Raw genomic sequence first — 112493 nt, 5'->3', positions numbered from 1 at the left:
GACGCTCTTCAGCGCGCCCCAGCCGGCGGCGGCGCCACGGTAGGGTTTGTAGCGGGGTTGCACGGATTGCAGGCTCATTGCGGGGTGTCGTTCTCGTGGCGCGGCGCCGGGCTGTAGACGCGGGGCGCGCTGTGGTGGGGCAGGTGGATGAGGTTGAGGCGGTGGCGGCGGGCCCATTGCACGGTCAGTGCGGTGGGGGCGGACAGGCTGACCAGGGTGGACAGCCCGGCGCGCACGGCCTTGTGGATCAGTTCCAGGCTGCAGCGGCTGGTGACCACGGCGAAGCCGGCACGCGGGTCCTGCTCGCTTTGCAGCAGGGCGCCGATCAGCTTGTCGAGGGCGTTGTGGCGGCCGATGTCTTCGCGGCAGAGGGCCAGGGTGCCAGTGCTGTCGACGAACAGGGCGGCGTGCAGGGCGCCGCTGCGCCGGGCCAGGTCCTGCTGGTCGGCGATGCGCTGGCGCAGGTCGGCGAGGTGGTCCAGGGGCGGCAGCGGGCTGCGGGCGAGCACGTCGAGGTTGGGCAGCGCCTGCTCCAGGGCCTCGACGCCGCACAGGCCGCAGCCGGTGTTGCCGGCCAGTTGGCGGCGCTGGTCCTTGAGGGCCCAGAAGGCGCGGCTGGCGATCTCCACTTCGGCGCGCAGGGCTTCGCCGGCGCCGCTGACCTGGATGTCGTAGAGGTCGTCGAGGCTGCCGATGATGCCGGCGCTGAGGCTGAAGCCGACGACGAAGTCCTCGATGTTGCGCGGCGAGACCATCATTACGGCGTGGCTGATGCCGTTGTAGGCAATGGCCAGGGCGCTTTCCTCGGCCAGGGCGGCCTCGCCGGGCTGTGCGCTGCCACCCAGTTCGAGGTACTGGTAATCGGTGGGCGGTGGCGGTGGCTCGACGGCGCTGAACGGACGGCGGGCGGCGCGACGGGGCATGGCGGGGTCTCCCCTGCGGCGGATTGACTCAGGCAGCCTAGGCCGGTCGGGGGGCGCCGTCTAATCGCTTTGCCCGATGCCGTGATCGACGTCGTCTATCGGTCAGGTTTGCGCGCCTCTGGCTCGGGCTCAGGCGCTTGCCAGAAGGTCCCGGGCTTCGCTGAAGCAGGTGTCGGCGAGGGTGGAACGGGGCAGTCCACGGCGCTGGATGAGCCCGAAGGGGGCAAGGGTATTGGCCTGCTCGATGGGTGTCAGCGCCAGGTGCTCGGCGAGGGCGTCGAGGCCGCTGGCCAACGGCATGATGGCGCAGCACAGGCCGGCGCTGACGGCCTGCAGCAACTGGTGCACGGCGTCCGTCTCCAGGCGCGGGCGGGGCGTCAGGCCCCGGCTGCGGAAGCCGTGGTCGATGGACTGGCGGAAATGCATGCTGCCGGAGAGCAGGCCCAGGGGCAGGGTGGCCAACTGTTCCCAGGTCAGGGCGGTGTCGCTGAAGGGGAAGTGGCGACGGTCGTGCAGCAGGCCCATGCGGGTGTCGGCGATCTCCAGGTACTCGAAGTGTTCGCGGTCGAGGCGGTCCAGGTAGCAGAGGCCGAGGTCGAGCTGGTTGCTCGCCAGGCGTTCGAGGATCTGCTCGGAGCTGAGGGCGAAGAGCTGGAAGCGCAGGTTGGGGTGGCGTTCGGCGAAGGCGCGGATCAGCCCCATGGGGTCGTAGCCGGCCAGGGGCACCAGCCCCAGGCGCAGGGTGCCGACCAGTTGCCCGCGGCAGGCGGCGGCCTCGGCCTGCAGGCCGTCGTGGGCGGCGAGCAGGGTGCGGGCCCAGGCGAGCACGCGCTGGCCGGCCTCGGTGAAGCCTTCGAAGCGCTGGCCACGCTGGACCAGCTCCAGGCCCAGCTCCTCCTCCAGCTTCCGCAGGCGCATGGACAGGGTCGGCTGGGTGATGTGGCAGCGCGCGGCGGCCTGGCCGAAGTGGCGCGTCTCATCCAGGGCGACGAGGAACTTGAGCTGCTTGATGTCCATGCCGGCGGTCCTCAGAGGCCGGTGCAGAGCTGGCGGTAGTCGTCCACCGCGCCGAATTCCTCGGTGTCCTTGTCGGCGCCCTGGCTGTCGGGGCGGCGCACGGCCAGCAGGTGGGCGACGCCATGGGCGCCGGCGGCACGCAGGATCGGCAGGCTGTCGTCGATGAACAGCGCGCGGGCCGGGTCGAACGGGCAGTCGGCCTGCAGGGCCTGCCAGAACTGCGGGTCTTCCTTGGGGTAGCCGTAGTCGTGGGAGCTGATCATGCGGTCAAACCAGGGCGCCAGCTCTACCCGCTCCAGCTTCAGCGAGAGGGAGTCGCGGTGGGCGTTGGTGATCAGCACCACGCGCTTGCCGGCGCGGCGCAGGGTGGCGAGGAACAGGTCGGCGTCCGGGCGCAGGGCGATCAGGTGCGCCACTTCGCGCTTGAGGTCGCGGATCGACAGGCCCAGCTCGCGGCTCCAGAAGCCGGTGCAGTACCAGTTCAGTTGCCCGGCGTGCTGACGGAACAGCGGCACCAGCTCGGCGTCCGCCAGTGCGCGGCTGATGCCGTGGTGCTCGGCATAGCGCTGGGGCAGGTAGTCGAGCCAGAAATGGTTGTCGAAGTGCAGGTCGAGCAGCGTGCCGTCCATGTCCAGCAGCACGGTGTCGATGGCGGGCCAGTTGAGGGTGGGCATGGGTGTCCGGGCTGGGTCGAGGGTGGTAGCCGTGGGGGCGCCCTGTACGGTCGTCAGGGTGCAATCTCCGACACGGACAATCGGAAAAGCCGGGGTATGATAACCCGCCGGTCCCAACCAGGAGTTCGTCATGCGTCAGAAGCCCACCGTGCTGGCCCGCGAGATCGTTGCCAGCAGCCGCCTGTTCAGTGTCGAGGAGCTCCAGTTGCGCTTCGCCAACGGCGTGGAACGCACCTATGAACGCCTGGTGGGCAAGGGCTCCGGCTATGGCGCGGTGATGGTGGTGGCGCTGCCCGATCCTGAGCATGTGTTGCTGGTGGAGGAGTACTGCGCCGGCACCGACGACTACCAGTTGTCCCTGCCCAAGGGACTGGTGGAACCCGGCGAGGACGTGCTGGAAGCCGCCAACCGCGAACTGAAGGAAGAGGCGGGCTTCGGCGCCCGCCGCCTGGAGCTGCTCACCGAGCTGTCCCTGTCCCCCGGCTACATGAGCCAGAAGATCCAGGTGGTGCTGGCCCGCGACCTCTACGAGGAGCGCCTGCCGGGCGACGAGCCCGAGCCGATGCGGGTGGAGCAGGCCAGCCTGCATGACCTCATCACCCTCAACGAACACCCGCAATTCAGCGAGGGGCGCGCCCTGGCGGCGCTGTACCTTGCCCGAGACCTGTTGACCCGCCGTGGAGAATTCCCTGCATGAGCCACCCTTTGCTGCCCGCTGTCCTCGATCTGGTGGACCGCGCCGGTCACGCCATCCTGCCGTTCTGGCGTGCCGAACTGGCCGTTGAGGAGAAGGCCGATGCCTCCCCCGTCACCGCCGCCGACCTGGCCGCCCACCGCGTGCTGGTGGAGGGCCTGACGGCGCTGGCGCCGGAGATCCCGGTGCTCTCGGAAGAGGCCGCCGACATCCCGCTGGAAACCCGTGCGGGGTGGCAGCGCTGGTGGCTGGTGGACCCGCTGGACGGCACCAAGGAGTTCATCGCCGGGGCCGACGAATTCACCGTCAACGTCGCGCTGATCGAACAGGGTCGCGTGGTGTTCGGCGTGGTCGGCATCCCGGCCAGCGGTCGTCGCTACTACGGTGGCGCCGGCCTGGGGGCCTGGCAGCAGGATGCCGGCGGTGCGGCCCAGGCCATCCGCGTGCGCGCGCAGCCGGTCGGGGCCTTCACCCTGGTGGCCAGCAAGCGCCACTCCAGCCCGGCCCAGGAGCGCCTGCTGGCGGGGCTCGGCGAGCGTTTCGGCGAACTGTCGCTGGCCAACATCGGCAGCTCCCTGAAGTTCTGTCTGCTGGCCGAGGGGGCGGCGGATTGCTACCCGCGCCTGGCGCCGACGTCCCAGTGGGACACGGCGGCGGCCCAGGGTGTGCTGGAAGGGGCCGGTGGCGAGGTGCTGGACCTGGCGGGTGCGCCGCTGGGCTATGGGGCGCGGGAGTCCTTTCTCAATCCCTCTTTCCTGGCCCTGCCGGCGCAGGCCGCATGGCGCGGCGAGCTGCTGGCGCTGGCCCGCGAGCTGGCGTGAGCCAGCTCCCCGGGTCGGGCGGTGTTTCCGCTTCCGCCCACCCCGCTCAACCGGTCCGGATCAGTCGAGCATGTCGCTGAAGCGTTCGTCGCGGGCGTAGAGCAGCGGGCGGGCGAAGCCGGGGACCTTCACGCCGTCGGGGGAGACTTCCAGCTCGCGGTCGTCGATCAGGTCGTTGCCGAAGTTGTAGATGATGTCCAGCTCGCCCATCAGGGCGCGGGCGTCGTAGTCGCGCGCGGCGGCGCGGGTGGCCTCGCGCTTGTCCAGGTAGGCGGCGAAGGCATCGGCGCCGTGGCGCTTGTGCAGCATGCGCTCGGCCAGGCGCGGGCTGATCACCACGCCGGTGGCGTTGTTGCCGCCGAAGCCCTTGGAGTTGATGAAGCAGATGTCCAGGTTCGCCCGGTCGCGCTGGTCGGCCAGGGGGATGGCCAGGCGCTGCTGGTGGACGTCGTCGGCGACCCGGTCGATGGTCTTGATGCCCGGCAGGATGCCGTAGCGGAAGGTGCCGAGGGCGGAGATCAACTGGTCGCCGCTGGCGGCGGCGAGGGAGTGGCCGACGAAGGCCTTCACGGCGGTCAGCGGCCAGTTGTCGATGCCGAAGGCGCCGGCAATGCGGTCCAGCAGTTCGGATTCGGTGACGCGGTTGGCCGGGGTGCTGGAGCCGTGGGCGTGGACGAAGCTGCGCTGGCGCACGGCGTCGCTGCCGAACAGTTGGGTGGCGCTGGCCACGGCCTTGGCCAGGGTCAGGTAGTTGCCCGGGCCGGGTGCGGAGATGGACTTCTTGAAACCGTCGGCGTTGATGAACACGTCAGTGACGGCACCGTGGATGTCGGCGCCCAGCTGCAGGGCCAGCTCGTCATCCATCAGCACCACGTACTGGCTGGACTCGGCCAGGGTGAAGCCGCAGTTCTCGCCGAACGGGCGGCTGGCGCGGCGGAAGTCCACTTCGTCGCGGCCGCCGACCTGGCGCAGGCCGTCTTCGGTGGCCAGGGCGCCCATGGCGCCGTAGCCGTCGATGCATTCCTGGTTGATCGGTGCTTCGGCGTTGCCCACCAGGGCGACGCGGGCGCGGCCGCTGGTGATCTGCTCGATGGCCTTCTGCAGGTTGTAGAGGAAGGTGGCGCAGGCGCCGGTGACGCTGCCGGTGGTGCCGACGCTGCCCAGCACGTAGGCGTTGATGAAGTCGGCGGGCATGGTGTTCAGGCCCAGGGGCAACTGCTTGGCGGTGACGCGGCCGCCCTTGAGGCGCGACTGCATGAGGCCGCCGAAGCCGTTCTCGTCGAGCTGGCTCATGATGCTGCCGGAGAACACGGCGATCTCGTCAGGCTGCACCTGGTCGACGATCTGCTGCCAGGGCAGGCCGATGGAGCGGATGGCGTCGGTGGCGGCCACCACCGACAGTTGCAGGCCGCGGGGGTGGAAGCGGGAGTTGTACAGCTCGCCGGGCTCGAAGCCGCTGGGCAGTTGGCCGGCGGATTTCACCGGCAGCGCGCGGAAGCTCTCGACCTTGAATTCGCTGGTGCCGCCGAGGGTGACGCGCACCTCGCCGCTGTCCAGGGTTTCCACGCTCCAGCTGGCCGGCAGGGGCTCGGGCAGTTGCTTGCGCGAGGTGATGAAGGTGATGCGGGCGCCGTCCTCGGGGGTCACGCCGATGCTTTTCTGCCAGGGCGCGGCGTCCACGTCGAGGACGCTCTTCTCGATGCGGCGCACCAGGGTGGAGGCCAGCACGCGCTCGCCGTAGCGGGCTTCGATGGCGGGCAGGTCCAGGGGCTTGCCGTCGGCGTCCAGGTACTGGCCGTCGACCACGGTCACCAGCTTGGTCATCACGGCGAGGCCGGCCAGGGTTTCCTGGCGGGTGGCGGCATCGAGGCTCTCGATCACGGTGCGGCGGAAACCATGGTGGAAGGAACTGCGTCCTGCCGCGTTGTAGCCGCCAAAACCAACAATGACCGGAAGTCGGGACATGACTGGAACACTCCTCAAATGACCATGGCGTGGCGGGGCCCGATGACGACGCGGTGAAGACGGGCCAAGGAGACCGCAGGGGTGGCTGGCCAGGGGTGCGAGGTCGGGGCCCGGTCACGGACCGGGTGGCAGCTCGTACGAACCGAATGCCATACCTGACGCGGTCTATGACCGTCGAGTCACTTGGAGGGCGGCCGGTGCTGCCGGCCGAGGAGGCGCCCGGCGGCCCGCGAGGGCGCGCCGGGCCTGGGCTTCAGCGGTAGCTGAGGCCGGGGGTGGCGGTGCTGACGCGGGTGCCGGCCTGGCCCCGGGCGATGGCTTCGATGTCCTTCAGGGCACCGATCACCGCAGGACGGCCGGTCTCGCGGGCGAACTCGCAGGCGGCCTGGACCTTGGGCCCCATGGAGCCGGCGGCGAAGCCGAGGCGCTCCAGTTCGTCGGGGTGGGCCTGGGCGATGGCCTTCTGCGTAGGCTTGCCCCAGTCGACGTAGGCGGCGTCCACGTCGGTGGCGATCACCAGCAGGTCGCTCTCCAGTTGGCGGGCCAGCAGGGCGGAGCAGAGGTCCTTGTCGATGACCGCTTCGACGCCCTTGAGCTTGCCGTTCTCGTACATCGTGGGGATGCCGCCGCCGCCGGCGCAGATGACCACCGAGCCTTTATCCAGCAGCCACTTGATCGGGCGGATCTCGAAGATCTGCTTGGGCCTGGGGCTGGCGACCACGCGGCGGAACTTGTCGCCGTCAGGAGCGATGGCCCAGCCTTTTTCAGCGGCCAGGCGTTCGGCGTCCTCGCGGGGGTAGACCGGGCCGATGGGCTTGCTGGGGTGCTGGAAGGCGGGGTCGGCCGGGTCCACTTCCACCTGGGTGAGCAGGGTGGCGAAGGGCACTTCGACCGGGAGCAGGTTGCCCAGCTCCTGTTCGATCATGTAGCCGATCATGCCCTCGGTCTCGGCCCCGAGCACGTCCAGCGGGTAGGGGTTGGCGGCGTCGTAGGCGGCGCCCTGGAGGGCCAGCAGGCCCACTTGCGGGCCGTTGCCGTGGGCGATCACCAGTTCGTTGCCGGGGGCGACCTTGGCGATCTGCTCGCAGGCGACGCGGACGTTGTCCCGCTGGTTGTCGGCGGTCATGGCTTCGCCTCGGCGCAGCAGGGCGTTGCCGCCCAACGCGATGACTATTCGCATGATTGTTCTCCTGTTGCAGGGGAGAGGGAGCGGTTTTCCGCTCCGTCTCCTGATCACTCGGATTCCGGGAAGCCACAGGGGATGATGGCGCGAAGGCAAGCGAGCAGCGACGACCCGTACCTCGGTACGGTGAGGAGCCGCGCAGTGCGGCCGACAAAGCCAGCGCCCCTGTGGCGAACTGGAATCAGATGTCGGCGAGGGTCGCGACGAGAATCGCCTTGATGGTGTGCATGCGGTTTTCCGCCTGCTCGAAGGCGATGTTGTAGGGGGACTCGAAGACGTCCTCGGTGACTTCGATGCCGTTCTTCAGGTGCGGGTACTGCTCGGCGATCTGCTTGCCGACCTTGGTCTCGCTGTTGTGGAAGGCTGGCAGGCAGTGCATGAACTTGGCCCGGGGGTTACCGGTGGCTTTCATGATGTCCATGTTCACCTGGTAGGGCAGCAGCTCCTTGATGCGCTCGCCCCAGGCTTCCACCGGCTCGCCCATGGAGACCCACACGTCGGTGTGGACGAAGTCCACGCCCTTCACCGCTTCCTTCGGGTCTTCGGTGAGGGTGATGCGGGCGCCGCTTTCCTCGGCGAACTTCTTGCACGCGGCGACGTGTTCATCGCTGGGCCAGAGGGCTTTCGGTGCGGCGATGCGCACGTCCATGCCGAGCTTGGCGCCGATCAGCAGCAGGGAGTTGCCCATGTTGTTGCGGGCGTCGCCCAGGTAGGCGTAGCGGATGTCGTGCAGGGGCTTGTCGCTGTGCTCGCGCATGGTCAGCACGTCGGCGAGCATCTGGGTCGGGTGGTACTCGTCGGTGAGGCCGTTGAACACCGGCACGCCGGCGTAGGTGGCCAGTTCTTCGACGATGTCCTGATGGAAGCCGCGGTACTCGATGGCGTCGTACATGCGGCCGAGCACCCGGGCGGTGTCCTTCATGCTCTCCTTGTGGCCGATCTGCGAGGAGTTGGGGTCGATGTAGGTGACGTTGGCGCCCTGGTCATAGGCGGCGACCTCGAAGGCGCAGCGGGTGCGGGTGGAGGTCTTCTCGAAGATCAGCGCGATGTTCTTGCGCTTGAGGTGCTGCTGCTCGGTGCCGGTGTACTTGGCGCGCTTGAGATCGCGGGAGAGGTCCAGCAGGTAGCGCAGCTCGCGGGTGCTGTGGTGCATCAGGCTCAGCAGGTTGCGGTTGTGCATGTTGAAGGCCATGGTCGTGCTCCTTGTGGGCAGGTCGGAAGAAGGGCCTCGCCTGTACTGCTCGTGGCGTCGGCGGGGCGGAGGCGGCCGTGGGTGACGGCCGCCGCCGGGTCTCAGTAGTCGATCGGGTCGCGCAGGATCGGGCAGGTCATGCAGTGGCCACCGCCGCGACCGCGGCCGAGTTCGCTGGCACTGATGGTGACCACCTCGACACCCGCCTTGCGCAGTTGGGTGTTGGTGTAGGTGTTGCGGTCGTAGCCGATGACCACGCCGGGTTCCAGGCAGACCACGTTGTTGCCGTCGTCCCATTGCTCGCGTTCGGCTTCGAAGCTGTCACCGCCGGTCTGCACCACGCGCAGTTGCTTGAGGCCAAGGGATTCGGCGACCACGTCGACGAAGTGCTTCTCTTCGCGGCGGATGTCGATGCCGTAGGGGCGGCTCTCGTCCGGGCGCAGGACGAAGGGCACGATCTCGCGCACCACTTCCGGGAAGATGGTCACCAGGTCGCGGTCGCAGAAGGTGAACACGGTGTCCAGGTGCATGGCGGCGCGGGACTTGGGCAGGCCGGCGACGATGATCTTCTGCACCGCACCCTTGCTGAACAGCGACTGTGCCAGTTGGCCGATGGCCTGGCGCGAGGTGCGCTCGCCCATGCCGATGAGCACCACGCCGTTGCCGATGGGCATCACGTCGCCGCCTTCGAGGGTGGCCATGCCGTGGTCCTTGTCCGGGTCGCCGTACCAGACTTCGAAGTCGGCGCCGGTGAACTGCGGGTGGAACTTGTAGATGGCGGTGGTCAGCAGGGTTTCCTGACGTCGCGCCGGCCAGTACATGGGGTTGAGCGTGACGCCGCCGTAGATCCAGCAGGTGGTGTCGCGGGTGAACTGGGTGTTGGGCAGCGGCGGCAGGATGAAGCTGGAGTGGCCCAGGTAGTCGCGGTACATCTTGATCGCGCTGACCCCTTCGCTGTCCGGCAGGTCGGAGCCGGCGACGCCGCCGATCAGGTATTCGGCGAGCTTGCGCGGCTCCTGCTCTTCGAGCCAGGCGCGCACTTCGTTGACCAGGCCGACGCCGACCTGGTCGGGGGTGATCTTGCGGTCGAGGATCCACTTCAGGGCCTCGGGGTTCTGCACGATGTCGGTGAGCAGGTTGTGCATCTCCAGCACTTCGATGCCGCGCTCGCGCATCTTGGTGACGAAGTCGAAGTGGTCGCGCTTGGCCTGGTTGACCCAGATGACATCGTCGAACAGGAGTTCGTCGCAGTTGTTCGGGGTCAGCCGCATGTGGGCGAGGCCGGGGGAGCAGACCATCACTTTGTGCAGTTTGCCGGCTTCGGAGTGGACGCCGAGTTTGACGTTGGACATGGCAGGTCTCCTTGCGGATCAGAGGGTCAGGAAGCCGTCGTAGAGGCCATAGGCCGCTACCAGCGCGCCGATGACGACGGCGGCAAAGATCAGCTTCTCGACAGGGGTGAATACCGGTTGGCCGAGCTCATGCTTGGCCTTGGCGAAGAGGATGGCGCCGGGGGCGTAGAGCAGCGCCGAGAGCAGCAGGTACTTCACGCCGCCGGCGTACAGCAGCCAGGTGGCGTAGATCAGGGCGAGGCCGGCGATGGCCAGGTCCTTGCCGCGCTCGCTGGCGTCCTGCTCGTAGGTCTCGCCCCGCAGCGGCAGCAGCACGGCGTAGGCGGCGGACCAGAAGTACGGCACCAGGATCATCGAGGTGGCCAGGTAGATCAGCGACAGGTAGGTGCTGTTGTTGAACAGCGTGACGATGAGGAACAACTGCACCATGGCGTTGGTCAGCCAGAGTGCGTTGGCGGGGACGTGGTTGGCGTTCTCGCGACGCAGGAACTCCGGCATGGTGTGGTCCTTCGCGGCGGCGAAGAGGATCTCCGCACACAGCAGCACCCAGGACAGCAGCGCCCCCACCAGCGAGACCACCAGGCCGACGCTGATCAGCACCGCGCCCCAGTGCCCCACCACATGCTCCAGCACGGCGGCCATGGAGGGGTTCTTCAGTTGGGCCAGTTCCGGCTGGGTCATGATGCCGAGGGACAGTACGTTCACCAGTACCAGCAACAGCAGCACGATGACGAAGCCGAGGATGGTGGCCTTGCCGACGTCGCTGCGCTTCTCGGCGCGGGCGGAGAAGATGCTCGCGCCTTCGATGCCGATGAACACCCAGACGGTGACCAGCATCATGTTGCGAACCTGGTTCATCACGCTGCCCAGCTCGGGATTCTTGGTGCCCCAGATGTCGGCGGTGAAGATGTCCAGCTTGAAGGCGAACAGGCAGATGAGGATGAACAGGAACAGCGGCACCACCTTGGCGATGGTGGTCACGAGGTTGATGAAGGCCGCCTCCCGGATGCCGCGTAGCACCAGGAAATGCACGGCCCAGAGCACCACTGAGGCGCCGACGATGGCCGCGGGCGTGTTGCCCTCGCCGAAGATCGGGAAGAAGTAGCCGAGGGTGCTGAACAGCAGAACGAAGTAGCCGACGTTGCCCAGCCAGGCGCTGATCCAGTAGCCCCAGGCCGAGGAGAAGCCCATGTAGTCACCGAACCCGGCCTTGGCGTAGGCGTAGACGCCGCCGTCGAGGTTGGGCTTGCGGTTGGCCAGGGTCTGGAAGACGAACGCCAGGGTCAGCATGCCGACGGCGGTGATCGCCCAGCCGATGAGGATTGCGCCGGCATCTGCACTGGCTGCCATGTTCTGGGGCAGGGAGAAGATCCCGCCGCCGATCATGGAACCGACCACCAGGGCGACGAGCGCGCCGAGTCGGAGTTTGTGCGTGGAGTCTGACATCTTGCACCTCCATTCGAGTAGGAACTGTGCGTAGTTGGCTCTTCCTTTCATGGAAGAGTGATGACGTGGGTCAATAGCCAGCTAACGATGTGCGAGGAACAATTTCCGACAGAAACCTGAGCAGCTCGACAGCTTTCCTGGGAGGGCTGTGAGCCTCGATTGGCGGGGCTTTTGACCTTCCCTGGAGCAGCGTCCGGTTCAAGCTAGACGGTTTTGATTTCAATTCAAGTTGCGGGGAACGGTGAAGGAGCAGGCTGGCGGTTTCGCTTTTCTGCCGAAGGGAATAGCGCAATCAGGCGGTAATCACGTCCCGCTATAAGCCGGCCCAGGGACAGGGCCCCCCGGGCTTCTCGACATCGGTGGAGGTGAATGATGTTCCGCCCCGGACACCTGGATATCCGCAGCGAGCCGCTGGGCATGTACCCGGCTTATCGCTTCGACCTGGACTATGCACTGCGTCAGGACGATGACGGCCCCTATGTGCACTTCGACCTGGCCGGTGAGGTCAGCGGGCGGCCCTTCCATGACCGCTTCCGCCTGCACCGCGACGTTGCCTACAACTTTCTCCACCGCGCCTGCCGCTGCCTGCGACGGCACGGCCTGGCATCGGGCGCGCTCAAGCCCCTGGCCCATCATCGGGACTACGTGCGGGTGTTCGATGACCTGCGCGCGCAGTTGCACGCGGCACCGGGAACGCCGGTGGACCTGGAGCGATTCCTGCGGGAGCGGGAGGGGTGACGAAGAGCCCGGCGGGTGGCCGGGCTCTTCACCGATGACGGCGGGCGGGTGGCCCGGCGCCTGGCTGCAGGGCAGCCGATCGAGGGAGTGACCCGCTGGCGGCTTGTGACCGCTGCGGGCGGGCACCTGCCGCTGGCGGGTGCCCAGGCCCGGCGCGTGCCGGGCGGGGGCTGATGAGCAAGGGCTGTGCCAGGCCCATTCCATGGCTGAAGCCCTTGCCCGGCGTGCCCTGTGGCTGGAGAGCGCGTGTGACGCTGGGCGGTTTTCCGCCTAGCCCTCGCCGTCGTCGTTCGGATTTCCGCCGATGAAGGCCAGGTTGTGCTTGCGCAGCTTGTCCGAGAGGGTCTTGCGCGGCAGGCCGAGGGCTTCCGCCAGGCTGCGCATGGAGCTGTGGGGGTTGGCCAGCTCGGCCTGGATCAGGGCTTTTTCGAAGGCTTCCACCTGTTCGCTGAGGCCGCCTCCGCCGAGGGGCACCTCCGGCGCGCTGTTGTCCAGCGCCAGGTCCAGGCCCAGGGCGAAGCGTTCGGCGGCGTTCTGCAGTTCGCGCACGTTGCCCGGCCAGTTGTGGGCCAGCAGGGTGGCGCGCTGGCCGGCGTCCAGCGGGCGCGGCTGGCCGCCGTGGCGGGCCGAGGCGGCTTCGGCGAAGTGGCGGAACAGCAGGAGGATGTCCTCGCCGCGCTCGCGCAGCGGTGGGAGGCGCAGGCTGGCGACGTTGAGGCGGTAGTAGAGGTCGGCGCGGAAGCGGCCCTGGTCGGCGGCCTGGCGCAGGTCTTCCTTGGTGGCGGCGATGATGCGGATGTCCAGCGGGATCAACTGGTTGGCGCCGAGGCGCTCCACCACCCGTTCCTGCAGCAGGCGCAGCAGCTTGACCTGGACGTCGGGGCTCATGCTCTCGATCTCGTCGAGGAACAGCGTGCCGCCGTTGGCGTATTCGAACTTGCCGATGCGGCGCTTGGTGGCGCCGGTGAAGGCGCCTTGCTCATGGCCGAACAGCTCGCTTTCCACCACCGATTCGGCCAGGGCGCCGGCGTTGATGGCGACGAAGGGGCCGTCGCGCCGGCCGGACAGGTCGTGCAGGGCGCGGGCGACCACCTCCTTGCCGGCCCCGGTCTCGCCGAGGATCAGCACGTCGGCCTGGGTGGCGGCGAGGGCGCCGACCTGTTCGCGCAGGCGCTGGCTGGCGGCGGACTGGCCGATGATGCGGGCACTGAGCTGCTGCCGGTCGGAGAGGGCCAGGCGCAGGCTGCGGTTCTCCAGCACCAGGCGGCGCAGGTCGAGGGCACGGCGCACGCTGTCCAGCAGGTCGTCGCTGGCGAAGGGCTTCTCCAGGAAGTCGTAGGCGCCGGCGCGCATGGCCTGCACCGCCAGGGGCACGTCGCCGTGGCCGGTGATCAGCAGCACCGGCAACTGCGGGTCGCGGGCGTGGAGCTGGCGCAGCAACTCCAGGCCGTCGATGCCGGGCATGCGGATGTCGCTGACCACCACGCCGGGCCAGTCGGGGTCGAGTGCGTCGGCGACGCCCTTGGCATCCCCCAGGCTGGCGACCTTGAGCCCGGCCAGGTCGAGGGTCTGGCTGAGGGCCTGGCGCAGGTGCGGGTCGTCGTCGATCAGCAGGACCTGGACGGTGGGGTCGAGGGGTACGGTCATGGGGCGATGTCCTCGGGCGACAGGGGGTTGGCGCCAGGTACGGCGGTGCGCAGGCGCAGGGTCAGCAGGGCGCCCCCTTCGGGGTGGTTGTCGAACAGCAGCTCGCCACCCAAGGCGCGCATGAGGCTGTCGCAGATGGCCAGGCCGAGTCCCAGGCCCTGGGCGCTGGTCTTGGTGGTGAAGAAGGGTTCACGGGCCCGCTGCAGGGCCTCGGCGCTGAAGCCGGGGCCGTTGTCCCGCAGGTGCAGTTCGACGATGCCGGGTTCGGGGGCGGCGGTGCTGATCCAGATGCGCCGCGGCTGGGGTTTTTCGCCCAGGGCGTCGAGGGCGTTGGCCAGGAGGTTGCCGAGCACCTGGCGCAGGCGGGTTTCGCCGGCCTGGACCCAGAGCTGGGCCTCGGGCAGGTCGCGGATCAGCTCCACGTCCATGGCGCGGCGGCGCTTGGCCAGCAGGGCGAGGGCGTCGTCCACCGCCGGCTGCAGGGCGACGCTCTCGGGGGCGTGGCGGTCGCGCCGGGCGAAGGCGCGCAGGTGGGCGATGATCGAGGCCATGCGCCCGGTCAGCTCGCTGATCAGGTTGAGGTTGGCGCGGGCGTCGTCGTGGCGTTGGTGGTCGAGCAGCACCACGGCGTTGTCGGCGTAGCTGCGGATGGCCGCCAGGGGCTGGTTGAGCTCGTGGCTGATGCTGGCGGACATGGTGCCGAGGGCGGTGAGCTTGCCGGACTGCACCAGTTCGTCCTGGGCGCGCACCAGTTCCTGCTGGGCCTGCTCGCGTTCGAGCACTTCGTCCTTGAGGCGGTTGTTCAGGGCCTCCAGGTCGCGGGTGCGTTCCTGCACGCGGGCTTCCAGCTCCTGGCGGGCGCGGGCGTCGAGGGCGATGCGGTCGAGGTAGTGTCTGCGGCGCTGCATCATCAGGCCGATGAGCAGCAGCAGGGCGAGCAGGGTGGCGGCGACGATGGCGTCGGTGGTGCGTACCTGGCGGTCGATCAGCAGGCGCGGGGCGAGGATGCTGACGGTCCAGCCGGTTTCCTGCAGCTCGCGGCTCTGGGTGATCCAGTCCTGGCTGCGCAGGCGCAGGGGCTCGGGCACCTGGGTCGGGTAGGGCTGGTTGGCGGCGATGGCGGCGCGCTCGGCGGCGTCCAGCTCGCGGGTGGCGTGGAAGCGCCACTGGGGGCGGGAGGTGATGATGGCGACGCCGTTGCTGTCGGTGACCATCAGTTGCTCGGGGGTGTTGCCCCAGAGGGACTCGGCGTCGTCCAGGTCGACCTTGACCACCAGGATGCCGATCACCCGGCCCTGCTCCAGCACCGGGCTGGCGTAGAAGTAGCCGCGCTTGCCGGAGGTGGTGCCGAGGCCGAAGAAGCGCCCCTGGCGGCCCTGCAGGGCTTCGCGGAAGTAGGGGCGGAAGGAGAAGTCGCGGCCGACGAAGCTGTCGGCCTTGTCCCAGTTGGAAGAGCTGAGGGTGCGGCCTTCGGGGTTCATCAGGTAGATGACGTCGGCCCCGGTTTCCTCGCGCACCTCACTCAGCAGGCGGTTGGCGGCGTCCAGGCGGGCCGGGTCCTGCGGGGCGGCCAGTTGTTCGCGCAGGGCCGGGAGGTCGGCGAGGATCGGTGGCAGCACTTCGAAACGGCGCAGGGTGCCCAGCAGGTTGGCGACATAGAGGTCGAGGGTCTGCCGGTTCTGCTCGGCCAGGGTGCGGTTGTAGTAGCGGTCGGCCAGGTGGTGCGCGGGCCAGAGCAGGGGGGCGAGCACCAGTGCCAGCAGCACGAGGCTGCGCCAGCGGGGTCGGTAGGGGAGGGTGTTCGCGGTCATGGTGTCAGGATGCGCCCGGGGTGGCGCGCATTATGACACCGGCGCGCTCAGCGAGGGTGGCGCAGGCACGCCTCCAGCCCCTGGCTCCATTCGGGCAGGGCGACGTCCCAGTCGCGCCGCAGCTTGCTGCCGTCCAGCCGCGAGTTGAGCGGCCGTTTGGCGGGCGTCGGGTAGGCGCTGCTGGGGATGGGCTCCAGGCGGGCGCAGGGTTTGCCTCGGGCTTTCAGCGTCTCGGCGATGGCGCTGGCGAAGCCGAACCAGGAGGTCTCGCCGCCGGCCGTGAAGTGGTAGGTGCCCCAGGCCTGGCGGCCTTGTTGCCAGCGCTGGATCAGGGCAGCGGTGGCGGTGGCGATGTCGCCGGCCCAGGTGGGCGCGCCGACCTGGTCGTCCACCACGTTCAGTTGTTCGCGCTCCTGCAGCAGGCGCTGCATGGTGAGCAGGAAGTTGCGCCCGTGCAGGGAATAGACCCAACTGGTGCGCAGGATCAGGTGTGCACCGCCCACCGCGCGGATCGCCTCTTCCCCGGCCAGTTTGCTGCGGCCGTAGACGCCCAGCGGGTTGGGCAGGTCGTCCTCGGTGTAGGGCGCGGTCTTGCGGCCATCGAAGACGTAGTCAGTGGAGTAGTGGATCAGCGGCGCACCCAGGGCTGCAGCCTCTTCGGCCAGCACGCCGGGGGCGGTGGCGTTGAGGGCGAAGGCGGCCTCGGGCTCGCTCTCGGCCTGGTCCACGGCGGTGTGGGCGGCGGCGTTGATGATCAGCTCGGGGCGCTCGGCACGGACCCGCCGGCGAATGGCCTCGTTGTCGGCAAGGTCGAGGCGGTCGCGGCCCAGGATCAGCAGTTCACTCTGGCCGGCGAGGGCCAGCGCCAGTTCACGGGCGACCTGGCCGCTGTGGCCGGTGACGAGGATCTTCACGGGAACACCTCGGCGTCTTCCAGGCGCACGCCGGCCTGGTCCTTGGCGGAGAGCTGGGGGGCTTCGCTCAGTTGCCAGTCGATGGCGAGGGTCGGGTCGTCCCAGCGAATGCAGCGCTCATGGGCCGGGGCGTAGTAGTCGGTGGTCTTGTAGAGGAACTCGGCGAACTCGCTGAGCACCACGAAACCGTGGGCGAAACCCTCTGGAACCCAGAGCTGACGCTTGTTCTCGGCAGAGAGATGCACACCGACCCAGCGACCGAAGGTGGGCGAGCTGCGGCGGATGTCGACAGCGACGTCGAGCACCTCGCCAGCGGTGACCCGCACCAGCTTGCCCTGGGGCTGCTGCAGTTGGTAATGCAGGCCGCGCAGCACACCCTTCTGTGAGCGGGAATGGTTGTCCTGGACGAACACCCGCTGGAGGCCGGTGACCGCTTCGAAGGTGCGGGCGTTGAAGCTTTCCATGAAGAAGCCGCGCTCGTCACCGAACACGCGGGGTTCGAGGATCAGTACGTCCGGCAGGTCGGTCTTGATGACGTTCATGCCAGTTCTCCCGCCAGTTTGAAGAGGTATTGGCCGTAGCCGGTCTTGCCGAAGGCCTTGGCGCGGGCCAGCAGCAGGTCCTTGTCGATCCAGCCGTTCTGGTAGGCGATCTCTTCCAGGCAGGCCACCTTGAGCCCCTGGCGGTGCTCGATGGTCTGCACGTACTGGGCGGCTTCCAGCAGGCTGTCGTGGGTGCCGGTGTCGAGCCAGGCGAAGCCGCGGCCGAGTTTTTCCACCCGCAGGTCGCCGCGTGCCAGGTAGGCATTGTTGACGTCGGTGATCTCCAGCTCACCACGCGGTGAGGGCTTCACGGCCTTGGCGATCCGGATCACGTCGTTGTCGTAGAAGTACAACCCGGTGACGGCGTAGCTGGACTTGGGTTTGGCAGGTTTTTCTTCAATGGAAAGAGCCTGGCCTTGCGTATCGAACTCGATGACGCCGAAACGCTCAGGATCGTTGACCCAGTAGCCGAACACGGTCGCGCCCTTGTCCCCACTGGCCGCGCGCTTGAGCTTCTCGGTGAAGTGCTGGCCGTGGAAGATGTTGTCGCCGAGGATCAGGCACACCGAGTCGCCGCCGATGAAGTCTTCGCCGATCAGGAAGGCCTGGGCCAGTCCATCCGGCGAGGGTTGTTCGGCGTAGTCGAGGCTGACGCCGAAGGCGCTGCCATCGCCCAGCAGGTTGCGGTACTGCGGCAGGTCCTGGGGGGTGGAGATGATCAGGATCTCGCGGATGCCGGCGAGCATCAGCACCGAGAGGGGGTAGTAGATCATCGGCTTGTCGTAGATCGGCAGCAGCTGCTTGGACACGCCGAGGGTGATGGGGTGCAGGCGGGTGCCGGAGCCCCCCGCGAGGATGATGCCTTTCATGCGTGGGCTCCCAGCCGTTCGCGTTGGTAGCTGCCGTCCTGTACGTGGCGGCACCACTCCAGATTGTCGAGGTACCACTGCACGGTCTTGCGCAGGCCGCTGTGGAAGGTTTCCTGAGGGGTCCAGCCCAGTTCCCGCTCGATCTTGCCGGCGTCGATGGCGTAGCGCAGGTCGTGACCCGGGCGGTCCTTGACGTGGGTGATCAGGTCCTCGAAACGGGCGATGCCGGCGGGCTTGGCCGGGGCCAGTTCTTCCAGCAGTGCGCAGATGCTGCGCACCACCTCGATGTTCTTCTGCTCGTTGTGGCCACCGATGTTGTAGGTCTCGCCCACCTGGCCACGGGTCACCACCTCCACCAGGGCGCGGGCGTGATCCTCGACGAACAGCCAGTCGCGCACCTGCAGGCCATCGCCATAGACCGGCAGCGGCTTGCCTTCGAGGGCGTTGAGGATCATCAGCGGGATCAGCTTCTCGGGGAAGTGATAGGGGCCGTAGTTGTTCGAGCAGTTGGTCAGCAGCACCGGCAGGCCGTAGGTACGGTGCCAGGCACGGACCAGGTGGTCGGATGCGGCCTTGCTGGCGGAGTAGGGCGAGCTGGGGGCGTAGGGCGTGCTCTCGGTGAACAGATCGTCCACGCCATGCAGGTCGCCATACACCTCGTCGGTGGAAATGTGGTGGAAGCGGAATGCCGCCTTGCGCTCGGCGTTCAGGGACGACCAGTAGGCGCGGGCGCTTTCCAGCAGGGCATAGGTGCCGACGATGTTGGTCTGGATGAAGGCCGCCGGGCCGTCGATGGAGCGGTCCACATGGGACTCTGCAGCCAGGTGCATGATGGCGTGCGGCTGGAACTGCGCCAGGGCAGCGCCCACGGCTTCGCTGTCGGCGATATCGGCCTTGAGAAAGCGGTAACGGGGATGACCTTCGATGCTGGCCAGTGATTCCAGGTTGCCGGCGTAGGTCAGCTTGTCGAGGTTGAGGACCTCATGGTCCGTATCGTTCAGCAGGTAACGGACGAGAGCCGAACCGATGAAACCGGCTCCGCCGGTAATAAGGATGCGCATATCGTGGACCCGTGGTGACGTAGGAGGGCGTGAGTCGCGAACGGCATATGGTCGTGGATTGTGCAGGACCTTCCAAGTCCTCCCCTGGGCAATGTTGGTATGCCTGAGGATGTGCATTGGCTGGATAGCAAAAAGCCCCGCAATAGCGAGGCTTTCAAAGATGGTGCCGGCACCAGGAATCGAACCCGGGACCTACTGATTACAAGTCAGTTGCTCTACCTGCTGAGCTATACCGGCGAGGGGCGCCATTATAGCGATTGGCTGGGCCGAGTAAACCACCCTTGATGGGAGGGTGTGATGTCGGCCGATGCTTATGCACAAAAGGCATGAAGCTGGGACGATCGTGCAGCGAGCCTGTGACGCTGTTCGCAGAAGTGCAGCAAGTGGCTGTCTCACCAGCGTTTTGTCGACTTGGCCAGAAAGTGAGCGGCTCGGCTGGCGTGGCGGTTTGAAAGCGTTTCGGGGGGTTGCTCAGAAAGCATCAACAGAGTTATCCACAGGTTCTGTGGGCAATTTTTCGCGTTCGGCCAGGAGCATCAGGTTGCGCGGGGTCAGGCGGTGGGCGCAGAAAGGGCCGGCCTTGACCCGGTAGCCCTGCTCTTCCAGATACAGCGCCAGGTCCAGCAGCAGCCAGCATTCCAGGGGGCGCCGGTAGAGGGCCCGCAGCAACTCCAGGTTGCGCACCTGGGCCAGGCGTTGCCAGCCGAGGGCTTCCAGCGCTGCCCAGTCCGGCTCCGTGGTGATGGTGAGCGCGCGAAGGGCTGCCAGGTCATGGCAATACCGGTCGAACGGCTTGTTCAGCCAGGCCACAGGCAGGGATGGCGTGGGCAGGTAGGTGTCGCTGCCACGCAGTTGCCGCTGCAGGTGGTCGAAGGCCAGGCGGCGGGCCATGGAACGGTCGCGCTGGCGGCGGACGCGCGCGCCTGCGGTGACGGTCTCGCTCTGCACCAGGCGCAGGTCCCGGCGGTCCAGGTGGAGTGTGCTGGTCCGCGCGGCGGCGGAGAGCGGGGCGTAGGCCTCGCTGGCAATCCGGTTGTAGCAGCAGGGGGCAATGGCGAGCTGTTGGCAGCCGGCCTGGCTGGCCAACTGCATGAGGCGCACGTGCAGGTCGCCGCAGGCATGCAGGGCGACGGTGGTGTGTTCCGGGGCCAGGCAATGGCCCGTGTCGGGTGCCAGCACGTCCTGCTGGCGGTGCCGGGCCTTTATCGGTAGGCGATCACTCAGGCGTTGCCCGTCTTCCACCAGCTGTGGGTCCAGCTCCAGTGCTGTGAGTTCGCCGTGGCGCCAGGCCAGGGCGCGGCCGAGGTGGCCCTTGCCGGCGCACCAGTCCAGCCAGTGCCGGGGTTGGCGCTGGAAGGTGAGGTGATCGGCGAAGGCGCGGATCTGCTGCCACTTGCGCCCAGGCACATCCAGCTCCAGCCTGGCCGGCCATTCGCCGTTGCCCAGGCTGTCCAGCGGCGGCAGTGCGGTCAGGCTGCACGCTGTAGCGGCCAGACCGGCGAAGGGCGCCGGGGCGTCGGGCAGGTTCAGCTCACCATGGGCGGCTTCGGCCTGCTCCAGTGTCCGGCTGCGCAGCCAGGCCGCGAGTTCGGGAAGCTCGGATTCCCAAGGCAGGACGGGCTCAGTGAAGGGCTCGGGTTGCCAGAAGCGCTGCCCGTCGACGAGGAAACGGTCGAGCGCCTGGAAGCGTTCCAGCAGTTCGGCGCCCTGGAGCGGGGCGGGATGAGGCATCTGGGAGGACGTGTGTGGTGTCGGGGTGCGGAGTATACGCCGCTCCCGGGCGGGAGCGGCGGTCAGGGTCAGCGGCCTTGGCAGGCGTCGACCCGCAGCCATTTTTCCAGCAGGCGGAAGCCGCGTACCAGCAGGAAGGCGATCACCAGGTAGAACATCCCGGCGGCGAAGAAGATCTCCACCGGCAGGTAGGTGCGGGCGATGATGGTGCGCGCCATGCCGGTGAGTTCCAGCAGGGTCACCGTGCTGGCCAGGGCACTGGCCTTGAGCATCAGGATCACTTCGTTGCTGTAGGCCGGCAGGCCGATCCGCGCAGCACGCGGCAGGATGATGTGCACCAGCGTCTTGGCCTGGGACATGCCCAGTGCCCGCGCCGCCTCGATCTCACCCGGCGGGATGGCCTGGATGGCGCCGCGGATGATCTCGGCGATGTAGGCGGCGGTGTGCAGGGTCATGGTGATCACGGCACACCAGAACGGGCTGCGCAGGTACTGCCAAAGGTCGCTGTGGCGTACCGCCTCGAACTGCGCCAGCCCGTAGTAGACGAGGAACAGTTGCACCAGCAGCGGCGTGCCGCGGAAGAAGAAGATGTAGCCGTAGGGCAGGGCGCGCACATACCAGTGGCGGGAGGCGCGTGCGATGCCCATGGGCAGTGCCAGGATCAGCCCGGCGATCACGGCGATGGCCACCAGCTCCAGGGTCAGCAACGCCCCTTCGAACAGGCGCGGCAGGTACTTGATGATCACGTCCCAGTTCATGCCGCGCTCCTCTTGAAGCCGCGCCCGGCGCGTTTTTCCAGCCAGTGCATGCCGATCATGGCGAGGACGGTCAGGCCCAGGTAGATGAAGGCCGCCACCAGGTAGAAGGTGAAGGGCTCCTTGCTGGCGGTCACGGCGATCTGCGAGCGACGCATGATTTCCTCGAGGCCGATCACCGAGACCAGCGCGGTGTCCTTCATCAGGATCATGAACAGGTTGCCCAGGCCCGGCAGGGCGATGCGCCACATCTGCGGCAGGATCAGGCGCCAGAGGATGCGACCGTTGGACAGGCCCAGTGCAAGGCCGGCCTCACGGTGCCCCTTGGGGATCGCCAGGATGGCGCCGCGGAACACCTCGGTGGCGTAGGCGCCGAAGCACAGGCCGAGGGCGATGGTGCCGGCGGCGAAGGCGGACAGTTCCAGGCCTGGCACGCCGATCTTCTCGCCGATGGCGCGCATGAGGTTCACGGTGCCGAAGTAGATCAGCAGCACCCAGAGCAGCTCGGGCACACCGCGCACGATGGTGGAGTAGGTCCCGCCAAGCCACTGCAGCGGCTTCTTGGGGGAAGTCTTGGCCAGCGCACCGAGCAGACCCAGCACCAGACCGAGCGACAGCGCGCAGAGCGCCAGCTTGATGGTCATGAGGGTGCCGGCCGCCAGGGCGGGGCCGAATCCGTGGAGGTCGAGGTTCATCTGCAAGGCTACTGCTGGGGACCGGCGCCGCGTGGGCGGCGCCGGTCAGGCGGGCATCAATAGATGCTGAAGGGGAAGTACTTGTCGTTGATCTTCTTGTAGGTGCCGTCCGCGACGATTTCCTTCAGGGCCGCGTTCAGCTTCTCGCGCAGGGGGTCGCCCTTGCGCACGGCGATGGCGATCTTGTCGTTGTCGAACACCGGCTCGCCCTTGAATTCGAAGCCCTTGCCGGCGTCGCTCTTGAGCCATTCCCAGTTCACGAACTTGTCGGCCAGCACGCCGTCGACGCGCCCGGAGGCCAGGTCGAGGTAGGCGTTCTCCTGGGTGTCGTAGAGCTTGATGTCGACCACGTCGGCCATGTTGTCTTCCAGCCAGGTGCCGGCGATGGTGGCGCGCTGGGCACCGATGACCTTGCCTTTCAGGCTGGCCTTGTCGGTCTTGAAGTCAGCGTCCTTGGGGGCGATGAACTGCAGCTTGTTGGTGTAGTAGGGATCGGTGAAGTCGACGGCCTGCTTGCGCTCCTCGGTGATGGACATCGAGGCGGCGAGGAAGTCGAATTTCTTGGCATTCAGGGCCGGGATGATGCCGTCCCAGTCGGAGGTGACCACGTCGCACTCGACTTTCATCTTGGCGCACAGGGCCTGGGCGACCTCGATGTCGAAGCCACCGACCTTGCCGCTGGCGTCGATCAGGTTGAAGGGCGGGTAGGCGCCTTCGGTGCCGATTCTCAGCTTGTCGGCGGCCACGGCGTGGGTGCCGAAGGCCAGGGTGGCGGCAGCGGCCAGCAGGATCTTCTTGTAGTTCTTCATGCGTACTTGCTCCGTGTTTTAGCGATTGCTGGACATGAATTGTTTGCAACGCGCCGAGGTCGGGTTTTCGAACACCTGCTGCGGCGGGCCCTGTTCTTCCACCAGGCCCTGGTGGAGGAAGACCACCTCGGTGGACACCTGGCGGGCGAAGTTCATCTCGTGGGTCACCAGCAGCATGGTCCGGCCCTCTTCGGCGAGTGCGCGGATCACGTTAAGCACTTCTTGTACCATCTCGGGGTCCAGGGCCGAGGTGGGCTCGTCGAACAGGATCACTTTAGGCTGCATTGCCAGCGTCCGCGCGATGGCCGCGCGTTGCTGCTGGCCGCCGGAGAGCTGGGCGGGGTAGGCGTGGCGCTTGTCGGCAATGCCGACCTTGGCCAGCAGTGCCTCGGCCACCTCGGTGGCTTCGGCCTTGCTCTGGCCGAGCACGCGGCGCGGCGCCTCGATGATGTTGTCGAGGACCGTCATGTGCGGCCAGAGGTTGAAGTTCTGGAAGACGAAGCCGATCTCGCTGCGCAGGCGATTGATCTGGCGGTTGTCGGCGGCCACCAGTTCGCCGGAGCGGGCGGCCTTCAGCTTGAGTTCCTCGCCGGCCACGATGATCTGGCCCTTGTGCGGGTTCTCCAGCAGGTTGATGCAGCGCAGGAAGGTGGACTTGCCGGACCCGGAGGAACCGAGGATGGAAATGACGTCACCGTCGCGGGCGGTCAGGGAAATGCCCTTCAGCACCTCCAGCTCGCCGTAGCGTTTATGCAGGTCGCGGATTTCTAGCGCGGGCGTGGCCTCGGCCATGGGGGTTCCTCTTATTGTTCGGATGCGCTCCGGCTGCGATCGGCCTTCCTGGCGAGGGGGCAACCTAGCATAGGCCCCAGGGGGCGCCAAGGGCGCTTCCGGGGCGTGACCGGACGGTTTCACCGGCTTGTCGCATCGTTGCAGGCGTTTGTCGCGCGAACGCAAGACAGGGCCCGGAAAGCGGGTGCGGCGCACCCTACGCGCAAACGCCTGGCAATTCCAGTGCCGGGCCCTCGCGGTCAGCGGGCGAGCAGGGCGCTGACCTTTTCGCGTAGCTCCTCGAGGCCGAAGGGCTTGGCGATCACGCCCTGGCGGTCGGCGCGGGTAGGGTCCGGGCGGATCGACTCGGCGTAGCCGGTGGCAAACAGCACGCGCAATGCCGGGTGCAGGGTGCAGGCCCGCTCTGCCAGCTCCTGGCCGTTCATGCCGGGCAGGCCCACGTCGGTGAGTAGCAGGTCCACCGGCTGGTGCTCCAGCAGAGCCAGGGCCTGGGCCGCGTCGCCGGCTTCCAGTGCCTCGAAGCCCAGCTCCTCCAGGACTTCCACGGTGAGCATGCGCACCACCTCGGCGTCCTCCACCACCAGCACGCGTGCCTGGGGCCGGGTGTGCTGCCCGAGGGCATCGGCGTGTCGTTCTTCTGTGGGCAAGGAAACCTCCGAGGGGGTCATGACGGGCGCTTGCCGGCGCCGTGCTGGGTGACGGTGCGCGGCGTGTGCCGCTCCACCTCCAGGGTTCGCGCCGCATCGGTGCGCAGGGCACCCGGACAGTGCGCGATGAGGTACCGCAGTTTAGAAGAACACTGGAAGAAAAAATTCCCACAATTTATGTGAACCTTTCCCACGCTAAAAGTGTTCCAAGCGAAGCGATAATGCGCCAGCCATTGGCGGCCCAGGATTCGATTGGTTAATGCAAACACTCGCATTACCATGCCGGTCCCGCAGTTTTCCCCTTCATATCGGTGATTTTCGGCACTAAGCCAGGGAAGCCAGATGACCAATGATCTGACAGACGAGACGCGTTTCCGCCGCATCCTCGCGCGCAACGTTGCGTTGCCGCTGGGGGTGGGTGTCGCCGGGGCCGCCCTGTTCGTGGTCCTCATCTCCTACCTGCTCTACGTCCTCAGTTGGGTCGAGCACACCGACCGTGTGATCAGCAACGCCAACGACGGCCTGCGCCTGTCGGTCGACCAGGAGTCCGGCATGCGCGGCTACCTGATCAGTGGCAATGCGGCCTTCCTGCAGCCTTATGAGCAATCCCGACCGCATATCGAGGCCGCCATGGAGGGGTTACGCGAGCTGGTGGCGGACAACCCCGCACAGGTCCAGCGGGTGCGCTCCATCGAAGCCCTGCAGGGTGAATGGGACCGCTTCGCCACCGAGATGATCGGCCGCAAGCAGAGCGGCGAGAACGTCACCGACACCGTCAGCGAAGGCCGCGGCAAGCAACTGGTGGACGCCATCCGCGAGCAGTACCGCACCTTCATCAACATGGAGCGGCAGCTGCGCCACGAACGCAATGAAAAGGCCAACTCCACCGCCATCCTCACCATCAGCCTCTACCTGCTGTTCAGCCTCGCCTTTGCCGGTGCCCTGGCCTACTTCGGTCGTCGCGAGCTGGTGACCCTGTCCGCCACCTACGGCGAGTCCTTGGCCCGGCAGCGTGCCCACAGCGAGCACCTCACCCAGCAGCGCTGGCTGGGGGATGGCCAGGCAGCCCTGTCCGAGCGCCTGCTCGGCCAGCAGTCGCTGCCGGTGATCGGACGCAACGCCCTGGAGTTCCTCGCTGCCTACCTGGGCATGGCCGTGGGTGCCCTGTACCTGCGGGAAGAGGGTGGCACCCTGCGGCGCGTCGCCAGCTACGGCCTGGAGCGTGACGACCAGGCGCCCGACCGGCTCATGCCCGGTGAAAGCCTGGTGGGGCAGGCGGCCCTGGAGAACCGCGTGATGGCCCTCGACGAGCTGCCCGCCGGCTACCTCAGGGTCGCCACCAGCCTCGGCCAGACCGACGCCGAAGGCGTGCTGCTGGTGCCCACCCACAGCGACGGGGTGGTCAACGGCGTGCTGGAACTGGGCTTTCTTCGGCGCCTGTCCCCCCGTGACCAGGCGCTGATGCCACTGATCGCCGGCAACCTCGGCACCGCCATGGACGCATCCCGCTACCGCCAGCGCCTGCAGGAAGTGCTGAGCGAGACCCAGCAGCTCAACGAGGAGCTGCAGGTGCAGCAGGAAGAGCTGAAGACCGCCAACGAGGAGCTGGAAGAACAGTCCCGCGTGCTGCGCGAGTCCCAGGCCCATCTGGAGACCCAGCAGGCCGAACTGGAACAGACCAACGAGCGCCTGGCCGAGCAAGCCCAGGAAATGGCCGCCCAGCGTGATGACCTGGACGACAAGAACTCCGCCCTGCAGCGGGCCCGCCTGGAGCTGGAGACCCGTGCAGAAGAGCTGCAGCGCGCCAGCCGCTACAAGTCCGAATTCCTCGCCAACATGTCCCATGAGCTGCGCACCCCGCTGAACAGCTCGCTGATCCTTGCCCGCCTGCTGGCGGACAACCCCGAGGGCAACCTCAACGACGAGCAGGTCAAGTTCGCCGAGTCCATCTATTCCGCCGGCAACGACCTGCTCAACCTGATCAACGACATCCTCGACATCTCCAAGGTCGAGGCCGGCAAGCTCGACCTGCGCGCCGAAAACGCCCCGGTGCGGCGCCTGGTGGAGGGCCTGCGTGAGCTCTTCACCCCGCTGGCCGAGCAGAAGGCCCTGGCCTTCAGCGTCGAGGTGGCCGACGACGTGCCCGAGCGGATCTGCACCGACCGGCAACGGGTGGAGCAGATCATCAAGAACCTGCTGTCCAACGCCATCAAGTTCACCGACCAGGGCGCCGTGTCCCTGCGGGTCGAGCGGGTTCCGGAGGGCATCGCCTTCGCCGTGCGCGACAGCGGCATCGGCATCCGCGCCGACCAGCTGGACCTGATCTTCGAGGCCTTCCGCCAGGCCGACGGCACCACCAACCGCCGCTATGGCGGCACCGGCCTGGGCCTGTCCATCTCCCGTGACCTGGCGCAACTGCTTGGCGGCAGCATCCAGGCCAGCAGCGAGCCGGGCCGGGGCAGCCTGTTCACCCTGGTGCTGCCGGAACACTGGACGCCGGCCGACGCGCCGCCAGCGCCGAAGCCCAAGCCCAGTGCGCCGCCGCCGCCGGCAGCCCGCCCGGCCTTGGCTGCCCCCCTGGCCCCGGCTACCCACGCGCCGATCCCCACCTTCGCGGACGACCGTGACCAGGCTCCGTCGGATGAGCGCTGCGTACTGGTGATCGAGGACGAGCCCAAGTTCGCCCGGATTCTCTACGACCTCGCCCACGAACTGGGCTATCGCTGCCTGGTGGCCCATGGCGCCGATGAAGGCTTCCACCTCGCCGAGCGCCATGCACCGGACGCCATCCTGCTGGACATGCGCCTGCCCGACGAGCCGGGCCTCTCGGTGCTGCAGCGCCTCAAGGACACGCCCCGCACCCGCCACATCCCCGTGCACGTCATCTCGGTGGAGGACCTCAGCGAGGCCGCGCTGCACCTGGGCGCGGTGGGCTACGCGGTCAAGCCCACCACCCGCGAGCAGCTCAAGGCGGTGTTCGCCCGCCTCGAAGCCAAGCTCACCCAGAAGGTCAAGCGCGTGCTGCTGGTGGAGGACGACGCCCTGCAGCGCGACAGCATCGCCCGGCTGATCGGCGACGACGACATCCAGATCACCGCCGTGGAGTTCGGCGAACAGGCCCTGGAGCTGCTGCGCAGCACCCTGTTCGACTGCATGATCATCGACCTCAAGCTGCCCGACATGCAGGGCAACGAGCTGCTGCGGCGCATGGGCAGCGAGGACATCTGCTCCTTCCCGCCGGTGATCGTCTACACCGGGCGCAACCTCTCCCGGGACGAAGAGGCCGAGCTGCTCAAGTACTCCCGCTCCATCATCATCAAGGGCGCGCGCTCGCCGGAGCGCCTGCTGGACGAGGTCACCCTGTTCCTGCACAAGGTCGAGTCGGAACTCTCCAGCGAACGGCAGAAGATGCTCAAGACCGCCCGCAGCCGCGACCGTGTGTTCGAAGAGCGGCGCGTCCTGCTGGTGGACGACGACGTGCGCAACATCTTCGCCCTCACCAGCGCCCTGGAACAGAAGGGCGCGCGGGTGGAAATCGCTCGCAACGGACGTGAGGCGCTGGACAAGCTCGAAGCCGTGGAGGATATCGATCTGGTGCTGATGGACGTGATGATGCCGGAGATGGATGGCTACGAAGCCACCCGGCGCATCCGCCAGCAGCCGCGCTGGGCCAAGCTGCCGATCATCGCCGTCACCGCCAAGGCGATGAAGGACGACCAGGACCTGTGCATCCGCGCCGGCGCCAACGACTACCTGGCCAAACCCATCGACCTGGATCGCCTGTTCTCGCTGATCCGTGTCTGGCTACCGCGTCTGGAGCGCATCTAGATGGCCGACCGCACCCAGGAAATCGAGCTGCGCCTGCTCATCGAGGCGATCTACCTCAAGTACAGCTACGACTTCCGCGACTACTCGGGCGCTTCCCTCAAGCGTCGGGTGCTCTACGCCCTGCGGCAGTTCGACTGCGCCACCATCTCGGCCCTGCAGGAGCGCATCATCCACGACCCGCAGGCCTTCCACGAGCTGCTGCAGTACCTGACGATCCCGGTCAGCGAGATGTTCCGCGACCCCTCCTACTACCTCGCCCTGCGCCAGGAAGTGGTGCCCATCCTGCGCACCTACCCCTCACTCAAGGTGTGGATCGCCGGCTGCAGCACCGGCGAGGAGGTGCACTCCATGGCCATCCTGCTGCACGAGGAAGGGCTGCTGGAGCGCACCCTGATCTACGCCACCGACATCAACCCGCGCTCCCTGGAGAAGGCCCGGCGCGGCATCTACGCCCTCGACGACATGCGCAAGTACAGCGAGAACTACCGCCTGGCCGGCGGCCAGGGCTCGCTGTCGGACTACTACACCGCCGCCTACGACGGCGCCCTGTTCGACAAGCTGCTGCGCGAGAACGTGACCTTCGCCGACCACAGCCTGGCCACCGACAGCGTGTTCTCCGAGACCCAGCTGATCTCCTGCCGTAACGTGCTCATCTACTTCAACAAGCAGCTGCAGGACCGCGCCCTCGGCCTGTTCCACGAATCGCTCTGCCACCGCGGCTTCCTCGGCCTGGGCAGCAAGGAGAGCCTCGACTTCTCCGCCTACGCCGGCCACTTCGAGGCCCTCAACCGCTCGGAGCGGGTGTTCCGCAAGCTATGAACGGGCCCCAGCGCACGGCCGTGGTGGTGGGCGCCTCCGCCGGAGGGGTGGAGGCCCTGCTGCAGGTGTTCGCCGGGCTGCCGGCGGGCTACCCGCTCACCCTGGCCTGCGTGCTGCACCTGCCCGAAGGGCGCGAGAGCCTGCTGGCCGACCTGTTCGCCCGGCGCCTGGCGGTGCGCGTGCGCGAGGCCCGGGACAAGGAGAGCCTGGCCCCCGGCACCCTCTACGTCGCCCCGCCGGGCTACCACCTCTCCATCGAGCGTGACGCCAGCTTCTCCCTCAGCCGCGAGGAGCCGCTGCACTTCTCCCGGCCTTCCATCGACATCCTCTTCGAGTCCGCCGCCGACTGCTACGGCGAGCGCCTGGTGGGGGTGCTGCTGACCGGCGCCAACGAAGACGGTGCCCGCGGGCTGGCCTACATCCAGCAACAGGGCGGCCTCAGCGTCGTGCAGGACCCGCACGACGCCCAGGTGCCGACCATGCCCGAGGCCGCGCTGGCCACCCACCATCCCGACCACATCCTCCCGTTGCGGGGCATCCGCGACCTCCTGGCACGACTGGACCCATCCCATGCCGAGTAATCCACCAAGCAAGCTGCTGATCGTCGACGACCTGCCGGAGAACCTGCTGGCCCTGGAAGCCCTGATCAAGGAGGACGGCCGCGAGGTGCACCAGGCCGCCTCCGCCGATGAGGCCCTGGCCCTGCTGCTGGAGCACGAGTTCGCCCTGGCCATCCTCGACGTGCAGATGCCGGGCATGAACGGCTTCGAGCTGGCCGAGCTGATGCGCGGCACGGAGAAGACCAAGCACATCCCCATCGTCTTCGTCAGCGCCGCCGGCCGCGAGCTGAACTACGCCTTCAAGGGCTACGAGAGCGGCGCGGTGGACTTCCTCTACAAGCCGCTGGACGCCCACGCCGTGCGCAGCAAGGTGGCGGTGTTCGTCGAACTGAACCGCCAGCGCAAGCTGATGGCCCAGCAACTGGACGCCCTGGAGGCGGCGCGCCGCGAGCAGGACACCCTGCTGGCCGAGCTGCGCGCCACCCAGGCCGAGCTGCAGCGCGCGGTGCAGATGCGCGACGACTTCATGTCCATCGTCTCCCACGAGCTGCGCACCCCGCTCAACGGCCTGATGCTCGACACCCAGCTGCGCCAGAACCACCTGGCCAAGGGCAACGTCGCGGTGTTCACCGAGGCCCGCCTGCGCACCCTGTTCGACCGGGACGAACGGCAGATCCGCAGCCTGGTCCGGCTGATCGAGGACATGCTCGACGTCTCCCGCATCCGCACCGGCAAACTCTCCATCCGCCCCGAGCCCTGCGAGCTGGGGCAACTGGTGCGCCATGTGGCGGAGAACTTCGCCGCGCAGATGGAGGCCGCCGACTGCGCGCTGGACCTGCAGGTGGAGGACGGCGTCACCGGCGTGTGGGATGCCTTCCGCATCGAACAGGTGGTCAGCAACCTGTTCAGCAACGCCCTGCGCTACGGCACCGGCAACCCGGTGCAGGTGGTGGTGCGGCGTGATGGCGAATGGGCGCGGGTGACGGTGCGCGACCAGGGCATCGGCATCTGCGCCGAGGACCAGAAGCGCATCTTCCAGCAGTTCGAACGGGCCGGCGGCGCCGACAAGGTGGCGGGGCTGGGGCTGGGGTTGTTCATTTCCGAGCAGATCATGCTCGCCCACGGCGGCCGCATCGAGCTGTGCAGCACGCCGGGGGTGGGCTCCACCTTCAGCCTGCTGCTGCCGACTGCCTGAGGCGGCTCAGGCCGCCAGCGGCCGCGCCAGGGGCAGGTGCAGGGTCGCTACCAGGCCGCCTTCCGGCTTGTTGTGCAGGCTGGCACTGCCGCCCAGGCGCTCCATGATCATCGCCACGATGGACAGGCCGAGGCCGGCGCCGTGGCTGTTGCCCTCGCTGTAGAAGCGCTGGAACACCCGCTCCAGCTTGTCCGGCTCGATGCCCGGGCCCTGGTCGTCCACGGCCAGCAGCAGTTCATCCCCTTCCCGCCGCAGCGACACCCGGATCAGCCCGCCGGGGGGCGAGTGGTTGACCGCGTTGGCCACCAGGTTCTGCACGGCGATGCCGATCACCCCGGCATCGCTGTCCAGGTGGTATTCGCCGGGCTCGATCTCCATGGCCGGTTCCATGCCCTTGCCGATGATCCAGGGGGTGAGTTCGGCCAGGGTGTCGGTGACCACCTTGGCCAGGTCGATGGGGGTGCAGGGGCGCTGGGCCAGCAGCGGCTCGACCCGGGCCATGGTGAGCAACTGGTTGACCACCCGGCTGAGCCGGTCCACCCCGCCGATGAGGAAGTCCAGTGCCTTGCGCCGGTCCTGTTCGTTCTCCGCCTGCAGGGCGTTCTGCGCGTGCAGCCGGAGGATGGCCAGCGGCGTGCGCATTTCGTGGGCGGCGTCGGCGATGAAGCGGTGCTCGCGGCGCAGCAGCGCGTCGATCTGCCCGAGCAGGCGGTTCAGGGCCGCCTGCATGGGTTCCAGCTCCCGGGGCAGCGGCACCAGTTGCAGCGGTTCGAGGGATTCGGCATGCCGCGCGCGGATCACCCGCGCCATGTTCTGCAGCGGCTTCAGGCCCCAGCCGATGGCCAGCCAGACCAGCAGCGCCAGGGCCAGGCTGCCCACCAGGAAGGGCGCCAGGGTGTGGCGCACGATGCGCGAGACCAGGTCGCCGCGCACGTCGTTGCGCTCGCCCACCCAGATCAGCACGTGCTGCTCCGGCACCGGCAGGAGGAAGCCGCGCCACTGGCGGCCGTCCAGGGTCAGGTTGCTGAAGCCCGGCTCGCGTAGCGGCTGGTCGAACTGCGGGGCGCTGGGGGTGCGCACCAGCACGTCGCCGTTCTCCCGCCACACCAGGAAGGCCAGCTTGCTCTCGTAGGGGTGGCCGACACGGTGCTTGCCGGCCTTGGCCAGGGCGTCGTTGTAGGCGGCGTAGAGGGCCTGCCGCTCGGGGTCGGCCAGCGGCATGCTCATCACCCCCTGGAGCAGGCGGGCGTTCTGCGCCAGGTGGGCGTCGTAGATCTCGGCGATCTCGTGGCTGCTGTCGTGGTGGTTGTACAGGGCGAGCAGGCCGGTGCCGAGCAGCAGCAGCGCCATGACCCGCCACAGCGTGCGCTGGCGCAGTGAACTCATGCCTGGCCTTCCACCAGGTAGCCGATGCCACGCACGGTGCGGATCAGCTCGCTGAAGAGCTTCTTGCGCAGGTGGTAGATGTGCACTTCCAGGGTGTTGCTCTCGGCCTCTTCCTCCCAGCCATAGAGCAGCTGGGTCAGGCGCTCGCGGGTGAAGACCTTGCCCGGCTGGGCCAGCAGTTCGTGCAGCAGCAGGTATTCCTTGGGCGTCAGCACCACGGTCTGGCCGTTGTAGGTGACCTGCTGGCTGGAGGGGTCGAGGGTGATCCCGGCGTGCTCGATCAGCACCGTGGCGCGGCCCGTGCTGCGGCGCAGCAGGGCGCGCAGCCGGGCCTTCAGTTCGTTGAGGTCGAAGGGCTTGACCAGGTAGTCGTCGGCGCCCGCGTCGAGGCCGGCGATGCGGTCCTCGGTGGCGTCGCGGGCGGTGAGGATGAGCACCGGCAGGGTAGCGCCGCCGCCGCGCAGGCGCCTGAGCAGCTCGATGCCATCCAGGCGCGGCAGGCCGAGGTCGAGCACCACCAGGTCGAATTCCTCGGTCTGCAGGGCGTGCAGCGCGCTGGCGCCGTCCTGCAGCCAATCGATGGTGTAGCCCTCCTGGCGCAATCCGGTGCGCACCCCTTCGCCGAGGGCGGGGTCATCCTCTACCAGCAGCAGACGCATGCTCAGTCCTGTTTGTCCTTGATGTCCTTGAGTAAAGCATCGATCTCGGCGCGGCGGCCCTTGTCGGCCAGCTCGCGGCCGGGGCGCGGCGCGGCCTGCAGGGCTTTCTGCAGGGCTGCGCGGGCCTCGCTGTAGCGGCCCTGGCGGGCCAGGTGGTCGCCCCAGAAGTAGAGACTGTCGATGCCCTCGGGGTTGATGTGCAAGGCCTTGTTGAGCAGCGCCTCGGCCTTGTCGGCATCGCCGAAGCCGATGGGCCAGCCGGGCACGCGGTCATACAGGGCGGCGAGGCTGGTGTAGGCCGAGCCCTGCAGGGCATTGGGGTCCACGGCCAGGGCCTGTTCCAGGCTGGCGCGGGCGTCCTTCACCTTGCCGAGGGCGCCGAGCCCGCCCTGGGCGCCGGCCCAGCTGCTGGTGACGATGCCGTTCCAGATCCACGCTTCGGCGGCCTTGGGCTGCTCGCGGGTGAAGGCCTGGGTCTCCACCGCCAGCTTCTCGAAGGCGTTGGCGCGCTCTTTCTCGGGCAGGTTGTACTGGATCTCCGCCCAGCGCTGCTGGATGGTGGCCAGGCGCTGGGTGCTGGCGGGGTCGAGGGCCCAGGCCAGCCGGGTGGCCAGCAGCAGGCCGATCAGCATCAGGCGTTTCATTTCGCGTGCTCCTTGTGGTTGGCGTCGCTGTAGCGGCGGATCAGGGGAAGCTGCTTGCGCAGGGCGCGGTCGACCAGGCCGGGCAGCATGCCGTTGAGGCGCACGAAGAGCTTCTCCGGCCAGCCCAGGTAGAGCTCGCTGCGGTTGTTCTGGATGGCCTGCAGCACCGCCGAGGCGACGTCGCGCGGGTCGTCCATGCCCACCTTCAGGGCATCGTTGAGGGCCACGGCGGCATCGCTGTTCATGCTGGTGCGGGTGGCGCGGGGGGCGACGTAGAGCACGTCCACCGGGGTGTCCGCCAGTTCCCGGCGCAGCGCTTCGGAGAAGCCGCGCAGGGCGAACTTGGTGGCGCAGTAGGTGGCGTAGCCGGGGTAGCCGATGGAGCCGTAGGTGGAGCCGACGTTCACCACCAGCGCCTGGCTCTGCTCGCGCAGCAGCGGCAGCATCTGCCGGGTGAGGTGCAGGGTGGCCTTGAGGTTGAGGTCGATCAGGTCGTCCAGGGCGGCTTCGTCGAGCTGGTCGAGCAGGGCGAAGCGGTTGATCCCGGCGGCGTTGATCAGCAGGTTGGCGCCGCCCATGGCGCGCGCCCTCTCGACGATCCGCTGGCGGGCCTCGGGCTCACGCAGGTCGGCGCCCAGCCAGCGCAGCTTGTTGGGGTAGCGCTTGAGCAGGTCGGCCAGCGCGTCGCTCTGACGACTGACCGCGATCACCAGGGCACCGGCGGCGCACAGCTGCTCGGCCAGTTGCAGACCGATGCCACCGCTGGCACCGGTCAGCACCACGCGGCACTCAGGCAAGCGCATGTCGCACCTCGTTCGGGCTCACCTGGGCGCGCGGCAGGCCGAGGAACATGTCGGTGTAGAGGCGGTAGACCACCTTGGCGGCGTGGATCACGGCGTCCTGGTCTTCCGCGCGGTCCAGGCGGTTCATCAGGCTGCGGTAGGTGGCCATGTGGTCGATGTCCAGGGCGCCGTGGGAGCTCAGGTAGCTGAAGGCGGTGGGCGGCAGGCCCAGGCTCTCGCGGATGGTGCCGGCTGCCTGGGTGGCCAGGGCGATGCTGGTGCCTTCGAGGACGTTGACCATGCCGAACAGCCCCACCGGGTTGTCACGGGCGATCAGGTCATAGAGGAAGGCCACCATCAGCTCGATGGACAGGGCCGGGCGGCTGTTGCGCACCTGCTCGGCGTCGCCCCCGCAGGCGGCGATGTCGTTGAGGATCCACTGCTCGTGGCCGTACTCCTCCTCGATGTATTCGCACACGGCACCGCGCAGCCATTCCAGGCGGCCCGGCAGCTTGGCGCCGCAGGCCATCATCAGCGGTACGGTGTGGCGCACGTGGTGGTAGGCCTGGGTGAGGAAGGCGACGTAGCCCTCCAGGCTGACGACGCCGGAGAGGGCGTCACGGATGACCGGGGCATTGAACAGGGCCTGGCGTTCCTGGGCGGTGGCGTCTTGCAGGGTGTCGAAGAAAGACATGGTGTCGAACCTCATTCGTTGACGAGTTCAAAAAGGGAATCGCGGTAGTGGGCGAGGATCTCGGCGCGGCGTGGGCGGCCGTTGGCGGTGAGCATCCCGTTGGCGGTGCTGAAAGGTTCCGGCAGGCGCTGCCAGCTGTGGATCCGGGCGTAGTCGGGGAGGGCGGCGTTGCTGCGCTGCACGGCCTGCTCCAGGGCGTCGTCGCTGGCCTTCGGGTCCAGCGGCCAGAGCAGCGCCAGGTTGTGGTCCAGGCCCTCGCCGTAGACGAACGCCTGGAGGATCACGCCGCCCTGGGTCAGCTCGGCCTCGATCCACTCGGGGTTCACGTTGCGGCCGAAGCTGGTGATGAATTGGTTCTTCTTGCGCCCGGCCAGGTACAGGTAGCCGTCTTCGTCGAAGCGGCCGAGGTCACCGGTGGGCCACCACTGGCCCTGGAACGGCGGCTCGCCCAGGTAGCCGAGCAGGGTGCTGCCGCTGACCAGCACTTCGCCGTCCTCGGCCAGCATCACCTGCACATGGGGCAGCGGGCGGCCGACGCTGCCGGCACGGTGGGCTTCGGGGTGGTTCAGGCACACCACCGAGGCGCATTCGGAGAGGCCGTAGCCCTCGAACACCGGCAGCCCCACGGCCTCGGCACGCTCCAGCAGGCTCGGGGCGACCCGGGCACCGCCGACGGCGACGAAGCGCAGCGGGCCGACCTTCATCAGGCCGCGCTCGACGGCAGTGACCAGGCCCAGCAGCAGTTGCGGCACCAGGATCATGCTTTCCGCACCGCTGAGGGCGATGCAGCCCAGCAGGCGCGTCCAGTCGACGCCGCTGGCGCCGTTGATGCCCACCTGCGGCTGCGGCAGCACGGTGAGGCTGGCCCCGGCGATCAACGCTGCGTAGAGCCCGAGGTTTTCCAGCAGCACCGCCAGGGGCAGCACCGCCAGGTACTTGCCCGGCTCGGTGGAGCGGCTGGCCTGCTCCAGCTGATGGGCCACCCGCAGCATGGCTTCGGCCGAGAGGCACACGCCCTTGGGCGAGCCGGTGCTGCCGGAGGTGTAGGTGATCTTCGCGGTACCGGCTGGCAACTGGCTGGCGCCCGCAACCGGGCGGTGCCAGAACGGCTGGCCCCAGGTGAAGCCGGCGCTGCGCAGCTCGTCGCTCAGTGCGTCACCGGCCAGCACCAGGCTGGCCTGGCTCTGGGCGAGGCAGTGGGCACGCTGGGCGGCGCTGAAGAAGGGCGGCAGGATCACGCAGGGCCGCTCGGCGAACAGCGCCGCCAGGTCCCAGAACAGCGCTTCGGGGCCGTTATCCAGGGCGAAGGCGAAGACGCCAGCGGGCTGCTCGCGCAGCAGGGCGACGCGGCTGTCCACTTCGTCCAGCAGCTGGGCGTAGCTGTAGCTGCGCTCGGTGCCGCGGACCGCCACCTGGTGCGCCCGCTCGCGAGCGTGCTGGCTCAGGAGGTCGTGGAACTGTCGGACTTCAGGCTGCATGGCCGGCCTCCGCGAGGAGCAGGGGAAACCCCAGGCGCTGGAACACCCCCTGGCGCTCCAGTTCGTCGTGGCCGTAGCGGATGTCGCCGGCATAGACGCGGGGCTGCAGGGCGTAGTAGCTGCCCCAGCTGGCACCTTCGCCACCCAGGCGCTCCGGGTCGGCTTCGGCCAGTTGCACCGGCTCCAGGCCGAGGCGGCGGAAGCTGTTGATCAGCCCGGCGGCCCCGGTGAAGGAGACCCAGCGCAGGTCGCGTGCGGCCAGCAACCAGGTGACGGCGATGATGATCAGGCGAGCGTTGCCGGCGTTGAGCGAGCTGAGGTTGCCCACCTCAACCAGTTCGACGCGGTCGATCGGGCGGCCGACGGCCTGGGCCACGGATTGCTCCAGGGACGCATCCAGGTAGCGCTCGAGAAACAGCGGCCCGCTGGCGGCGACGCGCATGCCGGCCACGGCGGTCAGTTGGCCGGTGGCGTCACGCAGGGCCAGCAGCTCGGGCAGGAAGTGCTGCACGTCGGCATCGTGGGCCTGCTCGAAACGGTCGTGGACGAAGGCTTCCAGTTCGGCACGGGCCGGGTCGTCGGCTTGGTGCAGGGTCAGGCTGTAGCGGCGCTCGCCCAGCCCGAAGTGAAGGGGGAACAGGGCATTCCATTCCAGCTCAGTCATGTGGCGCACCCATCGGTTCGTTGGATGGTGCGCAGTATCGGGAGGGATTCTGAAGGCAGTCTTAAGGTGGCTTAAGGCTGGAAGAAGTTTTTCGAGGGCGGGGAGCGGGTTGCCCGGCCAAAACGCAGGCAACAAAAAACCGGCGCTAGGGCCGGTTTTCTGTGTGTTCCTGATGATGCCTGGCACCACCTGGAACTGAATGGTGGTGCCCAGGGACGGAATCGAACCGCCGACACGGGGATTTTCAATTCGCCGGTGTCGCCATTTCACCAGGTACCAGTAAGGCTCCATTGAGTCACGGTACATTACAGTAAATCACTATAAAATCAACGCATTAGGTCTCGATGCGTCACAGTCGGAAAAATCCGTACTGTACCGGTAGTGTACCTCCAGACACCACCTCTTAGGGAGTGTATGTCCTTGGAGCAGCAGGTACTGGATGACTCATCTTTCAGCGGCGATTGAACGGGATGATGCTAGCCCCGTCAGCAGTAGCGTTGGCAGGTGCCTTACGGGCGAGTCCTGCTTTGAGTCTGGATAGGTTTACGACAGATGCTCTCTGACTCAGATAGCCATCAGGCAAACCTGTAAGCCGCTCGATATCAGTTGCCGCCAGCCCTATGTGGTTTGGTACTGACTCCACCGGCATAACGCCCGAGGACGCTAACAGTTCGATTGTCCTTTTCAGCAGACGAGGTTGTTCGGGGGCTCGTGCATCATCACCCGGTTCGGATTTGACTCCCCAACGGGCAGAGCGCCGTTTGAAGAGCAGTGTCTTTGCCTCCTGGTCAATGATCCCCAATGCCTCCAGTCGCATAATGATCGCGGCTACAGAGACACCCCAGCGCTGCTTCAGCAGGAGCAAACTGTCCAAGGTAACTGGAGTCTTCACTTCTGCTGCAAACGCTTCTGCAGGCAGTAAAAAGGCTCCAGCAAAGCGATGTGCCTGCGACTCCATCTGCTTGTATCGAACTGGATCTGTTGAGCGGTCAATGCCCTTGTGCAGTACGAGGTGTCCCAATTCGTGCGCTAGATCGAATCGGCTGCGGAAGCCGTTGGCCTTGTCTGCGGACAACAGAACCATAGGACGCTGCAGCGCTGCACTCCACGCGGATAGGCCTTCAATAGGTGCAATCCCTGTTTCTTCGCGGATTAGAATGACCCCTGCGCCTTCGACTGCAAGGGCGAGATCTGGAATTGCCCGCCGGCCGAGGTTCCACAGATCTCGGCACTCACAGGCCGCCTCTTCGATGTCAGCATCACTGATTTGCTCTGGTGCTTTGAACTCCCGGATAGGCAGGTTCACTTCCGGGAAGTCCACAAACTCTTCAAGCGCGATTGAAATATCTTGAGCCCACTCAAGACGTGCTTCGAGCATATCGCGTGCAGCCACATGGGCAGATGCGTTACTACGAAAAAGCGGTACAGACACCTTCGTGGGCAACGGTCGTGTAAACCACTCCGGGCTAACATTTATGACGGATGCGAGCCGTTCCAACGTCTCTGCCTCCGGTGCCTGTTGCCCCGACCTCCACTTGCTAACGGTTGCGGGCGAAACGCCGACCATTGCCGCAAGCTGTACTTGAGGTAAACGACGGGCCGCGAGAGCTTGGCTCAGGCGGCCCGGGTTGAAACCATTAACTCCCCGACTCATGACTGATCTTTCCGATTTTTTGCTGCCACACCAGGCTTGAGCTTCGGTTTCGCCGTATCTGGCTGTAGTGGATTTTCGATCTCGAAGTAGCGAGAGCAGAAACGCTCTAAGGGTTCCTGGAAGATCCAGGACTTCATCTCTTTGTCCGGTACTGCAACATAGATAACCTGTGGCGTATCTGGCTGAATCTCCATCGATCCGCTGAAGGCAGCCACGAAAAACAGAGACGCCTGTGAGACTGGCTGAGCATCAAAAAGTGCTGGCTGTATGAATTGTTCAATTGCCCGGTTGGCCTCAGCCAGGTGTCGACGTGTGATGCTTCGGCGGGCGTTGTTCCAAACTCCAGCAGAAATGTTGAATCGGCTCAAGGCAATCACGCCAGAGCGACCTACAACAAGGCCATTGCCTCTGATCGGAGTCGGATTGGCATTTCCAGCAACGAGCGCATCATTGAAAGCTTCGTTCATATGGAAATGACGCATCTGACCTACTGCGTTCTTCACATGCCCCTTATTCATGCCCTTTGCAGATGCGTAGCCCCGCATAGCTCCAGTGTTCAGCGCGTCCTCAACGCCCAGCATGAGATCGCGGGGAACGTTTCGCATGATGAATTCAGCAATAGCCTTGCTACTACGTTGGGACATTTGGAGTGCTCACTAGGTTTCGTTATGCGGGATTCTACACTCAAAAAGTTTCGTGTAAAGCGTTCTTGAGTCGCGGTAGCTTTCTTGTGGTCCGGCTTGGTGCGTCTCGCAGCCACCTAGCGCCAGACCGCAGCGGATGCGTGTCAGAACCCAAACCCTTGGTACCATCCGATCCCTCGGGCGAGTAGCAGGCCAAACACGAATGTCACAATGCAGAGTGGCCAGTTCAGCATCGTAGTGATGGCAGATAGGCGCTTGGATACGCTGTTATAGTGCTTGCGATAGTAGGCTTTGGATGCCTTCAGTCTGGAAGCTTTCTCCCGGATAACGTCTAGTTCGCGCCAAGCCTGGCTAAGTGCAGAAAAGCCATAGCAGGGCTCGATGTTCGGCCAATGGCTGTAGGGGGCGAGATCTGCCACGGTGAGATCGGGGGCGGAGCGGCCGCCTGCACCAGGTGTATCGGTCCAGATAAATCTGATTCCAGAATTGGTGTAGAGCTTGTTACGGCGCTCACGATTTTCTGGCCCTGCATCTCCAGCGATTACCATGATTGGGACGATTCGAGCAGACGGATCAAAGCTTTTTGCCCAGCTAGTTATCTTATGAAATAGGTAGGTGCCTATGTGCAGGCCACGGAGGGCAGATTCAATCATTACGCTTCCGTTGGTCAGCTTTACGCTATTGTTATAGCTCCTAAAGTTTCCACCCATGGTGCTGACCACCATACCTTCTCGGTGGCCATAAGGATGCCCATATAGGTAGGTAGCCTTGACATCTATGCTGGCCTCGACATGTGTTTTGTCTCCCACTTGCTGTACGTACTCGCGCGTTTGGGTCTCAACGAGAAGGAAATGCACGCGTTTACTGTGGGACAGAGACTCCGTTACGGAGATGATCTCGAAGTCGCTATTGTCCCTTTTATGGCTGGCGTTGATTTGTACGCAGGCAGCTGGAGACGTTATCTCTGACATGCTGAAGCTATTCCTTATGAACTGAACCGAATCCTGGCTTTGGATGAAACCCATCCGATCTAAAGCTACCCTTTCTGCCGATTTTAGGCGAGTTAATGGCGCTATCATTGTCAGACCGCTCGTAATTAGCGGGGCATTCATTTGGAGTTGACGAGAATGGCGAGCAAAGTCGTCCAACTTGTGTCGATAAGCGGACGAGAGCCGCCACCACGATTTCGCTGCCCTCTTCCGGAGACGATGCATTCAGAGGTGGAGTTAATAGGTCTAGAGGAGTGGTTGGGGGCCTGTGCTGTGAAATTTCAAATAAACAGCGTGCAGTACCAGGATATCTTTTCATGTTTAGACGAGGCTCTGCTTGTTACAGGGCTGCTGCGCTCGCCAGTGGTGGGGGCAAGTGACATTAGGATTCTGGCGTCTAAGAGTGTGGAGGGGAGCTACGGTTCGGCGACTGAGTGGGGCCGCTCCAGATTAGGTGATGCAGCTCTGCGCGATTTGTTGAGTTGGTGGGCGCTGTAAAGAATAGAGTTGGCTGGCCCCATCTGGCCGATAGTTAGATGAGGCCAAGAGTATCGCCGTCTAAGTTGCTGAAATCATATTTTGCAAAAAGCGTTTGAAGGCGCGCTCAGCACTTTTATGGTTGGCGACTTCGGCATATGCCCCGACAACCTTTTCGCAAGCCGGGGCAAGAAGGTTTCGTAAGGCTTTGAGTTCGGATTCAGCCCGAGGGCTCTCCAATCGTGGGTTGGCGCTTACTAGTACATCGTCCAATACAATATCGGGTATAGTTTTCTTAGCCATTTGGGACCCTCCTTCGGTCTCGGGTGGTAGGTGCTGGTCGGGGTTGCCGCCCTGACCAGCACCGCTTCCTTACTCTACTTTCCCTCCCTGTTTCCGTCCAGTCTGTCTGTATGTTTGTTTTTCTTTTTTTAAAAAAGAGCAGACATACAAACAAAGGGATGAGTCTTCCATGTTTAAGTTATTGTTATTTAAGGTATTTTTGTTGTTATGGTGAATGTTTATGGGGCGTAAGGTGAACGTTTCTGGGGCTAAGGTGAATAGATATGGGGCGAAAGGTGAAAGCTTATGGGGTGGAGGGTGAAAGTCTATGGGGAGCCATGGTGAAAGGATATGGGGCAAAAGGTGAATGCTTATGGGGTGTAAGGTGAATGTTTATGGGGCGTAAGGTGAAAGCTTATGGGGTATTGTAGTTTTTTATTGATTCCGTGAGGTTGATAAAAATAAATTCTATTCGGGGTTTGTGATGTGTTTTATTGGGCTAAACCCCGAGCGATTTCGGTGTGACGAAATTTTCCTCGGGGTTTAATAGGTCTTTTCTCATGGGAGACCCCGAGTGGGGCAAAAGCCGCTTAATTTTGCGCTTGTTGACGTACTGCTTGGCTATCGAGAGCATTTGAGCACCTGTCGAGATATTACAAAGGTTGCTCAAAATGAACGCGGTTACGATCACTCAACAGAGCCACAAAGCAAAATTTGAACAAGACTTTTTGAATCGATTTGGCCCGTTAGTTTCGCAAAGCCAGCTTGCTGATCTATTGGGGATGACTGCTAGAGGATTGAGCACATTTCTATGGCGCAAAACTGAACTGGCTAAAGGTATTTGTGAGTGCCGAGTTAAAGTTGGTCGGAGAGTGCTTTATCGTACTGTAGAGATTGCGGGGCTACTCGCATGCCAACAGTAAATTTCGATGCGATTCTAGGTTCACCTGCATTCACGCGATTTACGCATCGCGCCTTTTATCTGCTGTTGCTACTGACTAACTTGGGCGCTCCACTAGGCCAACATCGTGTTTGGGGTGGATTGCCAGGCTGGTGGGTGTTTCCCACAACTGCCGTACTGGCCCTTTTTGCCGTGCAGCAGTATTTGTCCGGCGGGAGTCAGTTTTATGCGCTCGCCGGTATCCCGTATGCCCTGCTGTATGTGCATGACGCTCTTTGCACTCCCTTAGTTCTACCGCCAGCACAGCGGAGAGCGGCCAGATGAGAAAATCACTGCTGCTCTGCCTATTCCTGACCGCGGTTCTTGGGGGAACAGCACATGCTGACTCCCCTGGCGGACTGAGCCAATTCACCCCGCCACCAGGTGACACGTCGGTCGACTTTCTGGAAGAAGTGTTCGGCTCAATCGTGGGGACCATCCACTCTGGCGGGAACGTAGAGGGCGGCGAGACCGAGGACGTGCTGGGCAGCATGATGTCCGTGTTCGGTGGTGCCGTCATGTTCTTGGGCATGCTCTTTATCGCCTACACCACGATCAAAGGCACCGTCGATTCCGCTCAGGATGGCGAGGTCCTCGGACGGAAGATGAGCGACATCTGGATTCCATTGCGTACCGCTGCAGGCGGCGCCTTGCTGCTACCTCTTGGGCATGGCTATTCGCTTATCCAGATCATGGTGCTATGGCTTGCGATTCAAGGCGTCGGGGTTGGGGATGCAATCTGGAGCCAAGCCGTCGACCAGATCGGCAAGGACGGGATGCTGTCGCGGCCGCTGATCCCTGACTCCCGACCGCTCGCGGCTAACATCCTGAAATTCGAAGTCTGCACCGCAGCAATGAACAAGCAGTTCGAGGCCTCTGGCCGGTCAACTCGCATCCAGGCTGTCGCATCCACCCGCAAGGTCGTCAATACCGGGGAGATCGACGTCGACATCACCGATGCCATACCGGTCTACGGCGGCATCAACATGGTGCAGAAGTACAACAAGGCGAGCTATAACGTCACCGACTACAAGTGGAAGGCCAGCGACAACTCCTACATCAACCCCGATGTGTGCGGCGCCCTCACCTGGAAGCAATCCTGGGAGGCCTCGGAGGGCAACAGCAACACCAAGGTCATCAAAGAGCCGATTCTCGCGGCACACGCCAAAGCCATCCAGCAGATGATCCAGGATATCCGGCCGACGGCACAGCAGATCGTCGCCGGGCAAAAACCGGCCCCGGGCGTGATAGACGCCGCGGCGAACACCTATGAGAACTCGCTTCGCGCCGCCGCCAAGACCGCTGTGATGCAAACCAGTGATCGCGCTGCAGCGGACTTCCTCAAGGCCGCCAAGGACGGCGGCTGGCTGTTCGCCGGCACCTGGTACAACCACATCGTCAAAATGAACGACGTGATGCAATCCACGCTGAACGGTCTGCCGGCAGCCGATCCCATTGCCATCGTCGACAAAGAGACCAAGGAGACGCTCCAGACCTACGCCGATACGATGCTCACTGCCGACGAGTATGCCAAGCACCGCGTCGACTCGGTCCGGAACACCTACTACGCCGAGACCAACGTGCGGGAGCCCCGTGACGGGGAAGGGGCCTGGGAGTACGTCAAGAAGATGATGTCCGCTCCCTTCTTGGGCGCTATCAACCAGATGACCCAGAGCATCGCCGGCTCCAACCTCAACCATATGAGCCAGATGAAGAGCTTCGGCGATGTCATCGTGACAATCGGTGAGGTAATGCTCGCTTCGATGGCCGGTGTGAGTGGGGCTGCAAACTCGCTGGCGGCCAAGGTCACGGTAGGAAGCGTATTCGACGTAGGAGCCGTGATTCAGTTCGCCTCTAGCCTGGTCACGACGTTTGTGCTGCTGTTGTTCTTTTTCGGCGTGACGTTGAGCACCTATGTGCCCATGATCCCCTTTATCACCTGGACAACCTCAATCGTGAACTGGTTCGTTCTGGTGCTGGAGTCTGTTATTGCCGCTCCGCTGTTCGCTGTCGCGCACATCCACCCGGATGGTGATGACACGGTCGGACGTGCTGGCCAGGGTTACATGATGATCCTCTCGCTCGTGATGCGGCCTGCCCTGATGCTATTCGGCCTAGTTGGTGGGATGTTGCTCACCCAGCCTATCGTCGGCTACATCAATGCGGCCTTCATGTCTGTCGTCTCGGGGATCCAGGCGGACAGCATGACCGGCATGGTGAGCTTCATCGCCTACGTGGCCATCTACGTTGTGATCATGACCACGGTCGTGCACATCGTCTTCAGTCTGATTCACTGGGTACCGGACAATATTCTGCGCTGGATCGGTCAGGGCGCGACCGGAGGTATAGCGGATGCAGAGCGCACCGGTGATGGTGGGCAGGACGTGTTTGTGGCCGGGGTTAGGGAAAGCAAGCACGGGGCCGCTGGTGGTCTGGGTGGTGGGGCGAAACACGGCAAAGGGCCAGACAGCTCTACTACTGGGACTCCTGGCCGAGGCATGCCAGACAACAGCACACTGCTGGGCGGTCCGCCCCCAGGAGGTTAATTACCTCTGGGGGCGTGAACTTGCCCCCTCATATCCGCGATCCTCCAGATATCTATCAAAGGCCTTCTGGCGAAGCGAGTCTCTATTTTCCTTTGCCAGTAGCGGAGAGTTAGGAGAAGTCTTTCTCAACTCTTCCAATAGCAGAAGCAAAACATAGTTATTCGCTTCAAAGTGGCCCTGCATAATTTCGATGCGTTCATTCAGCGCGCATACTTGATGTTTCAAATTCTCTGAATGCGAGCGCCATTCATTAATTGCAGCTTCGTATGATGCTTGGGTTGCACGAGAGTGCGCGTAACCAGCAGATAGGCCAACTTGATATCCGGAGGATGACATTGAAAGTCTCCCTATATAAGGCGATGAGAGTATTCAAGCAAAGTGATCGCTGATGTACAAGGATCAGACAAAGAAAAAGTCGCATGTGACCTAAAAAAGCGATTAGTCATGTGTGACCTAAAAAGGATAGGTCGTAAGTGACCTAAAAATAAAACACATTCACGCAGCTGCGTGAATGTGGGCACCGGTCGCCGGAACGGCGATTCGCGTAGCGAAAGGTGCCCCGTCAGCCAGCCGAATCCAATGAGTTAGGTCACAGGGGAGAGCTGTATGAAGGCCCAGGAAGAGATTTTCGAGATCGTAAGAACAGCTCGCCAACGGATAAAGCAGCTGCCGTCCAGAAGCCGATCTAAGGCTACTGATGATGATTATGTTCGCGAATATAATCGTATGGTTGGCGATGAAGGAGCTGATCCAGAAAAACTATGGTCAGCAATCTGTGCAACCAAAAGTAAGTCTACATATCGGAGAAGAGTGGCCGCAACAATACACTGTTGTCGTGTTCAGCTTCAGGAAGCATTGCGTAGCCAGGATGCGGCCCAGCGTGCGGGTGATACGAATGCCCTAAGATACCAAGTGTCAGTGATCGAAGGAGCGATCGGAATCCTAAATATTGTTGAAAGACACAAAGGACAGTGTCCTCTGGAAAATACGGTAAGGCGGAAGTCAAAGCGATCTGACTTGAAATATCTGCCTGGCAATTGGCGGGAGCAATTGTATAAACAGCTCGAGGGCAGCAAGTACGAACTGGCATATCTGGTGGAGGCTGTTTCGGGATGTCGACCAGGTGAGCTCGAGAAAGGCGTTAAAGTGATTTGCAAAGAGAGCGGGCTGCTGACTATCCGGGTCGACAACGGCGTAAAGGTTACTGCTCAGAAAGGGCAGCCTTGGCGAGAAATCACCTATCGAGTCGATCAGAGTCCGTTGGTTAGGGCTCTCTATGAGGTCTGCAGAAAGGTCGCACCGGATACGGAAAAGATCGAGACGGTTGTCGACATCGAGAAAACTACCAACTGGCGTGCAGCGCTGTCGTCGGCTGGGCAGAAGCTATGGCCGAGACTGCAATTCAGGGTCTGCCCGTACCACCTCCGCAACGCCGCGGCTAGCGACTGGAAGCGGGCTGAGCTGAGCGAAGAGGAGATCTCGGCTGCATTAGGACACTGTGTGAACAAGACCTCCAGCCTCTATGGTCAATCCCAGATCGGCCAAGGGGGCGGCGGTTTGTGCCCTGTTGAAGTAAGAGCAGCACGTCCTATCTTGAATACCCGGACTCTATCCTCCCATGTGGGCCGACCCACCCTGAGCCCTAAATGACCCCGCCGTTTACGTGCCATAGCTCAGGCTCGGAGTACCAACCCTCGACCGGCTGCGGCAGCGGAGCTGCCTTGGTCTCGGGTTTACGACTTGAAAAGAACAACTCAATTCAGCTTATGCTGAGTAATCAGAGCGAAAGGAGATGGTAGATGCGGCAGTGCTACTACATTACCCGGGAAGACCTCGGTGATTTCATCCTGTCTCCCGACGTGCGCATTTATGCTGGCCGGGGTTGGTTGCCTTTGGTGCTGAGTGCCAGGTCCGTTGTTGGCGATGCTGTAGTCGTGGCTATTCGAGAGGATGCAGGCGCTCTTAGGATCGAGCTTGGTGGTCGAGGTAATCCCCAGCAGCGTGCGTGGCTGTCTGAGCTACAAACTGCATCCCTATCGATTTGCGAGGTATGTGGGGCCTCAGGGATGCTTCGCTACGAAGGGTTCAAGGATGGCCATGCTGCAGGGTGGCACAGGACCCGTTGCGATGAGCATATTGACACCCGTACTGCTCAAGTTTGCAGTACTCAGTCTGAGGTCTCCAGTGCTTTGTAGCCTTGAATGAGGGTGCCGGTCGATAGGGCCAGGCGAAGAGGGCTGGTGTTCGTTTCAACGAAATCCAGGCTCTTGTAGTATCGCGCTGCGTCATCATCCTTGGCGTCGACCACCACGAAGGCTACCCCAGAGTGCCTAGAGATCACATATACGCGCCGGAAGAAGTCGCTCATGAGGCGCTTACCGACTCCTTTGCCCTGCTGGCTTTTGTCCACAGCAAGGCGGCTGAGCAATACTGCCGGCATCGGGTAGCGGGGCATCTTCTTCATCTGCTCTTCGCTCAGGTCGGACTCGACCACAGACGCATTGGCAAGGGTGTAGTAGCCGATCAGTTGGCCATCCTCGATCAGCATGAACGTCCGCGAGACATTGCGCTTCTCATCCTGGCTGGCCTGCTGGGCAATGTATGTGTTCAGGGCAGGGTGTAGACCGCAGTCAAAGGACTTGCGGTCTACAGAGCGATCGTAAGGAACGGTGATGAAATCCATGTCCTCCAGGCCTTATCGCAGCGCGAGTAGAGCCTGAAGCTTGGCGTTCGGTGCCGGAGGACTGTCGATCAGGTCGCGGGCAACAGCTGAATTGAGCACAGTGAGGCCTTCGAGATCGACCAAGTCGACGACAACGGCTTCCTGGGTGCGCTCAGATTCGTGCTCGATCAGAGCTTGCATCTGTTGCTGCAGCTCTTGAATCTGTTTCTGCATTGCAGCCATCGACAACTTCTCAGCACGGTTGGAAACGTGCTTGGCCTTAACCCCGCCGCGCGCGAGTCGGAATGATTTCACCCAAACAGTCCCGTGCGCAGGTTTAGCTGCGTGCTTGAGTTGCGAGGGGTCGCCGGAAAAAGCGAGCGTCACAAAGCGTCCGCTACCAGCCTCCTGGAACAGGGGCTGGCCTTTGGCGGTTGGTTTGTGGGACTTCGATTTATCGTTCATAGAGCACCTCGTTTGAGCGAATTGTACCATGAAGGCTTGACATTGCTCAGTGGCGAGTGCCTCGGTCGTAAATGACGCTACTCAATCGAGCTGGTGAGGCATGGATGCCGCGCCAGGCGCCGGGCGGCTTTTGGCCCGGGGCCTGGCCACCAGCCCCGGCAGGGATGCCGGTATGTGATTTTCATAGGCGCATGTCCGGTCTTTCTGTTATTGCGGTGAAGAGGGGTCACTCGAAAAGGTCTTTTGCTACTGGGAAGTCTCGTTCCAGAGATAGCTTTATTGCATGTATAGGTTTTCCATCTAAAGAGAAGTTGGGAATACTTAAGGGTAGCAGCTGATCATTCTCAGGGATCTTGCTCTTCTTAATTTCCTCTCTCAGCTCCATTAAGAGCCTACCCAAGACGTTTGCACCAAACAATGTCTCTGCGTCCACTGGTATCGCTCCCCAAAACGTGTCTTTTCGAGACTCTTCCACAATAGGTAGATCGTCGGTTTTCAGTAGTAGCTCAGAAAACGATTGCCAGTTTTGGTAAAGCTTTGCTTTCAGGCACCACCGCATAACTCTTACACGAACTTGGAGCCAATCTTCGCGGGTTTTGTCTCTATATGGCTTCGACCGCATTTTTGCTGTCATAGGGCTAGTTTGCCCTATGATCATTCTCTGAATATCCGGGAGGTGTGGGTATCTACACGCCTGGTATAGCGCTTCAGAGGTAAATATTCGTATGCCATTTACAAGGATTGGGTAACCGCCAGCCATGTTCGACAGGCCGCCAAAGTGTTCCTTCGTTTTGAGGAAGACGATGCTGCTGCTTCGTAAATACTGGCGGTTAGGAATCTTTCGCATATTTGTCTATAGCGCCTCAAATAGGCGCTGTATGGCCGCATCCGCGTTGGTGAACCTCGGGAATAAAGGATACCACGGGTCGCCTACCCAAAGAACCAAGGGGGCGTTGTTAGGGCAGTTTCTATATGACACAAATGTCGCTCCAAATCCTAGCGTTTCAAGAACGCTATTCCCTAGAGGGCGTTGTCTAACGCCTAAGTTTGGGCAGCGTTCTCGAATGAGCGCTCCTTTTGCAAGAAATTCTTGCTCAATAAGGTTTCTGGCCTGTTCAGATGAGAATATTTTAAGGTCTCCATTCCCGCCAGGGGCTCTCATAATCGGTGCGTATTTCATGTTTTGAATATACGCCGTGACTTCGGGGGTCGCAGGTGCGGACGTTGGGCGGAGAACGTCAGAGGTATATGTATATGTTTTTCTATCCTCTACTTCAAATACTCTGAGCCAATTGATAGCAATTTGTTTTCCGCATTCCCGGATTTTCTCATTTAACTTGTCGCGTACAAAGTAGTAGCCTCCTCTATGTAAGGCTATCGCGGCAATATGTATGGTGCACCTCGCGGGGGCTGAGGTTTCGATCCAGCTTTCAAGGTCGTGACGCAATCTATTTCCGGTGTAGATTGCATCGTCTAGATAAAAATAATCGCTGGAGTGTGGAGTATTGATCTTGGCTTCTACTCCTAAGGCGCCTCTGAGTAGCTCTGAGAAGAGTTGAACTAGTTCATGCTGGCTGTTTCCACCTCCTTGGATGTCAAGCAAGGATGCTGAGTTCCAGAAGGCTGTTGGGGCTTCTTTTGTTAGTTCCGGATTGTTAATAAGGCTGGAAAAATTTCTAGATATTTTTTCTTTCGAGAAGTATGTTTTCTCGAGGATGTTAGTAATTTCTTTAAGTATTTCTAGCTGATGCTCAATCGTGAACTGACTTATCCATCGCTCAACGTGTTCATGATCAAGCCTTTTGATCTGTCCATCGCGATAGTCTTTTATTATCCCAACTAGCTTTTCTATGATGGCTTGACGTTCGCTCATGTGTACTCCTTTACGTGCTTTATGCTAGTGGTTGGTTTCGGTTCCCAGCTCGCTTAGTCGTGACTCTAGGTTTTGAGCGTAGATTATTATTAATTGCTCGAATAACCCTAGGTTTTTATCAATGGCTTGATTTAGTTCGCTAGACCTATTTATGTTCTCGATTAGATGATCATTTTCTTGCATTTGCTCCATTCGAATATGGCTTAGCAATCTTATTTGGCAGCTAATGGTTTCGGAGTAATCAAGGAAGTTTGGCGCTTTTGGTTGTGGACATGGAGATGGGCTTGATAGGTCCTCATTAGACTCACCTCTCAGTAGTCTTTGGATGGGCGCCAAAGTGCCTGCGAGATCTTTGCCTAGATATCTTGCTGTTTTGTAGTATAGTATGATTGTTTCTTCACGCCACTTGTCGTGCTCGCTCGTGTAGTTGCTATAGTCTGTGTTTATAAATTTATTCCAGCTGCTTTTGCTGTTTGCTGCTGCTAATAGCTTGCGGAGATTGTTTTTTTCGCTGAATAAGCTGTTTATCGTCTCGCTCGCTGTTTCGTGGGCCTTCGTTAAGAGTTTCTCTTCTCTAGTTTTATTCCACTGGTGATTGACAGTAATTATCCCTCCTGCTGCGGTGGCAAGAACAACTATTATTGCAGCGATTAGGCTTGTTGTTATGTCTGATATTCTTTTTGTCATGATTAGCTGCGTGCTAGTGTCTAGAGGGTAGTTTGGTGGACATCTTGTCGAGTGCTTTTACAAGGTCTTCGGCTCTCAGGTGCGTATAGCGTTTTAGCATCTGCATCGACTTGTGGCCGCTGATGGCTGCAACCTGTTGATCAGAGAAGTGACCACTTTCCACGAGCCTGCTTACGGCCTCATGCCTGAGGTCATGGAATCGGAGGTCGGTCATGCCGAGTCGCTTCTTCATCCCGTTCCAGGCTTTCGAGAAGACATAGGGCCTTCTCTTTTCATCCTTGCCTGGTTCGCCGAAGAAAATGAGATTGGTATCGATGGGGCGTATGGGGTTCTCTAGGGCCTCTTTGAAGGCTTGGGCCGCTGCTTGAGTCAGCGGTACGGTGCGGCTTTCCCCGTTCTTCGTGTCTAGGAGCTTCACCACGCGCTTTTTCAGGTCCACCTGGTGCCGACGTAGTGAGGTTATCTCCGAAGAGCGCATGCCGGTCTCTACGGCGATTCTGACGATCCAGCCGAGCATTGGGTTGTGGTAGGCGTTTACGGCCTGGAACAGTTTCCGTTCTTCGTCCGGGCTGAGCCGTCGATCACGGCCCTCGCCGGGGCTTGGCTTGCGGATATTCAGTACGGGATTTTGGGGGAGCCCGATGCGCCACTCTTGAATGGCCACCGTGAAGAGGTTGCTGAGTAGGGCCAGCTCGAGGCGGACGGTGTTGGCGCTAACGGTTCTAACGGCAACGTCGCTGCCTTCCTTGTATTTCGTGCGGACGGTTTCTTTCAGGCGCTTGTCGCGGTACTCGGCGATCACGTCGGCTGAGAGAGCGGCGAGGGAATACTTGCCGAGGTGGCGGATGAGCGGGGCAGCCTTGGTCTGCTCGGCTTTTTGCGTGGAGGCTTTCTTGGTTGGGGTGACCTCTTCCAGATAGCGTCCCAGAGCTTTCTCTAGAGTGGTCTTTTCGGAAGGGGAGCGGCGCAGGTATACGCCGCGGACCATCTCGTCCTCGGTGGAGCGAGCCCAGTCGTCGGCGTCACGTTTGGTGCGAAAGGTCTTGGAAGCCGTGGGCCATCCTTGCTTGCGGATGACAGCTTTCCAGGTACCAGAGGGGGTTTTTACGATTGTCGCCATCATCATCTCCAGTAGCAAAGTGCCGGCACTGTACCGAAACTGTACCACTGGAGTGTGGGACTGAACCAAGCGTTGCGCTAAGTCCTTGAAATTAGTGGTGCCCAGGGACGGAATCGAACCGCCGACACGGGGATTTTCAATCCCCTGCTCTACCAACTGAGCTACCTGGGCAACGGGGCGCTATTAAACGGATTTCGAAGGGGGGAGTCAAGCGTGTCCTGAAAAATTTTTTCAGCCTTTACGGGCGCTTACGCGCTCGGGGGGACATAGCCCTCGGCCTGGGCGTATTCCTCGCCGGAGAGGAACTTGTCCATCTCGGCCTGGAGGAACTTGCGATCCTCGGCATTCATCATGTTCAGGCGACGCTCGTTGATCAGCATGGTCTGGTGCTTCTGCCACTCTTCCCAGGCTTTCTTCGAGACGTTGTTGAAGATGTCTTCGCCCTTGGCGCCGGGGTAGGGCGGTTTGTCGAGGCCGGGCAGTTCCTCGTGGTACTTGCGGCACTGGACGGTACGGGTCATGGCGAATCTCCTGCATTCAATACGTCGGCGGCGCGCTTGAGCAGCTTCTTGACCGGAGCGGCCAGGCCCAGGCGCGGCGGGGTGGCGAGGTTATACCAGAGCCAGTCGGCATCGGCCATTTCGCGGTGGCTGCCCTCGACGGACACCAGCCAGGGTTCGATGGCGAGCTGGAAGTGGCTGAAGGTGTGGGTCAGGCCGGGCAGCTCGCGGGCCTGGCCGAGCTGCAGGGCGTGCTGCGTGGCGAGGGGGGCGAGGGCGTCGAGGTGGTCCAGCTCGGGCAGGCTCCACAGGCCGCCCCAGAGGCCGCTGGAGGGGCGCCGGTAGAGCAGGATGGCGCCGTCGCGGTTGGCCAGGATCGGCATCAGGGTGCGCTTCTGCGGCAGGGCCTTGCGTGGCTTGGGCACCGGGTAGCGGATCTCCAGCCCCAGCAGGTGGGCCTGGCAGCCTTCGCGCAGGGGGCAGAGCAGGCAGCTGGGCTTGCTGCGGGTGCAGAGGGTGGCGCCCAGGTCCATCATCGCCTGGGTGTAGTGATTGACCCGCTCAAGGGGGGTGAAGCGCTCGGCGACGGCCCACAGTTGCCTGGCCACCTTGGGCTCGCCGGGGTAGCCCTCCTGGGCGACGTAGCGGGCCAGGACACGTTTGACGTTGCCGTCGAGGATCGGGGCGCGCAGGCCCATGGACAGGCTGGCGATGGCGCCGGCAGTGGAACGGCCGATGCCGGGCAGCTCGGCGAGCTGCTCGACGTCGCGGGGGAATTCGCCGCCGTGGCGCTCCATGACGATCTTTGCGGTCTTCTGCAGGTTGCGTGCGCGGGTGTAGTAGCCGAGCCCGGTCCACAGGTGCAGCACTTCGTCCTCGGGGGCTTCGGCCAGGTCGCGCACGGTGGGCAGGGCGGCCATGAAGCGGTCGAAGTAGCCGAGCACGGTGCTGACCTGGGTCTGCTGCAGCATGATTTCCGAGACCCATACCCGGTACGGGGTGATGCCCTGTTGCCAGGGCAGGTCGTGGCGGCCGTGGAGGTCGTACCAGGCGAGTACGGCGCTGGAGAACTGCTCGGGTGTCATCGTTTGAACAGCCCCTTCAGTGCGTCCTTGAGTTCCGGGCTGACCTTGTCACCGAGCTTCTCTTCGAGCTTCTCGCTGAGCTTGTCGCCGGCCAGCTTGGCGGCGATCTTGCCGATGCCCTCCTTGTCCAGGCGGCAGGCCTTGGCGCCGATCTCCAGCGGGCCGCGGCAGAGCAGCGGCCATTCCAGGCCGACATAGCGCTCATTGACCTGGCAGGCCGGGTCGGCCATGGCGCTCTTGTCGCCTTCGATGACGATGCCGGCGCGGTAGTCCATGCCCAGCACGCGCAGGTCGACGTCGCCGTTGCCGTTGAGGGTCAGGCCGGGGATGCGCGCCTTGAGATCGGGGTTGCTGGCTACGCCGTTGGTGACGGTGAGGCTGCCGCGCAGTTCCTTGAAGGGGGTTTCCTTGCCTTCGTACTGGGTGCTCAGGGTCTTGCGATTGAGCAGGGCGATGCCCTGGCAGAGCTGCTGCTCCAGGTTGGCGTCGAGCAGGGCGCCGTCGTTGAGGACGAAGCTGGCGGTGCCGTTGAGGGCGTCGATCCAGGCCTTTTCGCTGTTGCCACGGGTGCGCAGGTCGGCGTTGAGGTCCAGGGCGCCGCGAACCGGCGGCTTCTGGTCGAGGGCCTTGAGGATCTTCTCCACCGGCACGTGGCTGATGCGCTTGCGGGCGCTGAGCTGGGGCACGTCGCTGCGCACGTCGAGCTGGGCGCTGGCGTCGAACTCGCCGCCATAGAGGCCGCCGCGCAGTTGTTCCAGGGTGATCTGGCCGGCCTTGCCGCGGGCCTTGAGGCGGGCGTCGGTGATCGGCAGCTTGTCCAGCGTCAGTTGGCCGAAGGCCAGGTCGGCCTCCAGGTCGAGTTTGCGCAGGCTGTCGATGGGCAGCAGCGGGGCTTCGCTCCAGGCCTGCTGAGTGGGCTTCTCGGGCAGCGGGGTGGTGCCCTGGCCGGCACTGGCGACGGTGCCTTGGATTTCGGCCTGACGGGCGCTGGCGTCGTCCTTCTTCTTCGGCGGCAGGTAGCGGTCGAGGTCGAGCTTGTCGGCCTTGAGCTGGGCACGCAGGGCCTGGCGCTCGATGTCGGCCACCGCCAGGCGGCCGCTGAAGCTGCTGTCGTCGAGCTTGAGGGTCAGTTGTTCCAGGGCGATGTCGCGGGGGCTGCCCTTGAGCTGGGTGACCAGCTCGAAGTGCTTGAGGGTGTTGGCGTCCTGCATGGCCGGCAGTTCGACGCCGAGGCCGCTGAGGAATTCGCGCAGGTCGAGCTGGGCGATGGACAGGCCGCCTTCCAGGCGCGGGGTCTTGTCCAGACCTTGGACCTTCAGTTCACCCAGGGCGCGCAGTTGGTTGGCAGAGAGCTTGAGGCCGTTCCACTCGGCGATGTTGGCACCGAGGTCGGCCAGCAACTGGCCCTGGGCGCTGAAGGTGAGGGTCTTGCCCTTGAACGGCTCGCCCGAGGCTTCGCCGGCGAGCTTGGCGTCTTCCAGTTGGTAGCGCTTGAGAGCGCGGTCGAAGCGCAGGCTGGCGGTGAGTTCGCTCTTGGCGCGCAGCACCGGCTGGTTGGTGCCGAAGAAGGCGCTGAGCTTGAAGGGGATGGCGGCGCCTTCGCGGATGGCGCCGGTGCTCAGTTCGATGCCTTCGGCGGTGTACTGCCTGCCGGTCTTGGCGTCGGTGTAGTCCACGCGGGCGTTGCTGACGGTGAGGCTGTCGATGTCCAGCTTCAGTGGGCGCTCGTTGCCGGCGGGCTTGGGCTGTTCCGCCGCTGCGGGGGCGCCTTCGGCGGCTGGTGCAGGCGTGCTGGCGGCCTGGGCCGGGCGGCCGATGTCTTCCCAGTTGCCACGGCCTTTCTCGTCACGGGCCAGGGTCAGGTTGAGGCCTTCGACGCGGATGTCGCTCATCTGCACTTCCTTGCGCAGCAGCGGCATGACGCGCACGGAGAGGCCGAGCAGGGCCAGGTTGGCAAAGGGTTTGTCGGGGCTGGCGGCGCTGGCCAGGGTGGTGTCGTGCAGTTCCAGGCCGAGCCAGGGGAACAGGCTCCAGCCGATGTCGCCCTTGAGGTCCAGCTCGAGGTTGGCCTTGTCGCGGGCGATCTGGCGGATTTCATCCTTGTAGTCGTTGGGATCGAACAGGTGGGTCAGGGCGAAGCCCAGGGCCACGATGATCAGCAACAGCCCGAGGAGCAGCAGGCCCAGGAGTTTGCCGATGGATTTCATGGACGAGTCCTTGTGATGAGTGCCGGGGGAGGGGCGCGAGTATAGCGCCAGCGGTTGTGCTGTTTGATGGCCAAACGCGGCGACGGTTCACCGGACTGGCGCCTGCGGCCCGCTGCACTGGCGCGTGCCGTCGCGTGACGGGTACGGCGGCTGGTCTAGGCTGCGCTGCACAACGACAAGAACGGGAGATGCGCCATGAGCGTGGCGGTGCTGGCTTTTCCGCTGTACATCCTGCTGATCCTGCTGGAGTTGGCCTACGAGCGGTACAGCGGGCGCTCCACCTACCGCCTGGCCGACGCGGCTACCAGCGTCAACACCGCCGTGCTGCGGGTGTTGCTGGAGGGGCCGCTGCGCCTGCTGCTGGTGCTGCCCTACGCCTGGCTCTATGAGCACGCGCGCCTGCTGGAGCTGGACCCCACCTCGCCCTGGGTGTGGCTGGGGGGCTTCGTGGCGGTGGACTTCTGCTTCTATTGGGCGCATCGCACCCTGCACCGCTACAACCTGCTGTGGGGGGCGCACCAGCCGCACCACTCCAGCGAGGATTTCAACCTGTCGACGGCGCTGCGCAAGGGGGCGTTCCAGACCGCCTTCGATTGGCCCTTCTACCTGCCCCTGGCGCTGCTGGGGCTGCCGTTGCCGCTGTTCCTGCTGCTGCTCGGGGTGCAGTTGGCCTACCAGTTCTGGATCCACAGCCAGCACATCGGCCGCCTCGGCTGGCTGGAGAAGGTGCTGGTGACGCCGTCCCTGCACCGGGTGCACCACGGGCAGAACCCGCGCTACATCGACCGTAACCACGGTGGGGTGTTCATCCTCTGGGACCGGCTGTTCGGCACCTGGCAGGAGGAGGACGAGCCGGTGGTGTACGGGGTGACCACGCCGGTGCGCACCTTCGACCCGCTGCGCCTGCAGTTCAGCTGGTGGCGCCTGCTGTGGGCCGATGCGCGGGCGACCCGTTCCTGGTGGGACAAGCTGCGGCTGTGGTGGATGCCCACCGGCTGGCGCCCGGCGGACGTGCGCCAGCATCCCTGGCCGTCGATGGACGAGCCCCGCCATGAACCGCGCCACGGGGCGAGCCTGACGGGGTATGCGCTGGCGCAGTTCCTGGCGATCAACCTGCTGGCGCTGGCGTTTCTGCTCAGCGTGCGCCAGGCCCTGGCCTGGGAGCCCTGGCTGCTGGTGCTGGCGATCCTCTGGGGCTGCGTAAGCCTGGGGCTGCTGTTCGACGGGCAGCGTCTGGCACCCCGGCTGGAGGGCACGCGGCAGATGGGGCTGGCCGCTCTGGCGATGGGCTGGGCGCTGTGGGCGGGCGGCCCGGCCTGGGTCGGCTGGGTGCTGGCGGGGTTCCACCTTGCCAGTTTGCTCTGGCTCGGCTGGCTGCTGCGGGAGCGCCCGTCGGTGGTGCCGGCCTAGCCGGCTGGGTCGAGGGGCAGGTGCAGCCGGGCGGCCAGGGCCTGGGCTTCCAGATGGTCCTGGGGGCCCTGCAGGCGCAGTTCGCAGCCGGCCTCGCGGGCCAGCCGGGTGGCCTCGTCCAGCAGCCGACGGGCCACGCCTCGGCGGCGGGTGACGCTGCGTACGCACAGGTGGGAGATCCGCCAGGCGTTGTTTTCGCAGCGCAGCAGGGCGGCGCCCAGCAGGCGGTCGTTGAAGCGGCCGGTCAGCAGCCTGCCCTCTGCCAGGCCCTGTGCCACCAGGTCTCCGGCGTCGGCGTAGGGCGGCAGCAGCCAGGCCGGGGCGTCGGCGTAGATGCGGCCCAGGTCGGTACGGTCCTGTTCGCTGAGCTGGACGGGGCGTTCGACGATGACAGGCATGGGTGTCCTTATTGAGGCCAGGGGGTGGGGTCCGGATAATACGCGCCGCAGGCTGAATCATCGTGGGATTGTTTCGCCTGCTCGTGTGAGTTTTTGGGCGGTGCGTGGGGAGACTGTGCGCACCGCCCGACCCACCTGCGTGCATATCAAAAAAACAGGATAACGACACAATGAGCAGTACCCTGAGCTTGGGCGGCGATGCCGCCCGGCCCGCGTTCCTTTCCAAGGAACGCACCATCGCCCGACCGGGCTTCAACCGCTGGCTGGTGCCGCCGGCTGCCCTGGCCATTCACCTGTGCATCGGCATGGCCTATGGCTTCTCGGTGTTCTGGCTGCCGCTGTCCAAGGCCATCGGCATCACCGCGCCGGTGGCCTGCTCCCCGGAGATGGGCTTCATCGCCCAGGTGTTCGCCAGCGACTGTGACTGGCCGATCTCCATGCTGGGCTGGATCTACACCCTGTTCTTCATCTTTCTCGGCTGCTCGGCCGCCATCTGGGGTGGCTGGCTGGAGCATGCCGGCCCGCGCAAGGCTGGTCTGGTCTCGGCCTTCTGCTGGTGCGGTGGCCTGCTGATCTCGGCCTTCGGCGTCTACATCCACCAGATCTGGCTGATGTGGATCGGCCTGGGGGTGATTGGCGGCATCGGCCTGGGCCTGGGCTACATCTCGCCCGTCTCGACGCTGATCAAGTGGTTCCCGGACAAGCGCGGCATGGCGACCGGCATGGCCATCATGGGCTTCGGCGGTGGCGCCATGGTCGGCGCTCCGCTGGCGGCCGAGCTGATGAACCACTTCGCCTCGGCTGAGTCCGTGGGCGTGTGGCAGAGCTTCGTGGTGATGGCGGTGGTCTATTTCATCTTCATGGTGGGCGGTGCCCTGGCGTACCGCGTGCCGCCGACCGGCTGGAAGCCCGAGGGCTGGACCGCGCCGGTGAAGAAGGCCAGCAACGCGATGATCACTAAGGGCCACGTCCACGTGAACACCGCATGGAAGACCCCGCAGTTCTGGCTGGTCTGGGCCGTGCTGTGCCTGAACGTCTCTGCCGGCATCGGCATCATCGGCATGGCCTCGCCCCTGCTGCAGGAAGTGTTCGGCGGCAAGCTGATCGGCAACCACCTGAGTTTCAATGAGCTGGACGCCTCGCAGTTGGCGCAGATCGCCGCCATCGCGGCCGGCTTCACCGGCTTGCTGAGTCTGTTCAACATCGGTGGTCGCTTCTTCTGGGCGTCCTTCTCCGACCTGATCGGCCGCAAGGCGACCTACTTCGTGTTCTTCGCCCTGGGCTTCCTGCTCTACGCACTGGTGCCCTGGACCGGCCACCTGGGCAGTGTGGCGTTCTTCGTCTTCTGCTTCTGCCTGATCCTGTCCATGTACGGCGGTGGCTTCGCCACCGTGCCGGCCTACCTGGCGGACCTGTTCGGCACCCAGATGGTCGGCGCCATCCACGGCCGCCTGCTGACCGCCTGGGCCTTCGCCGGCATCCTCGGCCCGGTGCTGGTGAACTACATCCGTGAGTACCAGTTGAGCGTGGGGGTCGAGCGCGCTGCGGCGTATGACATCACCCTGTACATCCTCGCCGGCCTGCTGGTGCTGGGCTTCCTGTGCAACCTGCTGGTGCGCCCGGTGGCACCGAAGTACTTCATGACCGACGCCGAGCTGGCCGCCGAGCGCGCCATCGGTCATGACGCCAGCCAGGGCGCCCAGGTGCTGGAGTGGTCGGCCGACCCGTCCAGCCGCCCGCTGGTGATCGCCGCCTGGCTGGCCGTCGGCCTGCCGCTGGCCTGGGGTGTGTGGATCACCCTGCAGAAGACCGCCGCGCTGTTCGGCTGATCGTCCCTGCACCGGGCGATGTCGGCGTCTTGCCGGCATCGCCCGGCTTCCTCCGCCGATCGGCTTCAAGCCTGTGGAAAACTCGGCCTATAATGTCGCCCCTTTCGCCCAATGATTTTGCGGAGTTGGTGATGGCCGAACGTAAGGCATCCGTTGAGCGCAACACCCTGGAGACCCAGGTCAAGGTCTCGATCAACCTGGACGGCACTGGCAAGGCCCGCTTCGACATCGGCGTGCCCTTCCTCGAGCACATGCTCGACCAGATCGCCCGCCATGGCCTGATCGACCTCGACATCGAGTGCAAGGGTGATCTGCACATCGACGACCACCACACCGTGGAAGACGTTGGCATCACCGTCGGCCAGGCCTTCGCCCAGGCCATCGGCGACAAGAAGGGCATCGTCCGCTACGGCCATGCCTATGTCCCGCTGGACGAGGCGCTGTCCCGCGTGGTCATCGACTTCTCCGGCCGCCCCGGCCTGCAGATGCACGTCCCCTTCACCCGTGCCACCGTCGGCGGCTTCGATGTGGACCTGTTCCAGGAGTTCTTCCAGGGGTTCGTCAACCACGCTCTGGTGACCCTGCACATCGACACCCTGCGTGGCCACAACACCCACCACCAGATCGAGACCGTCTTCAAGGCCTTCGGCCGCGCCCTGCGCATGGCCATCGAGCTTGACCCGCGCATGGCCGGCCAGATGCCGTCCACCAAGGGCGTGCTCTGATGCAGACCGTCGCAGTCATCGATTACGGCATGGGCAACCTGCACTCGGTTGCCAAGGCTCTGGAACACGTCGGCGCCGGTCGGGTGCTGGTCACCCGTGATGCCAGCGTGATCCGCGAGGCGGACCGCGTGGTGTTCCCCGGCGTGGGGGCGATCCGCGATTGCATGGCCGAGATCCGCCGCCTGGGCTTCGACAGCCTGGTGGCCGAGGTCAGCCAGGACCGCCCGTTCCTCGGCATCTGCGTCGGCATGCAGGCGCTGCTGGAACACAGCGAGGAGAACGACGGGGTCGACTGCATCGGCCTGTTCCCGGGCCAAGTGCGCTTCTTCGGCAAGGACCTGGCCGAAGCCGGCGAGCCGCTTAAGGTGCCGCACATGGGCTGGAACGAGGTGCAGCAGAGCGTGGCACACCCGCTCTGGCACAACATCCCGGACCTGGCGCGCTTCTATTTCGTGCACAGCTACTACATCGAGGCCGGCAACCCCAAGCAGGTGGTCGGTCGCGGTCATTACGGCAAGGACTTCGCCGCCGCGCTGGCCGAGGGCTCGCGCTTCGCCGTGCAGTTCCACCCGGAGAAGAGCCACACCCACGGCCTGCAGTTGCTGCAGAACTTCGCCGCCTGGGACGGCCGCTGGTAAGCCCATGAGCCGCGGGAAGAAGGCCCCCAGCCTGCAACTCGACGCGACCCAGACCCAGGACGCCGTACTGGCCATCAAGCGTTTCATGGCCGACCGCTTCGAACTGGAGCTGGGTTCCTTCGAGGCCGAGGAAGTCCTGGACTTCTTCGCCCGCGAATTCGCTCCGCATTTCTACAACAAGGCGATCTCCGACGTGCAGGCGCACCTGAAAGACAGGTTCGACAGCATCGAGAGCGACTTGTGGGCGCTCGAGAAAGCCTGAGCGCACCGCCGACTCCACTGACTTCGAACAGGTTGAACCGATGCTGATTATCCCCGCTATCGATCTGAAGGACGGTGCCTGCGTGCGCCTGCGCCAGGGCCGCATGGACGACTCCACGGTATTCTCCGACGACCCGGTGAGCATGGCCGCCAAGTGGGTGGAAGGGGGCTGCCGCCGCCTGCACCTGGTGGACCTCAACGGCGCCTTCGAAGGCAAGCCGGTGAACGGCGAGGTGGTCACCGCCATCGCCAAGCGCTACCCGAACCTGCCGATCCAGATCGGTGGCGGCATCCGCTCCCTGGAAACCATCGAGCACTACGTCAAGGCCGGCGTGAGCTACGTGATCATCGGCACCAAGGCGGTGAAGGAGCCCGAGTTCGTCACCGAGGCCTGCAAGGCCTTCCCGGGCAAGGTCATCGTCGGCCTGGACGCCAAGGACGGCTTCGTCGCCACCGACGGCTGGGCCGAGGTGAGCAGCGTGCAGGCGGTCGACCTGGCCCGCCGTTTCGAGGCCGACGGCGTCTCCGCCATCGTCTACACCGACATCGCCAAGGACGGGATGATGCAGGGCTGCAACGTCGAGGCCACGGCGGCCCTGGCCGCTGCCAGCCGCATCCCGGTGATCGCCTCCGGCGGCATCCACAACCTGGGCGACATCGAGAAGCTGCTGGCCGCCAAGGCGCCCGGCATCATCGGTGCCATCACCGGTCGCGCCATCTACGAAGGCACCCTGGACGTCGCCGAGGCCCAGGCCTTCTGCGACAGCTACAAGGGTTAATCACGCGCAACGGCGCGCGCGGCGCAGCCGGCACCAGAGGGTTCCTGTATGGCTTTGGCTAAACGCATCATCCCCTGCCTCGACGTGGACAACGGCCGCGTGGTGAAGGGCGTCAAGTTCGAGAACATCCGCGACGCCGGTGACCCGGTGGAGATCGCCCGCCGCTACGACGAGCAGGGGGCCGACGAGATCACCTTCCTCGACATCACCGCCAGCGTCGATGGCCGCGACACCACCCTGCACACCGTCGAGCGCATGGCCAGCCAGGTGTTCATCCCGCTCACCGTGGGCGGCGGCGTGCGCACCGTGCAGGACATCCGCAACCTGCTCAACGCCGGTGCCGACAAGGTTTCCATCAACACCGCCGCGGTGTTCAACCCCGAGTTCGTCGGCGAGGCGGCCTCGCGTTTCGGCTCTCAGTGCATCGTGGTCGCCATCGACGCCAAGCGGGTCTCCGCGCCGGGCGAGACGCCGCGCTGGGAAATCTTCACCCACGGCGGTCGCAAGCCCACCGGGCTGGATGCAGTGGCCTGGGCGGCGAAGATGGAAGAGCTGGGTGCCGGGGAAATCCTCCTGACCAGCATGGACCAGGACGGCGTGAAGAGCGGTTACGACCTGGGCGTTACCCGCGCCATCAGCGAGCGTGTGCGCATCCCGGTGATCGCCTCCGGCGGGGTCGGCAATCTCGAGCACCTGGCCGCCGGCATCCTCGACGGCAAGGCCGATGCGGTGCTGGCCGCGAGCATTTTCCATTTCGGCGAATACACTGTTCCGGAGGCAAAGGCCTACTTGGCCAGCCGGGGCATCGTGGTGCGCTGAGCACGATTCTTGCCTTCATTTATGCTTTGGCTGCAACCGTGATCCGGTTCGCAGCCTGGGCAGCCGAGGCCGATAACCTGTACCCGGGTCAGGCCCGTTGGTTTTACCCATCCTCCTTACAAGGTAGTTGCATATGTCGAAACGCCTCCTGCTCGCCCTGGCGAGCACTCTCCTGGTGCTGGCCGGGACCGTTCGCGCCGAAGTGGACGAGAACTACACGGTGGTGCTCCTGACGGAGAACTTCCCGCCTTACAACATGGCGATCAACGGGAAGAACTTCGCCCAGGAAGACAACATCGACGGGATTGCCGTCGACATCGTGCAGGAAATGTTCAAGCGCGCCGGGGTCAAGTACAACATGACCCTGCGCTTCCCCTGGGACCGCATCTACAAGCTGGCGCAGGAGAAGGCCGACTACGGCATCTTCGTCACCGCCCGCCTGCCGGAGCGCGAGGCCGCCTTCAAGTGGGTCGGCCCCATCGGCCCGGACGACTGGGTCCTGCTGGCCCGTGGCGACAGCACCATCAGCGTCACTAGCCTGGAGCAGGCCAAGCAGTACAAGGTTGGCGCCTACAAGGGCGATGCCATCCATCAGGCCCTGACCGAGAAGGGCATCGAGGCACTGACCTCCCTGCGCGACCAGGAAAACGCCAAGAAGCTGGAGAAGGGCCAGATCGACCTCTGGGCCACCGGCGATCCCGCTGGCCGCTACCTGGCCAAGCAGGAAGGCATCACCGGTCTGAAGACCGTGCTGCGTTTCAACCAGACCCCGCTCTACCTGGCGCTGAACAAGAACGTGCCGGACGAGGTGGTCAAGAAGCTCCAGGACGCCCTGGAGCAACTGCGCAGCGAAGGCTTCGTGGACAAGACCATCAACAGCTACCTGTAAGAACCTCGCGACCGGCCCTGAAGCCGGTCGCTTGCCATTGGATGGCGGGACGGGCTGAGTGAACGTCTGTGGGACCGTGCCCACGCAGGGATGCCGCTGGCCATAATCACAACACCAACGCGAGCGGTAGAACGATGCACAAGCTATTCAGACCTCTTCTGGCCCTCGGCCTGATCACCCTCTCCCTGGCGGCTCGCGCCGAGCTGCCGGCCGACTACAAGGTGGTCTTGCTCACCGAGAACTTCCCGCCCTTCAACATGGCGGTCGACGACAAGAACTTCGCCCGTGACGACGGCATCGACGGCATCAGCACCGATATCGTCCGCGAGATGTTCAAGCGCGCCGGCATCTCCTACAACCTGACCCTGCGCTTCCCGTGGGACCGCCTCTACCGCCTGACCCAGGAGAAGCCCAACTACGGCCTGTTCTCCACCACCTACACCGAAGAGCGCAAGCCGCAGTTCAAGTGGGTCGGCCCGCTGGCCAAGAGTGGCTGGGTGTTGCTGGCCGCTCCGGGCAGCACGCTGAGCGTGAAGGACCTCAAGAGCGCCGGGCAGTACCGCATTGGTGCCTACAAGAACGACGCTGTCAGCCAATACCTGGAGACCCAGGGCCTGAGCCCGCAGAACGCCCTGCGTGACCAGGAGAACGTGAAGAAGCTGGAAAAGGGCCAGATCGACCTATGGGCCACCACCGACCCGGTAGGCCGTTACCTGGCCAAGCAGGAGGGCGTGACCGGCCTGCAGACCGTGCTGCGCTTCAATGAAGTCGAGCTGTACCTGGCCTTCAACAAGGACACCCCCGACGAGGTGATCGAGCGACTGCAGAAGGCCCTGGACCAGATGCGCGCCGAAGGCTTCGTTGAAGAAGCGACCAAGAACTACCTCTGAGCCCCCGCCCCTTGCAGCCGGCCCCCCATAAGGGGGCGCCGGCTGTGTTTCATTTCAGGCCGTAGCGATAGATGCGCCGGTCGTCGCTGTCGTACCAATTGCCATCGGCCCAGAACACCTGGTCCTGATTGCGGTCCAGCCCGAGCACGCCCAGGTAGCCGGCGATGGCCAGGCGCGACCAGGAGCGGCCGCCGTCGCGGGAATAGAACACTGCATCCGCCGAGATGCGCGACGACTCGCCGTTCTTCTTGAGCGACAGCCACTGGGGTACGTGGTAGCGACTGTCGGTATTGGCCAGCAGCACGCCATCCCCCGCCAGGAACAGCCTCAGTCCGGTGAAGGCCTGAAGCGGCCAGAAGGGTGAGGGTAATTCCCCGTTGACCTGCCAACTGGCGCTCTCCCGCTGCCATTCGGCCACTTCCATGGCGTGCGTGCTCTCCCGGCTGATCACGCCGTACACCTGGCCTTGGCCGGTGCCTACCAGGTGCTCCACAAGCACGCCGGTATCCCGCTTCAGCGGGCCGATGCGCCATTGCCCGCCTTCGCGGACCAGCTCCGCGCGGGTGGTGACGAACAGCGGTGTGTCGAGGTAGTCGCCACCCGGCTTGCCATAGAGGAAGGACTGCCCGATCCACAGCGCCGCATGGTCGTCGTCGTATTGCCAGACGTGCGGGGTGATGGTGCCGAAGGTCCCGGCGCTGTCGCCCCACTCGGCGTCGGCGGGCGCGCGTTTGCGGATCTCGTCCAGGCTCACCAGCAGGTTCTCCGGAGCGACCAGGGCCTGGCGGGTGCGCCCGCGATCCGGGGAGTAGTAGAGGCCGGCACGGTTGTCGACGGTGGTGTCGGGCTCGTAGCCGTACCCGGCGCTGGGGGTGGCGCTCTGCGGCAGGGTGGCCCAGGCCCAGACCTGGTCGGCATCGTGGAAGTAGGGTTTGAGGGACCAGGCCAGATCGTCGGCCTCGGGGAAGAAGCCGTCCGGCAGCACCTGCCAACTGGCGCCCTGGTCGTCGCTGCGCAGCACCATGGTCTGCTGGAGTCCCTCCAGCGGGTCCTTGCCGGGGCGGTCCACGCCGGTCAGCAGGAACAGGCTGCTGCCGTCGGCGTTGGCCACCAGGCAGGCGGTCTCGTCCAGGTGGGCGACCTGGACGAAGCGGCCCTGGTCATCCAGCCGCGACAGGTAGGTGGCCTGGGCTTCCTGGGTGAAACCGCTGGAGAAAGGGGCAAAGGAGTGCTCTTCCTCATCGTCGGGCTTCTTCTCGCCACGGATCAGCTGGCCGAGGTCCTGGCCGACCTCTTCGCCCTCGGAGCTGTCGCCTTCCATGCGCCCCACCAGCCAGGTGTTACGTGGAGTGGCCACGACGCCGGTGCAGTACTGCTCCATGGCGCGTTGCCCGATGCGCTCGACGCTGCCGACCACGGCCTCGTCGGGGCTGGCCCCGCCCAGTTCCAGCTTGGCGCTGGTGATGATCCAGATGAAACCGAGGGGCACCACGGCAGCAAGGGCCACGGCGGCGAGCGGAACGATGAGAGGGCGGCGAAGGGGCATGGCGGGCTTCCGTTCAGGGTGGGGCGGCCAGCCTATAGCCCAGGCGTGCGCTCGCACAGGCCGGCTAGCGGTACTGGCCGCCCTTGCCGTGGGCGGCCATGGCGCGGTTGCTGCGCAGGGCGATCATCTGCGGCACGCTCACCAGCTCGAAACCGCGCTCTGCCAGGCGTGGCAGTTCGCGTTCGAGCAGGGCGAGGGTGGCCGGGTGAGGGTGGCCGATCATCACGGCGGTGCCCTGCTTGCGCGCCAGGCTGAGGGCGGCCTCGAACTGCCGGGCGATGGCCTCGGGGTGCTGGTCGTCATCGAGGAACACATCCCGGGAGAGACTGGCAAGCCCAGCCTTCTGCGCTTCGGCAGCGGCGACGGTGGCCGCACTGGTGCGGCTGTCGACGAAGAAGCGGTGGTCGGCCTGCAGGCGCCTCATCAGCCAGGCCATGGCCTCGGGCTGGGCGGTCATGCGGCTGCCCATGTGGTTGTTCACGCCCTGGCTGTAGGGCACGGCGGCGAAGGCCGCATCCAGCCGCCGGGCCAGCTCGGCCTCCGGCAGGTCGGGGTGCCAGGCGAAGGGGCCGCCGGCGGGGTCCATCGGCAGGTGCAGCATCACCGTGCGGCGGGCGTCATGGGCGCGCCGGGCCAGGTCGGTGGCGTGGGGTGTTTCGGGGATGATCGCCAGGGCGACGGTGGCCGGCAGGGCGAGGACGCGGCGGTCGCGCTCGGGGGTCTGCCCCAGGTCGTCGATGATCAGCGCCAGGCGGGGGCGTGGCTGGCTGGCCGGTGCGGTGGGTTTGGCCGAGGGAGGTACCGCAGGCGGCGCGGGTTGTGTGTGGCCCGGGGCAGGGGTGTGGTCGGGCGCCGGTGAGGCACCGCCAGCGGGTGCGCGTGGGGTGAGGACCAGCGGGCCCGGCCTGATCGGCTCCGGCTGGACCGCCGGTGCCTGCTCCGTCGCCAGGGGCAGCCGGGGCAGGGGTGGCAACGGCTCGCGGGCCTCGGCCACCGGCGCGGCGAACAGCAGCGCAAGCAGCCAGGCACGACGGCGCATCCTACTCTCCGCGGGTGACGTTGAGCCCTTTGAGCAGGTTGAGGGCCTGGTTCAGTTGGAAGTCGTCGTCCTGCGGGCGCGCGGCGGCGGCCTTGCCCTTGCTGGAGCTGGGGCGGTCGGCACCGCCGTTGCCGTTGCCGAGGTGGCCGGCCAGGTCCGCTTCCTTGAAGTTCTCGGTGTCCTGCTCGCGGGTCACCTTGGCGCGTGCCACTTCCACGTCCGGGACGATGCCCTGGGCCTGGATGGAGCGGCCGTTGGGGGTGAAGTAGAGCGCGGTGGTGAGCTTCAGGGCGCGGTCGTTGTTCAGCGGCAGCACGGTTTGCACCGAGCCCTTGCCGAAGCTGTCGGTGCCCATCAGCACGCCACGCTTCTGATCCTGCAGGGCGCCGGCGACGATCTCCGCCGCCGAGGCGCTGCCGCCGTTGATCAGCACCACCAGCGGCACGCCTTCGCTGGCGTCGGCCGGGTCGGCGGAGAAGCGCAACTCGGAGTTGGCGATGCGGCCTTTGGTGTAGACGATCAGGCCCTTGGTGAGGAAGTGGTCGGCCACTTCCACGGCCGCCTGGAGCACGCCGCCGGGGTTGTTGCGCAGGTCCAGCACGAGGCCGGCGAGCTTCTTGTCGCCGTTGTCCTTGCGCAGTTTGGCCAGAGCCTTGCCCACTTCCTCGCCGGTGTTGACCTGGAACTGGGTGATGCGGATGTAGCCGTAGTTCTTGTCCAGCAACTGGCTCTTGACGCTCTTGACCTTGATCACCGCGCGCTTGAGCTCGACGTCGAAGGGCTGGCCGCCCTCGCGTACCAGGGTCAGGACGATGGGGCTGCCGGCCTTGCCGCGCATCTTGTCCACGGCTTCCATCATCGACAGGCCCTTGGTGGGCTGGCCGTCGATCTTGACGATCAGGTCGCCCGGCTGGATGCCGGCCTTGGAGGCAGGGGTGTCGTCGATGGGCGAGACGACCTTGATGAAGCCGTCCTCGGTGCCCACTTCGATGCCCAGGCCGCCGAATTCACCGCTGGTGCTTTCCTGCAGTTCCTGGAAGGCCTCGGGCTCGAGGTAGGCGGAGTGCGGGTCGAGGTTGCTGAGCATGCCCTTGATGGCGTTCTCCAGCAGGGTCTTGTCGTCCACCGGCTCGACATAGGCCGATTTGATACGGTCGAGCACCTCGGCGAAGGTGCGCAGCTCGTCGAGGGGCAGGGGCGCCTTGCCGGAGGCCGTGGCCGTTGCGGCTGCAGCGGACTCGGCGGCTTTGGACTCCTGGGCGGCGTGGATGAGGGGCGAGCCCACGAGCAGCGCCAGGGCCATGGCCAGGGGGGTAAGGCGGGACAGATGCGGCATGCGTATCAACTCCTACGGGATTGGGTGGCGCTTATCCTTGCGCTCGGCACCACTGCGTGGGGTCGCTGGGGCGCCCCTGCTGGCGGATGGCGAAATACAGCGCGGGTGTGTCCTGGCCGCCGGTGGTGCCGACGGTGGCGATGGACTCACCGGCTTTGACGACGTCGCCGGCGTTCTTCAACAGGCTCTGGTTGTGGCCATACAGGCTCAGGTAGCCGTTGCCGTGGTCGAGGATGACCAGCAGCCCGGCGCCGCGCAACCAATCGGCGAACACCACGCGCCCGCCATGGATGGCGCGCACCTGGCTGCCGGCGGCCGCTCCGATGAGCACGCCGTCCCACTTGGTTCGTTCGTCTTCGCCGCGCGGAGTTCCAAATCTCGCCACCAGACGGCCATTCACCGGCCAGGGCAGCTTGCCCCGGGCGCTGGAAAACGGGCCACCGTAGGAGGTGCCGATGCTGGAGACCAGCGGGCCTTCGACGGTGCGCGGCGGGGTGCCGGGGCTGCGCTTGAGGGCCTCTTCCTGGCGCTGGCGCTCGGCCAGTTCGCGCTTGCGCGCTTCCTCGGCTTCGCGGGCCTGGCGGGCCAGGGTTTCCTCGATGGTCTTGAGCACGCGGCCGAGTTCGGCCTGTTCCTGTTGGCGGGCCTTGAGCTTGCGGTCGCGGTCGCTGACGTCTCGGTTGAGCTTGGCCAGGGCCAGCTGGCGTTCCTTGCGCAGGCCGGCGAGCTGCTCACGGCGGCTGTCCAGTGCGCTTTTCTGCTCGACGAGGGCGGCCTGCTGGGTGGCGATGTCGCGTTCTACGTTGGCCAGCTGGCGCAGGGTCTCGTTGAATGTGGCCAGTTGCTCCATGCGCGCCTGGCTGAGGTAGTCGTAGTAGGTGAGGGTGCGGGCGAACTTCTCGGGGTTCTGCTGGTTGAGCAGTAGCTTGAGGTACTCCTGCTGACCGCTCTGGTAGGCAGCGCGGGCCTGGATGCCGATCAGCCGCTGCTGTTCAGCGCGCGCGCCCTGGAGTTTTTTTTTCTCCTGATCCAGGCGCTTGATCTCGCCTTCGCCCTTGTCCAGCTCCTGCTGGAGTTCCTTGACCTGCTTCTCCAGCTGGCCCATGTCGGACTCGGTCTTCTTCAGGTCGGCCTGGACACCGGATTTCTCCTCCTGCAGCTGCTTGAGCAGCTTCTTCAGCTCGGCGACGTCCTTGGCGGCCTGGTCCAGCTGTTGCTGGGTCTGGGCGCGTTCGTCGGCGAAGGCCGGTGCCAGGAGGCAGGCGCAGAGGAGGAACGTGAAGGCGCGGAACATGAGGGGTGCGTCACCAGGCGGGAGGACCGGCCTAGTATGCCCGTCACGCTCTGTAAAAAAAACGCCCCGGGGCCTGCGCACCGGGGCATTCGGACCAATCCGAGGGGCCGGCGGTCGGCCCCGGGGTCATTTCAGCTCGACGATCGGGGTGCCGGTCATCTCGGGCGGCACCGGCAGGCCCATCAGGGTCAGCACGGTGGGTGCCACGTCGGCGAGGATGCCACCTTCGCGGATGCGGGCGGGGCGCTTGCCGTAGTAGATGAAGGGCACCGGCTCACAGGTGTGTGCGGTGTGGGCTTGGCCGGTGGCTTCGTCTTCCATCTGCTCGACGTTGCCGTGGTCGGCGGTGATCAGCGCTTCGCCGCCGACCTTGTCGAGGGCGGCGGTGATGCGGCCCAGGCAGGTGTCCAGGCACTCGACGGCCTTGACCGCGGCTTCGAACACGCCGGTGTGGCCGACCATGTCGCCGTTGGCGTAGTTGGCGATGATCACGTCGTAGCGTTGCTGCTCGATGGCGTCGACGATGCGGTCGGTCACCTCGGGGGCGCTCATCTCCGGCTGCAGGTCGTAGGTGGCGACCTTGGGCGAAGGGATCAGGATGCGCTCTTCGCCGGCGAACGGCTCTTCGCGGCCGCCGGAGAAGAAGAAGGTGACGTGGGCGTACTTCTCGGTCTCGGCGATGCGCAGCTGGGTCTTGCCGTTGTTGGCCAGGTATTCGCCGAGCACGTTGTTCAGGGATTCGGGCTTGAACGCGCTGGGGGCCGGGATGCTGGCGGCGTACTGGGTCAGCATCACGTAGCCGGCCAGGGCGATCTCACGGGCACGGGCGAATTCCGTGAAGCCCGGCTCGACGAAGGCGCGGGACAGCTCGCGGGCGCGGTCGGCGCGGAAGTTCATGAACACCACGGCATCGCCGTCTTCCACCCGCACCGGCGTGCCGATGGTGGTGGCCTTGACGAACTCGTCGCTCTCGCCGCGCTCATAGGCGGCGGCCAGGCCTTCGGCGGCGGTGGCGGCGGCGAACTCGCCACGGCCTTCGGTGATCAGGTTGTAGGCGGCTTCGACGCGGTCCCAGCGGTTGTCGCGGTCCATGGCGTAGTAGCGGCCGATCAGGCTGGCGATACGACCCTTGCCGAGGCGGGAGAAGGCGGCGTCGAGCAGCTCGATGGAGGGCTGGGCGCTCTTGGGCGGGGTGTCGCGGCCGTCGAGGAAGGCGTGCAGGTAGATCTGCTCGGCGCCGCGTTGGGCGGCCAGTTCAGCCATGGCGACCAGGTGGTCCTGGTGGCTGTGCACGCCGCCGTCGGAAAGCAGGCCCATGAAGTGCACGGCCTTGCCGGCGGCGACGGCCTTGTCCACGGCGTCGACGATCTCCGGGTTGGTGAAGAACTCGCCGTCGCGGATGGCCTTGGTGACGCGGGTGAAGTCCTGGTACACGACGCGGCCGGCGCCCAGGTTCATGTGGCCCACCTCGGAGTTGCCCATCTGCCCGTCGGGCAGGCCCACGTCCATGCCGGAGCCGGAGATCAGCCCGTTAGGCTGGGTCGCGCGCAGGTGGTCGTAGACCGGGGTGCGGGCGGCGTGGATGGCGTTGTAGTCCGGGCTGTCACTGTGACCGAAGCCGTCCAGGATGATCAGGACCAGGGGTTTGGGCGTGGCTGTCATGGCGTCCGACTCGCAAGGGGGCGTGAGCAAAAAGGGAGCGGCATTTTACGTACAAGTTCCTTGTACGTCACCGCTGGCCGGGGTTTGGTGGACCTGTGGCGCTGTGTATACTGGCCGGCATTTTACCGCCCCGGGACCCGTCGATGCTTGCCCACCTGATTGAATTTGCCACTAACCACTATGTGCTGAGCGCTATCTTCGTCGTCCTGCTGGTGTTGCTGATCGTCCATGAACTGCGCCGCAGCGGTCGTGCCGTCAGCCCCCGCGAGCTGACCGCGCTGGTCAACTCCGGCGAGGGCCTGGTGCTGGACGTGCGCTCGGTGAAGGACTTCGGCGCCGGCCACATCGTCGACGCCCTGAACATCCCCTTCGAGAAGCTCGCCGCCCGCATGGCCGAGCTGGAAAAGCACAAGGACAAGGCCATCATCGTGGTCGATACCATGGGCCAGCACGCTGGCACCGTTTGCCGTGACCTGAAGAAGGCCGGTTTCAATGCGCTCAAGCTGTCCGGCGGTATCGGCAGCTGGCGCGGCGAAAACCTGCCCCTGGTGAAGTGAAATGCCGAACGTCGTCATCTATTCCAGCGACTGGTGCCCCTACTGCATGCGAGCCAAGCAGCTGCTGCAGAGCAAGGGCGTCCAGTACGAAGAGATCAAGGTGGACGGGAAGCCCGATGTACGCGCCGAGATGACCCGCAAGGCGGGCCGCACCTCGGTGCCCCAGATCTGGATCGGCCCGACCCATGTGGGCGGCTGTGACGACCTCTATGCCCTGGAGCGGGCCGGGAAGCTGGATGCCCTGCTCGAGGCTTGACCCTCCGGTAACGGACGAACAAGAAGGTTCTGCCAAATGACTGAACAAGCAAACGGCGCTTCCCAGGAAGCCGCACCGCAATTCTCCCTGCAGCGCATCTACGTGCGTGACCTGTCCTTCGAGGCCCCCAAGAGCCCCGAGATCTTCCGCCAGGAGTGGTCCCCCAGCGTCGCGCTGGACCTGAACACCCGCCAGAAGAACCTGGACGGCGACTTCTACGAAGTCGTGCTGACCCTGTCCGTGACCGTGAAGAACGGCGAGGAAACCGCCTTCATCGCGGAAGTGCAGCAGGCCGGCATCTTCCTGATCAAGGGCCTGGATGCGGCCTCCATGAGCCACACCCTGGGCGCCTTCTGCCCGAACATCCTGTTCCCCTACGCTCGCGAAACCCTGGACAGCCTGGTGGTGCGCGGCTCCTTCCCGGCGCTGATGCTCTCCCCGGTCAACTTCGATGCCCTGTACGCCCAGGAAATGGCGCGTATCCAGGGTGGTGAAGCCCAGGCCTGAGCCGTTCCGGCTCCATGAAAAAGCGCCCCTCGGGGCGCTTTTTCGTTGGCGGTGATCGACCTGGCGTCAGTCCAGGCAGAAGCCGTGCTGGCGCCAGGCCTCGTAGACCGCCACGGCGACGCTGTTGGACAGGTTCAGGCTGCGGCAGCCCGGGCGCATCGGCAGGCGCAGGCGCTGGGATTCGGGCAGCGCGTTGCGCACCTCGTCCGGCAGGCCGCGGCTCTCCGGGCCGAAGAGAAATGCGTCGCCCTTCTCGAAGGCGACATCGTGGAACAGCCGGCTGCCCTTGGTGGTGAAGGCGAACACCCGGGGATGGCCAAGGCTGGTCAGGCAGCTGTCCAGGTCGGGATGACGCCGCAGGGTGGCGTACTCGTGGTAGTCCAGCCCGGCACGGCGTAGGCGCTTGTCGTCCAGCTCGAAGCCCAGGGGCTCGATCAGGTGCAGGTCGCAGCCCGAGTTGGCACACAGCCTGATAATGTTGCCCGTGTTTGGCGGGATTTCCGGTTGAAAGAGGATGACGTGGAACATGCAAGGCCCCGAGCCCGAAACAGGGCGGCATTCTAGCGCTGAAACGGATATCCGTAGGCGTCTGTTGCCGCGCTTCATTGGTTCGCTGGCAATTCTCGGCTTGCTGCTGGGGTTGACGCTTGGCCGCGCGTTCAAGCCGGAGGTGACCCAGTTGGAGCGCGTCGAGGCGCAGGGAGACCGGCTGGTGTTGTGGTTCAATCGGGCGCCCCAGCAGACCGCCGAGCACCGCGATGGCGCGTTGGCTTTCGTGTTCGATGCGCGTGTCGAGGCGACCCAGGGCCGTCTGCAACTGGCAGGCCGACCGGTGAACTGGCGACTGCAGAAGACGCCCGCCGGGGCAGTGCTGCACTTCGTGGCCACGCGCCCGTTGAAGGGCGAGTGGCAGGGGGCTTGGGTGGACGGCCAGTGGCGCCTGTCCATCGACCTGCACGAAGGGTAGGAAAAAGAAAAGGGCTCCGGGCCTGCCTGTACCCGAAGCCCCTGAAGGCTGCTCGCCACGGTGCGTGGCTGGAGCGCTACAAGAAAGGGGATTCCCCGGCCTGCCTGTACCAAGGTCCCCGAAAGGGTTTGCCCGTTGCCGCGCCTGGGGCGGCGGCTGCGGGCGGCTGTAAGAAGGGGGATTCCCCGGCCTGCCTGTACCAAGGTCCCCGAAAGGGTCTTGCCCGTTGCCGTGCCTGGGGCGACGGCGGCGAGCGGTTGTAAGAAAGGGGAATCCCCGGCCTGCCTGTACCTGGGCCCCCGAAAGGGTTTGCCGCTGTTCGGTCGCGGAGCTGGGCTCGACGCGGGACCGGGCAGCGGGTGGTGCATATAAAGAGGGGGCTTCCCGGCCTGCCTGTACCAAGGGCCCCTGAAACTGTACGTACCAGGACCAATGCAGAGGCTGTGCCAAGTTGCGTTCCAGCGTGGCTCTGTCGGCTGTGGATAACGCTGCAAGCCAGTGGATACGCGGCCTGCAGCCTTTCAGGCAGTGCCTTTGCGGAGGGGGTGAAGGTGCTCTGACAGGTAGACGCTGAGCCCGCGCTTCGGCACAGGGCTGGGGCATCTGATCGAGCGGTTGCACAGGTGCGGGGCAGGGGCGTGCTGCGCTGAAAGACCTGCTGCAGAGCGATTGCCAATGAAAAGGCCGCCCGCAGGCGGCCTTGGAGGGCGGGGAGGGGTCAGGCGTCGCCGTCGTCGTCCTCGTCGGCACCGTCCACTTTCATGCCCAGTTCCTTGATCTTGCGGGTCAGGGTGTTGCGCCCCCAACCCAGCAGCACGGCGGCGTCGCGGCGGCGGCCGGCGGTGTGCTTCAGGGCAGTCTCGATCATGATCCGCTCGAACGCGGGTACGGCGGTGTCCAGCAGACTGGACTGGCCGCGGCCCAGGGCCTGGTCGGCCCACTGGCGCAGGGCCTGCTCCCAGTTGGTGACCGGGGCGGCGTCCTGGGGCTGGATCAGCAGTTCCGGCGGCAGGTCGTCGACATGCACTTCGCGGCCCGAGGCCATCACGGTGATCCAGCGGCAGGTGTTCTCCAGTTGGCGCACGTTGCCCGGCCAGGGCAGGTTCTTCAGGTATTCCTCGGTCTCCGGTTTGAGCAGCTTGGGCTCCACGGCCAGTTCCTGCGCCGCGCGGGCAAGGAAGTGGCGGGCCAGCGCGGGGATGTCCTCGCGGCGGTCGGACAGCCGAGGGATGTGGATGCGGATGACGTTGAGGCGGTGGAACAGGTCCTCGCGGAACTTGCCGGCCTGCACCAGGTTTTCAAGGTTCTGGTGGGTGGCGGCGATGATGCGCACGTCCACCTTCACCGGGGTGTGGCCGCCCACGCGGTAGAACTCGCCATCGGCCAGCACCCGCAGCAGGCGGGTCTGGGTGTCGGCGGGCATGTCGCCGATCTCGTCGAGGAACAGGGTGCCGCCGTCGGCCTGCTCGAAGCGGCCACGGCGCTGGTTGGCCGCGCCGGTGAAGGCGCCTTTTTCATGGCCGAACAGTTCGGATTCCATCAGGTCCTTGGGGATCGCCGCCATGTTCAGGGCGATGAAGGGTGAGGCGGCGCGTGGGCTGTGGCGGTGCAGCGCGTGGGCCACCAGCTCCTTGCCGGTACCGGATTCGCCATTGATCAGCACGGTGATGTTGGAGTGGCTGAGGCGGCCGATGGCGCGGAACACTTCCTGCATCGCCGGCGCTTCGCCGATGATTTCCGGGGTGCGTGGCTGGTTGGCCGGGGCCACCAGGTTCTGCTGTTCCTGGGCGTGCTGGAAGGCGCGCTTGACCAGAGAGACGGCTTCGTCGACGTCGAACGGCTTGGGCAGGTACTCGAAGGCGCCGCCCTGGTAGGAGGCCACCGCGCTGTCCAGGTCGGAATGGGCGGTCATGATGATCACCGGCAGGCGCGGGTGCATCTCGCGGATGCGTGCAAGCAGGTCCAGGCCGCTGGCTCCGGGCATGCGGATGTCGGAGATGATCACGTCCGGCTGCTGCCGGGTCAGGCGGCTGAGCACGCTGTCGGCGCTGTCGAAGCTCTGGGTGGTCATGCCTTCCTGCTGCAGGGCCTTTTCCAGCACCCAGCGGATGGAGCGGTCGTCGTCGACGATCCAGACGGTTTCACTTCGGGTCATGAGGATGCGGCTCCTTGTTCCAGCGGCAGGAAGAGCGAGAAGACGGTGTGGCCGGGGTGGCTCTCACACTCGATCAGGCCCTGGTGCTGGCTGATGATGTTCTGGGCGATGGCCAGGCCGAGGCCGGTGCCGTCCGGGCGCCCGCTGACCATGGGGTAGAAGATGGTGTCCTGCAGCTCGGGGGGGATGCCCGGGCCGTTGTCGATGATCTCCACCTTGGCCACCAGACGATGGCGGGTGTGGCCGATGGTGAACTGGCGCAGGGTGCGGGTGCGCAGGGTGATGCGGCCCAGGCGCAGGTCGTTCTGGCCGGACAGCGCCTGCATGGCGTTGCGCACGATATTGAGCACGGCCTGGATCATCTGCTCCTTGTCGATGAACACGTCCGGGATGCTCGGGTCGTAGTCGCGCACCAGGTTGACGCCGCCCTGGCTCTCGGCCTCCACCAAGCTGCAGACGCGCTCCAGCACTTCGTGGACGTTGGTCATGGCCAACTGCGGCAGCTTGTTGGAGCCGAGCATGCGGTCCACCAGGTTTCGCAGCCGGTCGGCCTCTTCGATGATGACGTTGGTGTAGTCCTTCAGGCTTTCCTCGGGCAGCTCCCTGGCCAGCAACTGGGCAGCGCCACGGATGCCGCCCAGGGGGTTCTTGATCTCGTGGGCGAGGCCGCGCACCAGTAACTTGGTGGTCTCCTGCTTGGAGAGCTGAGCCTCTTCCTTGGTGATGCGCAGCAGGCGGTCACGGGGGTGCACTTCCAGCAGCAGCAGGGTTGCGCCCTTGCTGAGGATGGGCGTCACCGCGTAGTCCACGGTGATGGTCTGCCCGGAGAGCGAGGTCAGCATGGCCTCGCGCTTGGTGAAGGGGTGGGCCTGTTCCACGGCCTGGCGCAGGGACGCCAGGGCCTCGGGGGATTCGGTGAACAGCTCGCTGATGAACTGGCCGTGGCTACGTTGGCCGCTGACGGCCAGGAGCATCTCCGCCGCCGGGTTCATGTACTCAAGGCGCAGGTCGGCGTTGAGCAGGATCACCGCGGTGGTCAGGTTGTCGAGCAGCAGTCGATGCAGGGCGTCGTTGATGGTCATGGGTCGGTCATCTCGGCGATGCGCGGGAAAATGCAAGAAGCAAACCAAGCCCTGAAAAGACGCGCGGAATGCCGCCCACAACGGGGCCCGGCCACGCGACGGCGCATGCCGGGGCGCAGGGGGCGAACCAAAATGGGGAGAGTATAGAAAGTGGTGCGCCTTCTCGCACCGAAATGGTGCGAGTCGCGATCAGAGGAAGGGCAGGATGCCGATGATGCCCTTGTCCGGCTCCTTCGGCTTGTCCTTCAGCGGGCATTCGGGGCGCACGCCCCAGTCGGCTTTCTTGCAGGGGTTCACGCGGCGCTTCTGGTCGAGGGAGATGCGTTTGACGTGAACAGGCTGGTTGGGGGTGCGCTCCACCACGCGGCCCTGCGGGTCGATGATTTCCACCGCCAACTGGTGGGTGCCCCGGTCCAGGTTGCTGAGCGGGAAGACCGGGCTGCGGCCGGGCTCGCCCTGGACGTTGCCGTCGAGTAGCAGGCGGTAGTTGTGGCCATCGCGCAGCACCGGGTCGCTGGTGGCGGTGACGATCAGGCTGCCGTCGCCGCTGATTGTGGCGTCAGGCTCTGGGATCAGGATGCGCAGCACCTGGTAGCCCTGCTCCCGGGGGATGGGGGCGGGCGGTGCCACCAGCGGCGCGCCGCGCTGCGGGGTCATGGCGTTGGAGGGCGCCAGTTCGATGCGCTTGGCATTGCCGGGCTTGGGCTGGTCGGTGAAGACGCGGTTCCCCTCCTCGTCGACGTAGGTGTAGACCTGGGCGATGGCGGGCAGGCTGGCGAGAAGCAGGCAGAACAGAAGCGTGCGCATGGGTTGTGGCTAGGTTCTCGGCGTGGGTTTCGGGCGCATGGCCGGGCTGTTGGTATCGACCCGCTGCAGGGTGAAGGTCTGGGTGTCGCTCTGCTGCACCACCTTCTCGCCTTGCAGTACCTGGACGGACACGCTGTGCTCGCCACGGCTGGCATTGGTGACCTGCAGGCGCGGGACATTGGCCGGGCTGCCGTAGGGCTGGCCATCCATTACCAGGCGCAGGCTGTGGCCGGGCTGCAGGCGCGGCTTGATGCGCACATCGAGGGTGAACGAGCCGTTGTTGGCACGCAGGGCTTCGTCGCTGGGCAACACCAGGCTCAGTTGCTCGTAGGCGGCGCTGACCTTCTTCTCCGGTTCGGCCGGCGGCGGGGCGATGGGCTTCTGGGCTTCGACGGTGTTGGTCGGCGGTAGCTCGACGGTTTCGACCTTGCCCCCTTCCGGCGGCTGGTTGGTGAACACGGTGTGGCCGTTGGCGTCGGTGTACTTGTAGATCTGCGCGCTGGCGGGCAGGGCGAGCGTCAGCAGCAGGCAGGCGAGCATGGGGCGCATGGCCGGTCTCTCCGGGTGGGAATGGCGCTAAGCCTTGCACCGGTAGGCGATGCTGGCAAGTTCGGGCTGCCTGTGCTGTGCGGTGTCGCTGAAAACCCGGGCCGGGAACGGGGTTGCGGGGATGAAAAAAAGGCCTCCCGAAGGAGGCCTCTCGAAACGTGCCGCTGGTGCGGCACGCTGCCTGGGCAGGCGACTGGATCAGACGCTGTAGTACAGGTCGTATTCCAGCGGGTGCACGAAGGTGCGCACCTTGATCTCTTCTTCGCTCTTCAGCTCGATGTAGGCATCGATGAAGTCGTCGGAGAACACGCCGCCCTTGGTCAGGAAGGCACGGCCCTTGTCCAGCTCTTCCAGGGCTTCCTTCAGGCTGCCGCAGACCTGCGGGATCTCTTTCGCCTCTTCCGGCGGCAGGTCGTACAGGTTCTTGTCGGCGGCATCGCCGGGGTGGATCTTGTTCTGGATGCCGTCCAGGCCGGCCATCAGCAGGGCTGCGAAGCACAGGTAGGGGTTGGCAGCCGGGTCCGGGAAGCGCGCTTCGATGCGGCGGGCTTTCGGGCTGTTGACGTACGGGATGCGGATCGAGGCGGAACGGTTGCGGGCGGAGTAGGCCAGCATGACCGGGGCTTCGAAGCCGGGCACCAGACGCTTGTAGGAGTTGGTGGACGGGTTGGTGAAGCCGTTCAGCGCCTTGCCGTGCTTGATGATGCCGCCGATGAAGTACAGGGCGGTATCGGACAGGCCGGCATAGCCTTCGCCCGCGAAGGTGTTCTTGCCATCCTTGGAGATGGACATGTGAACGTGCATGCCCGAGCCGTTGTCGCCGTACAGCGGCTTCGGCATGAAGGTCACGGTCTTGCCGTAGGCGTCGGCGACGTTGTGCACGCAGTACTTCAGGGTCTGGACTTCGTCAGCCTTGGCAACGAGGGTGTTGAACTTCACACCGATCTCGTTCTGGCCGGCGGTGGCCACTTCGTGGTGGTGAACTTCGACCACCAGGCCCATTTCTTCCAGGGCGTTGCACATGGCGGTACGGATTTCGTGGTCGTGGTCGACCGGCGGTACCGGGAAGTAGCCGCCCTTCACGCCCGGACGGTGGCCCTTGTTGCCGCCTTCGATGTCGGCGTCGGTGTTCCAGGAAGCCTGCTCGGAGAAGATCTTGAACATGGAGCCGGAGATGTCGGACTTGAACTTCACTTCGTCGAAGATGAAGAACTCGGGCTCCGGACCGACGAATACGGTGTCACCGATACCGGTGGACTTCAGGTATTCCTCGGCGCGACGGGCGATGGCGCGCGGGTCGCGGTCGTAGCCTTGCATGGTGCTCGGCTCGATGATGTCGCAGACCAGGATCAGGGTCGGCTCTTCGGTGAAGGGGTCCAGGACGGCGGTGCTGTCATCCGGCAGCAGGATCATGTCGGAGGCTTCGATACCTTTCCAGCCGGCGATGGACGAACCGTCGAACATCTTGCCGTGCTCGAAGAAATCGTCGTCGGCGTCACGGGCCGGCATGGTCACGTGCTGCTGCTTGCCTTTGGTGTCGGTGAAGCGCAGATCAATCCACTTCACGTCGTGTTCTTTAATCAGTTGAAGCGACTTCGACATGTTGTCCTCCAGGTGGATGAGGGCGGCATTCATGCGACCCCCAATAAAGGTGAAGCCGGGGCGGGATAGTCCGCCAGGGCGACCTGCCTCACAAGGGAGCAATTTGCGTGCCAGTGCCCAGGAATGGGCCGGAGCCGCGCAGCTCAGGCGGGGCGGGGACTGCGGCCGGTTTGTGCACAGTTTTGCGCACCATTAACGTGCTGGTTTCGCGTCGAATGCACCCTATTGGTGCGCTGTTATGGTGCGTGATTGATTTTGGTCAAAGCTTGAACAATTTCCGCTATAATCCGCGCCCCTCTTTTTCCGTCGCCTTTGCGGGCGCAGTTTTTCCATGAAACTCATCATCAAGGTCTTCCCAGAAATCACCATCAAGAGCCGGCCGGTGCGCAAGCACTTCATCCGCCAGCTCGCGAAGAACATCCGGTCCGTGCTGCGCGACCTCGACCCGGATGTCGAGGTGACCGGCGTCTGGGACAACCTGGAGCTGGTGACCCAGTGCACCGAGCCCAAGCTGCTGGCCGAGATGATCGAGCGCCTGAGCTGCACGCCGGGCATCACCCATTTCCTGGAAATCAACGAATACCCGCTGGGTGATTTCGACGACGTCTTCGAGAAGTGCAAGCTGCACTACGCCGACCAGCTGCCCGGCAAGATCTTCGCCGTGCGCTGCAAGCGTGCCGGCAAGCACAGCTTCAGTTCCATGGAACTGGAGCGCCACGTCGGCAGCCGCCTGCGTCGCGAGTGCGGTGCCGCCGGCATCTCGCTGAAGAACCCGGAAGTGGAAGTGCGGATGGAAGTGCGCGATCAGCGCCTGTTCGTCATCCACCACCAGCACGAAGGCCTCGGCGGCTACCCGCTGGGCTCGCTGGAGCAGACCCTGGTGCTGATGTCCGGCGGGTTCGACTCCACCGTCGCCGCCTTCCAGATGATGCGCCGCGGCCTGATGACCCACTTCTGCTTCTTCAACCTCGGCGGCCGTGCCCATGAAGTGGGTGTGATGGAAGTGGCCCACTACCTGTGGGAGAAGTACGGGCGTTCCCAGCGCGTGCTGTTCATCAGCGTGCCCTTCGAGGAAGTGGTCGGCGAGATCCTCGGCAAGGTCGACAACAGCCAGATGGGCGTGGTGCTCAAGCGCATGATGCTGCGCGCCGCCACCCACATGGCGAAGAAGCTGCACATCGACGCCCTGGTGACAGGCGAAGCCATCTCCCAGGTGTCCAGCCAGACCCTGCCCAACCTCTCGGTGATCGACTCGGCCACCGACATGCTGGTGCTGCGCCCGCTGATCGCCAGCCACAAGCAGGACATCATCGACACCGCCACCCGCATCGGCACCGCCGAGTTCGCCAAGCACATGCCCGAATACTGCGGCGTGATCTCGGTGAACCCCACCACCCGTGCCAAGCCGGGCCGCATCGAGCACGAGGAAGAGCAGTTCGACATGGCCGTGCTGGAGCGCGCCCTGGAGCGCGCCCGCCTGGTGGCCATCGACCGCGTGATCGACGAGATGGGTCAGGACCTGCAGGTGGAGGAAGTGCGCGAGGCCCTGCCGGGGCAGATCGTCCTCGACATCCGCCACCCCGATGCCCAGGAAGACGAACCCCTGGCGCTGGAAGGCATCGACGTGCAAACGCTGCCCTTCTACGCGATCAACAGCCGCTTCAAGGACCTGGACGCCAACCGTCAGTACCTCCTGTACTGCGACAAGGGCGTCATGAGCCGCCTCCATGCCCACCACCTGCTCAGCGAGGGGCATACGAATGTGCGCGTTTATCGCCCGGCTTAAACAGCCCGGGCTCTACGGCGGCAGCATCCGTCACCGCCCCCCCGACCGGCGGCCGCGCCGAATCGACTGATCTTCATACAGGCCGCCTAGACTCAGCGGCACACCGAATCCCCTGATCGAGATACACCCGTGATCGAAAAACTGCGCAACATCGCCATCATCGCCCACGTCGACCATGGCAAGACCACCCTGGTAGACAAACTGCTGAAGCTCTCCGGCACCCTCGACCGCAAAGAAGCGGAATCCGAGCGCGTGATGGACTCCAACGACCAGGAGAAAGAGCGCGGCATCACCATCCTGGCGAAGAACACCGCCATCAAGTGGAACGGCTACAACATCAACATCGTCGACACCCCCGGCCACGCCGACTTCGGTGGCGAGGTGGAGCGCGTGATGTCCATGGTGGACTCCGTGCTGCTGGTGGTCGACGCCCAGGACGGCCCCATGCCGCAGACCCGCTTCGTGACCCAGAAAGCCTTCAAGGCCGGCCTGCGTCCGATCGTCGTGGTCAACAAGATCGACCGTCCGGGCGCGCGTCCTGACTGGGTCATCGACCAGATCTTCGACCTGTTCGACAACCTCGGCGCCACCGACGAGCAACTCGACTTCCCGATCGTCTACGCCAGCGCCCTGAACGGCATCGCCGGCCTCGACCACGAGAAGATGGACGACAACATGGACGCCCTGTTCCAGGCGATCATCGACCACGTCCCGGCCCCGGTGGTGGACACCGAAGGACCGTTCCAGATGCAGATCTCCCAGCTGGACTACAACAGCTTCCTCGGCGTGATCGGCATCGGCCGCATCGCCCGCGGCAAGATCAAGACCAACACCCCGGTGGTGGCCGTCAGCGACGATGGCAGCAAGCGCAACGGCCGCGTGCTGAAGATCATGGGTCACTCCGGCCTGCAGCGCGTCGAAGTCGCCGAAGCCGAAGCCGGTGACATCGTCTGCGTCAGCGGCATGGACGAACTGTTCATCTCCGACACCCTGTGCGACCCGCAGAACGTCGAAGCCCTGCCGCCGCTGACCGTCGACCAGCCCACCGTGAGCATGACCTTCCAGGTCAACGACTCGCCCTTCGCCGGCAAGGAAGGCAAGTTCGTCACCAGCCGCAACATCAAGGACCGTCTGGAGAAGGAGCTGCTGCACAACGTCGCCCTGCGCGTCGAAGCGGGCGACTCCGCCGAGAAGTTCAAGGTCTCCGGTCGTGGTGAGCTGCACCTGTCCGTGCTGATCGAAACCATGCGCCGTGAAGGCTTCGAGATGGGCGTAGGCCGTCCGGAAGTGGTGATCATCGAGAAGGACGGCGAGAAGCAGGAGCCCTACGAGAACGTCACCATCGACATCGAAGAGCAGCACCAGGGCTCGGTGATGGAGCAGATGGGCCTGCGCAAGGGCGATCTGACCAACATGATCCCCGACGGCAAGGGTCGCGTCCGCCTGGAGTACACCATCCCGGCACGCGGCCTGATCGGCTTCCGCAACAACTTCCTGACCCTGACCTCGGGCACCGGCATCCTGACCTCGACCTTCAGCCACTACGGCCCGATCAAGGCCGGCGAAGTCACCAACCGTCAGAACGGCGTACTGGTCTCCATGGCCACCGGCACCGCCCTGACCTACTCGCTGGAAACCCTGCAGAGCCGCGGCAAGCTGTTCCTCGCCCCCGGCGACGAGATCTACGAAGGCCAGCTGTGCGGCATCAACAGCCGTGACAACGACCTGGTGATCAACCCCACCAAGGGCAAGAAGCTCGACAACATGCGCGCTTCCGGCAAGGACGAAGTCATCGCCCTGGTTCCGCCGATCAAGTTCACCCTGGAACAGGCGCTGGAATTCATCGCCGACGACGAGCTGGTGGAAGTGACGCCGAAGTCCATCCGCCTGCGCAAGAAAATGCTGAACGAGAACGACCGCAAGCGCTACGAGCGCAGCAAGGTCTGATCTCCGATCAGTCACTGAAAAGCCCCCGCCGGAGCGATCCGGCGGGGGCTTTTTGTTGAGTGTGTCGCGGTGCTGTCCAGGTGTTGTGCGCTGGCTGTACCGTATGCGCCGGTCTTCCAATCAACGTGACTTGCAAGGGACTGTATGGACTCTCCCAATTTCCTCATGCCCATGCTGGTGGTCAGCTCCCTGATCGTCGCCAGCCTGGTCCTGCTTCCTTTCATGGTCGTACGGCTGACTCAGCCCCGCTGGGCGCTTTTCAAGTCTGCAATCGAGTTCGTCATCATGGCCTGCCTTCTTTCGGCGCTGTTTACCGGGGCCGTCGGCGTACCCGTTGCACTCGCTCTTGCGGTGCTCAGCCACCGCCGCCGTGCTTCACGATACGCCGCGTCCTCTCCAGGTCCGGAGGAGAGCTGAGGCGGCGCCGAACGGGCTAGTGCTCCCACCGCCCCGGCGCATAGGAAAACATCGGCAGCGACCACCCGAAGCGGATCGCCGACAGCCTCAGCAGCAGGCCGACGCTGAAGGAGGCGAGCAGGTTGATGTCCTCGTTCACGCCCTGCTGGCGCAGGCCCAGGTAGAGCAGGGCGACCAGCAGGGAGACGCTGGCGTAGAGCTCCTGGCGCAGCACCTGCGGGGTGCGGTTGCAGAGGATGTCGCGGAGGATGCCGCCGAAGATGCCGGTGATGATCCCGGCCATCGCCACCACAGGCAGCGCGTAGTTCAGGCCCAGGGCGACATTGCAGCCGATCACCGTGAAGGCGATCAGGCCCATGGCGTCCAGCACCAGGAACAGTTGCCGCAGGTGATGCATGAAGCGTGACAGCAGCATGGCCATTAGGCCGGCGCCGATGGTGAGGAAGATGTACTCGGGGTGCTGGGTCCAGCTCACCGGGTAGTGGCCGAGGAGGATGTCGCGAACGGTGCCGCCGCCCAGGGCGGTGAGGAAGGCGATGAGGCTGACGCCGAACAGGTCCATGTTGCGACGGCCGGCAGCAAGGGCGCCGGACATGGCTTCTGCACAGATGGCGATCAGGTAGACGTAGGTGAGCACACAGAACTCCTGCGTTGTGCTGCCCCTCCCCCTGTCCTGTGTACCTGAGAGTTTCTACGGCGCGTGCCGTTTGCCCCTTCGGTGGGCCGCTTGCCGGCGGCCGCTCTCCAGTTGGCGATCATGGAATCCGCAGTGACTGCTGCCTGAGCGATTATGGGAGTTTGCGCCTTCGGCGGGGGCGCACCGCGCCCCTCTCTCCTGCGGGGCGCGGAGTATATGCGCTGCGCCAAAGTTGCGCGAGCGGTCAGCTCCCTGTGTCAGGGGCGGGACGTGCTCAGCCCGCTCTCCGGGCCGAGTCGCACCCGCTGCGGCGGCTGATCGCTTATCTCGGGATGCTCCTGCAGAGCCTGAATGGCAATTGGCCGACTCTTCCCAGGCTTTTCTGTCGTTTCTGAGCCTGCTGCCCCGCTTCTTTCTGTGACCTGTGCCCATTGGCGATGAGGCGCCATCGGTAAAATGGCCACTCGCCATCACCGGGGTGGCGGCGTGTGCGCAATGGGTTGAGCAGCAAGGGTAAGGGGCCGGTATCCGGCGTCTTGCCAAGGAGAGGTAAGCCAGTGACTGGCCTGACGGTGGTGATTCTCGCTGCGGAGAGCGGCGCGAAGCGTGAGCGCTGGACCCGAGAGTCCGCGCCCAAGCAATTGATCGAAGTACGGGGCGAGACCCTCCTGGGTCGCACCCTGAGGATGCTGGAGGCCCGTGGCGTGCAGCGCCCCTGGCTGCTCACCGCGGACGAGCGCCTCGCCCGCTTGCCGGTGCGGGCCTGGTGCCCGGTGCAGCGAGATACCAAGGCCCATAGCCTGCTGTCGATCCCTCCGCTGTGGCAGTACGGCGACCTGCTGGTGCTCTACAGCGATGTGTATTACTCCGAGGCGGCCTTCGAGGCGATTTTCACCGGCACGGGTACCCGCTTCTTCGGGCGTGACGGTCGCAGCGCCTACACCTTCAAGAACTACGGCGAGCTGTTCGCCCTGCGCATCGCCGCGGCGGACTGGCCCCGGGCGCGCGAGGCCCTGGAGTCGGCCGTGGACGTCCACCGGCGCACCGGCAACCAGAGCTTCTGGACCTTCTACCGCCTCATGGCGGGGTTGCCCGTGGAGGACGCGAAGGCCATCGAGCGGGATTGCTTCGTGGACATCCACGATGAAACCGACGACATCGATTTCGTCGAAGAGGTGCCGCAACTGCTGGCGGCCATCGACAAGTCGCTGAGCTGGCGGATGCGTCACCTGCTGCGACGTCTCAGCCTGCTGAACAAGAAGCGCCGGGATCGCAAGCGGCTTGCCCTCGCCAGGGTGGGCAGTGCCCAGCCGTCTGCCTAGGTTGGGAGGTGGCTGCTAAGGGGTATGACCCCGGCAGGTCTGTCTGCCGGGGTCATGCTTCAGGCCGGGGTTACAGCACTGTCGGGCAGCTCACGCCCACGGCCTTGAACGCGGCGATCACGTCTGCCGTCGATCGGCTGCGGTTCTGCGCCGAGCGGATCACGCCGCAGGCGCCCTGGTCGAAGTTGCTGGTCTCGGTCCAGTAGAAGCGGTTGGCGTCGACGAACACTTCGAAGGCCTTGCGGGTGTTCCAGCCGGTGGACTTGGCCAGCAGGTAGAAGGCCCGGTTGTACACCCCGCTGGAGTGGTGCACGTCGATGCCGTCGTAGTAGTCGCTGGCGTTGTCGATGGAGCTGCCGTCACGGCTGGGCTGGTCCATGTAGCGCAGTGAACCGGTGCCCTTGAAGATCTCGGCGCCCACCTTCCAGTCGTTCTGGCCCTTCATGAAGTACTCGGCAGCCTCGCCGGCCATGTCCGAGAAGGCCTCGTTCATGCCGCCCGATTGCCCCTCGTAGACCAGGCCGGAGTTCAGCTCGGTGAAGCCGTGGCTGACTTCGTGGGCCGACACGTCGAGGGACACCAGCGGGTAGAAGCGGTTCCTGCCGTCACCGAAGGTCATCGCCCGGCCGTCCCAGAAGGCGTTCTCGTAGCCGTTGCCGTAGTGGACCTTCATGTACAGCTTCCTTTCGTTCAGCGGGCGCAGGCCGCCGAACCAGTTGCCGTACATCTGGAACACCACGTTGCCGAAGTAGTGGGCGTCGTTGAGGGGCGAGTAGGCGCCATTGATCGGCTTGTACTCGTTGTACGGGCAAGCGAAGCGGAAGGGCTTGGTGCTGGTGTTGCTGGTGCTGTTGCCGAGGTTCACGGTGATCACGTCGCCGCTGTTCATCTCACAGCGGTTATTGACGATCAGCGGACCGTACTGGGTGCCGTACAGATAGCGGCCGGTCTTGGCGTTGCCGCCCGGGCCGGTGGCCTCGGCATGGGCCAGGCCCTCCCAGCGGCGCAGCACTTCGCCGGTGTTCGCCTCGATCATCACGTGGGGCCGGGACGGCTCCGGCCCGTCAACGAAGAACGAGACCACGTAGGCCAGTTGAGCCTGCTTCTGCTCGTTCAGGCGCACCACCAGTTCGCTCTGCTCGTTGCTCACCGGCTGGCTGGTGTTCACCAGGCTGCGGGCCTGCTGCAGGGCCTGATCGGCACTGAGGGTCGGTGTCGCGTCGCGTACCAGGTCCTGCTCGATGCCTGCCACCAGGCGCCCGGCACGCCGGGGCTGGCTGCCGACGGCGGCCTCGGTGATGGCCTCGCCCCAGACGCGCACGCCCTTGTAGTACTGCTGGTAGCGGGTGACCTGTGTGCCGCTGGGCAGGCGGGTGCTGGCCTCCTTGACCAGGTCATCGTCGGCCACGCCCAGGGCGGCGCGGATGTCGCCGCCGGCCAGGCCGGAGCGCGGGGTGGGGAGGGTGGATACGTCGATCAGTTCCGCCGCGAATCCCATCGCAGGGGTGGCCAGGGCAGCCACGATCAACGAGTGCTGGAACAGTTTCCTTTGCATGGCATGGTTCTCCTTTTTTGTTGGGAAACGGAGGGTGACTCCGTGTTGCTCCGGCGGCCTTGTGGGGGGGAGAGCGGAGCGAGGCACCGCGCTGGCCTGGTGGGTGGTCCGGGTCAGGGCAGTGAGGGCTTAGATATAGACGTGTGATTTCGAATATCAAAGATGTTCGAAGGAAATTTATTGATATCGAGTCAATTCGAAGAAGTTAAGCCTGGCTTAAATCCTAGTGCGACAAGGCTTTTCTCGGAATGACCCAAATTGGTGCGATCAGGGAAGGCGACGAAAGGACGTGCAGAGAAGGGTGGAAGGTCGCCTTGGACGTTATAGCCGGCTTCGAATTCTTTCGCGATGCCGCTGGTCAAGTCGGCATTCATGCCATGGCGTCTGGTCGTTATGTCAGATATATGGCGATTTGGTGTCATTTATGTTGTGCCGAGTGTAGGGCTTCGCTTTGACGAAGTTTTCACAGGGTGTTCGGCACAGTCCCTTCGGTTAGCACCGACCTTGTCGGTTCCGAAGCTCGAACTGGGGAGTCCGCATGTCGCACGCACAGGTTGCAGGGAAGCAGGGAAAGATCGACTGGGCTGGCGTCGGCCGGCTGTTCCTGTACTTCTGGCTGTTCTCGGGTCTTACCCAGACCCTGATCCTCGCCACCGGCACCAGCGGATTCACCGGCTTCCGCCAGGCCTTCCTGCTCAGTGGCCTGTGGCTGATCCCGGTGCTGTTGTTCCCCGCCCGTACCCGGTTGCTCGCCGGGGTCATCGGCGTGTTGCTGTGGCTCGCCTCCCTGCCGGCGCTCTTCTACTTCCTGGTGTACGGCCAGGAGTTCTCCCAGAGCGTCATCTTCATCATGTTCGAGTCCAACACCGCCGAGGCCAGCGAATACCTGACTCAGTACCTCGCCTGGTGGATTCCGCTGGTGGTGCTGGCCTACGCCGGCATGGCCTGGCTGCTGTGGCGCGGCCTGCGGCCGATCCACCTGCCCCGGCGCACCGCCTGGGTGGCCAGCCTGGTGCTGGGCATCGCCCTGCTGGGCTACCCGATGACCCGGCAGATGGTGGTGAACGCCAACATGGCCGAGGCCATGGACGCCATCGACAAGCGCCTGGAACCGGCCGTGCCCTGGCAATTGGCTGTGGGTTACCGCCAGTACCGCCAGCAACTGTCGAACATGCAGGACCTGCTGGAAGGCAACCGCGCCGTCGCCACCCTGCCGGGGCTGAAGGACAGCCTCGGCAACGCCCCTGCCACCCTGGTGCTGGTCATCGGCGAGTCCACCAACCGTCAGCGCATGAGCCTCTACGGCTACCCGCGCACCACCACCCCCAAGCTGGACCGCCTGCGCAGCGAGCTGCAGGTGTTCGACAACGTCGTCACCCCGCGCCCCTACACCATCGAGGCGTTGCAACAGGTGCTGACCTTCGCCGACGAACAGAATCCCGACGCCTACCTGACCACGCCCTCCATCGTCAACGTGATGAAGCAGGCCGGCTACAAGACCTACTGGATCACCAACCAGCAGACTCTGACCAAGCGCAACACCATGCTCACCACCTTCTCCAGGCAGGCGGACGAGCAGTTCTACCTGAACAACAACCGCAACCAGAACGCCCGCCAATACGACGACGATGTCTTCGAGCCGTTCTCCAGGGTCCTGGCCGAAGATGCCCCGCGCAAGTTCATCGTGGTGCACCTGCTGGGCACCCACATGAGCTACCAGTACCGCTATCCGAAAGCGTATGAGCGCTTCACCGACCGCCAGGGCGTGCCGCCGAACGTCACCGACGACCAGTTGCCCACCTACAACAGCTACGACAACGCCGTGCTGTTCAATGACCACGTGGTCTCCACCCTGATCGAGCGCTTCAAGGCCACCGACCCCAACGGCTTCCTGCTCTACCTGTCCGATCACGGCGAGGCGGTGTTCGACCCCGAGCACCCCACGGTGCTGGGTCGCAACGAGGCGGCGCCCACCTCGCCCATGTACACCATCCCCTTCATGGTCTGGAGCAGCCCGAAGTGGCAGCGTGACCACCCGCAGGAAGTGGCTGGCGTCGAGTCGCGCCCGTTCAGCAGCAGTGCGCTGATCTACACCTGGGCGGACCTGGCGGGTCTGCGTTTCGACACCTTCGATCCCAGTCGCAGCGTAGTGAATGCCGACTTCAAGGAGCGTCCGCGCCTGATCGGCAACCCGGACCAGCCCAAGTCGCTGATCGACTTCAGCCTGATCCAGCCAAAGCCCAAGGCGCCAGCACCGGTGGAGGTGGCTCGGGAGGGGGGTGGATTGCCGCCAAGGAGCGGTTCGCCCAGCACTCGGGGCTGACCCTACGGCCCGCGTCGGATGACGCAGGCCTGCCCCTCTCAACCCAGTCGTCCGAAATGCGCCGCTCCTTCATGAAAGGCAGCGGCTTCTTTTTTGTCGGTTTTTCCATTTCGCGCATGGAATGGGGCGGGGCGCTGTTGCATCATGCCGCCCCAGCGTTCCACCGCCCAACCGACGAAGGATTCCCCCATGGCCGGAGCCAGCCTGCTCACCCTGATCGACGACATCGCCAGCGTGCTCGACGACGTATCCCTCATGACCAAGGTCGCCGCGAAGAAGACCGCCGGCGTGCTGGGGGACGACCTCGCGCTCAACGCCCAGCAGGTTTCCGGCGTGCAGGCCGAACGGGAGCTGCCGGTGGTGTGGGCCGTGGCCAAGGGCTCGGCAGTGAACAAGGCCATCCTGGTGCCGGCCGCGTTGCTGATCAGCGCTGTCGCCCCCTGGCTGGTGACTCCGCTGCTGATGGTGGGTGGCGCCTACCTCTGCTTCGAAGGCTTCGAGAAGCTCGCCCACAAGTGGCTGCACAGCGCCGCGGATGACGAGAAGGCCCATGCCGAGCACGTCGACGCCCTGGCCAAGAGCGATGTCGACCTGGTGACCTTCGAGAAGGACAAGATCAAGGGTGCGATCCGCACCGACTTCATCCTCTCTGCCGAAATCATCGCCATCACCCTCGGCACCGTCAGCGAGTCCAGCTTCGCCGTGCAGGTCGCGGTGCTGGTGGGCATCGCCGCGATCATGACCGTGGGCGTGTATGGCCTGGTGGCCGGCATCGTCAAGCTGGACGACCTGGGCTTCTACCTGGTGCGCAAGGCCAGCGCGACGGCCCAGGCCATCGGTCGCGGCATCCTGCGGGCCGCGCCGTACATGATGAAGGCGCTGTCGGTGATCGGTACGGCTGCGATGTTCCTCGTCGGTGGCGGCATCCTCACCCACGGTATCCCCGCCGCCCATGAACCCATCCATCACCTGGCCGAGGCTGCCGGCTCCATGGGCGTGGCCGTCCCGACCCTGGTCAACGGCGTGGTCGGCATCCTCGCCGGCGCCGTGGTGCTGATGGGCGTGAGCCTGGTGAAGAAGGTGCTGGGCAAGGGCTGACCTTCAGCCGCCGCGCGTTCCCGGGCGGAAGCCCGGGCTGCAGGAGCCCCGCCTGGGGCGAGGGCGATCAGGCCTCGATCGGCTTGAAGGCGCAGTAGCCGGGGCGGGGGCCGATCTTCGGGTGGTTGCGGCAGGTTTCCGGGCGCTTGTCGTAGATGCTGCACAAGCGCGTCTTGCGGTTCAGGAAGTAGCAATCGTTGTTGCTCATCCGCGTCAGGGTGAACAGCCCGGTCTTCTGGTTGAAGCGCTCCACCACCCCGTCCTTCATCAGCCGCTTGGCGATGTTCTTCAGCGGCTCGCCGCGCTCGAATTCGTCCACCAGCTCCATGCGGATCAGGTCGCTCAGGCGGGCTTCCACCGGCATGGTGCAGCAGCTGGAAACGCACGCGTGGCACATGCTTTTTTCGTAGCGGATCCAGGTTTCGGTGCGATCGAGATCGGCGCCGACGATCAGCAGGGTCTTCATGTCAGGGCAGGGTCAGGGCTTGGAGGGGCGCGCATCATAGCGGGATTGGCCAATTTGTGAACAGCGCGCCGCCGACCGGCGCGTGACGGCCCGAATTTCCGTGAAATTGCTGTGTCTGTGAGGCAACCGGCATTCGTCTGTAGGGGGTGGCACCTTGCGCCGAATATACTGGCGCATCGCCGCAAGGCCCGGCCTCGATGCCGGCACGGCGGCTTTCTCACTCTCGGGAAGACAGCGCATGCAATGGATTTTCATGCTGGTCGGCTTGGCCATGGGGGCGGCGGCTGGTGAATCGATCACCGGCGCCTTGCTGGGGGGGCTGATGGGCCTCGGCCTGGGGCAGGCGATCCGCCTGCAGGGCCTGGGGCAGGAAAATGCCCGCCTGCAGAAGGAACTCCGCGAGTTCTCCACCCGCTTCGAAAAGGGTACCGAAGCCCTGTTCCAGCGCCTGCTGGAGGTGGAGAAACGCACCGCCGAGAAGCCGGCTCGCGCCCCGGTGGCCGACGCGCCGCCCGCCCCGCCGGTGGAAACGCCTGCCGCCGCGCCTCAGCCCGAGGTCAGCGCCCGGCCCGAGCCGCAGCCTGAAGAGACCGAACTGGTCTGGGAACTGCCGGCCGACGTGGAGCCGCCCGTGGCCGCGCAGGTCGCCGCCGAGGGACCTGCCGCGCCCGAGGCGCCGCTCGACTGGACCCTCGAATCCCTCCCCGAACCCGTTGCAGCCGCTGAAGCGGCGCCTCAGCAACCGGAACAACCTGCACCACGCCCCATCGTCCGGCATGCTCCGGCGCCCCGCAGCGAGCCGGGTTATCGCTACGAGCCCTCGCTGTTCGAGCGCGGGTTCGCCGCGGCCAAGGCCTGGCTGTTCGGCGGCAACACCGTCCTGCGCATCGGCGTAGTGCTGCTGTTCCTCGGCCTGGCCTTCCTGCTGCGCTATGCCACCGAGGGCATGGTGGTGCCGATCCAGGTGCGCTACGCCGGCGTGGCGGCGGCCGCCATCGCCCTGCTGGGGCTCGGCTGGTGGCTGCGCCAGCGCAACCCGTCCTATGCCCTGATGCTGCAGGGCGCGGGGATCGCAGTGCTGTACCTGACGGTGTTCGCGGCCATGCGCCTGCACCCGCTGCTGGACCCGAAGGCCGCGCTGGTGCTGCTGGTGGTGGTCACGCTGTGCTCGGCCGTGCTCGCGGTGCTGCAGGACGCCCTCGGCCTGGCCGCCGCTGCGGCGCTGGGCGGTTTCGCCGCACCGATCCTCACCTCCACCGGCAGCGGCAACCATGTGGCGCTGTTCTCCTACTTCGCCCTGCTCAATGCCGGCATCTTCGCCATCGCCTGGTTCAAGGCCTGGCGTCTGCTCAACCTGATCGGCTTCGTCGGCACCTTCGGCATCGGCATGGCCTGGGGCATCCGCTCCTACACGCCGGAGCTGTTCGCCAGCACCGAGCCCTTCCTGGTGCTGTTCTTCCTGATGTACGTGGCCATCGGCCTGCTGTTCGCCCGTCGGCGCCTGCGCGAGGCGGCCAACGCACCGACGGAGCGTGACGCACTGTTGAACTGGTCGGTCCGCCAGGGTGACTACCTCGACGCCACCGTGCTGTTCGGCCCGCCGCTGGTGGGCTTCGGCCTGCAGTACGCGGTGATCCGCAACCTGGAGTTCGGCGCCGCCTTCAGTGCCCTGGCCCTCGGCCTGTTCTACATGCTGCTGGCACGCCTGGTGGCCGGGCGTACCGCCGGCCGCGCGTTGCTGCTGGTGGAAACCTGCCTGGCCCTGGGCGTGGTGTTCGGCACCCTGGCCATCCCGCTGGGCCTGGACGCCCGCTGGACCTCCGCCGCCTGGGCGGTGGAAGGAGCCGGCATCTTCTGGCTCGGCCTGCGCCAGGGCCGCCCGCTGGCCCGCGCTTTCGCCCTGGCCCTGCAGGCCGGCGCGGCGCTGGCCTTCATCAGCGGCCTGGAGCTGGGCCGTGACAGCCTGCTGGAAGGCGCGCCCCTGGGGGCCCTGATGCTGGGTGTGGCCGGCCTGTTCAGCTATTGGCAGTTGCGTGTCACCCCGGCGGACCGCCTGCGCAGCCATGAGCCCGGCCTGCAGCCGGTGCTGGCGGCCTGTGGCCTGGGCTTCCTCTACCTGATCGCGCCGCTGTGCTGGCACGCCGAAGGCACCGCCATCGCCTGGGCGCTGGCCGGTCTGGCCACGCTGTTCGCCGGCCTGCGTCTGCGTTCGCGCACCTTCCTCTTCGCTGCTTTCGCGGTGCAGTTGCTGGGTGGGGCGGTGTTCCTGCTGGGCATCGACCGCGACAGCCTGGGTGCCGGTGGCGCGCTGGGCTGGCGCAGCCTGATCACCGCCTCGTTGATCGGCCTGGCGCTGATCGGCGGCATGCTTGTGGCCGCACGGGACGAGATGGTGCGCGACGATGCGCGCCTGCTGCGTGGCATGTCCGTGGTGCTGCTGGCGGGCCTGGTGTTCATCAACCTGGCGGTGCTGTTCGTCCTGCCGTGGCGCTCGGCCGCGGCTGTCTGGGGCGGCAGCGGCCTCCTGATCATCTGGCTCAGCCTGCACCTGCAACTGCGTGCCAGCTTCGTCTTCGGCCTGGGGCTGCAGGCCGTGGCCGGCATCACCTTCCTGGCGGTCAGCCCGCTATTGCTGGGTGAGCTGAGCAGCGACGGGCTGCGCCCGCTGGCCCATGCCGGCTTCTGGACGCCGGCCGTGCTGGCCCTGGCGGCGCTGGTGGGGGCCTGGCGCCTGCACCGCGAGCACCGCCGCGAAGACCCGCGCCTGCCGGGTGTCAGCCTCGGCCACCTGGCCCAGTTGCTGCTGGTGTGGAGTGCCGGCTGGTGGGCCCTGGCGGGGCTGTCGGAGATCATCCGCTTCGCCGAGCCGGCGCTGCGCGTGCCGCTGGCGCTGGTGCTGGCGGCCCTGAGCGTGGCGGCCTGGTCGCAACTGGCGCGTCGTGAGCGCTGGGAAGGCCTGGCGCTGCTCTGCCTGCTGCTGGTGCCGGCGGCGCTGGTGGCCCTGCTCGGTGCCTGGACGCCGCGCTACCACCCGGCGGCCGACTTCGGCTGGCTGGGCTGGGGGCTGGTGTTCGCCGCCCACCTGCTGGTGCTCAAGCGCCTGCATGACCTGCTGCCGGAGGGCGCGCGCAGTGCCGCCCACGTGCTCGGCTGCTGGTTGATCCTCGGCGTGCTGGCGCTGGAGCTGCGCTACCTGCTCCTGCTGCTCTCCGAGCACTACAACGCCTGGCGCTGGCTGGGCTGGGCGCTGCTGCCGAGCCTTTACCTGCTGGCGATGACCCGCCTGCCGCGCCTGCCCTGGCCGGTGTCCGCACACCCGCGCGAGTACCGCCTGTGGGCCGCGCTACCGCTGGCGCTGATGATGCTCGGCTGGTTCTGGGTGGCCAACGCCTGGAGCGACGGCAGTGCCGATCCGCTGCCCTACCTGCCGCTGGTCAACCCGCTGGAGCTGGGCCTGCTGTTCGCCCTGTTGGGGGTCAGCCTGTGGCTGCGCGACTACCTGCCCGAGTTCGGCCTGGGCGAAGACGTGGAGCGCTGGCTGCCTCAGGTGGTGGTGGGCGCCTCGCTGTTCGCCCTGGCCACGGCGGTGGTGTTCCGCACCGCCCACCACTGGGGCGGCGTGCCCTTCACCCTGCAGGCCCAACTGGATTCCATGCTGGTGCAGGCGGGGCTGTCCCTGGTCTGGACCACCATTGCCCTCGGCCTCATGGTCAGCGGCCACCGTCGCGTGCGCCGTGAGCTGTGGCTGGTGGGTGCAGCGCTGATCGGCGTGGTGGTGGCCAAGCTGTTCTTCATCGAACTGGGCAACCGGGGCGGTCTGGAACGCATCATTTCCTTCATCGGCGTCGGCGTGCTGCTGCTGGTCGTCGGTTACTTCGCGCCTCTGCCGCCCAAGCGGGGCGCCGCTGAAACGGAGCAGGTCAGTTCATGAGTCGTCTAACCCTGTTGCTGGGCGCTTGCCTGGCAGTGGCCAGCCCGGCATTCGCCGCCGAGAAACTCGCCGACTACACCGCCCAGGTGCCGCTCAAGGTGGAGGGGCAGGGTCCCTGGTATCGCCTGGAGCTGCCCATGGCCTTGCAACTGGCGGCGGCCCATGGCGACCTGCGTGATCTGCGGGTGTTCAACGCCGAGGGCGAGCCGCTGGCCTACTCGCTGACCCGCAGCGAGGGCAGTACCGCCCGCACCGAACAGGCCCTGGACCTCAAGTGGTTCCCCCTGCGTGGCCCGGCCAATGTGGACAGCGCCCCCCGTGTGCGGGTGGAGCGCAGCACCACCGGCACCCTGGTGGAAGTGGTGCCGGAGGAGCCCGCTGCGCCGGGCGAGCGTTTGCGCGGCTGGCTGCTGGACGCCAGCGCCGCCCAGGGCCCGCTGGAGCGCCTGGTGCTGGACTGGGCGACGGGCGAGGAGGGCTTCCAGCGCTTCTCCATCGAGGCCAGCGACGACCTGCAGGACTGGCGCCCCTGGGGCACGGGCCAACTGGCTCGGCTGAGCTTCGGCGGGGATCGCATCGACCAGCGTGAAGTGGCGCTGCCGGGCCAGCCCGCCCGCTACCTGCGCCTGTTGTGGCTGGATGCCGAGGCTCCGGTGCTGTCCGCCGCGCGGGTCACCACGGCCAGCCGCAAGAGCCGCCCGGCGCCGATGGTCTGGTCCGATCCGCTGCCGGCGCGCAGCGAAGGGGAGGGCGAGTACCGCTGGGACCTGCCGCTGCCCATCGCCGTCGAGCGCCTGCGTTTCGCCCTGGAGCAGCCCAATACCCTGGCGCCGGTCCAACTGCAATCGCGCAACGACCCGGCCGGCCAGTGGCGGCCGCTCACTTCGGGCCTGCTCTACCGCCTGCCGGGGGAGGGCAAGGAAAACGTTCACGACGAACTGATCCTCTCCGGCTGGGACCGCATCCAGCAGGTGCGCCTGAAGGTGGACCTGCGTGCCGGTGGCTTCGGCGCCCAGGGCCCGGCGCTGCGGGTGGGGATGCGCGCCACCGAGGTGGTGTTCCTCGCCCGGGGCACCGGCCCCTTCGTGCTGGCCGTCGGCCGCCCGGCGGCCACGTCCTCGGCGCTGCCCCTGGGCACCCTGGTGCCCGGCCTGCGGGATGACTCGCTGGCGAAGATGAGCCAGGCACGGATCGACGGCGACCTGCGCGTCACCCAGGCCGTGGCGGAGGAAAAGGCCGCCGTCCAGGCCGAGCAGACCGATTGGAAGCGCTTCGGCCTCTGGGCTGTCCTGCTGCTGGGCGTGGGGCTGCTGGTGATGATGGCGGTCAGCCTGCTGCGCACCCAGAACAAGGGCGCATAAGCGGCGTTGTTGCCACCATCTGTCACATGGATGGTGGCTTTTTGCTGTATCGTTGCGCGGTCGCGCGGCATGGGCCGCGCCTCTTTTCCAGACAGGTTCCGTCGCCGTGAAACGCGCTTTCTTCCCGCTGCCCCGTGCCCTTGTCCGGTATGCCGGGGCCGCTCGCCCTGTGGAAGCGTGTCGGTGAGCCTGTGTTCGATCCCGGGCTGGAGCCTCTCGCCGCCGGTGCTGTTCACCGGTGTGGTGGCGGTCGGGGTCATCCTGCTGGCGCGCTGGGTCGGCCGGCAGCGTTACTTCCCCGGCCGGGCCAGCTTCATCCTCATGCACCTGGGCATCCTCTGGTGGCTGGGTGCCGCCGGCCTGGAGCTGGCTGCCCAGGGTGCCTCGTGCAAGGTGTTGTGGGCCACCATGGCCTGGCCGGGCATCGTCGCGGTGCCCACCCTCTGGGCGGTGTTCCTCTGGCAGTACGTCAACAGCATCCGTGAGCCCCTGTCGCCGCGCCGCTACCTGGCCCTGTCCATCGCGCCGCTGCTGGCCTGGGCGCTGGCGGCCAGCAACCCCTGGCACCAGGCTTTCTACGGGCCGGGTACGGCACCGCTGAGCGACCTGCCTGGCGCACCGGTGCGCTACGAGCACGGGGTGCTGTTCCACGGGGTGGCGGTCTACGTCTACCTGCAGATGCTGTTCTGCCTCTACTTGGTGGCACGCGCCGTGCTCGCCAGCCACGGTCTGCACCGCCGGCACTACCTGGCATTCGTCTTCGTCACCTGCGTGCCCTGGCTGGCCAATGCGTCCTACGTGGTCCTCGGCTGGACCCTGTTCGGCTTCGATCCGACGCCCTTCAGCTTCGCCTTCACCCTGGCCGCGTTCTCCTGGCTGATCGTCGGTGTGCGCCTGTTCGACCTGATGCCGGTGGCGCGCCACCTGCTGCTGGAGGAACTGCCCGACCCGGTGCTGGTGGTGGATGCCAAGGGCCGCGTCATCGAGGCCAACCCGGCAGCCCTGCGCCTGGCCGGTCTGCGTGGCGGCTGGCAGGGCCGGGGGCTGGCGGAGTGGCCGGTGGTCGGCCAGCCGCTGCAGGCGCTGCTGCAGGCGCCGGGCAACGTGGAGGCGATGCTCACCCTGGAGGCGCCGGAGCGGTACTTCGAGATGCGCTGCCGGGCCATCGAGCGGCTGACCCGCACCGGTAACCATGTGCTGGGGCGGATGATCTACCTGCGCGACGTCACCGCGCGGCATTGCAGCGAGCTGCAACTGGCCGAGGCCCTGGCCACCAGCGAAGAGCGCCTGCGGACCATCTCCAGCCTCCACGAGCAGTTGCGCCAGCAGGCCCTGCGTGACCCGCTCACCGGGCTCTACAACCGCCGTTACCTCAGTGAGTTCTTCGAGCGCGAGATGGCCCGGGGCCTGCGCGAGCAGAGTTCGATCGCCCTGGCGTTGATCGACCTGGACCACTTCAAGCAGCTCAACGACCGCCACGGCCACCTGGTGGGGGACGACGTGCTCAAGGGCGTTGCCAGCTACCTGGAGTGCAGCCTGCGCAGCTCGGACGCGGTGTTCCGCTTCGGCGGCGAGGAGTTCCTGCTGGTGATGCCCGGGGCCGATGCCCACGAAGCGGCCGAGCGGCTGGAGTCGATCCGCGGCGAACTGGCCACCACCGCCCTGGTGACCCGCAGCGGCGAACTGCGGGTGACCCTTTCCGCCGGCCTGGCGGTCTGGCCGGGCCAGGGGCAGGGCCTCGACGAGCTGCTGCAGATCGCCGACGCCGCCCTCTACGAGGCCAAGCGCAACGGCCGCAACCGCGTCTGCAGCCTGGCGAGCCTGTCGTCCTGAGTCGTCACTGAACCTGTGCGCCCGTGTCGCGTCTGATCCTTCAGCGCCGCTTCGTCAGGGCCCTGCCTGCCGTCCGCCGTGTCGCCTGGCGTGAAGCAATGCGCCGCGAGTCGCGCTAAACTGCGCGCGTTTTTTCCCATTCCATCCGGAGCCAATTCATGTCCCGCGTTACCCTCAGTCGCTATCTGATCGAGCAGACCCGTAGCCACAACACCCCTGCCGATCTGCGCTTCCTCATCGAGGTGGTGGCGCGTGCGTGCAAGGAGATCAGCCACGCGGTGTCCAAGGGCGCGCTGGGTGGCGTGCTGGGCAGCATGGGCACCGAGAACGTCCAGGGCGAAGTGCAGAAGAAGCTCGACGTGCTCTCCAACGAGATCCTGCTGGAAGCCAACGAATGGGGCGGCCACCTGGCCGGCATGGCCTCCGAGGAAATGGACAACGCCTACCAGATCCCCGGCAAGTACCCCAAGGGCGCGTACCTGCTGGTGTTCGACCCGCTGGACGGCTCCTCCAACATCGACGTCAACGTCTCGGTCGGCACCATCTTCTCGGTGCTGCGCTGCCCGGATCAGTACCTTTCGCAGAATGACAGCCTGAACGAACAGGCCTTCCTCCAGCCCGGCACCCAGCAGGTCGCCGCCGGCTACGCCATCTACGGCCCGCAGACCATGCTCATGCTGACCCTGGGCGACGGCGTCAAGGGCTTCACCCTGGACCGCGAGCTGGGCTCGTTCGTGCTCACCCACGACACCATCCGCGTGCCGGAGACCACCGCCGAGTTCGCCATCAACATGTCCAACCAGCGCCACTGGGAAGCCCCGGTGAGCCGCTACGTGGGCGAGATGCTGGCCGGCAAGGAAGGCCCATTGGGCAAGAACTACAACATGCGCTGGATCGCCTCCATGGTGGCCGACGTGCACCGCATCCTGACCCGTGGCGGCGTGTTCATGTACCCCTGGGACGCCCGTGAGCCGGAGAAGGCCGGCAAGCTGCGGCTGATGTACGAAGCCAACCCGATGTCCTTCATCATCGAGCAGGCCGGCGGTGCCGCCACCAACGGTCGCCAGCGCATCCTCGACCTCCAGCCCGAGTCCCTGCACCAGCGCGTGCCGGTGTTCCTGGGCTCCAAGGAAGAAGTGGCCCGGGTCACCGGCTACCACCTGGAGTAAGCCATGCAACCCTGGCAGCCGCTGCTGGACTGGTGGTTCGGGCCCGAGGCCCCGGTCAGCGAGGTGGTGGCGAGCCGCCAGGGCCTGTGGTTCGGCAAGCGTGACAGCCAGGACCGCGAGGCCGAGCAACGCTTCGGCCCGCTGGTGGAGCAGGCCCTGGCCGGCGGCCTCGCCGAGTGGGGCCAGTGCCCGGACGGTTGGCTGGCCCGGCTGCTGCTGCTGGACCAGTTGCCGCGCATGATCTTCCGCGACCAGCCCCGCGCCTTTGCCGGCGATGCCCTGGCCCGCGAGCAGGTCCGCGACGGCCTGGCGCAGGCGTGGGACCGGCAGCTCCCGCCGATCCGCCGCGTCTTCGCCTACCTGGTGCTGGAGCACGCCGAAGACCTGGCCCTGCAGGACGAGGCCGTGCAGCGCTTCGCCGCCCTGCGGGATGCGGTACCCGAGGCTGAGCGTGGCCCCTTCGACAGCTACCTGGATTACGCCGAGCGGCACCGCACGGTGATCGCCCGCTTCGGTCGCTTCCCCCACCGCAATGCCATCCTGTCGCGCGCCTCCACCGAGGCGGAGCTGCGCTTCCTCGAGGAACCCGGCTCGCGCTTCTGAATCCAATGGGCACCCGCCGCCTCGCTGTGCCAAGCTTTGCGGCGTTCCTACCCCTGAACGGAGTCATCCATGCGCCTGCGTATCCTCGCCCTGCTGTCCATCTGTGCCGCGCTCGCTGCGTGCAACAAGATCAACCAGGAGAACTACTCCAAGATCAAGGCCGGCATGGCCAAGACCGAGGTGGAGCAACTGATCGGCGAACCCACCGAATGCTCCGGCGCGGTCGGCCTCACCAGTTGCACCTGGGGTGACCAGCAGACCTTCATCAGCATCCAGTTCGCCGCCGACAAGGTGGTGATGTATCAGGGCAAGGGGCTGAAATGATGCGCCGGGCCCTGTTTGCCGCCGCCCTGCTGCTGGCCGGCTGCGCCGGCAGCGGCAGCCCGGCGGACCCACCACGTACTGCCGGGCAGGTGGACCTGCAGCGCTACCAGGGCACCTGGTACGAGCTGGCGCGCCTGCCGATGTTCTTCCAGCGCAACTGCGCCCAGTCCGAGGCCCACTACAGCCTGGAAGGCGAGGGCCGCGTCGGCGTGCTCAACCGCTGCCGCACCCCCGAGGGCGAGTGGCAGGAGGCGCGCGGCTATGCCGTGCCCCAGGTGGAGGGGCAGACCGACAAGCTCTGGGTGCGCTTCGACAACGTCTTCACCCGGCTCTTCCCGGACCTCGCCAAGGGCAACTACTGGGTGCTCTACCTGGACGAGGGCTACACCACCGCGCTGGTGGGCAACCCGAGCCGCGAATACCTGTGGATGCTGTCGCGCACCCCGGTGGTCTCGGAGAAGACCCGCGCGCGCCTGGTGCGCCTGGCCCAGTCCCAGGGCTACGACACTGACCGGCTGATCTGGCGCACCCCCGACAGCCAGATGCCCTGATCCCGTCGGCGGGCCGTCAGCCGAGGACGGTCCGCAGCACCTCGGCGAAAGCCCAGGCCGTCGCCTCCTCGGCGGGGTGGTGGCCGTTGCGCACCACCCAGCGCCCGCCCACCATCACATCCCGCACCTGGCGGTCGCCGCCGGCGAACAACCAGCGGTTGAGCAGGGCATCTCCCTCGGCGGTGGCCAGGTAGGGGTCGGTGCCGTCCAGCACGATCCAGTCGGCCCGGCTGCCCACGGCCAGCGCCCCCACCGGCTGGCCCAGGGCCTGGGCGCCGCCGGCCAGGGCCGCGTCGAACAGGGTGCGGCCCACCTGGGGCTGCTCCGGGCGATACAGGCGATTGCGCCGCTGGTCACGCAGGCGCTGGCCGTATTCCAGCCAGCGCAGTTCCTCCACCACGCTCACCGACACATGGCTGTCGGAGCCGATGCCCAGGCGCCCGCCCCGGGCGAGGAAGTCCACCGCCGGGAAGATCCCGTCGCCCAGGTTGGCCTCGGTGGTCAGGCACAGGCCCGCCACCGCGCCGCTGCGCGCCATGGCCTGCACCTCATCGGCTTCGGCATGGGTGGCGTGCACCAGGCACCAGCGCGGGTCCACCGGCGCGTGTTCGTACAGCCACTGCAAGGGACGACGGCCGCTCCAGGCCAGGCAGTCGTCCACCTCCTTCTGCTGCTCGGCGATGTGGATGTGGATCGGCCGGGTCCCGTCTTCGGCCGCCAGCACCGTGGTCAGTTGGTCGGGCGTCACCGCCCGCAGGGAGTGGAAGCACAGCCCCAGCCCCTGGTCCGCCGGCAGTGCCTCGCGCAGGCGCTGTTGCAGGGCCAGGTAACTGTCGGTGCCGTGGATGAAACGGCGCTGGCCCTCGTTGGGCGGCAGGCCGCCAAAGCCGGCGTGGCTGTAGAGCACCGGCAGCAGGGTGAGGCCGATGCCGCTGTCGCGGGCGGCACGGCTGATGCACAGCGCCAGCTCCGCAGGGTCGGCATAGGGGCGGCCGGCCGGGTCGTGGTGCACGTAGTGGAACTCGGCCACGGCGGTGTAGCCGGCCTTGAGCATCTCCACGTAGAGCTGGCGGGCGATCACTTCCATCTGCTCGGGGCTGAGGCGGCCCACCAGGCGGTACATCAGCTCGCGCCAGGTCCAGAAGCTGTCGTTGGGGTTGCCCGCCACCTCGGCCAGGCCGGCCATGGCCCGCTGGAAGGCGTGGGAGTGCAGGTTGGGCATACCCGGCAGTACTGGGCCGTGGAGCCGCTCGGCGCCCTCGGAGCCGGCATCGGGGAGGACCTGCTCAAGCAGGCCGGCAGCCCCGACCTCGAAGCGGACATTGCGTGCCCAGCCCGAGGGCAGGAGGGCTCGTTCAGCGTGGAAGGCAGGCATGGCGCGGGCTCCCGGTGAGTGGTCTTATTTGTATATACATATACAGACGTTATCGGGCGCCGTAAACTTGCGCCTGTCCGTGCTTGTTCGCCGGTATCGAATCCGGTACATGCCGGTAGCGGGTGCCTGCCTGGTGCCCGCCGTTTCCACAAGGAGAATCCCGTGTCCCCATCGCCCTCCGCGCCGTCCTCCCTGGCCGCCCAGATCGGTGACGCTCCCGCGCCGCTGTACGCCCGGGTGAAGCAGATGATCACCCAGCAGATCCAGTCCGGCGCCTGGCCGCCGCACTACCGGGTGCCGTCGGAGAGCGAGCTGGTGAGCGAGCTGGGCTTCAGCCGCATGACCATCAACCGTGCCCTGCGCGAGCTGACCGCCGACGGCCTGCTGGTGCGCATGCAGGGCGTGGGCACCTTCGTCGCCGAGCCCAAGGGCCAGGCCGCGTTGTTCGAGGTGCACAACATCGCCGAGGAGATCGCCGCCCGTGGCCACCGTCACCACTGCGTGGTGGTCAGCCTGCAGGAAGAGCAGGCCGGCCCCGAGCGCGCCCTGGCGCTGGACCTGCGCGAAGGCCAGCGGGTGTTCCACTCGCGCATCGTGCACTTCGAGAACGACGTGCCGGTGCAGATCGAGGACCGCTACGTGAACCCCGCCGTGGCCCCTGACTACCTGGCCCAGGATTTCACCCGCCAGACGCCCCATGCCTACCTGTCCCAGATCGCCCCGCTCACCGAGGGCGAGCACGTGGTGGAGGCCATCCTCGCCGATGCCGACGAGTGCCGCCTGCTGCAGATCGAACGGGGTGAGCCCTGCCTGCTGATTCGCCGCCGCACCTGGTCCGGGCGCAACACCGTCACCAGCGCCCGCCTGCTGTACCCCGGCTCGCGTTACCGCCTCGAAGGACGCTTCGGCTCATGAACCGCATCCGCCTGCTCAAGGCAGCCGACTACCCGCGCATGCCCTGGAAGAACGGCGCCGGCTCCACCCTGGAGATCCTCCGGGATGCCGGGGACGGCCTCGACGGCTTCGGCTGGCGCCTGTCCATTGCCGATGTCGGCCAGTCCGGCCCGTTCTCCGCCTTCACCGGCTACCAGCGCGTCATCACCGTGCTGGAAGGTGCCGGCATGCGCCTGACCGTGGACGGCCAGCCTTCCCGCGACCTGGGCCCGCTGGATGCCTTCGCCTTCGACGGCGGGGCGGCCGTGGACTGCACCCTCATCGACGGGCCGATCCGCGACTTCAACCTCATCTACGCCCCCGCGCACTACGCCGCTCGCTTGCAGTGGCTGCGCCTCGACGGACCGCAGTCGCTGTTCAGCGATGCCGATCACCTGCTGCTGTTCGCCGCCGAAGCCGGCGCAGGCCTCCAGGGCGGCCCGCTGCTGGAACGCCACGACTGCCTGCACCTGGAGCGCTCGGGCGGCCTGTCCGAGGTCCGTCTCGAGGGTGCCGGCACCCTCTGCCTGATCGAGCTGCTGGCGCGCTGAGGCGCGCCCGGCCTTCCCTGCGTTCCCCACGCTGCTCGCCCTTGCCGGGCACCCCCGTCCGCCTGCCTCCCACTGTTACCGAACGCCTCAACGGTGTGCGGTGCTGCTCCCGAATGATGCGCCGCTGCCCCAGGTAGCGGTCGGATCGGTTGCGCCCGTGCAAACCGGGGATGCCTGCCTGAGCCCAGGTAATCCGGCGCCTTCCGCCGTCATGCAGGCGCAGCGGAGCGGGTTGGTCCCTGAATTGCATATGCTTGTATGTACAAGTAGATACGTGTCTGTTCCTGAGCCCTGAACAACCTGTAACCGGAGACGCGCGATGCCTGGCAACCTTTCAGCGACTGCACAGCCGAACCGCACCCTGGCACTCGTCCGCCTGCTGGGCTACAGCGCCATCGGCCTCGTGCTGTTCTTCGTCCCGTTCGAGATCGCCGGCCGTTCGACCATCCTGATCGACCACGCCGCCTCGGCCCTGCAGGTGTACGCGCGCCCGCTGGTCATCGGCCTGGCGGTGCTCTTCATGCTCTACGGCGCCATCGAGCCCTGGCGCAGCGGGCGCTGGCGCCAGGGCGTCACCCACCTGGTGTTCAGCGTGCTCAAGGGCGTCGGCTTGCTGATCGGCATCGCCTACCTGTTCCAGGTGGGGCCCGCCGCCGTCTATGAGCCGGGGATGCTGCCGTTCCTCTTCGACAAGCTGGTGCTGAGCCTGGCCCTGATCGTGCCGCTGGGTGCCCTGGCACTGGTGTTCCTCATCGGCTTCGGCCTGCTGGAGCTGGTGGGCGTGCTGATGCAGCCGGTGATGCGCCCCATCTGGCGGACCCCGGGCAAGTCGGCCATTGATGCCGTGGCCTCCTTCGTCGGCAGCTACTCCGTCGGACTGCTGATCACCGACCGCATGTACCAGCAGGGCCACTACAGCGTGCGTGAGGCCGCCATCATCGCTACCGGGTTTTCCACGGTTTCGGCGCCCTTCATGGTGATCATCGCCAAGACCCTCGGCCTGATGGGGCAATGGAACCTCTACTTCTGGGGCGCCATGCTGGTGACCTTCGCCGTGACTGCCGTCAGCGCGCGGATCTATCCGCTGTCACGGCTGCCGTCCGAGGGCCGGGCTGAACCGCCGCTGGCACCCGGTGCCAGCCGCCTGGTCAGTGCCTGGCGCGCCGGGCTGGAGCAGGCGGCCCAGGCCCCGACGCTGGTATCGGCCCTGCGGGAAACCTTCATCGACGGCCTGCGCATGACCGCCGCCATCCTGCCCAGCATCCTTGCCGTCGGGCTCCTCGGGTTGCTGGCCGCCCGCTACACGCCGCTGTTCGACGCCGTCGGCCTGCTGCTCTATCCCGTCACCTGGCTGCTGGGCCTGGGCGAGCCCATGGTGGTGGCCCGCGCCCTCGCCGCCGGCCTGGCGGAGATGTTCCTGCCGGCGATGCTGCTCAAGGACGCCGACGTGCTGGTGCGCTTCGTCACCGCCATCGTGTCCGTCAGCAGCGTGCTGTTCCTGTCCGCCTCGATCCCCTGCGTGCTGGCCACACGGATCCCGCTCCGCCTGCGGGAACTGTTGCTGGTCTGGCTGCAGCGCACCCTTCTCAGCCTGGTGTTCAGCGTGCCGCTGGCCTACCTGGCGCAATTCCTGGGCTGGCTGTGAGCCGCCCGAACATCCATCCACACTCGCTGGAGACTGCCATGACCAAGTACCGCGACATCGAGATCCGCGCCCCGCGCGGCACCACCCTCAACGCCCGGAGCTGGCTTACCGAAGCCCCGCTGCGCATGTTGATGAACAACCTCGACCCCGAGGTGGCGGAGAACCCGAAGGAGCTGGTGGTGTACGGCGGCATCGGCCGCGCCGCGCGCAACTGGGAATGCTTCGACGCCATCGTCGACAGCCTGAAGACGCTCGGCGACGACGAGACCCTGCTGGTGCAGTCCGGCAAGCCGGTGGGGGTGTTCCGCACCCACGCCGACGCCCCCCGTGTGCTGATCGCCAACTCCAACCTGGTGCCGCACTGGGCCACCTGGGAACACTTCAACGAACTGGATGCCAAGGGCCTGGCCATGTACGGCCAGATGACCGCCGGCAGCTGGATCTACATCGGCAGCCAGGGCATCGTCCAGGGCACCTATGAAACCTTCGTCGAGGCCGGCCGCCAGCACTACAACGGCGACCTCAAGGGCCGCTGGGTGCTCACCGCCGGCCTGGGTGGCATGGGCGGCGCCCAGCCCCTGGCCGCGACCCTGGCCGGGGCCTGCTCGCTGAATATCGAGTGCCAGCAGAGCCGCATCGACTTCCGCCTGAAGACCCGCTATGTGGACGAGCAGGCCAAGGACCTCGACGACGCCCTGGCACGCATCACCCGCTACACCGCCGAAGGCAAGGCCATCTCCATCGCCCTGCACGGCAACGCCGCCGAGATCCTCCCGGAGCTGGTGCGCCGGGGCGTGCGCCCGGACATGGTCACCGACCAGACCAGCGCCCACGACCCGCTCAACGGCTACCTGCCCGCCGGCTGGACCTGGGAGCAGTACCGCGACCGCGCGCAGACCGACCCGGCCGGCGTGGTCAAGGCCGCCAAGCAGTCCATGGCCGTGCACGTGCGCGCCATGCTCGACTTCCAGAAGCAGGGCATCCCCACCTTCGACTACGGCAACAACATCCGCCAGATGGCCCAGGACGAGGGCGTGGCCAACGCCTTCGACTTCCCCGGCTTCGTCCCGGCCTACATCCGCCCGCTGTTCTGCCGGGGCATCGGCCCGTTCCGCTGGGCCGCGCTCTCCGGCGACCCGCAGGATATCTACAAGACCGACGCCAAGGTGAAGGAGCTGATCCCCGACGACGCCCACCTGCACCGCTGGCTGGACATGGCCCGCGAGCGCATCGCCTTCCAGGGCCTGCCGGCACGCATCTGCTGGGTCGGCCTGGGCCTGCGCGCCAAGCTGGGCCTGGCCTTCAACGAAATGGTGCGCTCGGGCGAGCTGTCCGCCCCGGTGGTGATCGGCCGTGACCACCTGGACTCCGGCTCGGTGGCCAGCCCCAACCGCGAGACCGAAGCCATGGCCGACGGCTCCGACGCCGTCTCCGACTGGCCGCTGCTCAACGCCCTGCTGAACACCGCCAGCGGCGCCACCTGGGTGTCGCTGCACCATGGCGGCGGCGTGGGCATGGGCTTCTCCCAGCACTCCGGTGTGGTGATCGTCTGCGACGGCACCGACGCTGCCGCCGCGCGCATCGCCCGCGTGCTGACCAACGACCCGGCCACCGGCGTCATGCGCCATGCCGATGCTGGCTACGCTGTGGCCATCGATTGCGCCCGCGAGCAGGGCCTGAACCTGCCCATGATCGGCAAGGGGGAATAAGCCGAAATGAATGCCTTGCACCTCACTCCCGGCCACCTGACCCTGGCCCAACTGCGCGCCGCCTTCCAGCAGCCCCAACGCATCACCCTCGACGCTTCGGCCGATGCGCCCATCGCCGCCAGCGTCGGCTGTGTCGAAGCGATCATCGCCGAGGGCCGCACCGCCTACGGCATCAACACCGGGTTCGGCCTGCTGGCCTCTACCCGCATTGCCCCCCATGACCTGGAGAAGCTGCAGCGCTCCCTGGTGCTGTCCCATGCCGCCGGTGTCGGTGAGCCGCTGGACGATGCCCTGGTGCGGCTGATCATGCTGCTCAAGGTCAACAGCCTGGCCCGTGGCTTCTCCGGCATCCGCCGCAAGGTGATCGACGCGCTGATCGCCCTGATCAACGCCGAGGTCTACCCGCACATCCCGCTCAAGGGCTCGGTGGGCGCCTCCGGTGACCTGGCGCCGCTGGCGCACATGTCCCTGGTGCTGCTCGGCGAGAGCCGCGCCCGCCACAAGGGCCAATGGCTGCCCGCCCGCGAGGCCCTGGCCATCGCCGGGCTGGAGCCGCTGACCCTGGCCGCGAAGGAAGGGCTGGCGCTGCTCAACGGCACCCAGGCGTCCACCGCCTACGCCCTGCGCGGGCTGTTCGAGGCCGAGGACCTGTTCGCCGCCGCCACCGTCTGCGGCAGCCTCAGCGTCGAGGCCATGCTCGGCTCGCGGGCACCGTTCGACGCGCGCATCCACGCTGCCCGTGGGCAGCGTGGTCAGGTGGACGTGGCGGCGGCGTTCCGCGAGCTGCTGACCGCCAGCAGCGAGATCGCCCGCTCCCACGAGAAGTGCGACAAGGTCCAGGACCCGTATTCCCTGCGCTGCCAGCCCCAGGTCATGGGTGCCTGCCTGACCCAGTTGCGCCAGGTTGCCGAGGTGCTGGAGATCGAAGCCAACGCCGTCTCCGACAACCCCCTGGTGTTCGCCGAGGAAGGCGACGTGGTGTCCGGCGGCAACTTCCACGCCGAGCCGGTGGCCTTGGCTGCCGACAACCTGGCCCTGGCCATCGCTGAGATGGGCTCGCTGTCCGAGCGGCGCATCTCGCTGATGATGGACATGCACATGTCCCAGTTGCCGCCCTTCCTGGTGGAGAACGGCGGGGTCAACTCGGGCTTCATGATCGCCCAGGTCACCGCCGCCGCCCTGGCCAGCGACAACAAGGCCCTGGCCCATCCCCACAGCGTCGACAGCCTGCCGACTTCGGCCAACCAGGAGGACCACGTGTCCATGGCACCGAACGCCGGCAAGCGCCTCTGGGCCATGGCCGAGAACGTGCGCGGCATCCTCGCCATCGAGTGGCTGGGGGCCTGCCAGGGGCTGGACTTCCGCACCGGCCTGAAGACCTCGCCGAAGCTGGAGCAGGCCCGCACCACCCTGCGCCAGCAGGTGCCCTACTACCAGGAGGACCGCTTCTTCGCGCCCGACATCGAGGCCGCCAGCGACCTGCTGGCCAGCGGTTGCCTCAACGCCCTGGTGCCGGCCGGCCTGCTGCCGAGCTTCTGAGCCCACCCAGGCGGGCCGCGCTGCCGGCCCGCCTGTCACAACAAGAACAAGGAGTGGTTATGAACGCGATCATCCTGGCCGTGCTGGTCATGGTTGTGCTGTGCATGCTGAGGGTCTCGGTGGTCTTCGCCCTGATCGCCTCGGCACTGGTGGGCGGGCTGTTCGCCGGCCTGCCGATGGAGACCGTGGTGAAGTCCTTCAACGAAGGCCTGGGCGGCGGTGCCCCCGTGGCCCTGGCCTACGCGACGCTGGGGGCCTTCGCCATCGCGCTGTCCCGTACCGGCCTGTCCCAGCGCTTGTCCGCCAACCTCACCGACCGGCTGGGCGAGGGCGGCGGGCGGTTCATCAAGTGGGCCATCCTGCTGTCCATGGTGCTGGCGGGCATCGCCTCGCAGACCCTGGTGCCGGTGCACATCGCCTTCATCCCGCTGCTGGTGCCGCCCCTGCTGCACGTCATGAACCGGCTGCAACTGGATCGCCGGGCGGTGGCCTGTGCCATCACCTTCGCCATCACCACCACCTACATGGCCTTGCCCCTGGGCTTCGGTGCGATCTTCCTCAACGACATCCTGGTGGCCAACATCAACGGGGCAGGCAGTGGCGAGCTGGTGTCCCGGGAGATGGCGCCGGTGGCCATGCTGATCCCGGCGCTGGGCATGGTGTTCGGCCTGGGCCTGGCGCTGCTCTGGAGCTACCGCCAGCCCCGTGTCTATGCCGACCGGCCGGTGGCGGGGGAGGAGGGCGAGGCTCCGGCGCGGCTGTCCCGCCGGCAACTGACGATGGTGCTGCTGGCCCTGGTGCTGGCCCTGGTGGTGCAGCTCTGGACCGGCTCGATGGTGTTCGGCGGCCTGGTGGGGTTCTCGCTGGTGTCCATGAGCGGGGTGATCCGCTGGAACGAGCAGGACGGGGTTTTTCTCCAGGGCATGCGGCTGATGGCCCTGGTGGGTTTCATCATGATCGCCGCCTCGGGATTCGCCGGGGTGATGAAGGCCACCGGCGAGATCCAGACCCTGGTGGCCCATTCCGCCGAACTGGTGGGCGGCAACCGCGCCCTGGCGGCGTTCATGATGCTGCTGGTGGGGCTGCTGATCACCATGGGCATCGGCTCGTCCTTTTCCACCGTGCCGATCATCGCTGCCATCTACGTGCCGCTGGCGGTGGGCTTCGGTTTCTCGCCCCTGGCCACCCTGTCCCTGGTGGGCACCGCTGCAGCCCTGGGCGATGCCGGCTCGCCGGCCTCCGACTCCACCCTGGGACCGACGGCGGGACTGGCCGCCGACGGGCAGCATGACCACATCTGGGGCACCGTCGTGCCGACCTTCCTGCACTTCAACCTGCCGCTGCTGGCCTTCGGCTGGGTGGCGGCGATGGTGCTGTAGCGGGTTGCCTTTCCATCCACAGGGTCGCCGCCGGGAGCGGGACCCACCTGCGAGGCCTGACATGAAGACGCTCTGGCACAACGCCCATATCGCCACCCTGCGGGACGGGCGCTACTCCATCATCGAGCACGGTGCGCTGCTCACCGAAGGCGTGCTGATCCGCTGGGTCGGCCCGCTGGCCGAGGCCCCGGATACCGGCGATGCCAGGCGGGTCGACCTGGGCGGCGCCTGGGTCACCCCGGGGCTGATCGACTGCCACACCCACCTGGTGTTCGGCGGTGACCGCAGCGCCGAGTTCGAGCAGCGCCTGGAGGGCGTCAGCTACGCCGAGATCGCCGCCCGGGGCGGTGGCATCGCCAGCACCGTGCGCGCCACCCGCGAGGCCAGCGAGGACGAGCTGCTGGCCAGCGCGGTGACGCGCGCCCGGCACCTGCTGCGCGACGGCGTCACCACCCTGGAGGTGAAGTCCGGCTACGGGCTGGACCTGGCCAGCGAGCGCAAGATGCTGCGGGTCGCCCGGCGCCTGGGCGAGGTGCTGCCAGTGACGGTGAAGACCACCTGCCTCGCCGCCCACGCCTTGCCGCCGGAATACGCCGGCCGCGCCGACGACTACATCGAGTGGGTTTGCACCGAGATCCTGCCGGCACTGACCGACGAGGGGCTGGTGGATGCGGTGGATGCCTTCTGCGAGCACCTGGCGTTCTCCCCGGCCCAGGTCGAGCGGGTGTTCCAGGCCGCGCGCGGGCTGGGGCTGCCGGTGAAACTGCACGCCGAGCAGTTGTCGTCCCTGCATGGCTCCAGCCTGGCGGCGCGCTACGGCGCGCTGTCGGCGGACCATCTGGAATACATGACCGAGGACGACGCCATCGCCATGGCCGATGCCGGCACCGTCGCCGTGCTGCTGCCGGGCGCCTTCTACCTGCTGCGCGAGACCCAACTGCCGCCCATCGACGCCCTGCGTCGCCACGGTGTGGCCATGGCGGTGGCCAGCGACCTCAATCCCGGCACCTCGCCGGCGTTGTCCCTGCGGCTGATGCTGAACATGGCCTGCACGTCGTTTCGCCTGACCCCGGAAGAGGCGCTGGCCGGCGTCACCCTCAACGCCGCCCGCGCCCTGGGCCTGGCCGCGCGTTGCGGCAGCCTGGAGGCGGGCAAGCTCGCCGACTTCGTCGCCTGGGACATCCAGCGCCCGGCGGAGCTGGCCTATTGGCTCGGCGGCACCTTGCCCAACCGCGTGGTGCGCCATGGACAGGAGATCGACCTTGGATAACGTTCTGGACTTCACCTCCGGCCGCGTGCCGCTGCTGATCAGCATGCCGCACCCCGGCACCCGCCTGACCCCGGCGGTGGAGGCCGGCCTGAGCGATGCTGCGCGCTCGCTGATCGACACCGACTGGCACATCCCGCTGCTCTACGACTTCGCCGCCGAGCTGGGGGCCGCGACCCTGGCGGCGCGCTACTCGCGCTATGTCATCGACCTCAACCGCCCGGCGGACGACGCGCCACTCTACGCCACCGCCACCACCGGCCTGTTCCCCGACGTGATGTTCGACGGCCAGCCGCTGTTCCGCGAAGGCGCGGCACCGTCCGCCGAGGAGCGCGCCGGCTACCTGGAACGCATCTGGGCGCCGTACCACGGGCGCATCGCCGAGGAGCTGGCGCGGCTGAAGCGTGAGTTCGGCTATGCGCTGCTGTTCGACGCCCACTCCATCCGCGCCTTCATCCCCCGCCTGTTCGACGGGCACCTGCCGGACTTCAACCTCGGCACCCACGCCGGCGCCAGTTGCGACCCGAGCCTGGCCGACGCACTGGCCAGCGTCTGCGCCCGCGCCGAGGGCTATAGCCATGTGCTCAACGGACGTTTCAAGGGCGGCCACATCACCCGCCACTACGGCCAGCCGGATCAGCACATCCACGCCGTGCAACTGGAACTGGCCCAGCGCACCTACATGAACGAAGAGGAGCCCTTCGCCTTCCGCGAAGACCTCGCCGTCCCCACCCGCAAGGTCATCCGCCAGCTGTTGCTGGCGATGCTCGCCTGGGGGCGGGAGCGCTACGGGCGATAAATCCAACACCAGGTAGCCCGGGCTTCAGCCCGGGGAGGGGCTGGCACCTTCCACCTTTCCCGGGCTGAAGCCCGGGCTACGACGGATGCAGACGCTTCAGTGGGCCGTTCGGCCTCGCGCCGATAGAGCCTGGGCGGTCACCCTGCAAGGCTCTCCGGCTCCCTATCCGGACGTGCCATTCATGGTGATGTATCGACGAGCCCGCCAAGCCGGGGGCTGCTACTTCCTTACCCTGGCGCTGGCAGATCGGCGAAGCGATCTGCTCGTGCGCCATGTCGATCTGTTGCGCGAAGCGATCCGTCAGGCCCGCTCGCGACGCAGCTTTCGCCTCGATGCGATCGTTGTGCTGCCCGAGCACCTGCACATGGTGATGAGCCTGCCCGAAGGGGACGACGACTTCTCAAGCCGCATTGCGTCGATGAAGGCGGCCTTCGTCCGGGCGTTACGTGCGCAGGGGCATCCCGTGAGACCCAACGCCAAGCGTGAGGCCGGGCTGTGGCAGCCTCGCTTCTGGGAGCACCTGCTGCGGGACGAGAGGGATTTCGCTGCCCATGTCGACTACATCCACATCAACCCGCTCAAGCACGGCCTGGTCACACGGGTCGTCGACTGGCCGCATTCGAGTTTCCACCGTTACGTGCGGGAGGGCCTGCTACCGGCAGATTGGGCCGGGGGCGAGGAGAGCCGCATCACCGGAGCAGGCGAACGGCCTGAGTAGCTCGGTGTGTTGTGTGAGGTGCACGGATTCCCGGGCTAAGGGGGCGCCTTATGCCGATGATGCGGCGTAGCCCGGACTTCAGTCCGAGGTGGTTTGGGCGCACGGGATTCCCGGGCTGAAGCCCGGGCTACGGGTGGGAG

The 112493-nt window shown here is 65.7% G+C and carries 102 protein-coding genes, 3 tRNA genes, 1 pseudogene and 1 riboswitch (1 of these 107 running past the window's edge); of the genes and pseudogenes, 44 read left to right on the top strand and 62 right to left on the bottom strand.

What is annotated here, in order from left to right:
- From A9G05_RS05490 to yrfG, 4 genes are all read right to left on the bottom strand, one after another.
- A protein-coding gene (locus A9G05_RS05490; protein ID WP_069560003.1) for an FdhF/YdeP family oxidoreductase crosses the window boundary here: on the bottom strand, nt 1-78 show its 5' end (the start). The gene continues 2244 nt to the left of window position 1, outside the view; the window shows 78 of its 2322 coding nt (coding positions 1-78); it begins with the start codon at nt 76-78; its stop codon lies off the left edge, out of view.
- A complete protein-coding gene (gene fdhD / locus A9G05_RS05485) occupies nt 75-923 on the bottom strand; it encodes a formate dehydrogenase accessory sulfurtransferase FdhD (protein WP_069560002.1) in 849 nt (282 codons plus the stop codon). The genes A9G05_RS05490 and fdhD overlap by 4 nt, the downstream gene beginning before the upstream one ends.
- A gap of 129 nt (nt 924-1052) precedes the next feature.
- Nucleotides 1053-1940: a LysR family transcriptional regulator gene (locus tag A9G05_RS05480; protein WP_069560001.1), complete on the bottom strand. Its 888-nt coding sequence runs from the start codon at nt 1938-1940 to the stop codon at nt 1053-1055.
- 11 nt (nt 1941-1951) lie between these two features.
- Nucleotides 1952-2614 (bottom strand): GMP/IMP nucleotidase, encoded by a 663-nt coding sequence (yrfG, locus tag A9G05_RS05475; RefSeq protein ID WP_069560000.1) that lies wholly within the window; start codon nt 2612-2614, stop codon nt 1952-1954.
- A gap of 130 nt (nt 2615-2744) precedes the next feature.
- Here yrfG and nudE point away from each other — a divergent pair, with 130 nt between their 5' ends.
- Both nudE and cysQ read left to right on the top strand, forming a co-directional pair.
- Nucleotides 2745-3311, top strand: a complete 567-nt coding sequence (nudE, locus tag A9G05_RS05470) for an ADP compounds hydrolase NudE (protein WP_069559999.1) — start codon at nt 2745-2747, stop codon at nt 3309-3311.
- Entirely contained in the window at nt 3308-4129 is an 822-nt protein-coding gene (gene cysQ, locus A9G05_RS05465; RefSeq protein ID WP_069559998.1) for a 3'(2'),5'-bisphosphate nucleotidase CysQ, read from the top strand. Before nudE ends, cysQ begins: the two co-directional genes overlap by 4 nt.
- 60 nt (nt 4130-4189) lie before the next feature.
- Here cysQ and A9G05_RS05460 read toward each other — a convergent pair whose 3' ends face one another.
- The 5 genes from A9G05_RS05460 to arcD form a co-directional block, all read right to left on the bottom strand.
- Nucleotides 4190-6094, bottom strand: coding sequence for a beta-ketoacyl synthase (locus A9G05_RS05460; RefSeq protein WP_069559997.1), 1905 nt, complete (start codon nt 6092-6094; stop codon nt 4190-4192).
- 253 nt (nt 6095-6347) lie between these two features.
- Nucleotides 6348-7274, bottom strand: coding sequence for a carbamate kinase (arcC, locus tag A9G05_RS05455; protein ID WP_069559996.1), 927 nt, complete (start codon nt 7272-7274; stop codon nt 6348-6350).
- 184 nt (nt 7275-7458) lie between these two features.
- Nucleotides 7459-8469, bottom strand: coding sequence for an ornithine carbamoyltransferase (locus A9G05_RS05450; RefSeq protein ID WP_069559995.1), 1011 nt, complete (start codon nt 8467-8469; stop codon nt 7459-7461).
- A gap of 101 nt (nt 8470-8570) precedes the next feature.
- Nucleotides 8571-9821, bottom strand: a complete 1251-nt coding sequence (gene arcA, locus A9G05_RS05445) for an arginine deiminase (RefSeq protein WP_069559994.1) — start codon at nt 9819-9821, stop codon at nt 8571-8573.
- 18 nt (nt 9822-9839) lie between these two features.
- Nucleotides 9840-11267, bottom strand: a complete 1428-nt coding sequence (arcD, locus tag A9G05_RS05440; RefSeq protein WP_069559993.1) for an arginine-ornithine antiporter — start codon at nt 11265-11267, stop codon at nt 9840-9842.
- Between the two features lie 372 nt (nt 11268-11639).
- Between arcD and A9G05_RS05435 the strand changes: the two genes are divergently transcribed.
- Complete coding sequence (locus A9G05_RS05435) at nt 11640-12005, top strand: DUF5064 family protein (RefSeq protein ID WP_069559992.1); 366 nt, start codon at nt 11640-11642, stop codon at nt 12003-12005.
- Between the two features lie 270 nt (nt 12006-12275).
- Here A9G05_RS05435 and dctD read toward each other — a convergent pair whose 3' ends face one another.
- The 13 genes from dctD to A9G05_RS05370 all read right to left on the bottom strand — a co-directional run bounded on the left by dctD (nt 12276) and on the right by A9G05_RS05370 (nt 24278).
- Nucleotides 12276-13652, bottom strand: coding sequence for a two-component system response regulator DctD (gene dctD, locus A9G05_RS05430; protein WP_069559991.1), 1377 nt, complete (start codon nt 13650-13652; stop codon nt 12276-12278).
- Nucleotides 13649-15463 carry a sensor histidine kinase gene (locus A9G05_RS05425; RefSeq protein WP_069559990.1) on the bottom strand — a complete coding sequence of 605 codons (1815 nt, stop codon included), beginning with the start codon at nt 15461-15463 and terminating at the stop codon, nt 13649-13651. Before A9G05_RS05425 ends, dctD begins: the two co-directional genes overlap by 4 nt.
- A gap of 47 nt (nt 15464-15510) precedes the next feature.
- Nucleotides 15511-16377 carry a dTDP-4-dehydrorhamnose reductase gene (gene rfbD, locus A9G05_RS05420; protein ID WP_069559989.1) on the bottom strand — a complete coding sequence of 289 codons (867 nt, stop codon included), beginning with the start codon at nt 16375-16377 and terminating at the stop codon, nt 15511-15513.
- Complete coding sequence (gene rfbC / locus A9G05_RS05415; RefSeq protein WP_069559988.1) at nt 16374-16919, bottom strand: dTDP-4-dehydrorhamnose 3,5-epimerase; 546 nt, start codon at nt 16917-16919, stop codon at nt 16374-16376. The genes rfbD and rfbC overlap by 4 nt, the downstream gene beginning before the upstream one ends.
- A complete protein-coding gene (rfbA, locus tag A9G05_RS05410) occupies nt 16916-17788 on the bottom strand; it encodes a glucose-1-phosphate thymidylyltransferase RfbA (protein ID WP_069559987.1) in 873 nt (290 codons plus the stop codon). Before rfbA ends, rfbC begins: the two co-directional genes overlap by 4 nt.
- A complete protein-coding gene (gene rfbB, locus A9G05_RS05405) occupies nt 17785-18849 on the bottom strand; it encodes a dTDP-glucose 4,6-dehydratase (protein WP_069559986.1) in 1065 nt (354 codons plus the stop codon). Before rfbB ends, rfbA begins: the two co-directional genes overlap by 4 nt.
- Nucleotides 18850-19010: 161 nt before the next feature.
- Nucleotides 19011-19086 (bottom strand) — tRNA-Thr (locus A9G05_RS05400).
- 234 nt (nt 19087-19320) lie between these two features.
- Nucleotides 19321-20580: a methyltransferase gene (locus A9G05_RS05395; RefSeq protein ID WP_069559985.1), complete on the bottom strand. Its 1260-nt coding sequence runs from the start codon at nt 20578-20580 to the stop codon at nt 19321-19323.
- 68 nt (nt 20581-20648) lie between these two features.
- Complete coding sequence (locus A9G05_RS05390; protein ID WP_069559984.1) at nt 20649-21338, bottom strand: ABC transporter permease; 690 nt, start codon at nt 21336-21338, stop codon at nt 20649-20651.
- A complete protein-coding gene (locus tag A9G05_RS05385; protein WP_069559983.1) occupies nt 21335-22030 on the bottom strand; it encodes an ABC transporter permease in 696 nt (231 codons plus the stop codon). The genes A9G05_RS05390 and A9G05_RS05385 overlap by 4 nt, the downstream gene beginning before the upstream one ends.
- A 56-nt stretch (nt 22031-22086) precedes the next feature.
- Nucleotides 22087-22839 (bottom strand): ABC transporter substrate-binding protein, encoded by a 753-nt coding sequence (locus A9G05_RS05380; RefSeq protein WP_069559982.1) that lies wholly within the window; start codon nt 22837-22839, stop codon nt 22087-22089.
- Between the two features lie 18 nt (nt 22840-22857).
- A complete protein-coding gene (locus tag A9G05_RS05375; RefSeq protein WP_044405371.1) occupies nt 22858-23631 on the bottom strand; it encodes an ABC transporter ATP-binding protein in 774 nt (257 codons plus the stop codon).
- A gap of 239 nt (nt 23632-23870) precedes the next feature.
- Nucleotides 23871-24278, bottom strand: a complete 408-nt coding sequence (locus tag A9G05_RS05370) for a response regulator (RefSeq protein ID WP_256548276.1) — start codon at nt 24276-24278, stop codon at nt 23871-23873.
- A gap of 342 nt (nt 24279-24620) precedes the next feature.
- On the opposite strand from A9G05_RS05370, the gene A9G05_RS05365 reads away from it, so the two are divergent.
- From A9G05_RS05365 to A9G05_RS05350, 4 genes are read left to right on the top strand one after another with little or no spacing between them, the layout of a single operon-like run.
- The gene (locus A9G05_RS05365) at nt 24621-28106 is read left to right on the top strand and encodes a response regulator (RefSeq protein WP_069559981.1); all 3486 of its coding nucleotides are present in this window, start codon (nt 24621-24623) and stop codon (nt 28104-28106) included.
- Entirely contained in the window at nt 28107-28925 is an 819-nt protein-coding gene (locus A9G05_RS05360) for a protein-glutamate O-methyltransferase CheR (RefSeq protein WP_069559980.1), read from the top strand. It begins immediately after the preceding gene.
- Nucleotides 28922-29506 carry a chemotaxis protein CheB gene (locus A9G05_RS05355; RefSeq protein WP_069559979.1) on the top strand — a complete coding sequence of 195 codons (585 nt, stop codon included), beginning with the start codon at nt 28922-28924 and terminating at the stop codon, nt 29504-29506. Before A9G05_RS05360 ends, A9G05_RS05355 begins: the two co-directional genes overlap by 4 nt.
- The gene (locus A9G05_RS05350) at nt 29496-30680 is read left to right on the top strand and encodes a hybrid sensor histidine kinase/response regulator (RefSeq protein ID WP_069559978.1); all 1185 of its coding nucleotides are present in this window, start codon (nt 29496-29498) and stop codon (nt 30678-30680) included. Before A9G05_RS05355 ends, A9G05_RS05350 begins: the two co-directional genes overlap by 11 nt.
- Before the next feature lie 6 nt (nt 30681-30686).
- Here the strand turns inward: A9G05_RS05350 and A9G05_RS05345 are convergent, their stop codons facing one another.
- The 13 genes and pseudogenes from A9G05_RS05345 to A9G05_RS27060 all read right to left on the bottom strand — a co-directional run bounded on the left by A9G05_RS05345 (nt 30687) and on the right by A9G05_RS27060 (nt 41054).
- The gene (locus tag A9G05_RS05345; protein ID WP_069559977.1) at nt 30687-32066 is read right to left on the bottom strand and encodes an ATP-binding protein; all 1380 of its coding nucleotides are present in this window, start codon (nt 32064-32066) and stop codon (nt 30687-30689) included.
- Nucleotides 32063-32725, bottom strand: a complete 663-nt coding sequence (locus A9G05_RS05340; RefSeq protein ID WP_069559976.1) for a response regulator — start codon at nt 32723-32725, stop codon at nt 32063-32065. Before A9G05_RS05340 ends, A9G05_RS05345 begins: the two co-directional genes overlap by 4 nt.
- 2 nt (nt 32726-32727) lie before the next feature.
- Nucleotides 32728-33369: a tetratricopeptide repeat protein gene (locus A9G05_RS05335; RefSeq protein WP_069559975.1), complete on the bottom strand. Its 642-nt coding sequence runs from the start codon at nt 33367-33369 to the stop codon at nt 32728-32730.
- Nucleotides 33366-34172, bottom strand: a complete 807-nt coding sequence (locus A9G05_RS05330) for an SDR family oxidoreductase (protein WP_069559974.1) — start codon at nt 34170-34172, stop codon at nt 33366-33368. The genes A9G05_RS05335 and A9G05_RS05330 overlap by 4 nt, the downstream gene beginning before the upstream one ends.
- A complete protein-coding gene (locus tag A9G05_RS05325) occupies nt 34159-34845 on the bottom strand; it encodes a TenA family transcriptional regulator (RefSeq protein ID WP_069559973.1) in 687 nt (228 codons plus the stop codon). Before A9G05_RS05325 ends, A9G05_RS05330 begins: the two co-directional genes overlap by 14 nt.
- Nucleotides 34846-34856: 11 nt before the next feature.
- Nucleotides 34857-36323 carry an AMP-binding protein gene (locus tag A9G05_RS05320; RefSeq protein WP_069559972.1) on the bottom strand — a complete coding sequence of 489 codons (1467 nt, stop codon included), beginning with the start codon at nt 36321-36323 and terminating at the stop codon, nt 34857-34859.
- Nucleotides 36313-36987 (bottom strand): thermostable hemolysin, encoded by a 675-nt coding sequence (locus A9G05_RS05315; protein WP_069559971.1) that lies wholly within the window; start codon nt 36985-36987, stop codon nt 36313-36315. Before A9G05_RS05315 ends, A9G05_RS05320 begins: the two co-directional genes overlap by 11 nt.
- A 203-nt stretch (nt 36988-37190) precedes the next feature.
- A tRNA-Phe gene (locus A9G05_RS05310) sits at nt 37191-37258 on the bottom strand.
- 180 nt (nt 37259-37438) lie between these two features.
- Nucleotides 37439-38365 (bottom strand): ImmA/IrrE family metallo-endopeptidase, encoded by a 927-nt coding sequence (locus A9G05_RS26420; protein ID WP_234458586.1) that lies wholly within the window; start codon nt 38363-38365, stop codon nt 37439-37441.
- A gap of 135 nt (nt 38366-38500) precedes the next feature.
- A pseudogene (locus A9G05_RS28355) lies at nt 38501-38554 on the bottom strand (hypothetical protein); the annotation flags it as partial.
- A gap of 83 nt (nt 38555-38637) precedes the next feature.
- Nucleotides 38638-39285, bottom strand: coding sequence for a hypothetical protein (locus A9G05_RS26415; protein ID WP_041108783.1), 648 nt, complete (start codon nt 39283-39285; stop codon nt 38638-38640).
- Between the two features lie 143 nt (nt 39286-39428).
- Nucleotides 39429-40256: a hypothetical protein gene (locus A9G05_RS05305; protein WP_041108901.1), complete on the bottom strand. Its 828-nt coding sequence runs from the start codon at nt 40254-40256 to the stop codon at nt 39429-39431.
- Between the two features lie 576 nt (nt 40257-40832).
- Entirely contained in the window at nt 40833-41054 is a 222-nt protein-coding gene (locus A9G05_RS27060; protein ID WP_139131081.1) for a hypothetical protein, read from the bottom strand.
- Nucleotides 41055-42254: 1200 nt separating this feature from the next.
- Between A9G05_RS27060 and A9G05_RS05300 the strand changes: the two genes are divergently transcribed.
- Nucleotides 42255-44519, top strand: a complete 2265-nt coding sequence (locus A9G05_RS05300; protein ID WP_069559970.1) for a DotA/TraY family protein — start codon at nt 42255-42257, stop codon at nt 44517-44519.
- Here the strand turns inward: A9G05_RS05300 and A9G05_RS27055 are convergent, their stop codons facing one another.
- Entirely contained in the window at nt 44520-44855 is a 336-nt protein-coding gene (locus tag A9G05_RS27055; RefSeq protein ID WP_124075227.1) for a hypothetical protein, read from the bottom strand. It abuts the gene before it with no gap.
- Between the two features lie 270 nt (nt 44856-45125).
- On the opposite strand from A9G05_RS27055, the gene A9G05_RS27050 reads away from it, so the two are divergent.
- Nucleotides 45126-46169 carry a hypothetical protein gene (locus A9G05_RS27050; RefSeq protein ID WP_139131080.1) on the top strand — a complete coding sequence of 348 codons (1044 nt, stop codon included), beginning with the start codon at nt 45126-45128 and terminating at the stop codon, nt 46167-46169.
- A gap of 517 nt (nt 46170-46686) precedes the next feature.
- Here A9G05_RS27050 and A9G05_RS05290 read toward each other — a convergent pair.
- From A9G05_RS05290 to A9G05_RS05260, 10 genes are all read right to left on the bottom strand, one after another.
- Complete coding sequence (locus tag A9G05_RS05290) at nt 46687-47202, bottom strand: GNAT family N-acetyltransferase (RefSeq protein WP_041108778.1); 516 nt, start codon at nt 47200-47202, stop codon at nt 46687-46689.
- Nucleotides 47203-47214: 12 nt separating this feature from the next.
- Entirely contained in the window at nt 47215-47646 is a 432-nt protein-coding gene (locus tag A9G05_RS05285; protein WP_069559968.1) for a hypothetical protein, read from the bottom strand.
- Nucleotides 47647-47872: 226 nt separating this feature from the next.
- Nucleotides 47873-48493 carry an NADAR family protein gene (locus tag A9G05_RS26410; protein WP_080773400.1) on the bottom strand — a complete coding sequence of 207 codons (621 nt, stop codon included), beginning with the start codon at nt 48491-48493 and terminating at the stop codon, nt 47873-47875.
- Nucleotides 48494-48499: 6 nt separating this feature from the next.
- The gene (locus A9G05_RS27045; protein WP_139131079.1) at nt 48500-49519 is read right to left on the bottom strand and encodes a hypothetical protein; all 1020 of its coding nucleotides are present in this window, start codon (nt 49517-49519) and stop codon (nt 48500-48502) included.
- A gap of 24 nt (nt 49520-49543) precedes the next feature.
- On the bottom strand, nt 49544-50206 hold the full coding sequence (locus A9G05_RS27040; RefSeq protein WP_139047997.1) for a hypothetical protein: 663 nt from the start codon (nt 50204-50206) through the stop codon (nt 49544-49546).
- 13 nt (nt 50207-50219) lie between these two features.
- A complete protein-coding gene (locus A9G05_RS05280; protein WP_069560043.1) occupies nt 50220-51326 on the bottom strand; it encodes a site-specific integrase in 1107 nt (368 codons plus the stop codon).
- Between the two features lie 95 nt (nt 51327-51421).
- Nucleotides 51422-51497: transfer RNA gene (locus tag A9G05_RS05275), tRNA-Phe, on the bottom strand.
- A 77-nt stretch (nt 51498-51574) separates the two neighbouring features.
- A complete protein-coding gene (locus tag A9G05_RS05270) occupies nt 51575-51847 on the bottom strand; it encodes an oxidative damage protection protein (RefSeq protein ID WP_044405395.1) in 273 nt (90 codons plus the stop codon).
- Complete coding sequence (mutY, locus tag A9G05_RS05265; protein WP_069559967.1) at nt 51844-52911, bottom strand: A/G-specific adenine glycosylase; 1068 nt, start codon at nt 52909-52911, stop codon at nt 51844-51846. The genes A9G05_RS05270 and mutY overlap by 4 nt, the downstream gene beginning before the upstream one ends.
- Complete coding sequence (locus A9G05_RS05260) at nt 52908-55118, bottom strand: AsmA family protein (RefSeq protein WP_069559966.1); 2211 nt, start codon at nt 55116-55118, stop codon at nt 52908-52910. Before A9G05_RS05260 ends, mutY begins: the two co-directional genes overlap by 4 nt.
- A 195-nt stretch (nt 55119-55313) precedes the next feature.
- Here A9G05_RS05260 and A9G05_RS28290 point away from each other — a divergent pair, with 195 nt between their 5' ends.
- On the top strand, nt 55314-56528 hold the full coding sequence (locus tag A9G05_RS28290) for a sterol desaturase family protein (RefSeq protein ID WP_069559965.1): 1215 nt from the start codon (nt 55314-55316) through the stop codon (nt 56526-56528).
- Here A9G05_RS28290 and A9G05_RS05250 read toward each other — a convergent pair.
- Nucleotides 56525-56926 (bottom strand): acetyl-CoA sensor PanZ family protein, encoded by a 402-nt coding sequence (locus A9G05_RS05250; protein ID WP_069559964.1) that lies wholly within the window; start codon nt 56924-56926, stop codon nt 56525-56527. The genes A9G05_RS28290 and A9G05_RS05250 overlap by 4 nt on opposite strands.
- Before the next feature lie 170 nt (nt 56927-57096).
- Here A9G05_RS05250 and A9G05_RS05245 point away from each other — a divergent pair, with 170 nt between their 5' ends.
- The 8 genes from A9G05_RS05245 to A9G05_RS05210 all read left to right on the top strand — a co-directional run bounded on the left by A9G05_RS05245 (nt 57097) and on the right by A9G05_RS05210 (nt 63756).
- Nucleotides 57097-58755 carry an OFA family MFS transporter gene (locus A9G05_RS05245; protein ID WP_069559963.1) on the top strand — a complete coding sequence of 553 codons (1659 nt, stop codon included), beginning with the start codon at nt 57097-57099 and terminating at the stop codon, nt 58753-58755.
- A 131-nt stretch (nt 58756-58886) separates the two neighbouring features.
- On the top strand, nt 58887-59480 hold the full coding sequence (gene hisB, locus A9G05_RS05240) for an imidazoleglycerol-phosphate dehydratase HisB (protein ID WP_069559962.1): 594 nt from the start codon (nt 58887-58889) through the stop codon (nt 59478-59480).
- Nucleotides 59480-60118, top strand: coding sequence for an imidazole glycerol phosphate synthase subunit HisH (gene hisH / locus A9G05_RS05235; RefSeq protein WP_069559961.1), 639 nt, complete (start codon nt 59480-59482; stop codon nt 60116-60118). The genes hisB and hisH overlap by 1 nt, the downstream gene beginning before the upstream one ends.
- A gap of 4 nt (nt 60119-60122) precedes the next feature.
- A complete protein-coding gene (locus A9G05_RS05230; protein ID WP_044405403.1) occupies nt 60123-60380 on the top strand; it encodes a DUF2164 domain-containing protein in 258 nt (85 codons plus the stop codon).
- A gap of 40 nt (nt 60381-60420) precedes the next feature.
- Nucleotides 60421-61158, top strand: coding sequence for a 1-(5-phosphoribosyl)-5-[(5-phosphoribosylamino)methylideneamino]imidazole-4-carboxamide isomerase (gene hisA, locus A9G05_RS05225; protein WP_069559960.1), 738 nt, complete (start codon nt 60421-60423; stop codon nt 61156-61158).
- A 48-nt stretch (nt 61159-61206) separates the two neighbouring features.
- Nucleotides 61207-61977 (top strand): imidazole glycerol phosphate synthase subunit HisF, encoded by a 771-nt coding sequence (gene hisF, locus A9G05_RS05220; RefSeq protein ID WP_044405405.1) that lies wholly within the window; start codon nt 61207-61209, stop codon nt 61975-61977.
- Between the two features lie 133 nt (nt 61978-62110).
- Nucleotides 62111-62866 carry an ABC transporter substrate-binding protein gene (locus tag A9G05_RS05215; RefSeq protein WP_069559959.1) on the top strand — a complete coding sequence of 252 codons (756 nt, stop codon included), beginning with the start codon at nt 62111-62113 and terminating at the stop codon, nt 62864-62866.
- A 134-nt stretch (nt 62867-63000) separates the two neighbouring features.
- Nucleotides 63001-63756 carry an ABC transporter substrate-binding protein gene (locus A9G05_RS05210; protein ID WP_069559958.1) on the top strand — a complete coding sequence of 252 codons (756 nt, stop codon included), beginning with the start codon at nt 63001-63003 and terminating at the stop codon, nt 63754-63756.
- Between the two features lie 49 nt (nt 63757-63805).
- On the opposite strand, the gene A9G05_RS05205 is transcribed toward A9G05_RS05210, so the two are convergent.
- The 5 genes from A9G05_RS05205 to gpmI form a co-directional block, all read right to left on the bottom strand.
- Nucleotides 63806-65302: a hypothetical protein gene (locus A9G05_RS05205; RefSeq protein WP_069559957.1), complete on the bottom strand. Its 1497-nt coding sequence runs from the start codon at nt 65300-65302 to the stop codon at nt 63806-63808.
- A 64-nt stretch (nt 65303-65366) separates the two neighbouring features.
- Nucleotides 65367-66341, bottom strand: coding sequence for a divergent polysaccharide deacetylase family protein (locus tag A9G05_RS05200; protein ID WP_083272501.1), 975 nt, complete (start codon nt 66339-66341; stop codon nt 65367-65369).
- Nucleotide 66342: 1 nt separating this feature from the next.
- Nucleotides 66343-67677, bottom strand: a complete 1335-nt coding sequence (locus tag A9G05_RS05195) for a S41 family peptidase (RefSeq protein WP_069559956.1) — start codon at nt 67675-67677, stop codon at nt 66343-66345.
- A gap of 31 nt (nt 67678-67708) precedes the next feature.
- A complete protein-coding gene (locus A9G05_RS05190; RefSeq protein WP_069559955.1) occupies nt 67709-68971 on the bottom strand; it encodes a murein hydrolase activator EnvC in 1263 nt (420 codons plus the stop codon).
- A 126-nt stretch (nt 68972-69097) separates the two neighbouring features.
- Nucleotides 69098-70633 (bottom strand): 2,3-bisphosphoglycerate-independent phosphoglycerate mutase, encoded by a 1536-nt coding sequence (gpmI, locus tag A9G05_RS05185; protein WP_069559954.1) that lies wholly within the window; start codon nt 70631-70633, stop codon nt 69098-69100.
- 143 nt (nt 70634-70776) lie between these two features.
- Here gpmI and A9G05_RS05180 point away from each other — a divergent pair, with 143 nt between their 5' ends.
- From A9G05_RS05180 to secB, 3 genes are read left to right on the top strand one after another with little or no spacing between them, the layout of a single operon-like run.
- Nucleotides 70777-71190 carry a rhodanese-like domain-containing protein gene (locus tag A9G05_RS05180; RefSeq protein WP_069559953.1) on the top strand — a complete coding sequence of 138 codons (414 nt, stop codon included), beginning with the start codon at nt 70777-70779 and terminating at the stop codon, nt 71188-71190.
- Nucleotide 71191: 1 nt separating this feature from the next.
- Nucleotides 71192-71446, top strand: a complete 255-nt coding sequence (grxC, locus tag A9G05_RS05175) for a glutaredoxin 3 (protein ID WP_044405413.1) — start codon at nt 71192-71194, stop codon at nt 71444-71446.
- Nucleotides 71447-71482: 36 nt separating this feature from the next.
- Complete coding sequence (gene secB, locus A9G05_RS05170) at nt 71483-71953, top strand: protein-export chaperone SecB (protein ID WP_044405414.1); 471 nt, start codon at nt 71483-71485, stop codon at nt 71951-71953.
- Nucleotides 71954-72019: 66 nt separating this feature from the next.
- On the opposite strand, the gene A9G05_RS05165 is transcribed toward secB, so the two are convergent.
- On the bottom strand, nt 72020-72481 hold the full coding sequence (locus A9G05_RS05165; protein WP_069559952.1) for a tRNA (cytidine(34)-2'-O)-methyltransferase: 462 nt from the start codon (nt 72479-72481) through the stop codon (nt 72020-72022).
- A 64-nt stretch (nt 72482-72545) separates the two neighbouring features.
- Between A9G05_RS05165 and A9G05_RS05160 the strand changes: the two genes are divergently transcribed.
- Nucleotides 72546-72920, top strand: a complete 375-nt coding sequence (locus A9G05_RS05160) for a hypothetical protein (protein WP_240920368.1) — start codon at nt 72546-72548, stop codon at nt 72918-72920.
- A gap of 718 nt (nt 72921-73638) precedes the next feature.
- Here A9G05_RS05160 and ntrC read toward each other — a convergent pair.
- The 5 genes from ntrC to glnA all read right to left on the bottom strand — a co-directional run bounded on the left by ntrC (nt 73639) and on the right by glnA (nt 79115).
- Entirely contained in the window at nt 73639-75075 is a 1437-nt protein-coding gene (gene ntrC / locus A9G05_RS05155; RefSeq protein WP_069559950.1) for a nitrogen regulation protein NR(I), read from the bottom strand.
- A complete protein-coding gene (gene glnL, locus A9G05_RS05150) occupies nt 75072-76157 on the bottom strand; it encodes a nitrogen regulation protein NR(II) (protein WP_069559949.1) in 1086 nt (361 codons plus the stop codon). Before glnL ends, ntrC begins: the two co-directional genes overlap by 4 nt.
- Before the next feature lie 189 nt (nt 76158-76346).
- Complete coding sequence (locus tag A9G05_RS05145; RefSeq protein ID WP_069559948.1) at nt 76347-76964, bottom strand: DUF4124 domain-containing protein; 618 nt, start codon at nt 76962-76964, stop codon at nt 76347-76349.
- A gap of 9 nt (nt 76965-76973) precedes the next feature.
- Nucleotides 76974-77513, bottom strand: a complete 540-nt coding sequence (locus A9G05_RS05140; RefSeq protein WP_069559947.1) for a DUF4124 domain-containing protein — start codon at nt 77511-77513, stop codon at nt 76974-76976.
- 198 nt (nt 77514-77711) lie between these two features.
- Nucleotides 77712-79115: a glutamate--ammonia ligase gene (gene glnA, locus A9G05_RS05135; protein ID WP_044405511.1), complete on the bottom strand. Its 1404-nt coding sequence runs from the start codon at nt 79113-79115 to the stop codon at nt 77712-77714.
- A 331-nt stretch (nt 79116-79446) separates the two neighbouring features.
- Between glnA and thiI the strand changes: the two genes are divergently transcribed.
- The 3 genes from thiI to A9G05_RS05120 all read left to right on the top strand — a co-directional run bounded on the left by thiI (nt 79447) and on the right by A9G05_RS05120 (nt 83265).
- Nucleotides 79447-80901, top strand: coding sequence for a tRNA uracil 4-sulfurtransferase ThiI (gene thiI / locus A9G05_RS05130; protein WP_069559946.1), 1455 nt, complete (start codon nt 79447-79449; stop codon nt 80899-80901).
- Nucleotides 80902-81030: 129 nt separating this feature from the next.
- Nucleotides 81031-82848, top strand: a complete 1818-nt coding sequence (typA, locus tag A9G05_RS05125; RefSeq protein ID WP_044405428.1) for a translational GTPase TypA — start codon at nt 81031-81033, stop codon at nt 82846-82848.
- A gap of 144 nt (nt 82849-82992) precedes the next feature.
- Nucleotides 82993-83265, top strand: a complete 273-nt coding sequence (locus tag A9G05_RS05120; protein ID WP_069559945.1) for a hypothetical protein — start codon at nt 82993-82995, stop codon at nt 83263-83265.
- A 16-nt stretch (nt 83266-83281) separates the two neighbouring features.
- On the opposite strand, the gene A9G05_RS05115 is transcribed toward A9G05_RS05120, so the two are convergent.
- A complete protein-coding gene (locus tag A9G05_RS05115; protein WP_069559944.1) occupies nt 83282-83902 on the bottom strand; it encodes a trimeric intracellular cation channel family protein in 621 nt (206 codons plus the stop codon).
- Nucleotides 83903-84022: 120 nt separating this feature from the next.
- Nucleotides 84023-84113, bottom strand: a riboswitch (glycine riboswitch).
- 346 nt (nt 84114-84459) lie between these two features.
- On the opposite strand from A9G05_RS05115, the gene A9G05_RS05110 reads away from it, so the two are divergent.
- Complete coding sequence (locus tag A9G05_RS05110; protein ID WP_069559943.1) at nt 84460-85224, top strand: hypothetical protein; 765 nt, start codon at nt 84460-84462, stop codon at nt 85222-85224.
- Nucleotides 85225-85294: 70 nt separating this feature from the next.
- Here the strand turns inward: A9G05_RS05110 and A9G05_RS05105 are convergent, their stop codons facing one another.
- Nucleotides 85295-86779: a M4 family metallopeptidase gene (locus A9G05_RS05105; protein ID WP_069559942.1), complete on the bottom strand. Its 1485-nt coding sequence runs from the start codon at nt 86777-86779 to the stop codon at nt 85295-85297.
- A 538-nt stretch (nt 86780-87317) separates the two neighbouring features.
- Here A9G05_RS05105 and cptA point away from each other — a divergent pair.
- Together cptA and A9G05_RS05095 are read left to right on the top strand one after the other, a co-directional pair.
- Nucleotides 87318-89102, top strand: coding sequence for a phosphoethanolamine transferase CptA (gene cptA, locus A9G05_RS05100; RefSeq protein ID WP_069559941.1), 1785 nt, complete (start codon nt 87318-87320; stop codon nt 89100-89102).
- Between the two features lie 189 nt (nt 89103-89291).
- The gene (locus A9G05_RS05095) at nt 89292-90200 is read left to right on the top strand and encodes a DUF808 domain-containing protein (RefSeq protein ID WP_069559940.1); all 909 of its coding nucleotides are present in this window, start codon (nt 89292-89294) and stop codon (nt 90198-90200) included.
- Between the two features lie 67 nt (nt 90201-90267).
- On the opposite strand, the gene A9G05_RS05090 is transcribed toward A9G05_RS05095, so the two are convergent.
- A complete protein-coding gene (locus tag A9G05_RS05090) occupies nt 90268-90666 on the bottom strand; it encodes a YkgJ family cysteine cluster protein (protein ID WP_069559939.1) in 399 nt (132 codons plus the stop codon).
- A gap of 238 nt (nt 90667-90904) precedes the next feature.
- Here A9G05_RS05090 and A9G05_RS05085 point away from each other — a divergent pair, with 238 nt between their 5' ends.
- The 7 genes from A9G05_RS05085 (at nt 90905) to A9G05_RS05055 (ending at nt 100438) form a co-directional block, all read left to right on the top strand.
- Nucleotides 90905-94597 carry a DUF2339 domain-containing protein gene (locus tag A9G05_RS05085; RefSeq protein WP_069559938.1) on the top strand — a complete coding sequence of 1231 codons (3693 nt, stop codon included), beginning with the start codon at nt 90905-90907 and terminating at the stop codon, nt 94595-94597.
- On the top strand, nt 94594-95958 hold the full coding sequence (locus A9G05_RS05080) for a DUF3999 domain-containing protein (RefSeq protein ID WP_069559937.1): 1365 nt from the start codon (nt 94594-94596) through the stop codon (nt 95956-95958). The genes A9G05_RS05085 and A9G05_RS05080 overlap by 4 nt, the downstream gene beginning before the upstream one ends.
- A gap of 183 nt (nt 95959-96141) precedes the next feature.
- A complete protein-coding gene (locus A9G05_RS05075) occupies nt 96142-97791 on the top strand; it encodes a histidine kinase N-terminal 7TM domain-containing protein (RefSeq protein WP_069559936.1) in 1650 nt (549 codons plus the stop codon).
- Between the two features lie 158 nt (nt 97792-97949).
- Nucleotides 97950-98960 (top strand): class 1 fructose-bisphosphatase, encoded by a 1011-nt coding sequence (locus A9G05_RS05070; RefSeq protein WP_069559935.1) that lies wholly within the window; start codon nt 97950-97952, stop codon nt 98958-98960.
- A gap of 3 nt (nt 98961-98963) precedes the next feature.
- The gene (locus A9G05_RS05065; protein WP_069559934.1) at nt 98964-99563 is read left to right on the top strand and encodes a DUF924 family protein; all 600 of its coding nucleotides are present in this window, start codon (nt 98964-98966) and stop codon (nt 99561-99563) included.
- Between the two features lie 69 nt (nt 99564-99632).
- The gene (locus tag A9G05_RS05060; RefSeq protein ID WP_069559933.1) at nt 99633-99887 is read left to right on the top strand and encodes a hypothetical protein; all 255 of its coding nucleotides are present in this window, start codon (nt 99633-99635) and stop codon (nt 99885-99887) included.
- Nucleotides 99887-100438: a lipocalin family protein gene (locus A9G05_RS05055; protein ID WP_069560042.1), complete on the top strand. Its 552-nt coding sequence runs from the start codon at nt 99887-99889 to the stop codon at nt 100436-100438. The genes A9G05_RS05060 and A9G05_RS05055 overlap by 1 nt, the downstream gene beginning before the upstream one ends.
- A gap of 16 nt (nt 100439-100454) precedes the next feature.
- Here the strand turns inward: A9G05_RS05055 and A9G05_RS05050 are convergent, their stop codons facing one another.
- On the bottom strand, nt 100455-101813 hold the full coding sequence (locus tag A9G05_RS05050) for a formimidoylglutamate deiminase (protein WP_069559932.1): 1359 nt from the start codon (nt 101811-101813) through the stop codon (nt 100455-100457).
- 162 nt (nt 101814-101975) lie between these two features.
- On the opposite strand from A9G05_RS05050, the gene hutC reads away from it, so the two are divergent.
- From hutC to A9G05_RS05005, 9 genes are all read left to right on the top strand, one after another.
- Nucleotides 101976-102728, top strand: a complete 753-nt coding sequence (gene hutC, locus A9G05_RS05045; RefSeq protein WP_069559931.1) for a histidine utilization repressor — start codon at nt 101976-101978, stop codon at nt 102726-102728.
- Entirely contained in the window at nt 102725-103297 is a 573-nt protein-coding gene (locus A9G05_RS05040; RefSeq protein WP_069559930.1) for a HutD family protein, read from the top strand. The genes hutC and A9G05_RS05040 overlap by 4 nt, the downstream gene beginning before the upstream one ends.
- A 319-nt stretch (nt 103298-103616) precedes the next feature.
- Nucleotides 103617-104942: a YjiH family protein gene (locus A9G05_RS05035; RefSeq protein WP_069559929.1), complete on the top strand. Its 1326-nt coding sequence runs from the start codon at nt 103617-103619 to the stop codon at nt 104940-104942.
- A gap of 38 nt (nt 104943-104980) precedes the next feature.
- The gene (gene hutU / locus A9G05_RS05030; protein WP_069559928.1) at nt 104981-106651 is read left to right on the top strand and encodes a urocanate hydratase; all 1671 of its coding nucleotides are present in this window, start codon (nt 104981-104983) and stop codon (nt 106649-106651) included.
- Nucleotides 106652-106657: 6 nt separating this feature from the next.
- Nucleotides 106658-108190: a histidine ammonia-lyase gene (gene hutH, locus A9G05_RS05025; RefSeq protein ID WP_069559927.1), complete on the top strand. Its 1533-nt coding sequence runs from the start codon at nt 106658-106660 to the stop codon at nt 108188-108190.
- A 59-nt stretch (nt 108191-108249) separates the two neighbouring features.
- Nucleotides 108250-109569, top strand: a complete 1320-nt coding sequence (locus A9G05_RS05020; RefSeq protein ID WP_069559926.1) for a Na+/H+ antiporter family protein — start codon at nt 108250-108252, stop codon at nt 109567-109569.
- A 61-nt stretch (nt 109570-109630) separates the two neighbouring features.
- Complete coding sequence (gene hutI / locus A9G05_RS05015; RefSeq protein WP_069559925.1) at nt 109631-110839, top strand: imidazolonepropionase; 1209 nt, start codon at nt 109631-109633, stop codon at nt 110837-110839.
- Nucleotides 110832-111635 (top strand): N-formylglutamate deformylase, encoded by an 804-nt coding sequence (gene hutG / locus A9G05_RS05010; RefSeq protein ID WP_069559924.1) that lies wholly within the window; start codon nt 110832-110834, stop codon nt 111633-111635. Before hutI ends, hutG begins: the two co-directional genes overlap by 8 nt.
- Nucleotides 111636-111816: 181 nt before the next feature.
- Nucleotides 111817-112353 carry a transposase gene (locus A9G05_RS05005; protein WP_069559923.1) on the top strand — a complete coding sequence of 179 codons (537 nt, stop codon included), beginning with the start codon at nt 111817-111819 and terminating at the stop codon, nt 112351-112353.
- Nucleotides 112354-112493 lie beyond the last annotated feature (140 nt).

Origin of the sequence: Pseudomonas sp. ENNP23, assembly GCF_001728945.1 — a bacterium.
Taxonomy (GTDB): Bacteria; Pseudomonadota; Gammaproteobacteria; order Pseudomonadales; family Pseudomonadaceae; genus Metapseudomonas; species Metapseudomonas otitidis.
The sequence above is the reverse complement of the archived record's forward strand: the minus strand, read 5'-3'. Positions and strand labels throughout refer to the sequence as shown.

What these genes read in the sequence shown, in the direction of transcription:
- fdhD (WP_069560002.1), bottom strand. Translation starts at nt 923, where the DNA reads ATGCCCCGTCGCGCCGCCCGCCGTCCGTTCAGCGCCGTCGAGCCACCG.
- A9G05_RS05480 (WP_069560001.1), bottom strand. Translation starts at nt 1,940, where the DNA reads ATGGACATCAAGCAGCTCAAGTTCCTCGTCGCCCTGGATGAGACGCGC.
- yrfG (WP_069560000.1), bottom strand. Translation starts at nt 2,614, where the DNA reads ATGCCCACCCTCAACTGGCCCGCCATCGACACCGTGCTGCTGGACATG.
- nudE (WP_069559999.1), top strand. Translation starts at nt 2,745, where the DNA reads ATGCGTCAGAAGCCCACCGTGCTGGCCCGCGAGATCGTTGCCAGCAGC.
- cysQ (WP_069559998.1), top strand. Translation starts at nt 3,308, where the DNA reads ATGAGCCACCCTTTGCTGCCCGCTGTCCTCGATCTGGTGGACCGCGCC.
- A9G05_RS05460 (WP_069559997.1), bottom strand. Translation starts at nt 6,094, where the DNA reads ATGTCCCGACTTCCGGTCATTGTTGGTTTTGGCGGCTACAACGCGGCA.
- arcC (WP_069559996.1), bottom strand. Translation starts at nt 7,274, where the DNA reads ATGCGAATAGTCATCGCGTTGGGCGGCAACGCCCTGCTGCGCCGAGGC.
- A9G05_RS05450 (WP_069559995.1), bottom strand. Translation starts at nt 8,469, where the DNA reads ATGGCCTTCAACATGCACAACCGCAACCTGCTGAGCCTGATGCACCAC.
- arcA (WP_069559994.1), bottom strand. Translation starts at nt 9,821, where the DNA reads ATGTCCAACGTCAAACTCGGCGTCCACTCCGAAGCCGGCAAACTGCAC.
- arcD (WP_069559993.1), bottom strand. Translation starts at nt 11,267, where the DNA reads ATGTCAGACTCCACGCACAAACTCCGACTCGGCGCGCTCGTCGCCCTG.
- A9G05_RS05435 (WP_069559992.1), top strand. Translation starts at nt 11,640, where the DNA reads ATGTTCCGCCCCGGACACCTGGATATCCGCAGCGAGCCGCTGGGCATG.
- dctD (WP_069559991.1), bottom strand. Translation starts at nt 13,652, where the DNA reads ATGACCGTACCCCTCGACCCCACCGTCCAGGTCCTGCTGATCGACGAC.
- A9G05_RS05425 (WP_069559990.1), bottom strand. Translation starts at nt 15,463, where the DNA reads ATGACCGCGAACACCCTCCCCTACCGACCCCGCTGGCGCAGCCTCGTG.
- rfbC (WP_069559988.1), bottom strand. Translation starts at nt 16,919, where the DNA reads ATGAACGTCATCAAGACCGACCTGCCGGACGTACTGATCCTCGAACCC.
- rfbA (WP_069559987.1), bottom strand. Translation starts at nt 17,788, where the DNA reads ATGAAAGGCATCATCCTCGCGGGGGGCTCCGGCACCCGCCTGCACCCC.
- rfbB (WP_069559986.1), bottom strand. Translation starts at nt 18,849, where the DNA reads ATGCGCATCCTTATTACCGGCGGAGCCGGTTTCATCGGTTCGGCTCTC.
- A9G05_RS05395 (WP_069559985.1), bottom strand. Translation starts at nt 20,580, where the DNA reads ATGCCTCATCCCGCCCCGCTCCAGGGCGCCGAACTGCTGGAACGCTTC.
- A9G05_RS05390 (WP_069559984.1), bottom strand. Translation starts at nt 21,338, where the DNA reads ATGAACTGGGACGTGATCATCAAGTACCTGCCGCGCCTGTTCGAAGGG.
- A9G05_RS05385 (WP_069559983.1), bottom strand. Translation starts at nt 22,030, where the DNA reads ATGAACCTCGACCTCCACGGATTCGGCCCCGCCCTGGCGGCCGGCACC.
- A9G05_RS05380 (WP_069559982.1), bottom strand. Translation starts at nt 22,839, where the DNA reads ATGAAGAACTACAAGAAGATCCTGCTGGCCGCTGCCGCCACCCTGGCC.
- A9G05_RS05375 (WP_044405371.1), bottom strand. Translation starts at nt 23,631, where the DNA reads ATGGCCGAGGCCACGCCCGCGCTAGAAATCCGCGACCTGCATAAACGC.
- A9G05_RS05365 (WP_069559981.1), top strand. Translation starts at nt 24,621, where the DNA reads ATGACCAATGATCTGACAGACGAGACGCGTTTCCGCCGCATCCTCGCG.
- A9G05_RS05360 (WP_069559980.1), top strand. Translation starts at nt 28,107, where the DNA reads ATGGCCGACCGCACCCAGGAAATCGAGCTGCGCCTGCTCATCGAGGCG.
- A9G05_RS05355 (WP_069559979.1), top strand. Translation starts at nt 28,922, where the DNA reads ATGAACGGGCCCCAGCGCACGGCCGTGGTGGTGGGCGCCTCCGCCGGA.
- A9G05_RS05350 (WP_069559978.1), top strand. Translation starts at nt 29,496, where the DNA reads ATGCCGAGTAATCCACCAAGCAAGCTGCTGATCGTCGACGACCTGCCG.
- A9G05_RS05345 (WP_069559977.1), bottom strand. Translation starts at nt 32,066, where the DNA reads ATGAGTTCACTGCGCCAGCGCACGCTGTGGCGGGTCATGGCGCTGCTG.
- A9G05_RS05340 (WP_069559976.1), bottom strand. Translation starts at nt 32,725, where the DNA reads ATGCGTCTGCTGCTGGTAGAGGATGACCCCGCCCTCGGCGAAGGGGTG.
- A9G05_RS05335 (WP_069559975.1), bottom strand. Translation starts at nt 33,369, where the DNA reads ATGAAACGCCTGATGCTGATCGGCCTGCTGCTGGCCACCCGGCTGGCC.
- A9G05_RS05330 (WP_069559974.1), bottom strand. Translation starts at nt 34,172, where the DNA reads ATGCGCTTGCCTGAGTGCCGCGTGGTGCTGACCGGTGCCAGCGGTGGC.
- A9G05_RS05325 (WP_069559973.1), bottom strand. Translation starts at nt 34,845, where the DNA reads ATGTCTTTCTTCGACACCCTGCAAGACGCCACCGCCCAGGAACGCCAG.
- A9G05_RS05320 (WP_069559972.1), bottom strand. Translation starts at nt 36,323, where the DNA reads ATGCAGCCTGAAGTCCGACAGTTCCACGACCTCCTGAGCCAGCACGCT.
- A9G05_RS05315 (WP_069559971.1), bottom strand. Translation starts at nt 36,987, where the DNA reads ATGACTGAGCTGGAATGGAATGCCCTGTTCCCCCTTCACTTCGGGCTG.
- A9G05_RS26420 (WP_234458586.1), bottom strand. Translation starts at nt 38,365, where the DNA reads ATGCTCGAAGCACGTCTTGAGTGGGCTCAAGATATTTCAATCGCGCTT.
- A9G05_RS26415 (WP_041108783.1), bottom strand. Translation starts at nt 39,285, where the DNA reads ATGTCCCAACGTAGTAGCAAGGCTATTGCTGAATTCATCATGCGAAAC.
- A9G05_RS05305 (WP_041108901.1), bottom strand. Translation starts at nt 40,256, where the DNA reads ATGTCAGAGATAACGTCTCCAGCTGCCTGCGTACAAATCAACGCCAGC.
- A9G05_RS27060 (WP_139131081.1), bottom strand. Translation starts at nt 41,054, where the DNA reads ATGGCTAAGAAAACTATACCCGATATTGTATTGGACGATGTACTAGTA.
- A9G05_RS05300 (WP_069559970.1), top strand. Translation starts at nt 42,255, where the DNA reads ATGAGAAAATCACTGCTGCTCTGCCTATTCCTGACCGCGGTTCTTGGG.
- A9G05_RS27055 (WP_124075227.1), bottom strand. Translation starts at nt 44,855, where the DNA reads ATGTCATCCTCCGGATATCAAGTTGGCCTATCTGCTGGTTACGCGCAC.
- A9G05_RS27050 (WP_139131080.1), top strand. Translation starts at nt 45,126, where the DNA reads ATGAAGGCCCAGGAAGAGATTTTCGAGATCGTAAGAACAGCTCGCCAA.
- A9G05_RS05290 (WP_041108778.1), bottom strand. Translation starts at nt 47,202, where the DNA reads ATGGATTTCATCACCGTTCCTTACGATCGCTCTGTAGACCGCAAGTCC.
- A9G05_RS05285 (WP_069559968.1), bottom strand. Translation starts at nt 47,646, where the DNA reads ATGAACGATAAATCGAAGTCCCACAAACCAACCGCCAAAGGCCAGCCC.
- A9G05_RS26410 (WP_080773400.1), bottom strand. Translation starts at nt 48,493, where the DNA reads ATGCGAAAGATTCCTAACCGCCAGTATTTACGAAGCAGCAGCATCGTC.
- A9G05_RS27045 (WP_139131079.1), bottom strand. Translation starts at nt 49,519, where the DNA reads ATGAGCGAACGTCAAGCCATCATAGAAAAGCTAGTTGGGATAATAAAA.
- A9G05_RS27040 (WP_139047997.1), bottom strand. Translation starts at nt 50,206, where the DNA reads ATGACAAAAAGAATATCAGACATAACAACAAGCCTAATCGCTGCAATA.
- A9G05_RS05280 (WP_069560043.1), bottom strand. Translation starts at nt 51,326, where the DNA reads ATGGCGACAATCGTAAAAACCCCCTCTGGTACCTGGAAAGCTGTCATC.
- A9G05_RS05270 (WP_044405395.1), bottom strand. Translation starts at nt 51,847, where the DNA reads ATGACCCGTACCGTCCAGTGCCGCAAGTACCACGAGGAACTGCCCGGC.
- mutY (WP_069559967.1), bottom strand. Translation starts at nt 52,911, where the DNA reads ATGACACCCGAGCAGTTCTCCAGCGCCGTACTCGCCTGGTACGACCTC.
- A9G05_RS05260 (WP_069559966.1), bottom strand. Translation starts at nt 55,118, where the DNA reads ATGAAATCCATCGGCAAACTCCTGGGCCTGCTGCTCCTCGGGCTGTTG.
- A9G05_RS28290 (WP_069559965.1), top strand. Translation starts at nt 55,314, where the DNA reads ATGAGCGTGGCGGTGCTGGCTTTTCCGCTGTACATCCTGCTGATCCTG.
- A9G05_RS05250 (WP_069559964.1), bottom strand. Translation starts at nt 56,926, where the DNA reads ATGCCTGTCATCGTCGAACGCCCCGTCCAGCTCAGCGAACAGGACCGT.
- A9G05_RS05245 (WP_069559963.1), top strand. Translation starts at nt 57,097, where the DNA reads ATGAGCAGTACCCTGAGCTTGGGCGGCGATGCCGCCCGGCCCGCGTTC.
- hisB (WP_069559962.1), top strand. Translation starts at nt 58,887, where the DNA reads ATGGCCGAACGTAAGGCATCCGTTGAGCGCAACACCCTGGAGACCCAG.
- hisH (WP_069559961.1), top strand. Translation starts at nt 59,480, where the DNA reads ATGCAGACCGTCGCAGTCATCGATTACGGCATGGGCAACCTGCACTCG.
- A9G05_RS05230 (WP_044405403.1), top strand. Translation starts at nt 60,123, where the DNA reads ATGAGCCGCGGGAAGAAGGCCCCCAGCCTGCAACTCGACGCGACCCAG.
- hisA (WP_069559960.1), top strand. Translation starts at nt 60,421, where the DNA reads ATGCTGATTATCCCCGCTATCGATCTGAAGGACGGTGCCTGCGTGCGC.
- hisF (WP_044405405.1), top strand. Translation starts at nt 61,207, where the DNA reads ATGGCTTTGGCTAAACGCATCATCCCCTGCCTCGACGTGGACAACGGC.
- A9G05_RS05215 (WP_069559959.1), top strand. Translation starts at nt 62,111, where the DNA reads ATGTCGAAACGCCTCCTGCTCGCCCTGGCGAGCACTCTCCTGGTGCTG.
- A9G05_RS05210 (WP_069559958.1), top strand. Translation starts at nt 63,001, where the DNA reads ATGCACAAGCTATTCAGACCTCTTCTGGCCCTCGGCCTGATCACCCTC.
- A9G05_RS05205 (WP_069559957.1), bottom strand. Translation starts at nt 65,302, where the DNA reads ATGCCCCTTCGCCGCCCTCTCATCGTTCCGCTCGCCGCCGTGGCCCTT.
- A9G05_RS05200 (WP_083272501.1), bottom strand. Translation starts at nt 66,341, where the DNA reads ATGCGCCGTCGTGCCTGGCTGCTTGCGCTGCTGTTCGCCGCGCCGGTG.
- A9G05_RS05195 (WP_069559956.1), bottom strand. Translation starts at nt 67,677, where the DNA reads ATGCCGCATCTGTCCCGCCTTACCCCCCTGGCCATGGCCCTGGCGCTG.
- A9G05_RS05190 (WP_069559955.1), bottom strand. Translation starts at nt 68,971, where the DNA reads ATGTTCCGCGCCTTCACGTTCCTCCTCTGCGCCTGCCTCCTGGCACCG.
- gpmI (WP_069559954.1), bottom strand. Translation starts at nt 70,633, where the DNA reads ATGACAGCCACGCCCAAACCCCTGGTCCTGATCATCCTGGACGGCTTC.
- A9G05_RS05180 (WP_069559953.1), top strand. Translation starts at nt 70,777, where the DNA reads ATGCTTGCCCACCTGATTGAATTTGCCACTAACCACTATGTGCTGAGC.
- grxC (WP_044405413.1), top strand. Translation starts at nt 71,192, where the DNA reads ATGCCGAACGTCGTCATCTATTCCAGCGACTGGTGCCCCTACTGCATG.
- secB (WP_044405414.1), top strand. Translation starts at nt 71,483, where the DNA reads ATGACTGAACAAGCAAACGGCGCTTCCCAGGAAGCCGCACCGCAATTC.
- A9G05_RS05165 (WP_069559952.1), bottom strand. Translation starts at nt 72,481, where the DNA reads ATGTTCCACGTCATCCTCTTTCAACCGGAAATCCCGCCAAACACGGGC.
- ntrC (WP_069559950.1), bottom strand. Translation starts at nt 75,075, where the DNA reads ATGACCCGAAGTGAAACCGTCTGGATCGTCGACGACGACCGCTCCATC.
- glnL (WP_069559949.1), bottom strand. Translation starts at nt 76,157, where the DNA reads ATGACCATCAACGACGCCCTGCATCGACTGCTGCTCGACAACCTGACC.
- A9G05_RS05145 (WP_069559948.1), bottom strand. Translation starts at nt 76,964, where the DNA reads ATGCGCACGCTTCTGTTCTGCCTGCTTCTCGCCAGCCTGCCCGCCATC.
- A9G05_RS05140 (WP_069559947.1), bottom strand. Translation starts at nt 77,513, where the DNA reads ATGCGCCCCATGCTCGCCTGCCTGCTGCTGACGCTCGCCCTGCCCGCC.
- glnA (WP_044405511.1), bottom strand. Translation starts at nt 79,115, where the DNA reads ATGTCGAAGTCGCTTCAACTGATTAAAGAACACGACGTGAAGTGGATT.
- thiI (WP_069559946.1), top strand. Translation starts at nt 79,447, where the DNA reads ATGAAACTCATCATCAAGGTCTTCCCAGAAATCACCATCAAGAGCCGG.
- A9G05_RS05120 (WP_069559945.1), top strand. Translation starts at nt 82,993, where the DNA reads ATGGACTCTCCCAATTTCCTCATGCCCATGCTGGTGGTCAGCTCCCTG.
- A9G05_RS05105 (WP_069559942.1), bottom strand. Translation starts at nt 86,779, where the DNA reads ATGCAAAGGAAACTGTTCCAGCACTCGTTGATCGTGGCTGCCCTGGCC.
- cptA (WP_069559941.1), top strand. Translation starts at nt 87,318, where the DNA reads ATGTCGCACGCACAGGTTGCAGGGAAGCAGGGAAAGATCGACTGGGCT.
- A9G05_RS05095 (WP_069559940.1), top strand. Translation starts at nt 89,292, where the DNA reads ATGGCCGGAGCCAGCCTGCTCACCCTGATCGACGACATCGCCAGCGTG.
- A9G05_RS05090 (WP_069559939.1), bottom strand. Translation starts at nt 90,666, where the DNA reads ATGAAGACCCTGCTGATCGTCGGCGCCGATCTCGATCGCACCGAAACC.
- A9G05_RS05085 (WP_069559938.1), top strand. Translation starts at nt 90,905, where the DNA reads ATGCAATGGATTTTCATGCTGGTCGGCTTGGCCATGGGGGCGGCGGCT.
- A9G05_RS05080 (WP_069559937.1), top strand. Translation starts at nt 94,594, where the DNA reads ATGAGTCGTCTAACCCTGTTGCTGGGCGCTTGCCTGGCAGTGGCCAGC.
- A9G05_RS05070 (WP_069559935.1), top strand. Translation starts at nt 97,950, where the DNA reads ATGTCCCGCGTTACCCTCAGTCGCTATCTGATCGAGCAGACCCGTAGC.
- A9G05_RS05065 (WP_069559934.1), top strand. Translation starts at nt 98,964, where the DNA reads ATGCAACCCTGGCAGCCGCTGCTGGACTGGTGGTTCGGGCCCGAGGCC.
- A9G05_RS05060 (WP_069559933.1), top strand. Translation starts at nt 99,633, where the DNA reads ATGCGCCTGCGTATCCTCGCCCTGCTGTCCATCTGTGCCGCGCTCGCT.
- A9G05_RS05055 (WP_069560042.1), top strand. Translation starts at nt 99,887, where the DNA reads ATGCGCCGGGCCCTGTTTGCCGCCGCCCTGCTGCTGGCCGGCTGCGCC.
- A9G05_RS05050 (WP_069559932.1), bottom strand. Translation starts at nt 101,813, where the DNA reads ATGCCTGCCTTCCACGCTGAACGAGCCCTCCTGCCCTCGGGCTGGGCA.
- A9G05_RS05040 (WP_069559930.1), top strand. Translation starts at nt 102,725, where the DNA reads ATGAACCGCATCCGCCTGCTCAAGGCAGCCGACTACCCGCGCATGCCC.
- A9G05_RS05035 (WP_069559929.1), top strand. Translation starts at nt 103,617, where the DNA reads ATGCCTGGCAACCTTTCAGCGACTGCACAGCCGAACCGCACCCTGGCA.
- hutU (WP_069559928.1), top strand. Translation starts at nt 104,981, where the DNA reads ATGACCAAGTACCGCGACATCGAGATCCGCGCCCCGCGCGGCACCACC.
- hutH (WP_069559927.1), top strand. Translation starts at nt 106,658, where the DNA reads ATGAATGCCTTGCACCTCACTCCCGGCCACCTGACCCTGGCCCAACTG.
- A9G05_RS05020 (WP_069559926.1), top strand. Translation starts at nt 108,250, where the DNA reads ATGAACGCGATCATCCTGGCCGTGCTGGTCATGGTTGTGCTGTGCATG.
- hutI (WP_069559925.1), top strand. Translation starts at nt 109,631, where the DNA reads ATGAAGACGCTCTGGCACAACGCCCATATCGCCACCCTGCGGGACGGG.
- A9G05_RS05005 (WP_069559923.1), top strand. Translation starts at nt 111,817, where the DNA reads ATGGTGATGTATCGACGAGCCCGCCAAGCCGGGGGCTGCTACTTCCTT.